This is a genomic window from Mesorhizobium sp. M4B.F.Ca.ET.058.02.1.1, from assembly GCF_003952505.1.
In the GTDB taxonomy this organism is placed as follows: Bacteria; Pseudomonadota; Alphaproteobacteria; order Rhizobiales; family Rhizobiaceae; genus Mesorhizobium.
On the sequence record NZ_CP034450.1, the window covers coordinates 5694897 to 5807949 of the forward strand.

110 protein-coding genes and 2 tRNA genes (2 of these 112 only partly in view) are annotated in these 113053 nt (G+C 65.0%); 41 read left to right on the top strand and 71 right to left on the bottom strand.

The features are described from left to right. A protein-coding gene (locus tag EJ073_RS27720; RefSeq protein ID WP_126058407.1) for a LacI family DNA-binding transcriptional regulator crosses the window boundary here: on the bottom strand, positions 1–407 show its start. It extends 634 nt beyond the left edge of the window; the window shows 407 of its 1041 coding nt (coding positions 1–407); the start codon lies at positions 405–407; the stop codon falls past the left edge of the window. Between the two features lie 238 nt (positions 408–645). Between EJ073_RS27720 and EJ073_RS27725 the strand changes: the two genes are divergently transcribed. The 3 genes from EJ073_RS27725 to EJ073_RS27735 all read left to right on the top strand — a co-directional run bounded on the left by EJ073_RS27725 (position 646) and on the right by EJ073_RS27735 (position 3944). Then, positions 646–1800 carry a dihydrodipicolinate synthase family protein gene (locus EJ073_RS27725; protein ID WP_126058408.1) on the top strand — a complete coding sequence of 385 codons (1155 nt, stop codon included), beginning with the start codon at positions 646–648 and terminating at the stop codon, positions 1798–1800. 99 nt (positions 1801–1899) lie between these two features. After that, complete coding sequence (gene gmd / locus EJ073_RS27730; RefSeq protein ID WP_126058409.1) at positions 1900–2985, top strand: GDP-mannose 4,6-dehydratase; 1086 nt, start codon at positions 1900–1902, stop codon at positions 2983–2985. Further along, positions 2982–3944 carry a GDP-L-fucose synthase gene (locus EJ073_RS27735; protein ID WP_126058410.1) on the top strand — a complete coding sequence of 321 codons (963 nt, stop codon included), beginning with the start codon at positions 2982–2984 and terminating at the stop codon, positions 3942–3944. The genes gmd and EJ073_RS27735 overlap by 4 nt, the downstream gene beginning before the upstream one ends. A 96-nt stretch (positions 3945–4040) precedes the next feature. On the opposite strand, the gene EJ073_RS31775 is transcribed toward EJ073_RS27735, so the two are convergent. From EJ073_RS31775 to EJ073_RS27750, 3 genes are all read right to left on the bottom strand, one after another. Further along, a complete protein-coding gene (locus EJ073_RS31775; protein ID WP_190233811.1) occupies positions 4041–4409 on the bottom strand; it encodes a hypothetical protein in 369 nt (122 codons plus the stop codon). Positions 4410–4548: 139 nt separating this feature from the next. After that, a tRNA-Val gene (locus EJ073_RS27745) sits at positions 4549–4623 on the bottom strand. Between the two features lie 112 nt (positions 4624–4735). After that, positions 4736–5098, bottom strand: coding sequence for a response regulator (locus tag EJ073_RS27750; RefSeq protein ID WP_006199474.1), 363 nt, complete (start codon positions 5096–5098; stop codon positions 4736–4738). A 163-nt stretch (positions 5099–5261) separates the two neighbouring features. Between EJ073_RS27750 and EJ073_RS27755 the strand changes: the two genes are divergently transcribed. Together EJ073_RS27755 and hisN are read left to right on the top strand one after the other, a co-directional pair. Continuing rightward, positions 5262–6203, top strand: a complete 942-nt coding sequence (locus EJ073_RS27755; protein ID WP_126058411.1) for an N-formylglutamate amidohydrolase — start codon at positions 5262–5264, stop codon at positions 6201–6203. A gap of 317 nt (positions 6204–6520) precedes the next feature. Next, positions 6521–7294 (top strand): histidinol-phosphatase, encoded by a 774-nt coding sequence (gene hisN, locus EJ073_RS27760; RefSeq protein ID WP_126058412.1) that lies wholly within the window; start codon positions 6521–6523, stop codon positions 7292–7294. 79 nt (positions 7295–7373) lie between these two features. On the opposite strand, the gene EJ073_RS27765 is transcribed toward hisN, so the two are convergent. Next, a complete protein-coding gene (locus EJ073_RS27765; RefSeq protein WP_126058413.1) occupies positions 7374–8330 on the bottom strand; it encodes an alpha/beta hydrolase in 957 nt (318 codons plus the stop codon). 455 nt (positions 8331–8785) lie between these two features. Here EJ073_RS27765 and EJ073_RS27770 point away from each other — a divergent pair, with 455 nt between their 5' ends. After that, the gene (locus EJ073_RS27770) at positions 8786–9253 is read left to right on the top strand and encodes an Hsp20 family protein (protein ID WP_126058414.1); all 468 of its coding nucleotides are present in this window, start codon (positions 8786–8788) and stop codon (positions 9251–9253) included. Between the two features lie 148 nt (positions 9254–9401). Continuing rightward, positions 9402–10154, top strand: coding sequence for a sulfite exporter TauE/SafE family protein (locus EJ073_RS27775; RefSeq protein ID WP_126058415.1), 753 nt, complete (start codon positions 9402–9404; stop codon positions 10152–10154). Between the two features lie 3 nt (positions 10155–10157). On the opposite strand, the gene EJ073_RS27780 is transcribed toward EJ073_RS27775, so the two are convergent. Both EJ073_RS27780 and EJ073_RS27785 read right to left on the bottom strand, forming a co-directional pair. Continuing rightward, positions 10158–11048 (bottom strand): MBL fold metallo-hydrolase, encoded by an 891-nt coding sequence (locus tag EJ073_RS27780; RefSeq protein WP_126058416.1) that lies wholly within the window; start codon positions 11046–11048, stop codon positions 10158–10160. Between the two features lie 24 nt (positions 11049–11072). Continuing rightward, positions 11073–12122, bottom strand: a complete 1050-nt coding sequence (locus tag EJ073_RS27785; RefSeq protein ID WP_126058417.1) for a low specificity L-threonine aldolase — start codon at positions 12120–12122, stop codon at positions 11073–11075. A gap of 481 nt (positions 12123–12603) precedes the next feature. Between EJ073_RS27785 and gltB the strand changes: the two genes are divergently transcribed. Together gltB and EJ073_RS27795 are read left to right on the top strand one after the other, a co-directional pair. Then, positions 12604–17325 (top strand): glutamate synthase large subunit, encoded by a 4722-nt coding sequence (gene gltB / locus EJ073_RS27790; RefSeq protein ID WP_126058418.1) that lies wholly within the window; start codon positions 12604–12606, stop codon positions 17323–17325. Positions 17326–17467: 142 nt separating this feature from the next. Then, positions 17468–18922, top strand: a complete 1455-nt coding sequence (locus EJ073_RS27795) for a glutamate synthase subunit beta (RefSeq protein WP_126058419.1) — start codon at positions 17468–17470, stop codon at positions 18920–18922. On the opposite strand, the gene EJ073_RS27800 is transcribed toward EJ073_RS27795, so the two are convergent. Beyond that, positions 18919–20145, bottom strand: a complete 1227-nt coding sequence (locus tag EJ073_RS27800) for a DUF459 domain-containing protein (protein WP_126058420.1) — start codon at positions 20143–20145, stop codon at positions 18919–18921. The genes EJ073_RS27795 and EJ073_RS27800 overlap by 4 nt on opposite strands. A gap of 26 nt (positions 20146–20171) precedes the next feature. Continuing rightward, positions 20172–21395 carry a lytic murein transglycosylase gene (locus EJ073_RS27805; RefSeq protein ID WP_126058421.1) on the bottom strand — a complete coding sequence of 408 codons (1224 nt, stop codon included), beginning with the start codon at positions 21393–21395 and terminating at the stop codon, positions 20172–20174. A gap of 201 nt (positions 21396–21596) precedes the next feature. Here EJ073_RS27805 and galU point away from each other — a divergent pair, with 201 nt between their 5' ends. Continuing rightward, on the top strand, positions 21597–22511 hold the full coding sequence (gene galU / locus EJ073_RS27810) for a UTP--glucose-1-phosphate uridylyltransferase GalU (protein WP_189347694.1): 915 nt from the start codon (positions 21597–21599) through the stop codon (positions 22509–22511). A gap of 46 nt (positions 22512–22557) precedes the next feature. Here galU and EJ073_RS27815 read toward each other — a convergent pair whose 3' ends face one another. Beyond that, on the bottom strand, positions 22558–24357 hold the full coding sequence (locus tag EJ073_RS27815) for an outer membrane beta-barrel protein (RefSeq protein WP_126058423.1): 1800 nt from the start codon (positions 24355–24357) through the stop codon (positions 22558–22560). A 318-nt stretch (positions 24358–24675) separates the two neighbouring features. Here EJ073_RS27815 and EJ073_RS27820 point away from each other — a divergent pair, with 318 nt between their 5' ends. Further along, entirely contained in the window at positions 24676–25677 is a 1002-nt protein-coding gene (locus tag EJ073_RS27820) for a KpsF/GutQ family sugar-phosphate isomerase (protein WP_126058424.1), read from the top strand. Between the two features lie 152 nt (positions 25678–25829). On the opposite strand, the gene EJ073_RS27825 is transcribed toward EJ073_RS27820, so the two are convergent. The 12 genes from EJ073_RS27825 to EJ073_RS27880 all read right to left on the bottom strand — a co-directional run bounded on the left by EJ073_RS27825 (position 25830) and on the right by EJ073_RS27880 (position 39218). Continuing rightward, positions 25830–26294 carry an NfeD family protein gene (locus EJ073_RS27825; protein WP_126058425.1) on the bottom strand — a complete coding sequence of 155 codons (465 nt, stop codon included), beginning with the start codon at positions 26292–26294 and terminating at the stop codon, positions 25830–25832. Positions 26295–26335: 41 nt separating this feature from the next. Continuing rightward, positions 26336–27283 (bottom strand): SPFH domain-containing protein, encoded by a 948-nt coding sequence (locus tag EJ073_RS27830; RefSeq protein WP_126058426.1) that lies wholly within the window; start codon positions 27281–27283, stop codon positions 26336–26338. 137 nt (positions 27284–27420) lie between these two features. After that, the gene (hemH, locus tag EJ073_RS27835; RefSeq protein ID WP_126058427.1) at positions 27421–28485 is read right to left on the bottom strand and encodes a ferrochelatase; all 1065 of its coding nucleotides are present in this window, start codon (positions 28483–28485) and stop codon (positions 27421–27423) included. A gap of 160 nt (positions 28486–28645) precedes the next feature. After that, positions 28646–30607, bottom strand: coding sequence for a bifunctional UDP-sugar hydrolase/5'-nucleotidase (locus tag EJ073_RS27840; RefSeq protein WP_126058428.1), 1962 nt, complete (start codon positions 30605–30607; stop codon positions 28646–28648). A gap of 191 nt (positions 30608–30798) precedes the next feature. Next, on the bottom strand, positions 30799–31173 hold the full coding sequence (locus tag EJ073_RS27845) for a hypothetical protein (RefSeq protein WP_126058429.1): 375 nt from the start codon (positions 31171–31173) through the stop codon (positions 30799–30801). A 281-nt stretch (positions 31174–31454) separates the two neighbouring features. Next, positions 31455–32900, bottom strand: a complete 1446-nt coding sequence (locus EJ073_RS27850) for a homospermidine synthase (protein WP_126058430.1) — start codon at positions 32898–32900, stop codon at positions 31455–31457. Between the two features lie 131 nt (positions 32901–33031). Beyond that, the gene (locus EJ073_RS27855) at positions 33032–33958 is read right to left on the bottom strand and encodes a DUF3445 domain-containing protein (protein ID WP_126058431.1); all 927 of its coding nucleotides are present in this window, start codon (positions 33956–33958) and stop codon (positions 33032–33034) included. Further along, positions 33955–34242: a YciI family protein gene (locus EJ073_RS27860; RefSeq protein WP_126059365.1), complete on the bottom strand. Its 288-nt coding sequence runs from the start codon at positions 34240–34242 to the stop codon at positions 33955–33957. Before EJ073_RS27860 ends, EJ073_RS27855 begins: the two co-directional genes overlap by 4 nt. A 19-nt stretch (positions 34243–34261) precedes the next feature. After that, entirely contained in the window at positions 34262–34924 is a 663-nt protein-coding gene (locus tag EJ073_RS27865; protein WP_126058432.1) for an aminotransferase class IV family protein, read from the bottom strand. Beyond that, the gene (locus EJ073_RS27870; RefSeq protein ID WP_126058433.1) at positions 34873–36018 is read right to left on the bottom strand and encodes an aminodeoxychorismate synthase component I; all 1146 of its coding nucleotides are present in this window, start codon (positions 36016–36018) and stop codon (positions 34873–34875) included. The genes EJ073_RS27865 and EJ073_RS27870 overlap by 52 nt, the downstream gene beginning before the upstream one ends. Positions 36019–36184: 166 nt before the next feature. Continuing rightward, a complete protein-coding gene (locus EJ073_RS27875; RefSeq protein WP_126058434.1) occupies positions 36185–37012 on the bottom strand; it encodes a proton-conducting membrane transporter in 828 nt (275 codons plus the stop codon). 367 nt (positions 37013–37379) lie between these two features. Further along, on the bottom strand, positions 37380–39218 hold the full coding sequence (locus EJ073_RS27880) for a M3 family oligoendopeptidase (RefSeq protein ID WP_189347391.1): 1839 nt from the start codon (positions 39216–39218) through the stop codon (positions 37380–37382). Between the two features lie 143 nt (positions 39219–39361). Here EJ073_RS27880 and EJ073_RS27885 point away from each other — a divergent pair, with 143 nt between their 5' ends. From EJ073_RS27885 to EJ073_RS27895, 3 genes are all read left to right on the top strand, one after another. Then, positions 39362–40888 (top strand): sigma-54 dependent transcriptional regulator, encoded by a 1527-nt coding sequence (locus EJ073_RS27885; protein ID WP_126058435.1) that lies wholly within the window; start codon positions 39362–39364, stop codon positions 40886–40888. 391 nt (positions 40889–41279) lie between these two features. Next, on the top strand, positions 41280–43136 hold the full coding sequence (locus EJ073_RS27890) for a DUF882 domain-containing protein (RefSeq protein WP_126058436.1): 1857 nt from the start codon (positions 41280–41282) through the stop codon (positions 43134–43136). 137 nt (positions 43137–43273) lie between these two features. Then, positions 43274–43347, top strand: a tRNA-Gln gene (locus EJ073_RS27895). Positions 43348–43502: 155 nt separating this feature from the next. Here the strand turns inward: EJ073_RS27895 and EJ073_RS27900 are convergent. Further along, positions 43503–44141: a 2-dehydro-3-deoxy-phosphogluconate aldolase gene (locus tag EJ073_RS27900; protein ID WP_126058437.1), complete on the bottom strand. Its 639-nt coding sequence runs from the start codon at positions 44139–44141 to the stop codon at positions 43503–43505. Positions 44142–44320: 179 nt separating this feature from the next. Between EJ073_RS27900 and EJ073_RS27905 the strand changes: the two genes are divergently transcribed. The 3 genes from EJ073_RS27905 to EJ073_RS27915 all read left to right on the top strand — a co-directional run bounded on the left by EJ073_RS27905 (position 44321) and on the right by EJ073_RS27915 (position 47092). Beyond that, complete coding sequence (locus EJ073_RS27905) at positions 44321–45250, top strand: rhodanese-related sulfurtransferase (protein ID WP_126058438.1); 930 nt, start codon at positions 44321–44323, stop codon at positions 45248–45250. A 120-nt stretch (positions 45251–45370) separates the two neighbouring features. Continuing rightward, the gene (locus EJ073_RS27910; protein ID WP_126058439.1) at positions 45371–46114 is read left to right on the top strand and encodes a tellurite resistance TerB family protein; all 744 of its coding nucleotides are present in this window, start codon (positions 45371–45373) and stop codon (positions 46112–46114) included. A gap of 225 nt (positions 46115–46339) precedes the next feature. Continuing rightward, positions 46340–47092 (top strand): SDR family oxidoreductase, encoded by a 753-nt coding sequence (locus EJ073_RS27915; RefSeq protein ID WP_126059367.1) that lies wholly within the window; start codon positions 46340–46342, stop codon positions 47090–47092. Between the two features lie 29 nt (positions 47093–47121). Here EJ073_RS27915 and EJ073_RS27920 read toward each other — a convergent pair whose 3' ends face one another. Further along, entirely contained in the window at positions 47122–48306 is a 1185-nt protein-coding gene (locus tag EJ073_RS27920; protein WP_126058440.1) for a pyridoxal phosphate-dependent aminotransferase, read from the bottom strand. A gap of 83 nt (positions 48307–48389) precedes the next feature. On the opposite strand from EJ073_RS27920, the gene EJ073_RS27925 reads away from it, so the two are divergent. The 4 genes from EJ073_RS27925 to denD are packed head-to-tail and all read left to right on the top strand — an operon-like array spanning position 48390 to position 51264. Beyond that, positions 48390–49076 carry a GNAT family protein gene (locus EJ073_RS27925; RefSeq protein ID WP_126058441.1) on the top strand — a complete coding sequence of 229 codons (687 nt, stop codon included), beginning with the start codon at positions 48390–48392 and terminating at the stop codon, positions 49074–49076. 13 nt (positions 49077–49089) lie between these two features. After that, the gene (locus tag EJ073_RS27930) at positions 49090–50079 is read left to right on the top strand and encodes a cation diffusion facilitator family transporter (RefSeq protein WP_126058442.1); all 990 of its coding nucleotides are present in this window, start codon (positions 49090–49092) and stop codon (positions 50077–50079) included. Next, positions 50079–50285: a hypothetical protein gene (locus EJ073_RS27935; RefSeq protein WP_126058443.1), complete on the top strand. Its 207-nt coding sequence runs from the start codon at positions 50079–50081 to the stop codon at positions 50283–50285. Before EJ073_RS27930 ends, EJ073_RS27935 begins: the two co-directional genes overlap by 1 nt. A gap of 1 nt (position 50286) precedes the next feature. Next, positions 50287–51264, top strand: coding sequence for a D-erythronate dehydrogenase (denD, locus tag EJ073_RS27940; protein ID WP_126058444.1), 978 nt, complete (start codon positions 50287–50289; stop codon positions 51262–51264). 7 nt (positions 51265–51271) lie between these two features. On the opposite strand, the gene EJ073_RS27945 is transcribed toward denD, so the two are convergent. The 4 genes from EJ073_RS27945 to EJ073_RS27960 all read right to left on the bottom strand — a co-directional run bounded on the left by EJ073_RS27945 (position 51272) and on the right by EJ073_RS27960 (position 55326). Further along, positions 51272–52471, bottom strand: coding sequence for a nickel/cobalt transporter (locus EJ073_RS27945; protein WP_126059368.1), 1200 nt, complete (start codon positions 52469–52471; stop codon positions 51272–51274). Then, positions 52468–53136, bottom strand: coding sequence for a DUF1007 family protein (locus tag EJ073_RS27950; protein WP_126058445.1), 669 nt, complete (start codon positions 53134–53136; stop codon positions 52468–52470). The genes EJ073_RS27945 and EJ073_RS27950 overlap by 4 nt, the downstream gene beginning before the upstream one ends. An 87-nt stretch (positions 53137–53223) precedes the next feature. Then, on the bottom strand, positions 53224–54123 hold the full coding sequence (locus EJ073_RS27955; protein WP_126058446.1) for a LysR family transcriptional regulator: 900 nt from the start codon (positions 54121–54123) through the stop codon (positions 53224–53226). Between the two features lie 3 nt (positions 54124–54126). Beyond that, on the bottom strand, positions 54127–55326 hold the full coding sequence (locus tag EJ073_RS27960) for an amidase (RefSeq protein WP_126058447.1): 1200 nt from the start codon (positions 55324–55326) through the stop codon (positions 54127–54129). Between the two features lie 540 nt (positions 55327–55866). On the opposite strand from EJ073_RS27960, the gene odc2 reads away from it, so the two are divergent. Together odc2 and EJ073_RS27970 are read left to right on the top strand one after the other, a co-directional pair. After that, complete coding sequence (odc2, locus tag EJ073_RS27965; protein ID WP_126058448.1) at positions 55867–57000, top strand: ornithine/lysine decarboxylase; 1134 nt, start codon at positions 55867–55869, stop codon at positions 56998–57000. A 99-nt stretch (positions 57001–57099) separates the two neighbouring features. Continuing rightward, entirely contained in the window at positions 57100–57807 is a 708-nt protein-coding gene (locus EJ073_RS27970) for an N-acetyltransferase (protein ID WP_348627221.1), read from the top strand. Positions 57808–57912: 105 nt separating this feature from the next. On the opposite strand, the gene EJ073_RS27975 is transcribed toward EJ073_RS27970, so the two are convergent. The 4 genes from EJ073_RS27975 to EJ073_RS27990 all read right to left on the bottom strand — a co-directional run bounded on the left by EJ073_RS27975 (position 57913) and on the right by EJ073_RS27990 (position 59937). After that, positions 57913–58197 (bottom strand): SCP2 sterol-binding domain-containing protein, encoded by a 285-nt coding sequence (locus EJ073_RS27975; RefSeq protein ID WP_126058449.1) that lies wholly within the window; start codon positions 58195–58197, stop codon positions 57913–57915. Positions 58198–58368: 171 nt separating this feature from the next. Beyond that, entirely contained in the window at positions 58369–58890 is a 522-nt protein-coding gene (locus EJ073_RS27980; protein WP_126058450.1) for a hypothetical protein, read from the bottom strand. Between the two features lie 28 nt (positions 58891–58918). Next, positions 58919–59335 (bottom strand): hypothetical protein, encoded by a 417-nt coding sequence (locus EJ073_RS27985; protein ID WP_126058451.1) that lies wholly within the window; start codon positions 59333–59335, stop codon positions 58919–58921. Between the two features lie 8 nt (positions 59336–59343). Next, a complete protein-coding gene (locus EJ073_RS27990) occupies positions 59344–59937 on the bottom strand; it encodes a rod-binding protein (protein WP_189347887.1) in 594 nt (197 codons plus the stop codon). A gap of 126 nt (positions 59938–60063) precedes the next feature. Here EJ073_RS27990 and EJ073_RS27995 point away from each other — a divergent pair, with 126 nt between their 5' ends. Beyond that, positions 60064–60333, top strand: a complete 270-nt coding sequence (locus EJ073_RS27995; RefSeq protein ID WP_126058453.1) for a hypothetical protein — start codon at positions 60064–60066, stop codon at positions 60331–60333. Here EJ073_RS27995 and EJ073_RS28000 read toward each other — a convergent pair. Genes EJ073_RS28000 through flhA form a run of 3 tightly spaced genes read right to left on the bottom strand, consistent with a single transcriptional unit; the run spans position 60330 to position 63560 of the window. After that, positions 60330–60719 (bottom strand): hypothetical protein, encoded by a 390-nt coding sequence (locus EJ073_RS28000; RefSeq protein ID WP_126058454.1) that lies wholly within the window; start codon positions 60717–60719, stop codon positions 60330–60332. The genes EJ073_RS27995 and EJ073_RS28000 overlap by 4 nt on opposite strands. A gap of 4 nt (positions 60720–60723) precedes the next feature. Beyond that, positions 60724–61476: a flagellar biosynthetic protein FliR gene (gene fliR / locus EJ073_RS28005; protein WP_126058455.1), complete on the bottom strand. Its 753-nt coding sequence runs from the start codon at positions 61474–61476 to the stop codon at positions 60724–60726. Continuing rightward, positions 61473–63560 carry a flagellar biosynthesis protein FlhA gene (flhA, locus tag EJ073_RS28010; RefSeq protein WP_126058456.1) on the bottom strand — a complete coding sequence of 696 codons (2088 nt, stop codon included), beginning with the start codon at positions 63558–63560 and terminating at the stop codon, positions 61473–61475. The genes fliR and flhA overlap by 4 nt, the downstream gene beginning before the upstream one ends. A gap of 139 nt (positions 63561–63699) precedes the next feature. Between flhA and EJ073_RS28015 the strand changes: the two genes are divergently transcribed. The 9 genes from EJ073_RS28015 to EJ073_RS28055 all read left to right on the top strand — a co-directional run bounded on the left by EJ073_RS28015 (position 63700) and on the right by EJ073_RS28055 (position 72506). Beyond that, on the top strand, positions 63700–63999 hold the full coding sequence (locus tag EJ073_RS28015; protein WP_126058457.1) for a putative quinol monooxygenase: 300 nt from the start codon (positions 63700–63702) through the stop codon (positions 63997–63999). Positions 64000–64145: 146 nt separating this feature from the next. Continuing rightward, positions 64146–65927: a chloride channel protein gene (locus tag EJ073_RS28020; protein WP_126058458.1), complete on the top strand. Its 1782-nt coding sequence runs from the start codon at positions 64146–64148 to the stop codon at positions 65925–65927. A gap of 146 nt (positions 65928–66073) precedes the next feature. Beyond that, a complete protein-coding gene (locus EJ073_RS28025; RefSeq protein ID WP_126058459.1) occupies positions 66074–66733 on the top strand; it encodes an XRE family transcriptional regulator in 660 nt (219 codons plus the stop codon). A gap of 106 nt (positions 66734–66839) precedes the next feature. Beyond that, positions 66840–67850: a PotD/PotF family extracellular solute-binding protein gene (locus tag EJ073_RS28030; RefSeq protein ID WP_245455784.1), complete on the top strand. Its 1011-nt coding sequence runs from the start codon at positions 66840–66842 to the stop codon at positions 67848–67850. 22 nt (positions 67851–67872) lie between these two features. Beyond that, on the top strand, positions 67873–68745 hold the full coding sequence (locus tag EJ073_RS28035) for an ABC transporter permease (protein ID WP_126058460.1): 873 nt from the start codon (positions 67873–67875) through the stop codon (positions 68743–68745). After that, on the top strand, positions 68745–69542 hold the full coding sequence (locus EJ073_RS28040) for an ABC transporter permease (protein ID WP_126058461.1): 798 nt from the start codon (positions 68745–68747) through the stop codon (positions 69540–69542). The genes EJ073_RS28035 and EJ073_RS28040 overlap by 1 nt, the downstream gene beginning before the upstream one ends. Continuing rightward, positions 69539–70654 carry an ABC transporter ATP-binding protein gene (locus EJ073_RS28045; protein WP_126058462.1) on the top strand — a complete coding sequence of 372 codons (1116 nt, stop codon included), beginning with the start codon at positions 69539–69541 and terminating at the stop codon, positions 70652–70654. The genes EJ073_RS28040 and EJ073_RS28045 overlap by 4 nt, the downstream gene beginning before the upstream one ends. A gap of 37 nt (positions 70655–70691) precedes the next feature. Further along, positions 70692–72077 carry an FAD-binding oxidoreductase gene (locus EJ073_RS28050; protein ID WP_126058463.1) on the top strand — a complete coding sequence of 462 codons (1386 nt, stop codon included), beginning with the start codon at positions 70692–70694 and terminating at the stop codon, positions 72075–72077. Between the two features lie 60 nt (positions 72078–72137). Beyond that, positions 72138–72506 (top strand): cupin domain-containing protein, encoded by a 369-nt coding sequence (locus EJ073_RS28055; RefSeq protein ID WP_126058464.1) that lies wholly within the window; start codon positions 72138–72140, stop codon positions 72504–72506. Positions 72507–72542: 36 nt separating this feature from the next. On the opposite strand, the gene EJ073_RS28060 is transcribed toward EJ073_RS28055, so the two are convergent. The 32 genes from EJ073_RS28060 to EJ073_RS28215 all read right to left on the bottom strand — a co-directional run bounded on the left by EJ073_RS28060 (position 72543) and on the right by EJ073_RS28215 (position 102247). After that, entirely contained in the window at positions 72543–74186 is a 1644-nt protein-coding gene (locus EJ073_RS28060; RefSeq protein ID WP_126058465.1) for an MFS transporter, read from the bottom strand. Between the two features lie 187 nt (positions 74187–74373). Next, entirely contained in the window at positions 74374–76248 is a 1875-nt protein-coding gene (gene asnB, locus EJ073_RS28065; protein ID WP_126058466.1) for an asparagine synthase (glutamine-hydrolyzing), read from the bottom strand. 149 nt (positions 76249–76397) lie between these two features. Then, the gene (gene fliQ / locus EJ073_RS28070) at positions 76398–76664 is read right to left on the bottom strand and encodes a flagellar biosynthesis protein FliQ (RefSeq protein ID WP_126058467.1); all 267 of its coding nucleotides are present in this window, start codon (positions 76662–76664) and stop codon (positions 76398–76400) included. 22 nt (positions 76665–76686) lie between these two features. Beyond that, positions 76687–77094: a flagellar hook assembly protein FlgD gene (gene flgD / locus EJ073_RS28075; RefSeq protein WP_126058468.1), complete on the bottom strand. Its 408-nt coding sequence runs from the start codon at positions 77092–77094 to the stop codon at positions 76687–76689. Further along, positions 77094–77537 (bottom strand): flagellar biosynthesis repressor FlbT, encoded by a 444-nt coding sequence (gene flbT, locus EJ073_RS28080; protein ID WP_126058469.1) that lies wholly within the window; start codon positions 77535–77537, stop codon positions 77094–77096. The genes flgD and flbT overlap by 1 nt, the downstream gene beginning before the upstream one ends. After that, positions 77534–77881, bottom strand: coding sequence for a flagellar biosynthesis regulator FlaF (flaF, locus tag EJ073_RS28085; RefSeq protein WP_126058470.1), 348 nt, complete (start codon positions 77879–77881; stop codon positions 77534–77536). The genes flbT and flaF overlap by 4 nt, the downstream gene beginning before the upstream one ends. A gap of 31 nt (positions 77882–77912) precedes the next feature. Further along, a complete protein-coding gene (locus tag EJ073_RS28090; RefSeq protein WP_126058471.1) occupies positions 77913–78962 on the bottom strand; it encodes a flagellar hook-associated family protein in 1050 nt (349 codons plus the stop codon). Between the two features lie 3 nt (positions 78963–78965). Next, positions 78966–80399 carry a flagellar hook-associated protein FlgK gene (gene flgK / locus EJ073_RS28095; protein WP_126058472.1) on the bottom strand — a complete coding sequence of 478 codons (1434 nt, stop codon included), beginning with the start codon at positions 80397–80399 and terminating at the stop codon, positions 78966–78968. Positions 80400–80429: 30 nt separating this feature from the next. Then, positions 80430–81683, bottom strand: a complete 1254-nt coding sequence (locus tag EJ073_RS28100; RefSeq protein ID WP_126058473.1) for a flagellar hook protein FlgE — start codon at positions 81681–81683, stop codon at positions 80430–80432. A 97-nt stretch (positions 81684–81780) separates the two neighbouring features. Next, a complete protein-coding gene (locus tag EJ073_RS28105) occupies positions 81781–82449 on the bottom strand; it encodes a response regulator transcription factor (RefSeq protein ID WP_126058474.1) in 669 nt (222 codons plus the stop codon). Positions 82450–82682: 233 nt separating this feature from the next. Beyond that, the gene (locus tag EJ073_RS28110; protein WP_245455392.1) at positions 82683–83273 is read right to left on the bottom strand and encodes a transglycosylase SLT domain-containing protein; all 591 of its coding nucleotides are present in this window, start codon (positions 83271–83273) and stop codon (positions 82683–82685) included. Further along, positions 83203–84597, bottom strand: coding sequence for a flagellar hook-length control protein FliK (locus tag EJ073_RS28115; RefSeq protein ID WP_126058475.1), 1395 nt, complete (start codon positions 84595–84597; stop codon positions 83203–83205). The genes EJ073_RS28110 and EJ073_RS28115 overlap by 71 nt, the downstream gene beginning before the upstream one ends. After that, positions 84594–86063, bottom strand: a complete 1470-nt coding sequence (locus EJ073_RS28120) for a chemotaxis protein MotC (RefSeq protein ID WP_126058476.1) — start codon at positions 86061–86063, stop codon at positions 84594–84596. Before EJ073_RS28120 ends, EJ073_RS28115 begins: the two co-directional genes overlap by 4 nt. Continuing rightward, positions 86060–87475: a MotB family protein gene (locus tag EJ073_RS28125; RefSeq protein WP_126058477.1), complete on the bottom strand. Its 1416-nt coding sequence runs from the start codon at positions 87473–87475 to the stop codon at positions 86060–86062. The genes EJ073_RS28120 and EJ073_RS28125 overlap by 4 nt, the downstream gene beginning before the upstream one ends. After that, entirely contained in the window at positions 87472–88098 is a 627-nt protein-coding gene (locus tag EJ073_RS28130; protein ID WP_126058478.1) for a hypothetical protein, read from the bottom strand. The genes EJ073_RS28125 and EJ073_RS28130 overlap by 4 nt, the downstream gene beginning before the upstream one ends. A gap of 3 nt (positions 88099–88101) precedes the next feature. Further along, entirely contained in the window at positions 88102–89763 is a 1662-nt protein-coding gene (fliF, locus tag EJ073_RS28135; RefSeq protein WP_126058479.1) for a flagellar basal-body MS-ring/collar protein FliF, read from the bottom strand. Positions 89764–89895: 132 nt separating this feature from the next. Then, the gene (locus tag EJ073_RS28140) at positions 89896–90780 is read right to left on the bottom strand and encodes a flagellin (protein ID WP_126058480.1); all 885 of its coding nucleotides are present in this window, start codon (positions 90778–90780) and stop codon (positions 89896–89898) included. 246 nt (positions 90781–91026) lie between these two features. Then, entirely contained in the window at positions 91027–91911 is an 885-nt protein-coding gene (locus EJ073_RS28145; RefSeq protein ID WP_126058481.1) for a flagellin, read from the bottom strand. Between the two features lie 234 nt (positions 91912–92145). Beyond that, complete coding sequence (fliP, locus tag EJ073_RS28150) at positions 92146–92877, bottom strand: flagellar type III secretion system pore protein FliP (protein ID WP_126058482.1); 732 nt, start codon at positions 92875–92877, stop codon at positions 92146–92148. Next, on the bottom strand, positions 92874–93368 hold the full coding sequence (locus EJ073_RS28155) for a flagellar basal body-associated FliL family protein (protein ID WP_126058483.1): 495 nt from the start codon (positions 93366–93368) through the stop codon (positions 92874–92876). The genes fliP and EJ073_RS28155 overlap by 4 nt, the downstream gene beginning before the upstream one ends. Before the next feature lie 26 nt (positions 93369–93394). Beyond that, positions 93395–94099 carry a flagellar basal body L-ring protein FlgH gene (gene flgH / locus EJ073_RS28160; protein ID WP_126058484.1) on the bottom strand — a complete coding sequence of 235 codons (705 nt, stop codon included), beginning with the start codon at positions 94097–94099 and terminating at the stop codon, positions 93395–93397. Beyond that, positions 94096–94674, bottom strand: a complete 579-nt coding sequence (locus tag EJ073_RS28165; RefSeq protein ID WP_126058485.1) for a MotE family protein — start codon at positions 94672–94674, stop codon at positions 94096–94098. The genes flgH and EJ073_RS28165 overlap by 4 nt, the downstream gene beginning before the upstream one ends. 3 nt (positions 94675–94677) lie before the next feature. Next, positions 94678–95919: a flagellar basal body P-ring protein FlgI gene (locus EJ073_RS28170; protein WP_126058486.1), complete on the bottom strand. Its 1242-nt coding sequence runs from the start codon at positions 95917–95919 to the stop codon at positions 94678–94680. After that, positions 95916–96464, bottom strand: coding sequence for a flagellar basal body P-ring formation chaperone FlgA (gene flgA, locus EJ073_RS28175; protein ID WP_126058487.1), 549 nt, complete (start codon positions 96462–96464; stop codon positions 95916–95918). The genes EJ073_RS28170 and flgA overlap by 4 nt, the downstream gene beginning before the upstream one ends. A gap of 6 nt (positions 96465–96470) precedes the next feature. Then, entirely contained in the window at positions 96471–97259 is a 789-nt protein-coding gene (gene flgG / locus EJ073_RS28180; RefSeq protein ID WP_126058488.1) for a flagellar basal-body rod protein FlgG, read from the bottom strand. Between the two features lie 9 nt (positions 97260–97268). Beyond that, on the bottom strand, positions 97269–97601 hold the full coding sequence (locus EJ073_RS28185) for a flagellar hook-basal body complex protein FliE (protein ID WP_126058489.1): 333 nt from the start codon (positions 97599–97601) through the stop codon (positions 97269–97271). After that, entirely contained in the window at positions 97598–98017 is a 420-nt protein-coding gene (gene flgC, locus EJ073_RS28190; protein ID WP_126058490.1) for a flagellar basal body rod protein FlgC, read from the bottom strand. Before flgC ends, EJ073_RS28185 begins: the two co-directional genes overlap by 4 nt. Before the next feature lie 2 nt (positions 98018–98019). Next, entirely contained in the window at positions 98020–98400 is a 381-nt protein-coding gene (flgB, locus tag EJ073_RS28195; RefSeq protein WP_126058491.1) for a flagellar basal body rod protein FlgB, read from the bottom strand. A gap of 103 nt (positions 98401–98503) precedes the next feature. Beyond that, positions 98504–99349, bottom strand: coding sequence for a hypothetical protein (locus EJ073_RS28200; RefSeq protein WP_126058492.1), 846 nt, complete (start codon positions 99347–99349; stop codon positions 98504–98506). Continuing rightward, positions 99330–100736, bottom strand: a complete 1407-nt coding sequence (gene fliI / locus EJ073_RS28205) for a flagellar protein export ATPase FliI (protein WP_126058493.1) — start codon at positions 100734–100736, stop codon at positions 99330–99332. Before fliI ends, EJ073_RS28200 begins: the two co-directional genes overlap by 20 nt. 4 nt (positions 100737–100740) lie before the next feature. After that, positions 100741–101463 (bottom strand): flagellar basal-body rod protein FlgF, encoded by a 723-nt coding sequence (flgF, locus tag EJ073_RS28210; RefSeq protein ID WP_126058494.1) that lies wholly within the window; start codon positions 101461–101463, stop codon positions 100741–100743. Between the two features lie 7 nt (positions 101464–101470). Beyond that, positions 101471–102247 (bottom strand): DUF1217 domain-containing protein, encoded by a 777-nt coding sequence (locus EJ073_RS28215; protein ID WP_189347655.1) that lies wholly within the window; start codon positions 102245–102247, stop codon positions 101471–101473. Between the two features lie 178 nt (positions 102248–102425). On the opposite strand from EJ073_RS28215, the gene motA reads away from it, so the two are divergent. The 6 genes from motA to EJ073_RS28245 are packed head-to-tail and all read left to right on the top strand — an operon-like array spanning position 102426 to position 107292. Further along, positions 102426–103301: a flagellar motor stator protein MotA gene (motA, locus tag EJ073_RS28220; RefSeq protein WP_126058496.1), complete on the top strand. Its 876-nt coding sequence runs from the start codon at positions 102426–102428 to the stop codon at positions 103299–103301. Positions 103302–103335: 34 nt separating this feature from the next. Beyond that, positions 103336–104274 carry a FliM/FliN family flagellar motor switch protein gene (locus EJ073_RS28225; protein ID WP_126058497.1) on the top strand — a complete coding sequence of 313 codons (939 nt, stop codon included), beginning with the start codon at positions 103336–103338 and terminating at the stop codon, positions 104272–104274. A 33-nt stretch (positions 104275–104307) separates the two neighbouring features. Continuing rightward, positions 104308–104697, top strand: coding sequence for a flagellar motor switch protein FliN (gene fliN / locus EJ073_RS28230; RefSeq protein WP_126058498.1), 390 nt, complete (start codon positions 104308–104310; stop codon positions 104695–104697). A gap of 43 nt (positions 104698–104740) precedes the next feature. Beyond that, the gene (locus tag EJ073_RS28235) at positions 104741–105757 is read left to right on the top strand and encodes a flagellar motor switch protein FliG (RefSeq protein ID WP_126058499.1); all 1017 of its coding nucleotides are present in this window, start codon (positions 104741–104743) and stop codon (positions 105755–105757) included. Between the two features lie 21 nt (positions 105758–105778). Further along, positions 105779–106861: a flagellar biosynthesis protein FlhB gene (gene flhB, locus EJ073_RS28240; protein WP_126058500.1), complete on the top strand. Its 1083-nt coding sequence runs from the start codon at positions 105779–105781 to the stop codon at positions 106859–106861. Then, on the top strand, positions 106858–107292 hold the full coding sequence (locus EJ073_RS28245; RefSeq protein ID WP_126058501.1) for a hypothetical protein: 435 nt from the start codon (positions 106858–106860) through the stop codon (positions 107290–107292). Before flhB ends, EJ073_RS28245 begins: the two co-directional genes overlap by 4 nt. Positions 107293–107410: 118 nt before the next feature. Here the strand turns inward: EJ073_RS28245 and EJ073_RS28250 are convergent, their stop codons facing one another. Beyond that, complete coding sequence (locus EJ073_RS28250) at positions 107411–108181, bottom strand: helix-turn-helix transcriptional regulator (RefSeq protein WP_126058502.1); 771 nt, start codon at positions 108179–108181, stop codon at positions 107411–107413. Beyond that, entirely contained in the window at positions 108178–108882 is a 705-nt protein-coding gene (locus tag EJ073_RS28255) for a helix-turn-helix transcriptional regulator (RefSeq protein WP_126058503.1), read from the bottom strand. Before EJ073_RS28255 ends, EJ073_RS28250 begins: the two co-directional genes overlap by 4 nt. Positions 108883–109338: 456 nt before the next feature. Here EJ073_RS28255 and EJ073_RS28260 point away from each other — a divergent pair, with 456 nt between their 5' ends. Beyond that, entirely contained in the window at positions 109339–110532 is a 1194-nt protein-coding gene (locus EJ073_RS28260; RefSeq protein WP_126058504.1) for a TMEM43 family protein, read from the top strand. Positions 110533–110574: 42 nt separating this feature from the next. Here the strand turns inward: EJ073_RS28260 and EJ073_RS28265 are convergent, their stop codons facing one another. Further along, the gene (locus tag EJ073_RS28265) at positions 110575–111606 is read right to left on the bottom strand and encodes a histone deacetylase family protein (protein WP_126058505.1); all 1032 of its coding nucleotides are present in this window, start codon (positions 111604–111606) and stop codon (positions 110575–110577) included. 23 nt (positions 111607–111629) lie between these two features. Beyond that, positions 111630–112283 carry a TetR/AcrR family transcriptional regulator gene (locus tag EJ073_RS28270; protein WP_126058506.1) on the bottom strand — a complete coding sequence of 218 codons (654 nt, stop codon included), beginning with the start codon at positions 112281–112283 and terminating at the stop codon, positions 111630–111632. A 261-nt stretch (positions 112284–112544) separates the two neighbouring features. Between EJ073_RS28270 and EJ073_RS28275 the strand changes: the two genes are divergently transcribed. Further along, positions 112545–113053: the beginning of an amidohydrolase gene (locus tag EJ073_RS28275; RefSeq protein WP_126058507.1), read on the top strand. 1171 nt of this gene lie beyond the right edge of the window; only the first 509 of its 1680 coding nucleotides appear in the window; the start codon lies at positions 112545–112547; its stop codon lies beyond the right edge, outside the window.

A 113053-nucleotide genomic window follows, 5' to 3' on the forward strand; every position in this document is an offset into this window, starting at 1 on the left:
GCGCCCGGCGTGGTGCCGCGCGCCGGCGACACGATCAGCCCGGCGACGCCCTGCTCCATCAGCGATTTCAGCACTTCTTCCTGGCGCACCGGGTTCTCGGCCGTATTGGCGATGAAGGGCACGATGCCGGCCGACTGGAAGACGCGCTCCATGCCGACCGCCAGTTCGGTGAAGAAGGGATTGGTGAGATCGTTGATGACCATGCCGATGACGTTGGAGTGAGCCTTGCGCAGATTGGCGGCGCCGCGGTTGTAAACATAGCCGACATCCTCGATCGCCTTGCGCACCTTGACCGCTGTCTCGGGCCGGATCAGCCCGCTGCCCTGCAGTACGAGCGATACCGTCGACTTGGACACGCCCGCTTCACGGGCGATGTCGAGTATCGTCGCCTTGGCCCGGCTGGCCATCCAGATCGCTCCTCCCCAACTGGTCAAATCTATTGGAACGTTCTAATCATGAGGCGCGAGGAGAGTCAATCCGGATTTCTGAAAAACGAAAAAATCGACAATTCGACCGTGTCAACACCTTATGCGACAAGGGAAATCGTGTTGCGATGCAGCATTTCGGCGTGCCAGAGCAAAAATCATAAAGCTTCTTGATTTATTGGAACGTTCCATCTATAGGCGCTGCCAAAGGGAGAGTTTCATGGACATCACCTTGCCCGAGGAGGGTGGCCGCCGCGCCAGCTACCGGCTTGTCGGTCGGCCCGCGCAGCCGGTTGCCGGGGCGCGGTTTTCGCGCGTCGCCTATGCCGCCGCCCATGTCGTCGCCGACCCCCTCGCCATGACCGACCCGTGGTCGCTGCCCGTCGTCGACTGGGACAGGACGATGGCGTTCCGCCATCACCTGTGGCGGCTCGGCTTCCGCATCGCCGAGGCGATGGACACCTCGCAGCGCGGCATGGGTTTCGACTGGGCAAACGCAAAGGAATTGATCCGCCGCTCGATTGCAGAGGCGCGGACCGTCGAAGGGGCCGATCTCGCTTCGGGGGCCGGCACCGATCATCTGGCGCCTTCCGCGGCGAGCACGCTCGACGATGTGATTGCCGCCTATGAGGAGCAGTTCGGCTTCATCGAGGGGCAGGGCGGCAAGGCGATCATGATGGCGAGCCGCGCGCTGGCGGCGGTCGCCAGGGGCCCGGACGACTATTCCAGCATCTACGACCGGATCCTCTCGCAGGCGTCAGGCAAAGTGATCCTGCACTGGCTGGGCGACATGTTCGATCCGGCCCTGAAGGGATACTGGGGCAGTGGCGATTTCGAGACGGCGCTCGATACGGTCGTGGCCATCATCGAGCGGCATGCCGGCAAGGTCGAAGGCATAAAAATATCGCTGCTCGATGCCAGCAAGGAGGTGGCGCTGCGGGATCGGTTGCCGGAAGGCGTCGTCATGTTCACCGGCGACGACTTCAACTACCCCGAGTTGATCGCCGGCGACGGCAGGAGGCACTCGCATGCGCTGCTCGGCATTTTCGACGCCATCGCGCCGGTCGCCAACGCGGCGCTGGCCAGGCTCACCGATGGCGACCGCGCCGGCTATGACGCACTGATGGCGCCGACGGTGCCGCTGTCGCGCAAGATCTTCGAGGCGCCGACCGAATATTACAAGGCCGGCATCGTCTTCATGGCATGGCTGAATGGCCATCAGGAGCATTTCGCGATGGTCGGCGGCATGCAGTCGGCGCGCGGCATCCTGCATTATGCCGATGTGTTCCGGCTGGCCGACCAGGCGGGATTGCTGGCCGATCCCGAGCTTGCGGTGGCCCGAATGAAGAGCCTCTGCGCCGTCGCAGGCGTTTGACCTCGACCACCGATCGGTTCCGTTCGAAGACCATAAATTTGCCTTGGCCGGGCAAATCTGTTTTCCCTGTTTCTCCCGAGGGGCGGGCGAAGACGGACAATGACGGGCAAAGTGGCGCTCATCACCGGCGTGACCGGGCAGGACGGAGCCTATCTGGCGCAATTGCTGCTTGAGAAGGGTTATGTCGTCCACGGCGTCAAACGCCGCTCGTCCTCATCAAACACCGGGCGTATCGAAGACCTCTATGTCGATCCGCATGAGCGCGACGCACGCCTCTTCCTGCACTATGGCGATCTGACCGACGCGGCCAACCTGATCCGCCTCGTGCAGGAGACGCGACCCGCCGAAATCTACAATCTCGGCGCCCAGAGCCATGTCCAGGTGAGTTTCGAGAACCCGGAATATACGGGCAATGCCAATGCGCTGGGGACGCTGCGGCTGCTGGAGGCGATCCGTATCCTCGGCCTCGAAAGGTCGGTGCGCTTCTATCAGGCGTCGACCTCGGAACTCTACGGCAAGGCGTCGGTGGCGCCGCAGAACGAGACGACGCCCTTCCGTCCGCGCTCGCCCTATGCGGCGGCCAAGCTCTACGCCTACTGGACGACGGTCAACTACCGCGAGGCCTATGGCATGTTCGCGGCCAACGGCATCCTGTTTAACCACGAGAGTCCATGCCGTGGCGAGACCTTCGTCACCCGCAAGATCACGCGCGCGGTGGCCGCGATCCATCACGGGCGGCAAGATGTGCTCTATCTCGGCAATATCGACGCCAGACGCGACTGGGGCCATGCGCGCGACTATGTCGAGGGCATGTGGCGCATCCTCCAGCACGACGAGGCCGACGATTTCGTGCTGGCGACGGGCGAGACGCATTCGGTGCGCGAATTCGTCGAACTGGCCTTCGCCGAGACGGGGCGCACCGTGCTCTGGCAAGGCCATGACGCAGACGAAGTGGGTATCGACGCCGTTTCGGGCGCGGTCCTGGTGCGCATCGACCCACGCTATTTCCGGCCAACCGAGGTCGACCTCCTGGTCGGCGACGCGTCCAAGGCGAGAGCCGTGCTGGGCTGGTCGCACAGGACCGGCTTCAGGGATCTGGTGGCGGAAATGGTGCAGGCCGACCTCGCGGATTTTGACGATGCAGCCATGGCAGGGCGGACGTTCCGCCCGGGGGTGGGCCGATGACTTTCGATTTGAAGGGCAAACGGGTCTTCGTTGCCGGGCACCGCGGCATGGTCGGCTCGGCTGTCGCGCGCCGACTGGCAGGCGAGGATTGCGAAATCCTGACGGTCGCGCGCAGCGAGCTCGACCTTCTCGACCAGGCCGGCGTGCGGCGCTGGATGGCCGAGCACAGGCCGGACGCAGTGGTAATGGCGGCCGCAAAGGTCGGCGGCATCCTGGCCAACGACACGCTTCCGGTCGACTTTCTCCACGAGAACCTGGTGGTGCAGACCAATGTCATGGAGAGCGCCTTCCGCTGCGAGGTGCGGAAGCTCCTGTTCCTCGGCTCGTCCTGCATTTATCCGAAGCTCGCGCCGCAGCCGATCCCCGAAGACGCGCTGTTGACCGGTCCGCTCGAGCCCACCAATGAATGGTACGCGGTCGCCAAGATCGCCGGGCTGAAACTCTGCCAGGCCTACCGGCGTCAGTATGGCGTGGACTACATCTCCGCCATGCCGACCAACCTCTATGGTCCGGGCGACAATTTCGACCTCACCAGCAGCCATGTCGTGCCGGCCCTCATGCGCAAGGCGCATGAGGTCAAGCGTGCCGGCGGGAAGCAGCTGGAGGTCTGGGGATCGGGCAGGCCAATGCGCGAGTTCCTGCATGTCGACGACGCCGCCGATGCGCTTGTCTGGCTGCTGAAGAACTATTCCGGCGACGGCCACGTCAATGTCGGCTCGGGAGAAGACATCAGCATTGGCAAGCTTGCCCGCACGATCCTGTCCGTGGTCGGCGTCGAAGCCACGGTAACCTTCGACGCGACAAAGCCGGACGGCACGCCGCGCAAGCTGCTGGACGTGTCGCGCCTGTTTGCAACGGGCTGGCGGCCGCGCTGCTCGCTGCGCGATGGATTGGAACAGACTTATGGGTGGTTTCTGCGGCATGTCGAGACAGGCGACGTTCGCCTCGGCGCGGGCTGAGCCGCAATCGACGCTGATTGCCGCAGCATGAGGGGATGGGCTGGGCAGCCACCTTCTGGCAATGGCCAACGCAAAGTCGGTCGTGGACGCGTTCGGCTACAGGCGCAATCGTGTCGTCGATGGAAGAGCGGTTCCACGCCACACGCGCCACTCGCTCACCAGCGGCAACGGCGCCTTGTTCGCCGGCGCATGGCGAAAGGCTTCGCAGAAATTTTCCGATTCGTTTGAACCAATCCTTGGAGGGACGCGACCCAGCGCTGCGTAACAAACGCGGTCCACAAGGAGAACGTCCATGCCTATTCTTTCGAGAAACGCCTTGCTTGCCATCGCCGCCGCTTCAGTGGTGGCGGGCTGTAAGACGACCACCCCCGGGATTGCGATAACCTCAAGCCGAACGTCACCTATCACGGCAAATGCTGCGGCATTGGCGATGCGCCGTGCCGCGAAGGCAAGAACGGCAACCACGACAGGCCCAACAGACCCGACCCTCGGCCGCAATGAGTGTAGGAGAGTAAGCCAGTGAGAGAGCAGGGCTGATTAGGCAGCGGCAAGATCCTGCTGCCGTATTGCCCTACTCTCTTGTTCCCGTGGGGATTTGTTAGGATGGTGGGCGTGACAAGGATTGAACTTGTGACCCCTGCAATGTCAATGCAGTGCTCTCCCGCTGAGCTACACGCCCATCCGATGCCGCGCATACACCATTTTTGATCCGGCGCGTCAATAGGTGGAAAAACGAAAGAAGGGCTCGTTTTGTCGCGCCCGAAGGCGCGCCGGGATCAAGCTGGAACGCCTCACGCCGCCTGCAGCATCTTCTCGACCTCGTTGACGAGGTCACGCAGGTGGAACGGCTTCGACAGTACCTTGGCGTCCTTCGGCGCCTTGGAATCAGGGTTGAGCGCTACTGCGGCGAAACCGGTGATGAACATGACCTTGAGGTCGGGATCGATCTCGGTGGCGCGGCGTGCAAGCTCGATGCCGTCCATCTCCGGCATGACGATATCGGTCAAAAGCAGCGAGAACGGTTCCTCGCGCAGCCGCTCATAGGCGCTGGCGCCATTGTCGAAATCGCTCACCTGATAGCCGGCGCGCTCCAATGCCTTGACGAGGAACCGGCGCATATCATCATCGTCTTCCGCCAGCAGAATGCGTGCCATCATGTCCCGTCCGAATCACCCGCCCGATGTTGATGCCGGGCAAGCCCGTTAACCATCCTGTATATGAGGAGGTGTCGGTAAACATCAAGTGAACGTTGGGCGCATAAGCCCGACTTTGACAACGGGGACAGAGCGCTGAAATGCTGGACATGCGGCCGGGGAGATGGCAGTTTTAGACCATGATGCAGTGCTGTTTCCTGGTTCGTTCACATTGAAGACGGCAGCCGAGGATTTTTCGGTCGTTCCACCCTTCGAAATCCGATCGGGCGCCGAGCAGCGCGTTCCCTTCCTCTTCAATTCGCCGCATAGCGGCCGCTACTATCCCGAGCGTTTTTTGGCCATGGCCAAGCTCGACAGCAACGCCATCCGCCGGTCGGAGGATTGCTATGTCGACGAATTGTTCGGCGGCGCCGTGGTGCTCGGCGCGCCCATGCTGGCGGCGAATTTCCCGCGCGCCTATCTCGACGTCAATCGGGAGCCCTGGGAGCTCGACCCGCGCATGTTCGCCGAGCCGGTGCCGGCCTTCTGCAACATCCGCTCCGCGCGGGTGGCGGGCGGGCTCGGCACCGTGCCGAAGCTGGTGGGGGAGGGGCTCGACATCTACTCCGGCCGCTTGCCACTGGCCGAGGCGGTGGCGCGCATCGAGACCGTCTACAAGCCCTATCACGAGACGCTGAAACGGCTGTTGACAAGAACCCATGCCAGGTTCGGCTATGCGGTGCTGATCGACTGCCATTCGATGCCGGCCAGCATAAGGGTCGGCGACAATGGCGTGCGGCCGGATTTCATCATTGGCGACCGTTTCGGGATTTCCGCAACGGCGGCGCTGACCGAGACGGCGATCGCCCTGCTCACCGGCATGGGCTACACGGTGGCCCACAACAAGCCCTATGCCGGGGGCTTCATCACCGAGCATTACGGCCGTCCGGCGCGCCATCTGCATGCGCTGCAGATCGAGGTCAATCGCGGGCTCTACATGAACGAGCGGACGTTCCAGAAATCGCCCGGCTTCGACGCGCTTGCCGACGACCTCACGCGCTTCTCGGCCGATCTGATGGCGATGCCGGACCATCATTTCGTCGATCTGCCGCTGGCCGCCGAGTAACGCCGGCACACCCGATCAGCGCCGCGAGCCGCGTGAAAAAAAGACCGCATCGTTTTCACGACACGGTCGAAGTCTAGGGAGGAAACGCCCAAGGAGGGCATGGACAGGAAAACCTGTCCGAGAACAAATCTATTGTGCGATGCACAAATGTCAATCGACTTCAGGCTTTTTTAATTCACTCTGATTGGGAAATTGCGTTTCGGTGGCGTTTGCGTGACATTCAGGCAACAGTTGCCGCGGTGCTAAATGATCCATGCCCCTTGTTCAGGCAGGAAATCATCGGCAAAGCACGGCATGCTGCAACGCGGGAGAATCAGTTGGACATCAGCATCGACTTCATGCGGCGCATCGCGCATGCCGCCGCCGCCGAGACCTTGCCGCGCTTCCGCAGCCAGGGCGCGGTCGTCAACAAGGAGGCGGGTAGCTTCGATCCGGTCACCGAGGCCGACCGCGAGGCCGAGCGGGTGATCCGGGCGCTGATATCGACGGAGTATCCCGAGCACGGCATTCTCGGCGAGGAGCACGGCAGCTCGAACATCTCCAGCCGGCATGTCTGGGTGATCGATCCGATCGACGGCACGCGCGCCTTCATCTCCGGCCTGCCGGTCTGGGGAACGCTGGTCGGATTGACGGTCGACGGCGAGGCCGTCGCCGGGCTGATGTCGCAGCCTTTCACCGGTGAGCTGTTCTATGCCAACGCATCCGGGTCCCACTATGAAGGTCCTGGCGGGCCGCGCAAGCTTGCGACGCGCAAGACCACCGACCTCGCCAGGGCGACGCTGTTCACCACCACGCCGGCGCTGTTTAAGGGCGAGGCGCGCTCGCGCTACGATCAGTTCGAAAAGCAGGTCCAGCTCGCCCGCTACGGCACCGATTGCTATGCCTTCGCCATGGTCGCGGCGGGAAGCGTCGACATCGTCGCCGATCCCGGGCTGAAACCCTACGATATCGTGGCGCTGATCCCGATCATCGAGAAGGCGGGCGGCGTCGTCACCACGTTCGAGGGCGGTCCGGCGGAGAAGGGCGGGGATATCCTGGCGGCGGCGACGCCTGAGCTGCACGCGGCGGCGATGGCTGCTCTGCGCGGCTGAGCCCCGCGATCGGTCCCTGGGGCGCGGCCAAGGATGCCGATCCTGGCAGCAGGCTGTCAGCCCGGTGGCCGTGCACCGGTCAGGGCGCGTCGCCGGTTCCGGGAATGAAGGCGTCGAAGGCGGCGAGGAGTTGCTCGCGATAGAGGTCTTTCTCCTGCAGGATCTCATGGTGGGCGCCGTCGATCATCAGCAGTGAGCCAAGGCGCAGGCGCCTGGCGTAGGCTTCCACCGCCTTGGTCGAGACGACCTGGTCGGCACCGGCGGCGATCACCAGCATCGGAACCTGGATCGCGCTCATGAAGTCCGGATCGCTGATCGTCTCGGACGCCTCGGCCGCAGCCTTCAGCCAGCGGATCGTCGGTCCGCCAAGCGCCAGCTGCGGCCAGGCTTCGTAGATGCCGGTGTTGCGCCGGTAACGCACGGGATCCGACGTCACCTTGTTGAGCTCAAACGGCGTCGTCTCCTTCGGCCGCGGTCCGATGGCGGCATAGAGCCGGCCAAGGCCGATCGCGCAGAACGCCGCGCAGACGCGGCGGACCGTGCTTATCGAGACAGGCAAATCGGGCAAGGTCAGGAAAGGCGCAATCAGCACCATGCGCCGCACCCGGTTGACCATCGACGGCGAAGCGAGCAGCGCGACCACCGCTCCGGCCGAATGGGCGAGGATGTAGTATGGTCCGCGACAGTCGGGCAGCACCACCTCCTCGAAGAACTGCTCGAGATCGCTGGCGTAGTCGCGGAAGCTGCGGACATAACCACGCTGCGGGTCGCCGGTCAGCCGGTCGGAAGCACCCTGGCCGCGCCAGTCGAGCGTTGCGACGCTGAAGCCGCGGCCGCAAAGATCGCGGATGGTCTCGAAATATTTCTCGGCGCACTCGTTGCGGCCGGTGAGCAGGACCACGGTGCCCTTGAGAGGGCGGGTGGTGGCGGCAAAGACGCCGTAGCGGATCTTCTTGCGGTCACGCGTGGTGAAGAAGCCGCCGGCGGCATTTTCCGGCGGCGGATTGTCCGGCGTCTGATAAAAAAGGTCCGTCATTCGGCGTTTCGTTCTTTGCTCTGCCGCCGCGGCTGGCGAGGTGTCGCACGGTGATAGACGGCCATGCGCCAAAAGCAAAGGCGTCGCGGAGATGGTGGAAGGCCAACCAACGAGGCCGGAAGCAGCCTTTGGCTGCTTCCGGCCCTTGTCGATCCGGGAGGAAGGGACGTTAACACCCGGCTCGGCCTCGTCGCGGCGTCTGTTGGGCGCGCCGCCTGGTCCTTGATCCTGGCAGCATCCTAACGCCGCCTGGCTGAACGCCGGCCGAAGCCGCGGTTCATCTGACGTTCATCGAGGCTCGAATGTTCCGTCGGCGAAAATCTTGAAATGCCCTTTTGCGCTTCCCAAATGTCTGGAGCGGTCGCCAATGTCGGGACCGCTGGTCCATCCGAAACGCCGTTCCGGGTTTCGCAGCGGCCAAACGCAAACTCTGTTGCTCAATAGGAGAACACCCTATGCGTCACGTTGATTTTTCCCCGCTCTATCGTTCGACCGTCGGTTTCGACCGTCTCTTCACCATGCTCGACTCGCTCGGCCAGCCCGACGGCGCGCAGACCTATCCGCCCTACAATATCGAGCGCACAGGCGAGAACGCCTATCGCATCTCGATGGCGGTTGCCGGCTTCTCGGAAGACGAGATCTCAATCGAGGCCCACCGCAACGTGCTGACCGTCAAGGGTGAGCGCAAGGAAGAGGGCAACGGCGAAGGCTCCGAGCTGCTCTATCGCGGCATTGCCTCGAGGGCTTTCGAGCGCCGCTTCCAGCTCGCCGACCATGTCGAGGTCGAGGGCGCCACGCTGAAGAACGGCCTGCTCTTCGTCGACCTCAAGCGCAACATTCCCGAGGAGCTGAAGCCGCGCAAGATCGCGATCACCCAGTCCTCGGACAAGGCCAGGCAGATCGAGGCCAAAGCGGCCGCGTAATCCGCGAGCACCATCCGTAAGACCAGTCTCCTCCCGAGACGAAAGCGGCGCCGAGAGGCGCCGCTTTTTGTTTGCGCGGATTTCTGTGCCATCCGCAACAAAGGCTTCTGGCCCTTTTGAAGCAGGCGCCGGCCCAGCATGAAGGGCGATGTCCGATTTTTCCCTGGCGCTGACGGCAACCATCGCCATCACCTTCCTGCCGGCCGGCGTCGTCAAGGGCGTGACCGGCATGGGCTTGCCGACGCTGGCGATGGGACTTCTGGGCACCGCTATGCCGCCTGTCACCGCGGCCTCGCTGCTGATCGTGCCGTCCTTCGTCACCAATGTCTGGCAGCTGTTCGCCGGCCCGAGCTTCGCGTCGATCCTGCGTCGGCTGTGGCTGATGATGGCCGGCATCATGGTCGGCACGATTGCCGGCGCGCGGTTGCTCGCCAGCGACAACGTCAAATGGACGACCGCCGGCCTCGGCGCCGCCCTTGTCCTCTACGCCACCTACACACTCCTGGCGCGGCGGCCCGGCATTCCGGCCAGGGCCGAGCGCTGGCTGTCGCCCATCATCGGCGTCCTCACCGGCCTCGTCACCGGCGGCACCGGCGTCTTCGTGGTGCCGGCCGTGCCCTACATCCAGGCGCTGGGGCCCGGCAGGGACGACCTGATCCAGGCGCTCGGCCTTTCCTTCACCGTGTCCACCATCGCGCTGGCGCTTGGCCTCGCCTCGCACGGAGCGTTCGAGGTCGAGCATCTCGCGATGTCGTCACTGGCGGTGCTGCCGGCCCTGCTCGGCATGTGGCTCGGCCAGCTGCTCAGGCAGCGCATCAGCCCGGCGACCTTCCGGCGCTGGTTTCTGATCTTCCTGATCGTGCTTGGCCTGGAACTGCTGGCGCGGCCGTTCCTGGGCTAGCCCTTAGCCCTTTGCCGCCAGCGCAGCCTCGACATTTTGTCGGTGAACGGCTTCGTATGGCGCGAAATACTCGACGGCCGTCGAGGCAAACATATCCGCGCCGAAGGTTCTCAGATCCTGCTTGGCCAGGTCAGGCTCTTGCCGGCAGGCAAGCAGTTTTCGAACATAGGCCTGGGTCGCGGCGATAAGGCTTCTGTCATAGCCACCTGCTGCAATTGTTTCGCAGGAACCGTGGTTGGGCAGGATGCGATCGAACCGCCAGCCGGCCATGCGCTCCAGGTCGATCAGATGTTCGGCAAGACGCTCCGGTTCGGAGACATAGGTGATCGAGTCCTCCAGCGTGTCGCCCGCCAGCAACAGGCCGGCATCGGGCATCAGCAGGACCGTGCCGTCATGGCTGTGGATTTCGACCTGGCGGAGTTCGACGGGGATCGCTCCGACGGTCAGATGGAGGTTGTTGTCGAATATCCTGTTGGGGAGCACGAGCGGCCTGATCGGCGGATTGCCGCCTTCGATCTCGGCCCGGCCACGTTCAAGGGCCGAGGCTGTGAGGCGGTTGGCGATGATCTCGCAATCATGGAACATCTCGTTCCCGGCAATATGATCGTCATGCCAGTGGCTGAGCACGACGCGGATCGAGGTCACGCCCATCTCTTCGAGCGTCCGCCGGACAAGGCGGGCGTGGGGCAGGGATATATGCGTGTCATAGACAAGCGCTTGCGATCCATCGACGATCGCATAAGTGCAAATGCCCAGCGAATAGGCGCCGTCGTCGAGCCAGTTCGGCTCCTCCGACCAGATGCGAACGCCATCGAGGCGGCCATCGTAGAAGCCGACAACGTTTGGCGCCGGACGAACCAGCCGCATGGTCGAGCCGAGAGAGGGCCTGGTCATCTGGTTCCTCCCGATGTCGCGAGCTCAAGCGAGCAACTGGCCGAGACGCTCGATCTCCTGCTTCGTCGTCGCGAAGCTGGCGACGAAGCGGTAGATCGCCTCGTTGTCGCCGAGATGGCCGTCAAAGCCCAGCGGCACGCCCCATTCATAGAATTTGGCGCCGGCGGCTTGCATCTTCTCGGCAGCGGCACGGTCGAGGATCGCGAACACCTCGTTTGCCTGTGGTAGCCAGGCCAGCCTGCCGGTCGGCGCATCCTCGATCGTCTCGGCCAGACGCGCGGCCATCGCATTGGCGTGGCCTGCCATTCTCAGCCAAAGGTCATCGGTGAAATAGGCTTCGAACTGAGCCGAGATGAAGCGCGCCTTGGAGAATGTCTGCCCGGCGCGTTGGCGAAGCAGGCGCAGGTCCTTGCCGACCTCCTGATTGAAGATCACGACAGCGTCGGCCATCCAGCAGCCGTTCTTGGTGGCGCCGAAGGAGATGATGTCGACGCCGCTCTTCCAGGTCATCTCGGCCGGCGTGACGCCGGTCGCGGCGATGGCGTTGGCGAAACGGGCACCGTCCATGTGGAGCGGCAGGCCGTGGCGACGGCTGACCTCGGCGATCGCCTTGACGTCGTCGACGGTGTAGACCGTGCCGACTTCGGTCGCCTGGGTGATGGTCACGGCCATCGGCTGGCCGCCGGGCGCGAGGTCCCGCGAATAGCGCTGGATGGCCTTGTCCAGCGGCTGCGGGTTGATGCGACCCAGAGGCCCGGGCACCGGCATCACGCGCGCGCCGCCAGTGTAGAAACCCATCGCGCCGAACTCATCGACATTGATATGCGCTTCGGAATGGCAAAGCGCGATGCCGCCGATACGGTTCAACGCTGCCATCGACAATGCGTTCGCCGCTGTGCCGGTCGCGACGAAGAACACCTGGACGTCGCTTTCGAAGATCTCGCTGAAACGGCGATAGACGGCGCGGTCGAGGTCGCCGTCGCCATAGGCGGTGGCGATGCCCGCCGCGTGCCGGGATAGGTTGGCCGAGATGTCGGGATGGACGCCCGCCCAGTTGTCGGATGCAAAGAACATCGAGAGGTCCGTAGCTGATTTGCAGAAGCCGGCGCGACTTGACCGTTTTGGTCTTGCAAGTGCAAGGGGCCAATTGCCGGGAAAGCGGTGATGCCAGCCGACGCCGAAATCGGCAGCGACCGAAGCTTACGCTTTGTCGCCCTCTGGCGAAATTTTGTGTCGCGGCGCGGCCAAGATTTTTGTGAATCGGTCTTGTGCGCGCGCCTGATTTCTGCCATAAAAAATTTAGGACAGTAGTGCTGTCTTATTTTGTCGCACAAAACAGGCTGGACTGGCGTATCATGTGGGCCATTCCGGCCGTTGCCGCGAGCGACGGGTAGACGGCTCGGCTCTGGCCTGTACGATACCGGATACGAACCGGGCGGCGCACCGCATGGTTCGGCAACGATTTCGCAAGACGTGCAGCAAGGATGAGGGGGAAGCATCGCGCTTCCCAAGGCAAACCAGCGCCTCAAAGGGGCGCGGAACGGAGGACGGGACGATGACGGAATTGACGCCATCTGCGATTAACGGCCAGGCCGCGCAGACGAAAGCGGCAGCCGTCAAAACCGCGACCCGCACCGCCACCGGCATGGCCGCTCAGGGCCTTTACGATCCGCGCAACGAGCACGACGCTTGCGGCGTCGGGTTCATCGTCAACATGAAGGGCGTGAAATCGCACCAGATCGTCAAGGACGGCCTTGCCGTGCTGGAGAACCTGACGCATCGCGGCGCCGTCGGCGCCGACCCGCTCGTGGGCGATGGCGCCGGCGTGCTGGTGCAGCTTCCCGACCGCTTCTTCCGCGAGGAGATGGCGGCCCAGGGCATCGAACTGCCGCCGGCGGGCCAGTACGGTGTCGGACACTGGTTCATGCCGCAAGACGCGGCGCTGCGCGCCCATATCGAGGATATCATCATCGAATCGGCGCAGTCCGAGGGGCTGCCGCTGCTAGGCTTCCGTGACGTGCCCGTTGACAATTCGTCGCTGTCGAAGGCGCCGGATATCGTGGCGTCCGAGCCGTTTCATCGGCAGGTCTTCATCGGCCGCACGCCCGACATCACCGATGACGAGGAGTACGAGGCCAGACTCTATCTGCTGCGCAAGGTGATATCGGGCCGCATCTACGCCGAAAACGACAACAAGGACATCGGCGCCTATTGCGTGTCGCTGTCGGCGCGCACCCTCGTCTACAAGGGCATGTTCCTGGCCTATCAGGTCGGGGCCTACTACAGGGACCTCAGCGATCCGCGCTTCGAGACCGCGCTGATCCTCGTCCACCAGCGTTTCTCGACCAACACCTTCCCGTCGTGGAAGCTGGCGCATCCCTACCGCATGGTCGCGCACAATGGCGAGATCAACACGGTGCGCGGCAACAACAACTGGATGGCGGCCCGCCAGGCCTCGGTCGATTCCGAACTGTTCGGCAACAACATTTCGAAGCTCTGGCCGATCTCCTATGAAGGCCAGTCGGACACGGCGTGCTTCGACAATGCGCTCGAATTCCTGTTCCAGGGCGGGTACAGCCTCAGCCACGCCATGATGATGCTGATCCCGGAAGCCTGGGCCGGCAACAAGCTCATGGACGCCGACCGCAAGGCCTTCTACGAGTACCACGCGGCACTTATGGAGCCGTGGGACGGGCCGGCGGCGGTCGTGTTCACCGATGGCCGCCAGATTGGCGCCACGCTCGACCGCAACGGCCTGCGCCCGGCGCGCTACATCGTCACCGACGACGACCGCGTCATCATGGCGTCCGAGGCCGGCGTGCTGCCGGTGCCTGAGGAAAGGATCGTCCAGAAGTGGCGGCTGCAGCCCGGCCGCATGCTGCTGATCGACCTCGCCAAGGGCCGCATCGTTTCCGACGAGGAGATCAAATCGGAGATCGCGACCAGGCATCCCTACAAGAACTGGCTCGCCAACACGCAGCTCATCCTGGAAGACCTGAAGCCGGTCGAGCCGCGCGCGCTGCGCAAGGATGTCAGCCTGCTCGATCGCCAGCAGGCATTCGGTTACAGCCAGGAAGACACCAAGCTTTTGATGGCGCCGATGGCCACAACCGGCCAGGAAGCGGTCGGCTCGATGGGCACCGACACGCCGATCTCGGCGATGTCGGACAAGTCGAAGCTTCTCTACACCTATTTCAAGCAGAACTTCGCCCAGGTCACCAACCCGCCGATCGACCCGATCCGCGAGGAACTGGTGATGAGCCTGGTGTCGTTCATCGGACCGCGGCCGAACATCTTCGACCTTGTCGGCAATTCGCGCCGCAAGAGGCTCGAGGTGCGCCAGCCGATCCTGACCAATGGCGATCTCGAGAAGATCCGCTCGATCGGCCACACCGAGGACCGTTTCGACACCAAGACGATCGACATCACCTACGGTGCGAACGAGAATGCCGCTGGCATGCAGGGCGCCATCGACCGGCTCTGCGAGCGCGCCGAAGCGGCGGTCGCCGGCGGCTACAACATCATCATCCTGTCCGATCGCCAGCTCGGGCCGGACCGCATCGCCATTCCGGCGCTGCTCGCAACGGCAGCGGTGCATCACCACCTGATCCGCAAGGGATTGCGCACCTCGGTCGGCCTGGTCGTCGAATCCGGCGAACCGCGCGAGGTGCATCATTTCTGCTGCCTCGCCGGCTACGGCGCCGAAGCGATCAATCCGTACCTCGCCTTCGACACGCTGCTCGACATGCACAAGCGCGGCGAACTGCCGGAGGAGGTCGACGCTTACGAAGTGGTTTCGCGCTACATCAAGTCGATCGGCAAGGGCATCCTCAAGGTGATGTCCAAGATGGGCATCTCCACCTACCAGTCCTATTGCGGCGCGCAGATCTTCGACGCCATCGGGCTGAAGTCGGATTTCGTCGAGAAGTACTTCACCGGCACCGCGACGCTGATCGAGGGCGTCGGGCTGGACGAGATCGCGGCCGAGACGATCAGCCGCCACACCGACGGCTTCGGCAACGATCCGGTGCTGCGCAGCAGCCTGGAGGTCGGCGGCGAGTACATGTTCCGCATGCGCGGCGAGGCGCATATGTGGTCGCCGGACGCGGTCGCCACCCTACAGCATGCGGTGCGCCAGGGGTCATGGGATACGTTCAAGGATTATTCCGCGCAGATCGACAGCGAGACGGCCCGCGCCCAGACCATCCGAGGCCTGTTCAAGATCAGGCTCGCCGAGGAGACCGGACGCAAGAAGGTCGCGATCGACGAGGTCATGCCGGCGGCGGAGATCGTCAAACGCTTCTCGACCGGTGCGATGTCGTTCGGCTCGATCTCCAGGGAAGCGCACACGACGCTGGCGCGCGCCATGAACGCCATCGGCGGCAAGTCGAACACCGGCGAGGGCGGCGAAGAGGCCGACCGCTACCTGCCGCTGCCCGGCGGCGGCAGGAACCCGGAGCGTTCGGCGATCAAGCAGGTTGCATCAGGACGATTCGGCGTGACGGCGGAATATCTCGTCAACTCGGACGTCATGCAGATCAAGGTCGCGCAGGGCGCCAAGCCCGGCGAGGGCGGACAGCTGCCCGGACACAAGGTCGACGCGACCATCGCCAAGGTCAGGCATTCGACGCCCGGCGTCGGCCTGATCTCGCCGCCGCCGCACCACGACATCTATTCGATCGAGGATCTGGCGCAGCTCATCTACGACCTGAAGAACGTCAACCCGGCGGCCGACGTCTCGGTCAAGCTGGTGTCGGAGGTCGGCGTCGGCACGGTCGCGGCCGGCGTTGCCAAGGCGCGCGCCGACCACATCACCATCTCGGGCTATGACGGCGGCACCGGCGCTTCGCCGCTGACCTCGCTCAAGCATGCCGGCAGCCCGTGGGAAATGGGCCTCGCCGAGACGCATCAGACGCTGGTGCTCAACGGCCTCAGGTCGCGCGTGGCGCTGCAGGTCGACGGCGGCCTGCGCACCGGGCGCGACGTCATCATCGGCGCGCTGCTCGGCGCCGACGAGTTCGGCTTCTCGACCGCGCCGCTGATCGCGGCCGGCTGCATCATGATGCGCAAGTGCCACCTCAATACCTGCCCGGTCGGCGTGGCGACGCAGGACCCGGTGCTGCGCAAGCGCTTCAAGGGCACGCCCGAGCACGTCATCAACTTCTTCTTCTATGTGGCGGAAGAGGTGCGCGCGCTGCTCGCCGAAATGGGCTTCACCCATCTCGACCAGATCATCGGCGACACCGATCTTCTGGAGAAGCGCGACGTAATCCAGCACTGGAAGGCGCGCGGGCTCGATTTCGGCAAGATGTTCTTCAAGCCGGACGCGCCGCACGAGGCGGTGCACTGGACCGAGCGCCAGAAGCATCCGATCGACGACGTGCTCGACCGCAAGCTGATCGAGCTGGCCAAGCCGGCGCTGGAAGCCAAGCAGGCCGTCTCCATCGAGCTGCCGATCCGCAACGTCGACCGTTCGGCGGGCGCGATGCTGTCGGGCGAAGTGGCCAAGCGCTTCAAGCACAAGGGGCTGCGCGAGGACACGATCCAGGTGAAGCTTACCGGCACCGCCGGCCAATCCTTCGGCGCCTTCCTGGCGCGGGGCGTCTCGTTCGAGCTGGTCGGCGCCGGCAATGACTATGTCGGCAAGGGCCTGTCGGGCGGCCGTATCGTCATCCGCCCGCCAGAAGAGGCCAAGATCGTCGCGGCCGAATCCATCATCGTCGGCAATACGGTGCTTTACGGCGCCACCGAGGGCGAAGCCTATTTCGCCGGCGTCGCCGGCGAGCGCTTCGCGGTGCGCAATTCGGGCGTCGCGGCAGTCGTCGAAGGCGTCGGCGACCATGGCTGCGAATACATGACCGGCGGCATCGTCGTCGTGCTCGGCAAAACGGGGCGCAACTTCGCCGCCGGCATGTCGGGCGGCGTCGCCTATGTGCTCGACGAGAAGGGCGATTTCGCCGAACGCTGCAACATGGCGATGGTCGAGCTGGAGCCGGTCCCCGAGGAAGACGACCTCATGGAGAAGCTGCTGCATCACGGCGGCGATCTGGACCACAAGGGTCGCGTCGACGTCTCCGGCGACATGACCAGCCATGACGAGGAGCGGCTCTACCAGCTGATCTCGAACCACGTGCATTTCACGGGCTCGGCGCGCGGCCGTGAAATCCTCGACAACTGGGCGGCGTTCCGGCCGAAATTCCGCAAGATCATGCCGGTCGAGTATCGCCGCGCGCTGATCGAGATGGAACGCATGCGCATGAGCGTGGCGGCCGAATAAGCATTGGACGGGCCGGAGAGATGGATCTCCGGCCGCCATCCTCACCAACAATCCTGACCCCGGACTGCGGTTGCCATGGCGGCCTTATGGGGTTAACGGGTGCGCCGACAAGTGCGTGCCTTCGGACAGCAGGGACTGGACTATGGGCAAGGTAACAGGGTTTCTTGAGATCGACCGGCAGGTGCACAAGTACCAGCCGGCCTCCGACCGCATCCGGCATTTCCGCGAATTCACGCTGCCGATGTCGGACAAGGAGGTCGAGAAGCAGGCCGCGCGCTGCATGGATTGCGGCATTCCGTTCTGCCACGGGCCGACCGGCTGCCCGATTCACAACCAGATCCCCGACTGGAACGACCTCGTCTACAATGGCGACTGGGACAATGCGATCCGCAACCTGCATTCGACCAACAACTTCCCGGAATTCACCGGCCGCATCTGCCCGGCGCCTTGCGAGGAAGCCTGCACGCTGAACCTCGAGGACATTCCGGTCGCCATCAAGACGGTCGAGCAGGCGATCGCCGACAAGGCCTACGAAACCGGCCATATCCGGCCCTATCCGCCGGAGAAGAAGACCGGCAAGCGCGTCGCCGTCATCGGCTCCGGCCCGGCCGGCATGGCGGCGGCCCAGCAGCTCGGCCGCGCCGGCCATGACGTGCACGTCTACGAGCGCGAGAGTCGTCCGGGCGGGCTGATGCGTTACGGCATCCCGGACTTCAAGATCGAGAAGCACTATATCGACCGGCGCATCGAGCAGATGCAGGGCGAGGGCGTCACCTTCCACTGCGGCGTCAATGTCGGCGTCGACAAGCCCGTGGCCGAACTGCTCGCCGAATATGACGCGGTGCTCTATTGCGGCGGCTCGGAAATGCCGCGCGCCGCCAACATACCGGGCGACGACCTCGGCGGCGTGCATGACGCCATGCCCTATCTGGTGCAGCAGAACCGCCGTGTCGGCGGCGAGCCGATCCAGTCGGTGGCGTGGCCCTCGCATCCGATCATCGCCAGCGGCCAGCATGTCGTCGTCGTCGGTGGCGGCGACACCGCGTCCGACTGCGTCGGCACCGCCTTCCGCCAAGGCGCGGTGCGCGTCACCCAGCTCGACATCCGCCCGCAGCCGCCGGAGAAGGAAGACAAGCTCGCCGTCTGGCCCTACTGGGCGACCAAGATGCGCACCTCGTCCTCGCAGGCCGAGGGCGCCGAGCGCGAATTCCAGGTGGCGACGCTTGAATTCATCGGCGAGGACGGCCAGCTGACCGGCGTCCGCTGCTGTGAGGTCGACGAGAAGCGCAAGCCGATCGCCGGCACCGAATTCGTCATCCGCGCCGATCTCGCCTTCATCGCCATCGGCTTTGCCGGGCCGGCCGCCACCGGCGTGGCGAGCGAGCTGGATGGACAGATGAGGATCGTCACCGACAGCCGCCGCTCGAAGAATGTCGAGGCCAATGACCGCGACTACAAGACCAGCGTCGAAAGGCTTTACGCGGCGGGCGACGTGCGCCGTGGCCAGTCGCTGGTGGTGTGGGCGATCCGCGAGGGCCGCCAGGCGGCGCGCTCGATCGACGAGGCGCTGATGGGATCGAGCGTTTTACCTCGTTAAGGGTTGATAGCCGTCGTCGTATCCGGTGTCGCGGCTGACGTTGCGGGCTGGGTTTTCGGCGGCCAGGAGAAATCGTCGGCGCGGCCGGGCGAGGCAGCGGGCGCCTTGCCCTCGATGACGAGTTTCTCGCCAGGTAAATTCGGATTCGCCTTGGCGGGCGCCGCCGCGCCGAGAAGCTCGGAGCCGCCGTCCAGCGCCGGATCGCCGAGCAGCATCGGCACGGTGCGGTCGATCACGATCGGAGCGGCATTGGCCGCCGGCGCTTCGACCGGGGCGCCGGCCGGCGCGGAGACCGTTGTCACGCTTCCGGGCGCGGCCAGCCCGAGGATCTTGGCCAGCGGCTTTTCGGTGTAGAAGGCAAGCTTGCGCTTGCCGGCCTTCGAGACATTGATGCCGTCGTCCGAGCGCAGCCGCACAGCCTGGCCGTTGATGTCGGGGCCGGTGGTGACGAAAGCGCCGTTCTCGTCGACGAAACCGTCCCAGACATCGACGAACTCGCCGCCATGCTTTTCGGCGGCCGAGCGGTAGATGTCGTTGAAGGCCAGCATGTCCGAAGTCATCTTCGGCAACCGGAAGGCCGGCATGCCGACCCACAGGAACGGCACCTTGGCCTCCGCAATGGCCTTGCCCAGCGCATCGGTGCGGCGCTCATATTCCTTGGTCCAGTTCTCGGATCGCGGCTGTTCGCGCACGTCGCCGACCTTCATCTGCTGGCGGTCGTTGGAGCCGAGCATGACGACGACGACCGATGGTTTCTCGGTCTCGATCAGCGTTTTGATCTGTTCTGGCCAGTTGTAGAAATCATCGCGCACGAAGCCGGAAGAGCCGTTGCTGCGCACCGCGATCCTGACGCCGGCGTTTTCGGCGAAGGCGGTGTCCAGGCCCTCGCCGAGACCGCTCGCCATGAAATCGCCGACCACAAGCACGACGCGGGCATCCGGCGTCTTCTCGACGATCGGCGTCTGTGGCACTGCCGGGAGGCGCGGCTTGGATTTCCTGGTCTTTGCCTTCGGCCTTGCCTTCTGGATGTCGAGCGGCGGCTCGATGCGCTCGCTGCGGCGCGGGAACAGCAAGTCACGCAGCGACCAGCCGCGGCTCTGCTCCTCCTGCGCCATGGCGGGCGTGTGGAAGGCGCTGGCCGCGGCCACCATCAGGACGCCAAGGGCCAGGATCAGGATCGGCGTGCGACGAACGATCGCCCGTATGCGCCCAGCCGAAACCAATCACTTCCTCCGTCCCTGAAGCGGTCCTATTTCTTGCGGAGCCATTTGAGCACTTCCATGCTCGGATAGCCATCCTGGGTCAAGCCGGCCTTCGCCTGGAAGGCCATGATGGCGGCTTTCGATCCCTCGCCGATCTTGCCGTCGAACTTGCCGTCATAGTAGCCGTGCTCGGAAAGCCGTTGCTGCAGTTCCTGCCGCTCCTCGAAGCTCAGCTTGGTGAAGGGCCGTTTCCAGTCCTGCACCAGGCCGCTGCCACCAGCGATCTCGTCGGCAAGAAGGCCCACGGCGAGCGCGTATTTGTCGGCGTTGTTGTAGGCCTTGATGACCGAGAAATTCTTGATCATCAGGAAGGCTGGCCCACCGCGGCCGTCGGGCACTTTCAGCGTCGCCTTGTCGGAGCCGTTCTTGAACGGCTTGCCGTTGGCCCTGACGACGCCAAGCGCCTGCCATTGCGCCAGCGTCTTCGAGCCGGCGGGAAGCTTGCCGGCCGGCAGGACGACCTCGTAGCCCCAGGTCTTGCCGGCCTGCCAGCCGTTCTTCCTCAGCAGATTGGCGGCCGTCGCCAGCGCATCGGGGATCGAGTTCCAGATGTCGCGCTTGCCGTTGCCGTCCATGTCGACGGCATAATGCTGGTAGCTGGTCGGGATGAACTGGGTGTGGCCCATGGCGCCGGCCCACGAGCCGCTGAGATGGCTTTCGTCGATGTCGCCGCTCTGCAGGATCTTCAACGCCGCGATCAGCTGGGTGCGGGCGAATTTCGAACGCCGCGGGTCGGCATAGCCAAGTGTCGCCAGCGAGCGGATGACATTGCGCATGATGTCGTTGCGCTTGAGGATCTCGCCATAGTTCGATTCCATCGACCAGATGGCGAGCAGGATGTTGCGGTCGACGCCGAACCGCGCCTCGATCCTGTCCAGCCACGGCTTCCATTTCCTGGCCATCTGCTGGCCGACGGCGACCGACTGGTCGTGCACGCGGTTGTCGAAATAGTCCCAGGCGGGTGCCGTGAACTCGGGCTGGGTGCGGGCCTTTTCCAGCACCACCGGATCGACATCGGTGATGTTCCTGAAGGCCTGGTCGTAGATCGCACCGGAGACGCCGCTCTGCACCGCCGTGGCGCGGAAGCTGGCAACCCATTGCCGGAATCCGGCATCGGCGAAAGCAGGTCCCGCGGGCATCAGCAGGGTAAGCGACAGGCTGGCCGCCGTCACGACGCTTGCGAGGCGCTTTGCGGTGCTGCGAACGGACATCTGTTCCTCCTTCTTCATGTCAGGAAGATCATTCATCGCCGAACCCGGTTAGTATTTAGTTTACCATAGGTGGGGTCGGGAACGAAAAGACGCGACGATGCTTTACGCACTGCAAGTTTTGTAACCCGGTGTTCTTTACGTCTCGATTCCGGCGCGAAAATGTCTCAGAACGGGATTGCGGAGCAGGCAATCAAACGGATAATTGGCAGCATGAAGAGAGTTCGCAAGGCAGTCTTCCCGGTCGCTGGTCTCGGCACGCGGTTCCTTCCCGCCACCAAGGCAATTCCCAAGGAAATGCTGACGGTCGTCGACCGGCCGGTCATCCAGTATGTGGTCGATGAAGCCCGGGATGCCGGCATTGAGCATTTCATTTTCGTCACCGGCCGCAACAAGGCGGTCATCGAAGACCATTTCGACGTCCAGTTCGAGCTCTACGACACGCTTGCCCAACGCGGCAAGGACGACCAGCTTGCCCGACTGCAGCGGCTGCAGCCGGCGCCGGGCCAGACCAGCTTCACTCGCCAGCAGGTACCGATGGGGCTTGGCCATGCCGTCTGGTGCGCGCGCGAACTGGTCGGCGACGAACCGTTTGCGCTCCTCCTGCCCGACATGATCATGCAGTCGGAAAAGAGCTGCATGAAGGACATGGTCGAGCTCTATGCCGAGACCGGCAACAACATCATCGCGGTGCAGGAGTGCGATCCGGCCGAAGCGCATAAATACGGCATCGTCGGCCGCGGCGAGGACACGCATCACGGCTTCCGCATCACCGGCATGGTCGAGAAGCCGAAGGCGGGCACCGCGCCCTCGAACCTGTTCATCAACGGCCGCTATATCCTGCAGCCGGAGATTTTCGGCATCCTCGAAGGCCAGGAACGCGGCGCCGGCAACGAGATCCAGCTCACCGACGCGATGCTGAGGTTGGAGAAGCGGCAGCCCTTCTACGGCTACCACTACCGGGGCCGAACCTTCGATTGCGGCTCGCCGGAAGGCTTCGTCGAGGCCAATGTCGCCTTCGCGCTGTGGCGCAACGACATGAATGCCAGCATGGCCGGCGTCATCCGCACGCTGCTGGATGAGGTGCAGCCGTCGGCGCGGCGCGGCGCCGCATTCTAGGGCGTATCGATATTCAGGCCGGCCTGGCCTGAATTCCGGCACGTCCTCAGCGCTGCACCTTCAGCCCCAGGAAGACGCTGTTGGCGACATAGTCGCGGCCGGGCAGGTTGCTGGTCAACTTCTCCGTCCTGACCCTTGTGGTGAGGCCGGCATAGCGGTTGAGCCACCATGTCAGCCCGGCCTCGGCGCTCAAGATCAGGTCATGGCCGTCGGATCCGGTATAGTCGCGCCAGTCGAGGCCAAGCGCTGAATTCGCCGTCAGATTGGCGCGGATCCGCCGCTCACCGGTAAGCCGGCCCGAGTAGAGGACATCGCCACTTTCCCCAGCCGTCGTCGTGCTCTCGATGGTGGTCCTGCCCGTGAGCCCGACGATGGTGCCGCGCTCGGGCGACCATTTGAGATCGGCGTTGACGTACGGTCCCGCGTTGGCCGGCAGACGGTCGTCATCGATCGCTTCGCGCAGCCAGCCGACGGAGAATTCGCCCGACAGCTTGTCGTCCATGTCGAGTTCGAGGCCGGCGCGCGCGCCGAGCCTGGTCGAGGAGCGTTCGTACAAGTTGCTGTCGAGGCGCAGATCATATATCCGTCGCCCGGCCTCCACCTCGACAAAAGGCGTGATGGCCGGTGAAACCTCGTAGCCGGTACGCAAGGTAGCGCTGTAGAGCGTCGAATCGCGGTCCCTCTGCGACAGCGTGGTGCCGTCCGAAAGGTTGGCGTCGCCGAAGAAGTCATGCGTGATCGCGCCAGTCAGCGCGTAGCGCATCTTGCCGGCATCCTTCTCGATGGCGAGGCTGCCGTCGACGGTCTGTCGCAGCGGCTGCGAGGTGACGCCGGCGATGGCATCCGGCGAGGAGGCTGATTCAGGCACCGCCTCGTAGCCGAGCTTGGCGATGGCGCGCAGCTCGTTGTCGAGGTCGACGTTGAGCTGGCCTTCGATGCGGCCTTGCGCATCGTTGATCTTCTGGCCCGAGACCGTGTTGCGGAAAATGCCGTAGCCGTCGATTGTGGCCGAGTTCTCGCGCCAGTCGGACGCAGCGGTGAAGCGCAGCGCCGTCTCCGACAGCAGCGCCGATTTGCCGCCGCTACTGGCATCGGCGTTGGACGTCGCGGTGAGGCCCTGCTCGAGCGTCGGCTTGAACACGAAGGTGCCGACCTTGATGCCTGTGGCGGCGAAGGGGTCGTCCTCGGGCTTGATTTTCTGGCCTTCGATCGATGCGGTGCGCTCCGCGCCCGGATCGAGCTTCTGCCTGTCGACGCTGTCGACGGTGACCGCGCGGCGGTTGGCGCCGTCCTGGTCCTCTGCGGTGAGGCCGGTGTCGTCGGCAGTGGCCCTGGTCGTCGTTGCGTCGGTCTGCTGCTTGGTCTTCTTCTTGTCGGCGGCGTTTGTCTTGTTCTTTTTAGCCGTATCCTTGTCGTCCGCCTTCTTGCCCGTGGCGTCGGCGCGCTGCCTGGCGGTCGGGGTCCGGCGCGGCTTGGGCGGAGCTGGGTTGTCGGCGAACGGATCGTCGGTGGCGGCAGGCTGCTCGAAGATGCTTTCGTCGGCGGCTGCCGCATCAGTATCGTCCGGCACCGCGCCGGAACTTGCCGGCGAATAGGCGTCGGCCGGGGCGTCGGCGGTCGCAGTCTGCGGCGTGTCCTGATCCTGGGCGCGAGCCCTGCTCATCTGCCTGACCTTGCGCTGCTGGTCCGACAGGATCGCTGATTCCGAAACCTCGCCGCGCAGTTCGGTTTCCTGGGCCTGGAGCGGCATCGGCCGCAGCAAGGCAAGAACGCTCGCCGCCAGCAGCAGCGTGCTGACGGCCTTGCCCGTTCGACCTCTTTTCGTTTCAGGCTGGGCCCCAGTCATCGTCACCACTGCTAGCGCGGCGCAGGCGCGCCATACTTACCGAACCGTAAATGGGGATGGTTAACGGAGGGTTGAGGCGGGCGGTTCTCTCACGCATGCGGTGTCCTGGATTTCGGGGCTGGCGCCATTGGATATTGGGCCACGGGCAAAGACCGGGATCGAACCTAAAGCGCGGCGAGTGGAAACGGATTCAGGCGACGCGCTTCAGGTTTTTTGCTTTATGCATGTTTCCCAAAACCGCCGCCCACTTTTGGGCGACCTGCATCAGGTGCCATTTCTGTTGGACAGGCGGGCGGCAAAGCGCTAAGCGCATCAGCCATGCATGCGGGGTCCCCAGAAAAGAAGCGCCCGGACAGGCAGGCTTCGATCGATTCGGCGCTGAGAACCGTGGCGACCGAGCAGGCTGGCATGGCTGCTTTTGCCGCCGCGCTCGAGAACGGGCTGGCCGCGCCATTCGCGCGCGCCGTCGAGCTGATTTCGGGCATCGAGGGCCGCGTCATCGTCACCGGCGTCGGCAAAAGCGGCCATATCGGCTCCAAGATCGCCGCCACGCTCGCCTCGACCGGCACGCCCGCCTTCTTCGTCCATCCGGCGGAAGCCAATCATGGCGATCTCGGCATGATCGCCAAGGATGATGCCATCATCGCCATGTCGTGGTCGGGCGAGAGCAAGGAATTGATGGGCATCGTCGCCTATGCAAAGCGATTTGCGATCCCGCTTATCGCCATCACGTCCGGCGAGACCTCGGCGCTGGCGCGCGCAGCCGACGTGGTGCTGCTTTTGCCGCCCGCGCCGGAGGCCTGTCCGCACGGGCTTGCGCCGACGACATCGGCGCTGCTGCAACTGGTAACGGGCGATGCGCTGGCCATTGCGCTGCTCGAGGCGCGGGGCTTCACACCAGACCATTTCCGCACCTTCCACCCGGGCGGACAGCTCGGCGCCAATCTTACGCAGCTGCGCGAGATCATGCATGTCGGCGAGCGTCTGCCGCTGGTGCCGTCGGGCACCGGCATGAGCGAGGCGATCGTCGAACTCTCGCGCAAGGGCTTCGGCTGCGTGGCGATCACCGGCACCGATGGTGCGCTGATCGGCATCATCACCGACGGCGATATCCGCCGTCATATCGCCAACGACCTTCTGGCAATGAGCGTCGATCAGGTGATGACCAAGAAACCGAAGACGGCGACGCCGGACACGCTGGTGGCGACTGCCCTGCAGACAATCAACGCCTCCGCTATCACAAGCCTGATGGTGGTGGAGGGCGGACGCCCCGTCGGGCTCGTCCACCTGCATGATCTGCTGCGTATCGGCGCGGCTTAGGGGTATGTCGATATACAGGCGATGAGCACCGGAAGCGCAGGACGTCCGCGTCGCAGGCCGGCTTTCGAGTACGCTCCGCTCCGGTTCTCCGAAGTTGGCGTTCCCGACTCGGCCTGACCTGAATCTCAACACGCCCTGACCAGGGTCTCGCCTCAGATCGCCTCGACGGTCAGTTCCAGATCGGTATCGGCCGCGCCGGTGACGCGCACTTGCGTGCCGACCGGTAGATCCGGGCCGGAGACGCGCCACAGGGTGTCGCCCAGCCGGATGCGGCCGCGGCCGTTCTTGATCGGCTCGGCCAGCGTCGCGGTGCGGCCGACCATCTGCGCGCCGCGGCGGTTGAGCAGCGGCTGATCGGCGTCGTCATGACGACCGCCGACCAGTTTCTTGCCGACGAAGGCCGAGATCAGCGACAGGACCAGGAAGACCAGAACCTGGAGCTGCCAGGTCCAGAAGGCGGCGTCCCAGATGAGCAGCGACACCGCGCCGACGATCAGGGCGGCGATGCCGATCCACAGCATGAAGACGCCGGGCGCGACGACTTCCATCACCAGCAGCACGAAGCCCAGGACCATCCAGTTCCAAGGGCCGAGTTCGGAAATGATGCGATCAATCATGTGCGCTCTCCCAGAGCGGAGACATCAAATCGTGGAGACCATCAATTGTCGCCGGGGCGCACGACCGGCGGCCGCGAGCCTCGCTGCGTACCGGACGGGCCGTCTGCCTTGAAGACTTCCCTGGCGATCTCGCCGATGCCGCCCAGCGTGCCGATCAGCGACGACGCCTCCAGCGGCATCAGCACGATCTTGCTGTTCGAGGCCGAACCGATCCTGGTCAAGGCCTCAGTGTATTTCTGGGCGACAAAGTAGTTGAGCGCCTGCACGTCGCCCTTGGAGATGGCTTCGGACACGACCTGGGTCGCCTTGGCTTCGGCCTCGGCCGAACGCTCGCGCGCCTCGGCATCGCGGAAGGCTGCTTCCTTGCGGCCCTCCGCCTCGAGGATCTGCGACTGCTTGAGGCCCTCGGCGGCCAGGATCTGGGCGCGCTTGTCGCGCTCGGCCATCATCTGGCGGCCCATCGATTCAACCAGGTTGGCTGGCGGGTTGATGTCCTTGATCTCGACACGGGTGATCTTGATGCCCCAGGGATGCGCCGCCTCGTCGACGACGCGCAGCAGGCGCTCGTTGATGGCGTCGCGGTTGGACAGCAATTCGTCGAGGTCCATCGAGCCCATGACGGTGCGGATGTTGGTCATCGTCAGGTTGAGGATGGCGTTCTGCAGCCCGGCGACCTGATAGGCCGCCTGCGGGGCGTTGAGGACCTGGTAGAAGGCGACGCCGTCGACGCCGACGATGGCGTTGTCGCGGGTGATGATCTCCTGCGTGGGGACATCAAGCACCTGCTCCATCATGTTCATCTTGGCACCGATGCGCTCGAAGATGGGGTTGATGATGTTGAGACCCGGCGTCAGTGTCTTGGTGTAACGGCCGAAACGCTCCACCGTGTAGTTGTAACCCTGCGGCACCGTCCTGATGCCTTTGAAAAGAAGGATGATGACCAGGAAGACAAGAACAATGATGGCAATATCGAAACCGCTGAAGCCCATTTCGTTTTCTCCCTCAATAGGCGCCGACTTCACGAAATCACTTAAGTGTGTTTCCGCAGCGTTACAATCAGGTGATCACGAATATTGAATGGCGGAGGCTTTTGCGCACCGGTTTCAAGCTGTGGCGGCGAGGCGGGTCACACCCAGCCGGACAGCTCGCGCCGCACCATCGCCTCGATCACGGCCATGCCCTCGTCGCTGTCGTTGAGGCAGGGGATGTGGGCGAAGTTCCTGCCGCCGGCATGGTGGAAGGTTTCGGCTGCCTCGCGGCCGATCTCGTCCAGCGTCTCGATACAGTCGACAGAAAAGCCGGGATTGACGATGGCGATCGACTTGACGCCCTCCCTGGCGAGCTTCTCGACCGTCACATCGGTGTAGGGCTGCAGCCATTCCTGCGCGCCGAAGCGCGACTGGAAGGTGGTGATCAGCTTCTTCTCGTCCCAGCTAAGCTTCTCGCGCAGCAGCCTCGTCGTCTCCAGGCAATGGGCCCGATAGGGATCGCCCTTGTCGGAATAGGGTTTCGGGATGCCGTGATAAGAGGCGATGACCACTTCCGGCTCGAAGTCGAGGCTCGCCAGATGCCGTTCGATCGAGCGGGCAAGGGCCTCGATGTAGACGGGCTCGTCATAGTAGGGCGGCACGCTGCGGATCGCCGGCGCGCGCCTGATCTTCATCAGCGCGCGGAACAGTTGATCGTTGGCGGTCGCGGTGGTTGTCGCCGAATATTGCGGGTAGAGCGGAAAGGAAAGGATGCGGTCGCAGCCCTGCTCGACCAGTCCTCGGGCGACGCTCGCGGTCGAGGGGTTGCCGTAGCGCATCGCCCAGTCGACCATGACATCCGGCAGGTCGCCAAGCGCCTTGGCGAGCTTCTCCGCCTGGGCGCGCGTAAAGGTGCGCAGCGGCGACTCGTTCTTCTCCCGGTTCCAGATCCTGGCGTAGTTGGCGCCCGATTTCTTCGGCCGTGTCGTCAGCACCAGCCCGTAGAGGATCGGATACCAGATCGCCTTATTGAGCTCGATGACGCGCGGGTCGGAGAGGAATTCCCTGAGGTAGCGCCACATCGGGTTGAACTCGGTGCCGTCGGGCGTGCCGAGATTGATCAGCATGACGCCGACCTTGCCGGCCTTGACCCGCACGGAACCCGCCGGCAGCGGGCCGGCGGTCTTCGCGGCTTTGGGGTCGAGTGGGCTGGACAGCGTCATCAGGATCTCCGGGAACCGCGAAACCGGCGGGTGGCGCGGCGAAACTAACGATGCGGCGGCGGTTTTCAATGCTGCGTCTGGCCGCACCTCGCGGCGCCCTGGCCCGAAAGCAGAAGCCCGTCCGTTGCCCGGGCGGGTCTCCGACCTGCCGCGGCAGGAGCTATTTCGCCGCGGGCGGGATGGTGAGCGTCCCGCCGATCGGCAGCCGATGCGGCTCGTAATCCTTGTTGGCGCCCGAGATCAGCTTCCACTTGGTGGCGTCGCCATAGGCCTTCTTCGCCAAATCCCAGAAGGTGTCGCCGGCGACGATGACATGGCTGGCTTCTGCAGGCGTCGCCTCGGCCGGCTTTGCCGGCTCGGCAGCCGGGGCAGGGGCCGCTTCCGCGGGCTTGGCGGGTTCCGCCGCAGGCGCGGCAGGGGCCGTTTCCGCCGGAACCGTCGGCGGTGTCGTGGCGATGTCGCCCGAATTGGCAGGCAAGGCGGGCATCTCGGCGGGCGCCGCCGCGACGGTCGCGGCGATCTCGGTGATGCGGCCGTCGAGCTTCGGTGTATAGGGCCGATGCGCGCCGAGATAGTCGGCGACGACCTGCTCCAGGCCCGGGCCGTAGTCATAGGCGTTCTTGGCCTTCTCGGCGAAGACCTTGTAGCCGTCGCCGCCCTGGCGGACATAGTTGTTGGTGGCGACCAGATAGTCCTTGTCGGGATTGATCGGCGCCCAGGCGCCGTTCTCCATCACCTCGACCGACTTGACGCGTCCGGCGTTGGGCGCGACCGATTTGTCGAAGGAATATTTCAGGCCGGCGACCTGCGGGAAGCGCCCGGCGCCGTCCTCGATCTGGCTGAGGCCGCTTTCGAGCCCGGCGACGAGGTCCTTACCCGAGATCTGGAAGGTCGCCAGCGTGTTCTGGAACGGCAGCACGGTCAGCACCTCGCCCATGGTCACGGTGCCTTGGTCGATCGAGGCGCGCAGGCCGCCGCCATTCGAGATGACGATCTCGACGCCCTGGCCCTTGACGCGGTCGAGGATGGCATCGGAGACGAGGTTGCCCATCTCGCATTCGCGGGCGCGGCAGTTGTCGCGGCTGCCGTCGATGGCCTTAGTGGTCTCAGCCACTTCCTTGTTCTTCAATTCCTCGATCGGGGCGCCGAGCTCCTTGATGCGGGCGAGCACGGCCGGATCGGGCGTGATCGACTTGTCGAGGAAGATCGGGTCGCCGCTCGCTTGCTTGACGACGCCGTTGTCGTCGAACACGACCTTGAACTCGCCGAGATATTTCGAATAGGACGCCGCCTGCACCACCGGCACCTTGTAGCCATCGGGGTTGTCGACCATCGTCGGATAGGGGCCGGCCGCCTTCGGGTCGGTGTTCGACAGAAGCGTGTGGCTGTGGCCGCCGACCACCACGTCGATGCCGGGGATTTTCGCGATGACATCGCGCTCGCGGTTGTAGCCGATATGGGTCACCGCGATGATCTTGTTGACGCCTTGCGCCTTCAGCTTCTCGACCTCGGCCGTGATCGACTTGACGTCGTCTTCGATGGCGATGTTGGGGCCGGGCGAGGCAAGCTCCGGCGTATCATTGGTGACCGCGCCGACAATGCCGATCTTCTGGCCGCCGACCTCAAGCACGACCGACGGTTTGATCTTGCCCGCGGCGCCCGACTTGTCGTTGGGCACGACATTGGCGCTGATGATCGGGAACTTCGCCTTGTCCAGGTAAGGCACCAGCGCGCTCTCGCCGTCGTCGAATTCGTGGTTGCCGAGCGTCACCGCGTCGGGCTTGATCTGGTTGAGGAATTCCTCCTCCGCGGCACCCTTGTAGGTGATGTAGAAGAGCGAGCCCTGGAAGCTGTCGCCCGCATTGAGCAGTAGCACGTTCTGACCGTCGAGCTTCTTGCGTTCCTGCGCGATCGCGGTAACCAGCCGGCCGGCGCCGCCAATGCATTCGCCTTTGGTTTCTTCCTCGGCGGAGCATGTCGACTCGTATTTGTTGTTGCCTTCAATGCGGCTGTGCCAATCATTAAAATGCAGGATGTTCAATGTGTAGTCGGCAAAGGATGATCCGGCGGACAGGCCAAGCGCGGATGCTGAAAGAGCGGCAATGGCGGCGATCTTCTTCATTCTCGTCTCCCGGATGACCTTGAACCAGAGGCGCTTAACGCCCTTGCACTGAACGGGACATAGCAGCCAGATCCCGACCATGTTCCCATCGCGTTTTCATCGATGCAAGCGGAATCGGGCCAGCATTGCCGGGAGCAAAAAACGGCGGGTCGCCGGCCGCCGTCTTCCGAAAAGCGAAGGATGTACCGGCTTCAGGCGCGCCGCGTCAGCACGAAGTTCTGGCCCGACGCGCTGGTGCAATTGAGCTGGCTGGTGGAGATCATCAGGCAGTTGAAGCTGATCGGTGTCTGGCGGATCAGCGAGGTGCCGTGGATCTCGACCGAAGTCGCCCCGGTCATGGTGTAGCTGCCTTCGGCGAGCTTCTGGCCGGTGTCCGTGGCGACGGTGGTGAAGGTGCCGGCGGTGAAGCTCGACAGGCCGGTGCCCTTGGCGTCGATCCAGGAACCCTCGACGCCTTTCGGTCCGGCTGCGATCGGTGGCTCGGAAGGGCCGACGGTGGTGCAGGCAGAAGCGGCGAGCAGACTTGCCGCCGCAACTGCCGAAAGCAATTTGCGCGCAATGGTCATTTGAAATCCTCTCCTCTCGCATCGGCCGGAAAACCGCTTTCGATTTTCGGAAGGCACGAGGCGTACATCAAAGTGCTGGAGCGTACTTTCCAATGGATGCACGTCGCTCCAGGCCGCACCCCTTCAATCGCCCGATTTCCGGGCGATTGCAAGGCATCGCGGCATGCCGGCGCCGCATCGGCCCGAAAATCGAAGATCGATCTTCGGAAGGCGTGATGCACGCAATTTCAATGGCTTAAAGCCCTCTTGCAGGTCCGAAGGAGCGCGCGCGCTGCAACCCGCTATCGCACCAGGATGTTGCGGAATTGCCACGGGTCGTTCTTGTCGAGATCCTCGAGGAAAAGCCCCGGCCGGTGATCGAGCGGAGTCCAGTCGGTATAATAGCCCTTGACCGGCCCGAGATAGGGGAACTGCACTTCCAGGCAGCGCTTGTAGTCCATCTCGTCGGCCTCGACGATGCCGGCTTGCGGGTTTTCCAGCGCCCAGACCATGCCGGCAAGCACCGCCGAGGTGACCTGCAGGCCGGTGGCGTTCTGGTAGGGAGCGAGCTTACGCGCCTCGGCCAGCGACAGCTGCGAACCGTACCAGTAGGCGTTCTTGTCGTGGCCGTAGAGCAGCACCCCGAGCTCGTCGATACCGTCGACCAACTCGTTCTCGTCAAGCACGTGATGGACAGGTTGCGCCTTGCCAGCCGCGCCGAACATCTCGTGCAGCGACAGCACCGCGTCATTGCACGGATGGTAGGCATAGTGGCAGGTCGGGCGGTAGTGGACCTTACCCTTCTTGCCGCGCAAGGTGAAGAAGTCGGAGATCGAGATCGCTTCGTTGTGGGTCACCAGGAAGCCATATTGCGCGCCGGGCGTCGGGCACCACGAGCGCACGCGGGTGTTGGCGCCGGCCTGCTCCAGATAGATCGCCGCCTGCGAGCCGTTCTTGTGCTTCCTGGCGTTCTTCGGCATCCAGGTCTCATGCGTGCCCCAGCCGAGTTCGGCAGGCTGCATGCCCTCGGAGACGAAGCCTTCGACCGACCAGGTGTTCCAGAACACGTCCATCGGCTTCGGCTTCTTGGTGCGCTGCGTGTCGCGCTCGGCAATGTGAATGCCCTTGACGCCGGCCTTCTTCATCAGTTTCGCCCAGCCCTCGCGGTCACTCGCGGCCGGCTCGGCAAACTCCAGCCCAAGATCGGTGGCGAGGTGGACCAGCGCCTGCTTGACGAACCACGAGACCATGCCCGGATTGGCGCCGCAGCAGGAGATCGCGGTGCTGCCGCCGGGGTTCCTGGCGATTTCCTCGCGCACGCTTTCGCGCAGCGCGTAGTTGGTGCGCGCGGCGTTATCCGCCTTGTCGTCGAAGTAGAAGCCGAGCCAGGGCTCGACCACCGTGTCGACATAGAGCACGCCGAGCTTGCGGCAGAGTTTCATCAGTTCGAGCGAGGAGGTGTCGACCGACAGGTTGACGCAGAAGCCCTGGCCGCCGCCATTGGTCAGAAGCGGCGTCAGCAGCTTCTTGTAGTTCTTCTTTGTCACGGCTTCCTGCATGAAGGTGATGCCGCGCTCGTCGAGCAGCTTGCGGTCGCTATCGCGCGGGTCGATGACCGTCATGCGCGATTTGTCGAACTTGAAATGGCGTTCGATCAGCGGCAGCGTTCCCCGTCCGATCGAGCCGAAGCCGATCATCACGACGGGACCGGTGATTTCACCGTAAACGGGCCAGTTTTCATTCGCCATTTTTTCAGACACTCCGTTAAACAGGGCAAAAGCCGGGCGTTTCTGCCGGACGGCCAAGCGCTACACCACAGATCATTGTCATAAACCAGTGAAAAGCGCCAACCACTGGTCCGGCTCGCCTGATGGCGTGGTTAAGCTGCCGTGGCCATGTCGGCGAGGAAGGCGACCAGCCGGTCGCGGTCGGCGGTCAGTCCCTTGTAGTCGAGCTGGGCCTCGTCGAGCGCCTCCAGATGTGCGGCGAAGGATGCCGCGAGCGTCGCCCTGTCGGGATGGCGTGCCAGCACCTTGAGCGGGTCGAGATGGATGCGGATGGTGAACAGGATGTCGCGCGAGACGGGCAGTTTGCGCAACGTCTGGCGCTCGACGCGGATGAAGGCATGGGCGTCGATATCGCCGTCGGCGAAGCGTGTGGGGCGGTTGGTGGCGCGGTCGATGCGCTGGAGGTTGGAGAGCGGATGGTAGAGGGCGTCGCCGGCCTGGATCGACCAGTTGTAGCGCTCCACCGCCTGACCCTGAAGACCGTCGAACATGCGGTTGATCAATTCTGCCGGACGCGTGCCGGGCCCGAACCCCGGCACCGGCGCATGGATCTGCTGCAGCGGCTTGCCGAATTTTTCCAGGAGCGACCAGGACGAAGGAAAGCAGAGCGAGCCGGCGGCCAGGCGCCAGCCGCTTTCATCCCGGCGCATCAGGATCAGATCCTCCTGGACGAGCAGGGATGCCTGAACGAGCGGCGCCGCGCGCAGGGCCGCAGTCGGTCCGCCACCGTTCTCGTCGCCGATCACGGCGGCGCCGGAGCCGCCATCGCGATGGGTCCCGGGGTGTTTCGCCGCGAGATAGGCTGCGAGGAGATCGAGCACCTCTCGCTGGGCCTCGCGTGTGCCATCCTCCTCGACGAAGACCTTTTCGGGAATCTCCGCGTAGAGCCGGCGCTTCTCGGCGAGATGAGGCAAGAGACATTCGTCGACATCGATCCACTCGTCGAGGCCGAGCGGCTTCAGCCCGATGGTGAAGGGTTTCGACGAACCGTCATAGGGCGTATGGGCGGGCCCGTTCATGCTTCCTTGAACGCGTCGAGTTGAGCGGCGGTCATTCTCGCCGTGAATTCAGTGATGTCATAGTCGGCGGCGCCGGCTTGGGCGAAGGGATCGGCGGCCAGCTTGGCGTCCAACACGTCGCGCGGGCCGCGCGCTATGATGATGCCGCCGGTTCTTGGCCGCTTTGGACCGGAGATGACGAAGATACCCTCCGCATAGCATGCTTTCAGCCACTCGACATGTGCAGCTTGCAGCCGATCGATCTCGGTAAGCGGCACCTTGTAGTTCAGCGACACGACGAACATCATTCTCTCCAGACCTGCGTCAGGCCAACCGTGCGGGGATAAGGCCGCGCAGCGAATTGCCGACGAAGATCGCCTTCGCCGACTTCAGATCGTCTAGGGTGTAGATCGCTTCGCGGGCGCGGCCTTCATCCAGAAGCTCGCCGCGCAATACGCCAGGCAAGAGACCGCAGTCGAGCCGGGGCGTTGCCAGCACGCCGTCGCCGAAATCGGCGAAGAGATTGGTGATCGTACCCTCGCAGAGTTCGCCGCGTTCGTTGGCGAGCAGCACCTCGTCCGCGCGGCTGGCGAGATATTCGGCGCGCGCCCGCTGGTAGGTGTCGCGGCGGCTGGTCTTGTGGCGAAGCAAAGTGTCGCCGGAATCGAGCCGGACCCGCGCCAGTTGCAGGCGCCAGACCTTGTCGGCGGCGAGCGGCTCATAGCGCTGCGCGGCAGCCGTCACCTCGCCATTGCGCGCCAGGACCAGACGGGTGCGCAAGGCGATCGTTTGCCGGCCAACCGTGTCCGTCAGCACTTCGCCGACCCGTTGCGGTTCACAGGCAAAGCCCAGCTCGGCCGCCGAAGCATAGAGCCGCGCAAGGTGACGATCGAAGCGCAGGAAGCCGGGGCCCGGCTCCCAACGCATGGTCTCGATCAGCTCGAAATCGGCACGGTCCCTGTCGCGAAGCGGGCTTTCAAGAGACACTCCTGATACTCCTCCTCGGCGGTGGAATCGAAGACGACGCCGCCGCCGACATTGTAGACGGCCTCGCCGCTGGAAAAGAGCGAAATGGTGCGGATCGCCACGGAAAAGCGCATTGTGCCGCCGGGTGCGATCCAGCCGATGGCGCCGCAATAGACGTCGCGCGGTGTGCCCTCGAGATCGTGCAGTATCTCCATGGCGCGGATTTTCGGCGCGCCGGTGATCGAGCCGCAGGGGAACAGCGCCGCGAGGATGCGGCGGATGCCGACGTCCGGCAACAGCCGGGCCCGCACGCGGCTCACCATCTGGTGCACGGTCGGATAGGTCTCTATGCGGAACAGTTCCGGCACCTCCAGTGTGCCAACCTCGCTGATCAGCGAGATGTCGTTGCGCAGCAGGTCGACGATCATGCGGTTCTCGGCCTGGTTCTTCTCGTCCTTGCGCAGGAACGATTTCAGCCGCGCGTCCTCGGCCCTGGTCGCGCCGCGCGGCGCCGTGCCCTTCATCGGATGCGTCTCGATCATCCCTTCGGCGTCGATCTCGAAGAAGAGCTCGGGCGATCGCGAGAGCACCACCGGATCGCCGAGCGAAATCAGCGCGCCGTATTTCACCGGCTGGCGTTCGGTGAGCGAGTCGAAGGCGGCGAGCGGATCGCCGGACCACTGCGCGCGCACGGGGAAGGTCAGATTGCCCTGGTAGCAGTCACCCCTGCGGATGTGGTCGTGCAACCGCGCAAAGCGCTTCGCATAGTCCTGCGCCGACCAGGCCGCCCGGGCGTCGAAGATCGGGCCGTTGGTCGCCGGACCGGCGCGGCGTGGCACCGCCTGCTCGACGGGAGCATCGAAGACGCCGAAGCACACCAGCGGCGCGCGCCGACCCTCAGGAAGCAATGGCACCAGTTTTGGCTCGAGCAGGTAGCCAGCCTCGTAGGAGAGGTATCCTGCCAGCCATTTGCCGGCGTCGGCTGCCGCCTGCGCGGCTTCGAGCGCCGGCAGGAAATCGTCCGCGTCGCGCGCCACGATGATCTCGGCCGGTTGGTCGAAGACCAACTGGCGGCCGCTCTCGTCGTTGCGGAAAATAGCGGAGGGCAGGGACATTGCTCGGGTGTTCGGTCGGTGGCGCCAGCGATCGCTCTATATGGGGTCTTGGTGGCGCGCAATCGAGGGAGCGGCGTCCTGGGACGCAAAGGCGGCTGGAGCAAAGGAAGGCGGCGGTGCCCAGGACTGGCACCGGCGCTGTCACATGCCCGAAGGCGAAGCGGGATCAGGTGTTGCTGGCGGTTCCCGCGGTCGGGAAGCGGCGGGCGAATTCCTTCTCATCGCCGGCGGCGAGCAACTTCGCCTGCTCGATCCATTGCTCGCGCGCGATACGACCATCGAAGTTCAGCACGTCCTCGATCCGCTTGACGTCGGCTGCTGTCCAGGCGGCAATCTGGGCATAGCTTGTAACCCCAAGGCCCTTGAGCAGCTTTTCGTTGACCGGGCCGATGCCGATGAGGCGGCGCAGATTATCGGCCTTGCCCGTCGCCGCCTTGGTCGAAGCCGGTGCGGCCTTCTTCGCTGCAGCCTTGGGCGCCGCTGCTTTGGGCGCGGCCGGCTTCGGCGCGGCGGCCGACCTGGTTGCCGCTGGCTTGGCCGATGCCGGCTTTGCCGCGGCAGGCTTGGCGGCGGCAGGCTTGGCGGCGGGCGACTTGGCGGCGGCAGGCTTGGCGGCGGGCGACTTGGCGGCGGCAGGCTTGGCAGCGGCAGGCTTGGCAGCGGCAGGCTTGGCAGCGGCAGGCTTGGCAGAAGCCGATTTGGCCGGTGCGGGTGTCGAGACGAGCGCCGCCGGCGCGGGAGCGGAGGCCTTTGCCGCGCCGGATGCGGCCGGCGCCTCGCGCAGCCGGCGTTCGAGGTCGGCACGTGTGTGGCCGCATGCTTCGAGCTCGGCGGTCAGCCTGTCGGTATCAGCGCGGAGCCTGTCGCGCTCGCCGCGCGTGCGGTCCAGATCACCGCGCAGGCTGTCGAGCTCGCCGCGCAGCCGACCCCAGATGAACCAGCCAACCGACACACCCACAATGAACGCCAGGAGAACGTAGAAAAAAGTGCTCATTCCCTCTCTCCAGTCCGATCCATCCGCCGCGGCCTGGAATGACGACCTCGGCGAAAGGACCATTCAATGGTTCCGCGCTTGCGGAACAGCTGGCTTCAACAGAGCTGTCGGCGCTCGGCTCTTCGCCCATGGCCAACGGCCGCATCGCATTCGCCAAATGTCGCCACCGGCCGAAGCTCGTCCCCTGGCCTGGGCTTTGCGTCCGGCTGAGCTTGAGGCGGGACGCTACCATATGACTTGCGGAAAGCTAACGGAAAAAATTCCCGGAGAGTTCTTCAAGAACAGATATTTATGCCAAGAGTAGAGCCCATCCCAACATGTGTTCCGGCTAAACTATTCTGGCGCGGACCGAGGTCGAAGTCGCGCGTCACTTATCCAGCGCTTCCAGCTCGTCGATCAGGCCGCCGATCACGCCAAGCCCGATCTGCCAGAAGGCGGGGTTGGTGGCATCAAGACCGAACGGAGCCAGCAGCTCGGAATGATGCTTGGTGCCGCCGGCGCGCAGCATCTCGAAATACTTCTCCTGAAAGCCGCGCTCGGCATTCTGATAGACCGCGTAGAGCGAGTTCACCAGGCAATCGCCGAAGGCATAGGCATAAACGTAGAAGGGCGAATGGATGAAGTGTGGGATATAGGTCCAGAACACTTCATAGCCGTCGCGCAGCCGGATCGCCGGCCCCAGGCTTTCGGCCTGCACCTCGAGCCAGAACTGGCCGAGCCTGTCGGAGGTCAACTCGCCGTTCTTGCGCTCGGCATGCACCTTGCGCTCGAACTCGTAGAAGGCGATCTGGCGCACCACCGTGTTGATCATGTCCTCGACCTTCTGGGCGAGCATGGCCTTGCGCTCGCGCCGGTCGGTGGTCTGGTCGAGCAGCGAGCGGAAGGTCAGCATCTCGCCGAAGACGGAGGCCGTCTCGGCGAGCGTCAGCGGCGTCGAGGCCATCAGCGCGCCCTGGCCTCCGGCCAGCACCTGGTGGACGCCATGGCCGAGCTCATGCGCCAGCGTCATCACATCGCGCGGCTTGCCCATATAATTGAGCAGCACATAGGGATGCGCCGACGGCACCGTCGGATGGGCGAAGGCGCCGGGCGACTTGCCGGGCCTGACCGGCGCGTCGATCCAGTTGCGGTCGAAGAAGGTGCGGGCGATTTCGGCCATGTCGGGCGAAAAGCGCTGATAGGCCGACAGCACCGTGTCCCTGGCGTCGTTCCAGCGGATGATCGCCTGCGGGGTCTCCGGCAAGGGCGCGTTGCGGTCCCAGTGGTTCATCACCGCCATGCCGAGCCAGCGCGCCTTCATCGCATAGTAGCGGTGCGACAGGCGCGGATAGGCCTCGCGCACGGCGGCCGCCAGCGCGTCGACCACGCCGCGCTCGACGCGGTTGGCGAGGTGCCGTGAATCGGCGATGTCCTCGAAGCCACGCCAGCGGTCGGAAATCTCCTTGTCCTTGGCCAGCGTGTTGGTGATCAGCGTGAAGGTGCGCAGATTCTTGCGGAAGGTCGCGGCCAGCGCCTCTGACGCCTGGCGGCGCACTTCGCCATCGGCGTCCTGCAGGCGGTTCAGCGCCGGCTCCAACGCCAGCTCCTCGCCGCCGAGGTCGAAGCGCAGATCGGTCATCGTCTCGTCGAACAGCCGGTTCCAGGCGCCGCGCCCGGTGATCGACTTTTCGTGGAAAAGCTGCTCGACCCTATCCTCGAGCTGGTAGGGCTTGTCCTTCCTGAGGTCGAGCACCCAGGGCCGGTAGTGGCCAAAGGTTGGGTCGGCGGCGAGCGCGCTTTCGATCACGGCGTCGTCGATCAGGTTGAGCTCCAGCGCGAAAAACAGGAGATGCGCGCTGGCGTCCGTCATCTTTTCCTGGATGTCGCCATAGAGCTTGGCGCGCTGCGGATCGGCGGTGTTGCCGGCGTAGATCAGCCCGGCATAGGAGACGATGCGGCCGATCAGCTCCTCCAGCGCCTCATAGGCCTGCAAGGCTTCGCCCAGACGGCCGGCGACGCCGCGCTCGGCCTCGGCGGCAAGCGTGCCCTTCCAGCGGGTCTCGAAGCCAACAGCATCCTGCGCGGCCCTGGCAATGTCGCGCTTCAGCTCGGGCGCTTCCATGCCGGAATAGAGATCGGCGAGGTTCCATTCCGGCAGGTCGCCAAGCTCCGCGGCGCCGTGACCGGACGCAGTCGCCGAAAGCCGCCGATCAGGAATCATGCGCATCAAAAATACCTTCCAGAACAAGGGAGAAAGCAGAGGCCGGTCAAATCCTAAGGAATTCGTTCACCGGGTTTTTTGAAACCTTATTTAGAACCCTGTGCCAAGATGATCCACGGGGATTTCTCGGGCCGGGCAATTACACAGTCATGACAGGTTCCATACTCATAGTCGATGACGATCCCGTGCAGCGCAGGCTGCTCGAGGCGGCGGTGACGAAATTCGGCCACGGGGCGATCGTGGCCGATGGCGGCGAGGCGGGACTTGGCGTTCTCGACGGACCCAATGCGCGCGACGTGTCGGTGATGATCCTCGACCTCGTCATGCCTGGGCTCGACGGCATCGGCGTCTTGAAGGCGATGCGCGAGCGCGGTATCCACGTTCCGGTCATCGTGCAGACCGCGCAGGGCGGCATCGAGACCGTCGTATCGGCGATGCGCCACGGCGCCTTCGATTTCGTCGTCAAGCCGGCCTCGCCCGACAGGCTGCAGACGGCGATCTCCAACGCGCTGAAGGTCGAGGCGGTCGAAGACGAGATGAAGCGCACGTCCAGGCGGCGCGGCGGCCACCTGACCTTCAAGGACCTGATCACGCACAGCCCGGCGATGGACCGGGTGATCCGGCTCGGCCAGAAGGCGGCGGCGTCCAACATCCCGATCCTGATCGAGGGCGAATCGGGCGTCGGCAAGGAGCTGGTGGCGCGCGCCATCCAGGGCAGCGGCGACCGCCGCTCGAAACCGTTCGTCACCGTCAATTGCGGCGCCATCCCCGACAACCTCGTCGAATCGATCCTGTTCGGCCACGAGAAGGGCTCGTTCACCGGCGCCACCGACAAGCACACCGGCAAATTCGTCGAGGCGCATTCGGGCACGCTGTTCCTCGACGAGATCGGCGACCTGCCGCTCGACGTCCAGGTCAAGCTGTTGCGCGCGGTGCAAGAGGGCGAGGTCGATCCGGTCGGAGGCCGTTCGACGGTCAAGGTCGACATCAGGCTGATCTCGGCGACGCACCGCAATCTCCTGCAGCAGGTCAAGGACGGCCGTTTCCGCGAGGATCTGTTCTACCGTCTTAACGTCTATCCGATCTTCGTGCCGCCGCTGCGCGACCGCCGCGACGACATTCCCTATCTGGTCAGGCATTTCATGGAGAAGGTGGCGCCTGCCGATCCCCGTCACCGTCCGCAAGGCATCTCGGCCAGGGCGCTCGCCATGCTGCAGGCCTATGACTGGCCGGGCAACATCAGGCAGTTGGAGAACGCCGTCTTCAGGGCTTCCGTGCTGGCCGAAAGCGAGCTGCTGACGGAAGAGGAGTTTCCGCAGATCCGCGCGCAGCTGGAAGGCACCGTCAAGCTCGATGTCGAAATTGGCGCGCCAGCGCCTGAGCTGAGCGGTGACGACGACGTGGCCGGCGAGCCGGGGGTGGTCGTGGCCGAGCCCGATCCGCCGGCAAGGCTGCAGCCGCGCTTCGGGACGTTGCGGGCACTGGACGAGCGCGGCAATGTGCGCGCGCTGGCCGAAGTCGAACTGGAAATGATCAAGCTCGCCATCGACCATTACAATGGCCAGATGAGCGAGGTCGCGCGCCGTCTCGGCATCGGCCGTTCGACCCTCTACAGGAAGCTCAAGGAATACGGCATCGACCCGGAAAGCGGCCGCATCGAGCGCCTTGCTTCCTGACCCGCCGAGCCCTTTTCGCAAGCTCCGGACCAGTTCCGTCCCCTGGTGCGGGCCCGCTCGGCATTGATCGCGGCGCCGGCGGCGCCGCAACGACTCGATTATGGCTGCGATCACGCAATTAAGGCCGGCGGTAACAGATCGTGTTTCGGCCAAAGGCGGAAAAATGATCTAAACCAGCAATTTACCAAGAAACGCAGTGCAATATTTTTGACGGGATATCGCCACGGTGTTACCGCATTTCGGCTTCAATAAGCGATGATTAACCATTAGGATCGATATTCGGATGTGAGAACAACACATCCGTTTGGGCAAATCCGGGGACAAACGGCAGCCTGCAAGGCCATTTGATTTGAACCAAGTCGAACGACATACAGACGGGCGGCATTATCACATGAGCGTCTGGCCGAGATGGCTGGCAGCGGTGGTTTTTGCGCTTGGTTTCCTTGCCGCGACCGGCGCCAGCGCCGAAGTTCGTTCGCTGAAGCTCTATCATCTCCACACGCACGAAAAGGCCGAGATCGTCTACAAGCGCAATGGGCGCTACGATCCCGAGGGCCTGCGCAAGATCAACATCATCCTGCGCGACTGGCGCCGCAACGAACCGACCAAGATGGATCCGCGGCTGCTCGACCTCGTCTGGGAGGCCTACCGGCAGAGCGGCGCCACCGACTACATCCAGGTCGTCTGCGGCTACCGCTCGCCGGCGACAAACTCGATGCTGCGCAGCCGCAGCCGGGGTGTCGCCGAGAAGAGCCAGCATATGCTCGGCAAGGCGATGGACTTCTATATCCCCGGCGTGCCGCTGAAGAAGCTGCGCAACATCGGTCTCAAGATGCAGGGCGGCGGCGTCGGCTACTATCCCTCGTCGGGCTCACCGTTCGTGCATATGGATGTCGGCAATGTGCGCCACTGGCCTGGCATCAGCCGCCAGGAACTGGTCGGGGTGTTCCCGAACGGCAAGACCCTGCACGTTCCGAGCGACGGCAGGCCGCTGCCGGGCTATGAACAGGCTTTGGCCGCCTACAAAGCCCGCAAGGGCGCCGGTACCCCCAACATTGAACTGGCCAGCGCCGGCGGTTCGACCAAGCGGTCCGGCGGGCTGCTTGCTGCCTGGTTTGGCGGCGGCGATGACGAGGCCGACGACAGCGCCGATGTCGCGACTGCCGCGCCTGCGCCCAAGCCGAAGAGCGTGAAGCCGGCGGCGGCCGCCAAGCGCAGCAACCCGCCTGGCATCGCGATCGTGTCACCCCAGGACGCGCAGCGCGCCAACATTCCACAGATCGCCGACGACAATTCGGCCGATTCGGAACCTGAGCAGGACACGCCGGAGACGATCATCGCGGCGCTGCCGCCAAAGGAGGTCCCGCTGCCGGACTTCGCGCCGCGACCGAAGACCGATGTCGGCCAGCAGACGCCTGAGAACGTGCCATTCGGCGTGGCCGACGCCTCGGCGACCACCGAGCAGTCGGTGGCGACGGCGCATGCGCCGGTCAACGTGCCCTTCGGCATGGCCAATCCGGCCGGCGCCGATGCCGATCCAGCGCAGGCGGCGGTCAACAACAACGTTCCGCTGCCGACCTGGCGACCCGACCGTTCGCTTCCGGCCGATCTCGCGGCGCAGGACAAGAGCGTGCTGCTGGCGCTGGCCGACACCGCCCAGCACAACAAGACCGCGACCGATGCGTTCTCGGTCCTGCCCAGCGCGCGTCCGGATGAGGCCAAGGCGGACGAAGTCAAGCCGGATGAAGTCAAGCCGGATGAAGTCAAGGCCGTTCTCGACGAGGCCAACGCCACGACCGAGGCCAGTGTCGCCAGTGGCGACTATCAGGTCGCCTCGCTCGAGCCGCGCTCGGCATTCAACGATCCGTCCGGCGTCGATGCGGCCTCCCCGCGCGACGCCATCGCCAGCCGCCCGGCCGGTTCCGATCCGGCGCTGGCAATCGGTGCCGGCGTGAAGACGACGCGCAAGGAAGCCAGGGCCAGCGCCCGCGACCTCAAGCCCGGGCCGAAGGCAATGGTGGTTGCCGCCGCGCCGCAGGCCGCGCGCTGGGCACTGAACAGCGGCGAATACGTCGCCACGGTCTCCAGCGCGACGACGGCGCCGCGCTATGCCTACAACATCGTGCATACGCCGCCGAGCGAGGTCTATACGGCAGGCTTCCAGGCCGACAACCAGTTGGCGGATGCCAACCGGTTCACCGGCAACGCCGTGAAGTTCCTCTCGGTCGCCCGTTTCCAGACCAAGTAGGCGACAGGCCAGACAATCGCAAAAGCCGCGCCGGGCGACCCGCGCGGCTTTTTGCTTTTTGGCGGGCAACGCCCGCGGAACCGTCCGCTCGGCTCTGGCTTCGACCGTGCCGGGATGCTAACGACAAGCGCCTGCTCTCCCGCTTCGTCTAATGGTAGGACAGCGCCCTTTGAAGGCGTGAATCGTGGTTCGAATCCATGAGCGGGAACCAGCGCTTGCCGACCTGTCAGCAATGGGCTCGGGCCTGCGGATCACGTCAAGCATTGGGTTCACCACAAGAAGGTCGTCGAGAAGCTCTGCAGCTGATTGCATTCCAGCAACTGGTCCGGTCGGCTCGAGCCGGCCGGGCTTTTCGTGTCCAGGACGCTACTTCGTGAGCTGGCTCGCCGCGCGCGCCAGGGCTTCGATCTCGTCCCACTTGCCGGCCTTGACCATGTCGTCGGGCGCCACCCAGGATCCGCCGACGCAGATGACGTTGGGCAGAGCAAGATAGTCGGCGGCGTTCCTGGCACTGATGCCGCCGGTCGGGCAGAACTTCACGTCAGCGAGCGGTGAGGCGAAGGCCTTCAGCGAGGCAATGCCGCCGGACTGCTCGGCAGGGAAGAATTTCAGGAAGCGCAAGCCGGCCTCGCGGGCGGCCATGATCTCGCCGGGCGTGATGGCGCCGGGCAGCAGCGGCACATCGCTGTCACTGGCCGCGGCCAGGAGCTGGCTGGTGATGCCGGGGCTGACGATGAATCTCGAGCCGGCGCGGGCTGCTTCATCGAACTGCCCGGCGTCGAGGATGGTGCCGGCGCCGACGATGGCGTCCTCGACCTCGCCGGCGACGCGCCGGATCGCTTCCAGCGCATCGGCGGTCCTGAGCGTGATCTCGATCGCCGGCAGGCCGCCGCGGGCGAGCGCGCGGGCAAGCGGTACCGCGTCGGCGACATTGGCGATCTTGAGCACCGGGATGACCGGCTGGCCATTGAGGAGCGACAGGAGCTTCTCGGTCTTGCTGGGCATTCGCTTGCTCTCTCCGGTATCGATCGATTTCAACCGATTAGCAGAAGGGGTATCCCGAGTCCACGAAACGAGGCGTGTCGCGATGTCACGCACCGGCGACGAGTGTCAGCCGCTTTCCCGGAAGGCGGCTGGTCCGCTCCGCCTTGAATCGGCTTTCACCACGGTTTAGTGGCATGGCGATGACAATTTCCACCCGAACCAATTCTGTGCGCGTCGCCGCGCTGTACAAATTTGCCCGGCTCGACGGCTTCGAGGCGCTGCGCGCGCCGCTCGCAGCCTTCTGCTGCGGGCGCGGCATCAAGGGCACGCTGCTGCTTGCACATGAGGGCATCAACGGCACCGTTGCCGGCAGCGAGGCCGACATCGCCGCGCTGATCGACCATCTGAACTTCATCGAAGGCCTGGCCGGCCTCGAGGTCAGATACAGCGCCGCCGCCGAGATGCCGTTCCACCGCATGAAGGTGCGGCTGAAGCGCGAGATCGTCACCATGGGCGTCGAGGACCTCGATCCGGCAAGCAGCGCCGGCACCTATGTCGCGCCGGCCGACTGGAACACGCTGATCTCGGACGAGAACACCATCGTCATCGACACGCGCAATGCCTATGAGGTGTCAATCGGCACCTTCAAGGGCGCGGTCGATCCGGCGACCGCGAGCTTTCGCGAATTCCCGGCCTGGGTCGAGCGGCATCGCGACCAACTCGAAGGGCGCAAGGTGGCGATGTTCTGCACCGGCGGCATACGCTGCGAGAAGGCGACGGCCTATGTGAAATCGCTCGGCTTCGAGGCTGTGTTCCACCTGAAGGGCGGCATCCTCAAATATCTGGAGCAGGTGCCGGCCGAAGCGAGCCTGTGGCAAGGCGAATGCTTCGTCTTCGACGAACGCGTGTCGGTGTCGCATGGCCTTGCCGAGGGCGAGGCGGAGCTCTGCCGCGCCTGCCGGCATCCGCTGACGGTCGAGGACCGGCTGTCGCCGCGCTATGCCCCCGGCATCTCCTGCCCGCATTGCCACGAGGTCCGCTCCGACGAGGATCGCGCCCGCTACGCCGAACGCCAGCGGCAGGTCGAACTGGCCGCCGCGCGAGGCAAGGGTCCGCATATCGGGAGCTAGCGCCCCATTAGCCGCATCAAAGCGCTGGCCCGTCATTGTAATGTCGACATGCGGGACCTACGTCTGCGACGTCCAAACCTGCTCGTCCATGTTCGGCGCGGGCCAATTCTGGAGGCATTGATGTTCGACCCCAAGAAGCTTCTCGACGATCTGCTCGGCTCGCAGGTTCCCGGCACCGGCGGCACCGTCCGCGACAAGGCAGGTCAGGCCGTGCAGATGGCCAAGGACAATCCGCTCGCCGCCGGCGCGCTGGCCGCGGTTCTGCTTGGAACAGGCACCGGCCGGCAGGTGACGGGCACCGCCATCAAGCTCGGTGGGCTGGCCGCGATCGGCGGTCTCGCCTACAAGGCGTACCAGAATTACAAGGCCGGCAACGCGCCGGCCGAGACGCCGGCCGCCGGCGAGCCGGAACTCTTGCCGCCGCCCAAGGACACCGCCTTCCACCCCTCGCAGGCGCCGCAAGGCGAGGACGAGTTCACCCTGACACTGGTGCGGGCGATGATCTCGGCGGCGAAGGCCGATGGCCATGTCGATGACGAGGAGCGTCAGAAGATTGCCGGCAAGCTGCAACTCGCCGGCATCGGCACCGAGGCGGAACAATTCCTGATGGCGGAACTGGAGAGCCCGCTCGACCTGGATACGCTGGTCGCCGGCGTCCAGACCGACGCGCAGAAGCTCGAACTCTATACGGCCTCGCGCCTTACCATCGATCCCGACACGCGCGCAGAGCGCGGCTATCTCGACCTGCTCGCCGGTCGCCTCGGCCTGCCGGACGCGTTGGTCGACCATGTCGAGGCGACGGTGTCGGCGGCCAAGGTGCCGGTTTCCGAAAAGCCCGGAACCTCGCCCAATCCGCGCTGGTGAGTGCGACAGCCGGCGCCGCGCACGGTAACGTCTCGTTAACCGAGGAAGCGCATCATTCTAAGCAGTCGGACCGGCCTTTCCTCCTCCCAAGCCCGGTTCAGATCAGGGCGGTCGCCAATGACCGCCCTTTTTGTCGGGCCTGATGGCTGACAAGTTGGCTTGCCATCGCCTGCGTCATTTGCGATGCCAAGCTGCAGCGATGACCGGAGGACGCCGATGACTGCCATGACAGAGAAAACCGCCATCGTGACCGGCGCCGGCACGGGCATCGGCAAAAGCGTTGCCACGGCGCTGCTCAAGAACGGCTGGAACACCGTGTTCTGCGGCCGCCGCAAGGCGGTGCTGGAGGAGGCGATTGCCGAGGCCGGCAAGACCGATGCCAAGGCGTTGGCGGTTGCCTGCGATATCAGCAAGGCCGACCAGGTCGACGATCTGTTCGAAACGGTGGTGGAAGCCTTCGGGCGCGTCGACCTGCTCTTCAACAATGCCGGCATGGGCTACAAGTCGACGCCGATCGACGAGATCCCGGTCGAGGTCTGGAACGATATTGTCGGCGTCAACCTCACCGGCTCGTTCCTGTGCGCCCGCGCCGCCTTCGGCGCCATGCGCCGGCAAAAGCCGATGGGTGGCCGCATCATCAATAACGGCTCGGTGTCGGCCTATGCGCCGCGTCCGGGCTCGGTGCCCTACACGGCGACCAAGCACGCCATCACCGGGCTGACCAAGACGCTGGCGCTGGATGGCCGGCCCTACGACATCGCCTGCGGCCAGATAGACATCGGCAATGCGCTGACCGAGATGGCGCAGCCGATGACGGTCGGCGTGCCGCAGGCCAACGGGTCGATCGCCGCCGAGGCGGTGATGGATGTCGAGCGCGTCGCCGACGCGGTCGTCCACATGGCCAGCCTGCCGCTCGACGCCAATGTGCTGTTCATGACGGTGATGGCGACGAAGATGCCGTTCGTCGGGCGCGGGTAGCGCCCGGCCTTCCCGCGAGGGAAGCGAGGTCACTTCTTCAAGAACGCCTCGATCCGCTCCATCGCGCGCAAGATGTTCTCCTCGGAATTGGCGTAGGAGAGCCTGATATAGCCTTCGCCGAGAATGCCGAAATCGGGACCGCCGATCAGCGCCACGCCGGCGTCCTCGAGCAGCGCCGAGGCGAGCTTCTTGGCCTTCCAGCCGGTCTTCGAGACATTGGGGAAGGCATAGAAGGCGCCCTTCGGCGTGATGCAGGAGATGCCCGGCAGCGCGTTCAGCCCCTCGACCACGATCTTCCGGCGGTTGTCGAAGGCGCGCATCATCTTCTCGACGTCGTCCTGCGGGCCGTCGATCGCGGCGATGCCGGCATACTGGCTCGGCGCGTTGACGCAGGACCAGCAGTTGACCGCCAGCTTGCGCACCTTGTCGTAGAGATGGGTGCCGTTGTCGCCGTTCGGCCAGATCGACCAGCCCATGCGCCAGCCGGTCATTGCCCAGGTCTTCGACCAGCCGTTGAGGACGATCAGCCGGTCGCGGATCTGCGGGAAGTTGAGCAGCGAAAAATGCGTCTCGCCGTCATAGGTCATGACGTCGTAGATCTCGTCGGAGAGGATGGCGACATGCGGATGCGCCTCCAGCCCCTTGACCAGCTTCTCGATCTCGGCGCGCGGGGTGACGCCGCCGGTCGGGTTGGCGGGCGAGTTGAGGATCAGCAGCCTGGTCCGCGGGGTGATCAGCGCCAGCGTCTCGTCGGCAGAGAAAGCGAAGCCGTTTTCCTCGCGGATCGGCACCGGCACCGGGGCGGCGCCGGTGAACTCGATCATCGAGCGATAGATCGGAAAGCCGGGATCCGGATACAGGATCTCGGCGCCCGGCTCGCCGAACATCAGGATCGCCGCGAACATGGTCGGCTTGCCGCCGGGCAGGATCATCACGCTCTCCGGCGAGACCTCGACACCGGTGGTGGTCAGCGTGCGGCGCACCACGGCTTCGCGCGTCGCCAGCAGGCCGTTGGCCGGCGTATAGCCATGATGGCCGTCGCGCAGCGCCTTGATCGCCGCCTCGACGATGTGCTGCGGCGTCTTGAAGTCCGGCTGGCCGATGCCGAGATTGACAATGTCGCGGCCCTGATGGGCAAGTGCGGTGGCACGCGCCAGCACCGCGAAGGCATTTTCCTCGCCGAGACGGTCGAAGGCCGCAATCGTGTGGAGCATTTTTCCCGTCCCTGTGGTTCTTACTGTAGGCGAGCGTTTTTGTGAGCGTCCTTCGGCAAAAGTCAAACGGATTGGAGTTTTCGGTGTCGGAAAATCTCAAAGACTGGCAGCCGCGCCCGCGCCCCGAGCGCAAGGTGCTGGAGGGGCGCTATGCCAGGCTCGAACCGCTGAGCGCCGCAAAGCACGGCGACAGCCTCTACGAGGCCTCTTCGGTGTCCGATGTCGGCGGCCGCTTCGCCTGGCTGCCGGACTATCCGCCGGAAACCCGAGCCGCCTTCCAGCCCTGGCTGGACAAGGTCGAGGCCAGTGAGGATCCGCTGTTCTTCGCCGTCATCGACAAGGCGAGCGGCAAGGTCGCCGGGCGGCAGACGCTGATGCGCATCGACCCCGCCTATGGCGTGATCGAGATCGGCAACATCTATTGGGGGCCGCTGATCTCGCGCAAGCCGGCGGCGACCGAAGCCCAGTTCCTGTTCATGAAATACATCTTCGACGATCTCGGCTATCGCCGCTATGAATGGAAATGCAACAATCGCAACGAACCGTCGAAGCGCGCCGCCGAGCGTTTCGGCTTCAAGTTCGAGGGCATTTTCCGCCAGCACCTTGTCGTCAAGGGCGAAAACCGCGATACCGCGTGGTACTCGATCATCGACAAGGAATGGCCGGCGCTGCGCAGAGCCTATGAGGCTTGGCTCGATCCGGCCAATTTCGACAATGAGGGCCGGCAGAAGCGGCGGCTTGAAGACTTCCGCGCCGAGTTCGGCGCGTAGCAGGAGCAGGCAGATGGCGTATAGCCATGACCACGGTTCACATGCACAGGACTCGCACGGCCACAGCCATGGCGCGGGCCATGTGCATGGCTCGACCGACAAGAAGCGGGTGCTGATCGCCGCCTGCCTGACCGCCGGCTTCATGGTCGCGGAGGCGCTCGGCGGCCTGCTGACCGGGTCGCTGGCGCTGCTTGCCGATGCCGGCCACATGCTTGCCGATGCGATCGCGCTCGGGCTCGCGTGGTATGCCTTCCATCTCGCCGGCCGCCCGGCCACGGTTCGCCTGACCTACGGGTTCGGCCGGGTCAAGACGCTGGTCGCCTACACCAACGGCATCGCCATCTTCGCCATTGCGCTGTGGATCGTCTACGAGGCCTGGGGGCGCCTGGTGGCGCCGGCGCCGGTGCTCGGCGGGCCGATGCTGGTGGTCGCGATCGCCGGCCTAATGGTGAATATCCTCTCCTTCTTCGTGCTGCATGGCGGCGATCGCGAGAACCTCAACATGCGCGGCGCCATACTGCATGTGCTGGGCGATCTGCTCGGCTCGGCCGCTGCCATCGCCGCGGCGTTGATCATTCTTGCGACAGGCTGGACGCCGATCGATCCGATCCTGTCGGTACTGGTCTCGCTGCTGATCCTGTCGACGGCTTGGTCGCTGATGCGGGAGGCCGCCCATGTGCTGCTCGAAGGCGTGCCGGCAAGCCTCGACCGCGACGTGATTGCCAAGGACCTGGAGGGCGCGGTCAAGGGCGTGCGCGAGGTGCATCACATGCATGTCTGGTCGCTCGACGGTTCCAGCAACATGGCGACGCTGCACGCCTGCCTGAATGATGGGGTTGATGCCCATATGGCGGTCAGCGCCATCAAGAAGCGGCTCGCCGCCGAGCATGGCATCAGCCATGCTACCGTCGAACCGGAATTCGGGCACTGCGCCGACGATGATGACGATCACGGCCATGATCACGCGCATCATGCGGCGCCGCATCGCGGTCACTATCACTGATGGATCGCGATACGCGCAATGCGGCGCTTGGCGCGTTCTGGGTGCTGCTCCTGTTCGGCATCGCCGCCTATTTCCTGCCGCGGGTGATGCTGGCGGCCGGCAGCGTCTCGACCATCCTGGCCGCAGTCATCGCGGCCGTCTTCATGGTGGCGATTTTTGTCGTGTTCTGGCTGCGTGGCCGCAGCCAGCGTAAGAAGGATCCTTGAGATGCGCGTGTTGATTACGGGCGCGGCCGGCATGGTCGGCCGCAAGCTGATTGCCCGGCTGGCCAGGGACGGGCAACTGCGCGGCCGCAAGATCAGCGCGCTCGACCTACACGATATCGTGGCATCTGAAGGGCCCGCCATGCCAGGGGTCGATGTCTCCATCCGCACTGGCGATCTCGCGGCACCTGGAGCAGCCGCTAGCTTGGTCGCTTCGCGCCCCGATGTGATCTTCCATCTGGCTGGCATTGTGTCGGGCGAGGCGGAAGCCAATTTCGACCTCGGCTACCGCGTCAATCTCGACGGCACGCGCGCGCTGTTCGACGCCGTGCGGCTGGCGGGGTTTTCGCCGCGCCTCGTCTTCACCTCGTCGATCGCGGTATTCGGCGCGCCGTTCCCGGATGTCATCCCGGACGAGTTCCATCCGACGCCGCTGACATCCTACGGCACGCAGAAGCAGATGAGCGAGGCGTTGCTCGCCGACTATACGCGGCGCGGCTTCTTCGACGGCATCGGCATCAGGCTGCCGACCATCTGTGTCAGGCCAGGCAAGCCGAACAAGGCGGCCTCGGGGTTCTTCTCCGGCATCATCCGCGAGCCGCTGAGCGGCCAAGAAGCGATCCTGCCCGTGCCGCGCTCGGTGCTGCATACCCACGCCAGCCCGCGCTCGGCGGTGAATTTCCTGATCCACGCGGCGGAGATCGACGGCGCCGCCGTCGGGCCGCGCCGCAACCTCACCATGCCCGGCGTCGCCGTCACGGTCGGCGAGCAGATCGAGGCGCTGGAGCGGGTCGCCGGTTCGAAGGTGGTGAAGCTGATCCGCGAGCAGCCGGACGAGACGATCTGGGCGATCGTCAAAGGCTGGCCGACACGCTTCGAGGCGCGCCGCTCGAAGGACCTCGGCTTCGCTGCCGAGACGAGTTTCGATGAGATCATCCGCGCGCATATCGAGGATGAACTGGATAACAAAGTAGTGGGCTGATCCGGCGTCAAGCGCCGCCGGTCAGGCTGGCGGACAGCAGCAGCAGTCCAACCAGGAAGATGAAGGCTGCGCCGCCGATCTCAACGATGGAATGGATGCGGTTGCCCATGCGGCCGTCGCCGGCGAAATAGACCGCCCAGTTCTTGGCCGTCACCGCGAGCGTTGCCAGCGCCGAGACGGTGATGGCGGTGCCGATCGACATGGCGAATACCGACAGCAGGCCGCCGAGCCAGAGCCCGTTGAGCAGGGCGAAGCTCAGCACGATCAGCGCGCCGGAGCAGGGGCGGATGCCGACGGCCGCCACCGCCGACCATGCCGTGCGCCAGTCGAAATTGTCGCCCAACAGCAGCGCCGGATCGGGGGCGTGCGAATGGCCGCAGGTCTCGCAGACTTCGCCGGCGGCGTGGTCATGATGGTGATGATCGTGGCCGGCCTGATCATGCGCGCCATGATCGTGATGATGGTGATCGTGCGCGCCGTGGCCATGCGAATGGTGGGCTGCATTATCGTGATCATGGTCGTGAGCATGAAGCGCGTGCGCATGGGCATGTGCAGCGTGCGAGTGCCCCGCATGGGAATGGCCGGCATGCGAGCGACTGGCATGGGCGGCTGACAGGCTGTAGGCGGGACCGGCACCGAACAGACGGCGGATGGCGGGGCCCGCCTTGCGCCAGAGCAGCCAGGCGCCGAACAGGGTGACCAGCACATAGCTCGAGATTTCCAGGAACCACGCCGCATCGGTCATCGACACCGTGGTGCCGCGCAGCACAAAATAGGCAAGCATCATGACCACGACCGCCGTCAGGCCCTGCAGCAGCGCCGAGACGAAGGACAGCATGATGCCGCGCTTCAACGCCACTTCATTGGCCACCATATAGGACGAGATCACCGCCTTGCCGTGGCCGGGGCCGGCGGCATGGAAGATGCCATAGGCGAAGGAGAGGCCGATCAGCAGCCACAGCTTGCTGCCGTCCTCGCGCATCGCTTTCATGGCGACGGCGAGCGAATGGTAGAATTCCTGCTGCCTTAGATTGATCCACATCAGGATGTGGGCGAAGGGCCCGGAGGTGGAGGGCGCCGTGCCGTCATTGGTGCCGATGCCGAGCGAGCTCTGGGCGTGGGCGACATCCGGCAGATGGGTGATCACCAGGGTGGCGGCCGCTAGGCCGAGCGCCAAACGCAGCGACGGTTTCATCACCGGATCTATCCTTCTGGCGAGCAGTTCAGTTCGAGCTTGGTGGCGAAGATCTTGCTCATGTCGGTGCCTGTCGGATCGTTGAAGAACGCTTCCGTCAGGGTCTTCTGGTTCTCGGCGATCGCCTCGTCCGGATCGGGGCGGATGACCCCCTTGGTGCAAGTCGAGGGCAGGCCCTCGACGGTGAGGTTCGCATCGTCGGTGAAGTCGATCGCGGTATAGAAGGTCGGGTCATAGACGCCGATGTCGATCTTGCCGGCGAGCTTGATCGGAACCTTGGGCTCGGATTCGAACAGGATGATCAGCTGGTCGTTGTCGAAATTGGCCATCAGATGTGGAGGAGGGGTCATCGCCACGTCCTTGCCGTCCTGGGTGACGAGCTGGAAATAGTTGAACTCCGCCAACGAGGAATGAACGGTTTCGGCCACTTCCTTCAGCTCCTTGTCGTCAAGCTTCAGGTCGGAGTTCTTGTCGAACTCCATCATCACCGTACTCGAAAACAGGTCGTCAAAACGCCAGAGATGGCGCAACGCCTTCACACTTTGGTGATCCTCGCTGAGGATGACGTCGAGGCGGGCCTCGGCGAAGACGTGGGGGTGCACCTCGGCCGGGTGGACCGCCGCGAACGTCGCTGCCATGGCGGAAGACAGCATGATTGCTTGCCGTTTCAGGTGCATTGCGGATGGCGATTCCATGGGATTGGGACGACTGTCGAGAGTTACCAGAAAGGGGGCGAAATTGGGACCGTGGCCATCGTCGGCGTGTCAGGCGCTTTCGCGTGTCTTGAACCACTGCACCAGGAAATCGACGAAGACGCGCACTTTTGCCGGCAGATAGCGCCGGTGCGGATAGACGGCGAAGATGCCGCTGCCGGAGAGCAGGCGGTCGTCCAATGCCGTCACCAGCCGGCCGCTCTCGATCTCGGGGATGGCGATGAAATCGGGCAGCATGGTGAAGCCAAGGCCGGCAACGGCCGCGGCCCTCGCGGTCATCGGGCTGTTGACCTCGATCGGGCCGGATACCGACACGCTCATCGTGTCGCCGGCGTCGCCCTTGAACGGCCAGTTGGTCAGCCAGCGGCCATTGGTGTCGATGATGCAGGGGATGCGGGCGAGGTCCTGAGGACGCATCGGCATGCCGTGCTTGGCGATCAGGTCCGGCGATGCGCACAGCCTGACAGAAAAGGGCGCAAGGCGCCTTGCGATCAGCGAGGAGTTCTCCAGCCTGGAGATGCGCACGGCGAGGTCGAAGCCCTCCTCGACCAGGTCGACGAAACGGTCATCGAGATGGATGTCGAGCACGATGTCGGGATGCTCCTTGGCGAAGTCGATCAGCGACTGGCCGATCGGCGCGTCGGCGAAGGTGCGCGCCGCCGAAAGCTTGATGCGGCCGCGCACATCGCCGGAGGATTCGCGCACCGCATCGGCCAGGCTGTCGACCTCGCGCACGATCTCGGAGGCGCGCCTGTAGTAGGTATGGCCGGCCTCGGTCATCGAGAACTGCCTGGTGGTGCGGTTCAGGAGCAAGGCGCCTAGCTCGTCCTCCAGCTCGCGCACATATTTCGACAGCAACGCCTTGGAGCGACCGATCTTGCGCGCGGCGGCCGAAAAGCCTTCGGCCTCGACGACGTCGATGAAGGCGCGCATGCGGGTCAGCGTGTCCATGGCTCAGGCCTTTCGTGCGGCGTCGAGGAGTTTGCGGCCGAGCCGTATCAGGGCGACGTCGCTTCCGGAAGGGCCGAGCAGTGACAGCCCGAACGGGGCGCCGTCGACCGATCCGAGCGGCAGCGTGATCTGCGGGAAACCGGAGAGGCCGGAGAGGCACAATAGATGCAGTGCCCTTTCGCGGTAAGTCTGCAGCTGTTCCGGCGCGCTCTTGACGAGCGGCGCCGCGCCCGGAACCGTCGGCAGGACGAGAAAGCCATGGCTGCCGAGCAGGGCGGCGAGCTCGGCGCGGAAGGCCAGCCGGCGCGCCTCTTCGGTTGCGACCGTCCTGGCATCGACGGCTCGGCCAAAAGCGAAACGCTCGTCGACGCCCGGCCCGAGACCGCGCTCGCCGCTGCTGATCCAGTCGCCATGCTCCTGCCATGCCTCGAAGGCCTGCAGGCGGCGAAAGCACCAATAGAGCTCGTCGGGGAAGGAGGCGAAACTGTACTCCACCTGCGCCGGCTCGCCGATGACGGAAGCGGCGAGCGCCTTCATTCTGGTATATTCGGTGGCCTCGGCCGTGCCCGACACTAAGGCGTCCAGCCAGCCGATCGACAGCGGCCGGTTGAGCCCATGCTGGTGCGGGTCGCGGCCGAGGAGCAGCTTGCCGACCGCCTCATAGGTTTCGATGTCGTCGGCGAACCAGCCGAAGCTGTCGAAGCTCGGCGCGAGCTTCATGGCGCCGTCGAGCGATATGCGGCCATGCGTAGTGCGCAGCCCGATCAGGCCGCAAAAACTCGCCGGGGCGCGGATCGAGCCGCCGGTGTCTGAGCCGGTGGCGATGTCGGCGAGCTTGCCCGCCACCGCCGCCGCTGATCCCGACGACGAGCCGCCGGTGACGCGCTCGGGCGCGGCCGGGTTCACCGGGAAGGGAAAATGCGCGTTCTGGCCCATCAGCGAGAAGGCAAGCTCGTCGGTCTGGGTCTTGCCGACGAATCGCGCGCCGGCGTCGAGAATGATCTGTACCGCCGGAGCGGTTTGCGAGGCGGCGTGGGCGTCGGCGAATTTGCCCGGATTGCCGCAGCCGGTGCGGTAGCCGGCGACGTCGTAGATGTCCTTGACGGCCAGCCGCAGCCCTGCCAGCGGGCCCAATTGCGCATGCGCGACAGGCATTTGGCGAAGGTTCAGGAAGGCGTTGAACGGTCCGTGCGTGCCTGTCATCGTTCGATATCCGGATACGGTATTCCGTAGATTGTTCGATGCCGGAAATTTTACAACCGCAGCTTACGATTTTTATTGATTGTGAAATCCATCGCTCCTATATCGCGCTTGCCCAAAGTCGCACGTGCCTGTGGGTGTCCGCCGATCCTCGAATGGTGAGGGCAATCGGTAAGGTAACTGGAGCCAACCACTCCAGTCGGTCAGTGGCCAACCACAAGATCGAGGACACCTTGAAGCAACGACGGTGCGGGCCTTTCTGGTTCTCTTCCGGTTGTCCAAAGACCGGGGTTACTAAAGAGGCACACCTTCATTGCCGGCAGTGCGGACGGGTCTCCCATCCAAGCCAAGGCAGACAAAGCGAACCGAGGCCGGGCAAGGCCAAGGTTCACCGCCGCGAGACGGCATTTCATGGTTCCGGGGTCTCCACCGGCTGGTTCCATGGATTTTCCGTCCCGCCTTTGTCCACCGCGTGTTCGCGAGGCCGACAGCCCGCGTCCCGCAGCCTTATTGCGCGCCGAAAGGCGTTATGGAGAGACCCCGATGGCCACCCAGCGCATCCTTGACTTCCTCGCCACCCGACGTCCGAACGGCCCGTGCCTCGTCGTCGACCTCGATGTCGTGCGCGACAATTTCCGCGCCTTCGAGAAGGCGTTGCCCGATTCCAAGATCTACTATGCGGTGAAAGCAAACCCGGCGCCGGAGATCCTGCGCCTGCTTGCTGCGATGGGCTCGTCCTTCGACACCGCATCGGTTGCCGAGGTCGAGATGGCCATGGACGCCGGCGCGCCGGCCGACCGCATCTCCTTCGGCAACACCATCAAGAAGGAGCGTGATATCGCACGCGCCTACCAGCTCGGCATCCGCCTGTTCGCGGTGGACTGCGTCGAGGAGGTCGAGAAGATCGCCCGCGTCGCACCCGGCGCGCGCGTCTTCTGCCGCGTGCTGACCGACGGCGAGGGCGCCGAATGGCCGCTGTCGCGCAAGTTCGGCTGCGTGCCGGCAATGGCGGTCGACGTGCTGCGCCATGCCAAGGCGCTCGGCCTCGACGCCTATGGCGTGTCGTTCCATGTCGGCTCGCAGCAGACCGATCTCACGGCCTGGGACCGCGCGCTGGGCGATGCCAAGAAGGTGTTCGCGACGCTCGCCGACGAGGGCATCGTTCTGAAAATGGTCAACATGGGCGGCGGCTTCCCGACCCGTTACCTGAAGGACGTGCCGGTGGCGCAGGCCTATGGCCAGGCGATCTTCTCGGCGCTGCGCAAGCATTTCGGCAACGCGCTGCCCGAGACCATCATCGAGCCAGGTCGTGGCATGGTCGGCAATGCCGGCGTCATCAAGTCGGAAGTCGTGTTGATCTCGAAAAAGGCCGACAACGACAATGTGCGCTGGGTGTTCCTCGACATCGGCAAGTTCGGCGGCCTCGCCGAAACCATGGACGAGGCGATCCGCTACCCGATCGTCACCGCCCATGACGGCACCGAGACCGCGCCTTGCGTGCTCGCCGGTCCGACCTGCGATTCGGCCGACGTGATGTACGAGAAGACGCCCTATCCGCTGCCTCTGTCGCTGACCATCGGCGACGAGGTGCTGATCGAAGGCACCGGCGCCTACACGACGACCTATTCCTCGGTCGCCTTCAACGGATTCGAGCCGCTCCGATCCTACGTGATCTGACCGGTTCGCAAGAACCGTTCTGATCATCCCAGGTGGGCGCATGTTCGCCCACCCGGGCTCGCCTGTGGAACAGACCTCCGCTCGTGAAGGATCGCGGACATGGAATACCTGATCAAATCGGCCATCGCGGCCACCGACATTGCCCCCTCATCCGGCCCTTCGGATCAGCTCTTCTTCGCGGGGGAGAAGAGCCCGATGGCAGCGCTTGCGCCCTCCCTGGCCCAACGGGCACAGGCTGGCTCGCGCGGCGAGCCGGGTGAGGGGGCCTCACAGGCTCCGGCATTCACCGTCGTGGCGGAAAGCGCCGGCGATATCGAGGCGCGCGAGGACCTGCTCGACCGCGCCATGGGACCTGGCCGTCGTAGGAAGTCGTCGGAGAAGCTGCGGCGCGGCCGCCGGCCCTCGGAAGGCCTGGCCTTTGTCGCACGCGATGCCTCGGGCGCGGTCCTCGGCACCGTGAGGCTTTGGGATGTGACGTTGGGCGAAGGCGGTCCGGCGGCCCTTCTACTCGGACCGCTTGCCGTCGAACCGGCGCTCAAGGGCTCCGGTGTCGGTTCGGCGCTGATGCGGCATGCGGTGACTGAAGCGGCGCGCCTCGGCCATGGCGCCATCCTGCTCGTCGGCGACGCGCCCTACTACGGGCGCTTCGGATTTTCGGCGGCGAAGACCGGCGCCCTCGCGATGCCCGGCCCCTATGAGCGGCACCGCCTGCTGGCGCTGGAACTGATGGAAGGCGTGCTCGACGACGCACACGGCACGCTTAAGGCTGCGGGACGCAAGCAAAAGGCGCAGTCGCTGGCCGCCTAGACATCATCCCAAAGAGTGGGAACCGGTTTTGTGCAAGGTCACGGTCAAACCGAAAGAAAACGCCGCCCATCGAGGCGGCGTTTTGCTTTGATCTTGGCGCTGTCGTCAACCAAGCAACTGGCTTAGCGCCATGGCGACGGTCATGTCGCCCTCGACCTTTATCTTGCCGGACATGAAGGCCATGGTCGGGTTGAGGTCGCCGGCGATCAGCGAATCCAGATCGTCGAGCGACAGCTTGACGGTGCAGTCGGTCGGCGCATCGGTGGTGGAGACCGTGGCGCCGTCGATGACGATGACACCGTCGCTGCCGGTGTCGAACTTGACCGAATGCTCGAAGCCCGCGCTTGCCACGCGCGACTTGATCCTGTCGGCAATCTCCTGAACGCTCACGGCGGTTCTCCTCATCTTGTTGCGTTTGATACGCGGCGGCGCATTGCCGGCGCATGTCGCGATCACGGTCGCTGACGCATATACCTTCGCATTGACGTTTACGTCAACGTGGTGACCATGCGTCATCTCGCATCAGCTTGGCTAGCGGCGGCGAATGCGTCCGCGCCGCGATCAGTGCTGCTTGAAGGGCTTGGTCATTTCCGAGGCGGTCTCGCCAGCGCCCTTGCGGCGGCGAATGGCGTTGTCGCGGATCTCGTCCTTGGACAGGAAGTTGACCTGGTCGATCAGCACCTCATGCACCAGCTCGACGCCGACGCGGGCGTTGATGCTGTCCTGGATGGACTTGCGGAAGGCATCGAGATCGATTGTGTCCTTCTTGGTGAAATCGACCTGCGGATTGGCGTAGAGATAGGAGTAGACCTGGTCGGTGATCAGCGCGTCGGCCGGTATCGACAGCTTCTTTATCTGCTCTGGCTCGACCGTGTAGACGAGCTTGGTGAGAAAATAGCCGTCGATCCTGGCGTCGCGGATCAAAGGCACCGAGATAATATCGGTCTTGACGTAGTCGAGGCCGCCCAGCATCGGCTTCGGCGGCTCGCCCACGCCGGCCTTGCCTGCAGCCTGGAACGAATAGAACACGGCGCCGAGCGTCGCTGCGCAGATCCAGATCGCGGCGGCGATGAACTTGATCACCGGTCTTTCCCTACCCTGGCGACCGGGATCATGCTCTTGCCCAGCCGAACTCGCCGGCCGAATAAGTGCCGTCGGCCTCGGCGCGCTGAATGGCGCTCTTCAGCAGATTGGCGACCTCGTTGACGGCGTTGAGATGGGCGAGGATCGCCGCCTCGTTCCTGGCCAGCTTCTGGCGCAGCCGCGCCAGGCCTTCGCGATGCTGCTCCAGGAATTCGATCTCGTTGGCGCCCTTCATGGCGCGGGTCAGCTCATAGAGATAGCGGCTCTTGCGGGCGTTGGACGCCTTGAGGTCGAAGCCGGTGCTGGCACGGATACCAGCCGTCTCCTCGTCGACCGCTTCCTCGATGCGGCCGATGATGGCGGCGAGGTTTCCGGGGCGAGCGAGCGGGATGGGCGCTTCCGAGGTCCGCGCCGGAAGGGTGGAGAATTCGGATTGGTCGGCCATGAGGCTCCCTAGATTTTTGTATCGGTTTCTATGGTCGTATCGTCGCCGGTCATCGACCGCGCGGCCTGGCGCTGCAACTCCTGCACCATGGACGTCGACAGCCGGATCTGTTGGTCGATCTCGGCCTTCTCCGGCCCACCCGAAACCGGGCCGACCGGCACGATGCGCTTGCCGTCCATATAGTGGTCGGCGAGCAGTGATCTGGCGATGCCGATGCCGCCGCGCGCGGCCATGACATTGGCCAGTTGCTCGGCCATCTGCGATTTCCACATGTCGCCGGCGAGACCCTTGCCGTAAACGCCCTCGGTGTCCTTGGGCATCATGTTCTGGATGAAGGTCTGCAGCACCATCGCCTCGAAGCGCTGGAACTTCTTCTCCGGGTTCGCCACCTCGGCTTTGTCCGCCGTGGCCCGGGAAAGCATGGTGCCGGCGGTGTCGACTGAAAAGGCGGCCGAGGCGCCACCAGTCCGTTTGGCCAGCGCCGCGCGCGCGGCTTCGACGTCCGTCGGCTCGGCAGCGCGAGCGACGTCCAAGACGATGTCGCTGGGTGGAGAGATTGCCAAAAAAGTCCGCCTCTTGCCGGTTTTTGCTATCCGCACAATGACTGAACAAGCTTGTGGCAGGCTTGCGAGCCCAAGCATCGAGTGGCTCGTCTTTCGCCATCGCGATTTTGCTGTGCTACGAAATGGGAGATCGTTCTTGCCAGCGGTTAGGGGCCAAAGTGTTGGATGAAGATTATCGAGAGATTTCAGATTTCCGGGCGAGGCGTCGTAGTCGTCGGTGACCTACAGACCGACTTCCGGATGGGCCAAAAACTCAACGCGATTGTCATGAGGCCGGACGGCTCTAAAACCTCGACGGCCGCGGAGAAAGAGTATGCGCTCCGGCGGATCGACGATGTCGCTCACGAATTCGAAGTGTTCGTGCTGCGTCATGTTGATCTAGCTGATGTGCCCGAGGGCAGCACTCTCGATCTGACTTTGATACCGAGTCGCTAGTTAGTATCGTCGCGTCGCTTCTGCGCGATCAGATCGAGCCGCTCGCGGTCGATGCGTTCGCGCTCGTCGCGGCGGCGCACGTCCTTGTAGGCGCGCTCGACCATGTTGGTGCGCGCCGTCGCGGTGGCGATGAGAGTTGCTTCCTGCCTGGCGCTTTCCAGGCTTGCCTGCTGGCGGACCAGGGCATTGGCGATGCGGCGATGGTAAAGGTCGGGGAACTGGCCGGCCAGCGATTGGTCAGCGTCGAAGTGCTCGACCAGTTCCCTTGCCTCGGTCTCGGCCGCTCCCGCCTGCGCCAGGAATGTCGCATGGCGCGTCTCGTGCAGGGCCTTGAGCTGCTCCTGCACCTTGACCAGTTTCCGCAGCCGTTCCTTGCGCGTGGTCATTGCGTCACCGTGCCAGTGTCAGGTCGACAAAGCCGTCGACGAACAGCGACAGCATGGTGCCGATGGCGAGGTAGAAGAGGATCAGGCCGCCGGCGATGACGAAAGGCAGCGAGATGAAGTAGACGGGGATCTGCGGCGTCAGCTTGTTGACGAAGCCGATGGTCAGATTGACCAGGATGGCATAGGCGACGAACGGGCTGCCGAGGCGGATGACCAGGAAGAAGGCGTCCGACACGGTGTCGGTGAGATCGACGAGCGCCGCCTGCGGATTGAAGAAGACGTTGACCGGCGCGACCGTGTAGGAGGCGACCAGAGCGCGCACGATCTCGTGGTCGAAGTCGAAGACGAAGAGCAGCAGCAATGCCGAGAAGGAGATGATGGCGGCCAGCGCCGCCTGCGGCTCCGGCTCCTCGATCGCCGGGCCGCCGGCGCCGCCATAGCCGATCAGCGTGGCGATGGCCGAGCCCATGAAGCGCAGCGCCTCCATATAGAGCCGGGTCATGGCGCCGATCAGCCCGCCGACCAAGAGTTCCGAGACGATCATCGGCGCCAGGACCTGCGGGCGGGGATCGACATACGGGTAGATGCGGTCCCAGAGGAAGGCGAGCAGGCCGCCGGTGGCGGCGACCGCCACGAAGAGCCGGACCTGGATCGGCACGCGCGCACTCGACAGGCCTGGCATCAGCATGAAACAGGCGCCGATGCGGCAGAAAGCCAGGAAGGCGGCGATGACGACGCCTTGCGAGAGCGCGCTCACGAGATCGTCCCGAGCACCTTGATCTCGACGCCCTTGGCGATCTCGACATGGGAGAGCACCGGCAACGTGGTGAACAGGCGCTCGATGATCATGCGCACATAGGGGCGCGCGTCCGGCGCGGTGACCAGCACGAAGCGCTCGCCGGCTTCCAGATGCTTGCGGATCGCCTTGGTCGCATCCTGGCCGAATTCCTCGAGCTGACGCGGGTCGATGTCGAACTCGCGCACCTCGCCCTTGGCGTCGCGCTTGAGGCTCTGGTGGAAGGCGAGGTCCCAGCGGTTGCCGAGACGCAGAACCTTGAGCACGCCGCCCTCGGAAAGATCGCCGCAGATCTGCTGCGCCATGCGGATGCGCACGTGCTCGACAATCTGTTCGGTGCGGCGCACATGCGGCGCGATCTCGGCGATGGCTTCGATGATCAGATGCAGGTTGCGGATCGAGACGCGCTCGGCGAGCAGAAGCTTCAGCACCGCCTGCAGGCCGGGATAGGAGATGTGCGAGGTGCAGATCTCGTCGGCGAGCTTGCGGTATTCCGGATCCTGCCTCTCGAGCAGCGCCTTCATGTCCTTGTAGGAGAGAAGCTGCGGCAGGTTGTTGCGGATGACCTCGGAGAGATGGGTGAGCAGCACCGACATGTTGTCGGCATAGGTGTAGTTCTCACGCTTCAGGTCCTCGGCGAAGGTCTCCAGCACCGAGAAGGCGCGCATGCCGAAAGCCGGCTCGCGGATCTCCTCGCCGGGCAGGTCCGGCACGTCGCGGGTGCCGAGCAGCACCATGATCTCGCCGACGCGCATCTGGTACTCGGCGACGACCGTGCCGTGGACCTTGATCTGGTAGCTCTTCGGCGGGATGGCGAAGTCGTCGGCGACGCGCACTTCCGGCACGACGAAGCCGTATTGCTGGGCGAACTTCTTGCGCATCTTGGCCATGCGGAAGACCAGCTCCTGATGTGACACAAGCAAGCGCGTCGACAGCTGCTTGCCGATCAGCAGCTCGATCTCGGCGGTGGCGAGCGAGGCCTTGACTGAGTTCTTCTCTTCCTCGGCCTTCTTGGCCTTCTCCTCGTCCCTCAGTGCTTCGGCGGCGGCCATGGCGCGGTTCTGGCGCATCGGAATGACGTAGCCGAGACCGGCCATGCCGCCAGCAAGCGCGAAGAACGGGAACAGCGGCAGGCCGGGCATGAGGCCGAGGATGACCAGCAGGAACGCCGCGACGTAGAGCGCGCGCGGATGGGCGCCGAGCTGGCCGAACACGGCCTGGTTGGCCGAGCCGCGGGTGCCGCCCTTGGAGACCAGCATGCCGGCGGCGAGCGAGACGATCAGCGCCGGGATCTGGGTGACGAGGCCGTCACCGACCGACAGTTTGATGAACACGTCGGCGGCTTCGCCCATACCCATGCCGTGGCGGATGTAGCCGATGGCGATGCCGCCGACGATGTTGATGGCGGTGATGATGAGGCCGGCGATGGCGTCGCCGCGCACGAATTTCGAGGCGCCGTCCATAGAGCCGAAGAAGGAGGATTCCTCTTCCAGCTCGCGGCGGCGCAGCTGCGCCGTCTTCTCGTCGATCATGCCGGCGGAGAGGTCGGCGTCGATCGACATCTGCTTGCCGGGGATGGCGTCGAGGGTGAAGCGGGCGCCAACCTCGGCGATACGGGTGGCGCCCTTGGTGATGACGATGAAATTCACCACGATCAGGATCAGGAAGACGATCAGGCCGATGACGAAGTCGCTCGACATCACCAGCTTCGAGAAGCCGGAGATGACATAGCCGGCCGCGTGCGTGCCCTCACTGCCGTGCGAGAGGATCATGCGCGTGGTGGCGATGTTGAGCGACAGCCTGAGCATGGTGGCGATCAGCAGCACGGTCGGGAAGGAGGAGAAGTCGAGCGGCCGCTGGATCCACAGCGCCACCATCAGGATCAGCACCGACAGCGCGATCGAGAAGGCAAGGCCGATGTCGATGAGGAAGGCCGGGATCGGCAAGAACAGCACCGCCAGGATGACGACGATGCCCAGCGCGAAGAAGACGTCGCGGCCGTTCTTGGCCACCAGGCCGGCCGGGATTGTTTCGCTGATCGCCATATCGTCCTCAAGTCTCCAGCGCGCCGAACGCGCGGCAGCCTTTCGAGCCTAACCAGCCAAGCTTGCGCGAGGGTGGGAGACTGGCTACTGCCGATGGGCGGCATCCTCAGCCGCGCGCAACCTTCAGAAGGGGACCGGCATGCTCGTGATTATCGGCACCATCCGCCTGCCGGCGCATAGGCTGGACGAGGCAAGGCCGGCCATGGAGAAGATGGTTTCGGCGAGCCACGCCGAGCCGGGCTGCCTCGAATATTCATATGCGCAGGACATCCTCGACGCAGGGCTGATCCGCGTCACGGAAGTGTGGAACGACAGGGCCGCGCTCGAGGCGCATTTCCGCACGCCGCACATCGCCGACTGGCGCGCGAGCTGGGCGGCCCTCGGCATCGGCGACCGCAACCTCGTGCTCTACGAAGCCGGCGACGCCAGGCCGATCTGAAGCGGGCCCCCCTCATCGATATCATTCCGATCGAGCGGCGCCAAAATGGCGCCACAAGCAGGCGGCATTGCAATAGCCACGCATGCCGCCCGGCGTATCAGGCACGGCAGCTTTCCATTCCCTTCGGAAATCGGCCAACCGCTCCGATGACTGCCACAAACCACAGCCAAGTCTACGCCCGCCGGCTTCGCGCGGTGCTGACCCGATCGATCCCGCTGCTCGAGGCGCGCGGCATCGTCATCGTCGTGCTTGCGGGTGTCGTCGGGGTGATGTCGGGCGCGCTGGTCACCGGCATGAGCGAACTGGTGCAAGGCATGCACTGGATGCTGTACGGTGTGCAGCCGGGCGGCCGGCTGTCGGCGATGTTCTCGCTGGCAAGCCCGATGCAGGCGCTGATCCCGGCGATCGGCGGCATCCTGCTTGGGCTGACCGTGATCTGGCTCAGGAGGCGCAAGTTCCGCACTCCGGTCGATCCGATCGAGGCCAACGCGCTCTATGGCGGGCGTATGTCGCTCACCGACACGTTCATCATCGTCGGCCAGACGGTGCTGTCCAGCGGCTTCGGCGCCTCGGTCGGGCTGGAGGCCGGCTACACGCAGGTTGGCTCTGGTCTGGCGTCGCGGCTGGCGCGCGCCTTCAGGCTGCGCCGCAACGACGTGCGCATCCTCGTCGGCTGCGGCGCCGCCGGCGCCATCGCCGCCGCCTTCGACGCGCCGCTGACCGGCGCTTTCTACGGCTTCGAGCTGATCATCGGCATCTATTCGGTCGCCAATGTCGCGCCGGTGATGACGGCGGCCATCTGCGCCTCGCTGACCGCCGAGGTGTTCGGCGTCGTGCCTTTTCCGCTGGAACTGTCCGGCCTGCCGGCGCTGACCGCCAGCCAGTACATCCCGTTCCTGCTGCTCGGCCTGCTCGGGGGCGCCGCCTCGATCGCCATCATGCATCTGGTCAGCCTGATCGAGCACGGCTTTGCCCGGCTGTCGGTCGATGCGTCGCTGCGGCCCTTCATCGGCGGCATCCTTGTCGGGCTGCTCGGCCTAGTCACGCCGCAGGTGCTGTCCAGCGGCCATGGCGCGCTGCATCGCGAATTCGCGATGAACTATGGGCTTGGCGTCGTCGCCAGCGTCTTCGTGCTGAAGCTGGCGGCCTCGGCGATCTCGCTCGGCTCGGGGTTTCGCGGCGGCCTGTTCTTCGCCTCGCTGTTTCTCGGCGCGCTGCTCGGCAAGGTCTTCGCCGGCGTGATGGCCACCGTCTCGCCGGCGACCGGCATCGACCCGGCCGTCGCCGCCGTCGTCGGCATGACCTCGCTCGCCGTCGGCGTCGTCGGCGCGCCGCTGACGATGACCTTCCTGGCGCTGGAATCGACACGCGACCTGACGCTGACCGGCGTCGTGCTGGCGGCTTCGATCATGGCGGCGATGCTGGTGCGCGAGACCTTCGGCTACTCCTTCTCGACCTGGCGTTTCCACCTGCGCGGCGAGACCATCCGCAGCGCCCACGACGTCGGCTGGATGCGCAGCCTCACCGTCGGCTCGATGATGCGCAAGGATGTCCGCACCATCGATGCCGCGACGACGCTCGGCGCCTTTCGCAAGGCGGTGCCGCTGGGCTCGGCGCAGCGCGTCATCGCCGTGGATGAAGGCCAGCACTATGTCGGCGTGCTGATCGTGGCGGAACTGCACAGCGAGCTTGCGGACGGCGAGACGCCGGTGTGGTCGCTTGCCCGGTTCAAGGACGCCGTGCTGGTGCCTTCCATGAACGTCCAGACGGCGGCCGAAACCTTCCAGCGCGCCGGTGCCGAGGAACTGGCCGTGGTCGAGGATTTCGCCGACCGCGTCGTGCTCGGCCTTTTGACCGAAAGCCATCTGATGCGGCGCTATGCCGAGGAACTGGACAAGGCGCGACGGGACCTCTCCGGCGAAGGCTAGCGCGTCTCCCGCACCTCCCTTATCGATCTGCCGACCTCAACCCGCCGACTTGCCTGGCCTAGCCATAGGCGCGGCTCTGGCGCCACGCGCGACTTGTCAGATGTACAGTGGCACTGTACAGTCTGTTAAGTGGAGGAGGAGACGGCATGAGCAAGGCTTCCGGCCAAGCTTCGGCAAAGACGGGCGACGCACCGGCCGCTACGCATGCCCATCAGGTGCTGGGAATGCGCCTGAAAACCCTTCGGCTCGCCCGCAGGCTGTCACTGCGGGAGCTTGCCGAGGCAACCGGAACCAGCGCCAGCTTCATCAGCCAGCTCGAGCGCGGCCTGACCGGCGCCAGCACTGCCTCGCTCAACCAGATGGCTTCGGCGCTCGGCGTCAGCGTGGCGATGCTGTTCGAGGAAAGTGCCGAGCAGAACCATGGGGTCTTGCGGCGCAGCGAGCGGCCGAGCCTGCCGCCCAGCGACGGCTGCCGCAAGATGCTTTTGTCGCGCCCGCCGCTCAGCGACATGGAAGTCTATATCGGCGAATTCGACATTGGCGGCTCGACCGGGCCCGATCTCTACACCCATGGCGACGCGCACGAGATGCTTGTCGTCCTGCGTGGGGTCCTGGAGGTTTCGCTCGGCGACGCGCGCCACGTGCTCGAGGAAGGCGACAGCATCGAATACGCGACCTCGACGCCGCATCGCAGCGAGAACATCGGCAGCGGCCGCGCCGAGGTGATGTGGATCATCGCGCCACCGACCTCGGCGCGCGCCGAGCTCGACCAATATACGGCCTGGAAACCGCTCGCGGCCAGGTAGTTCCGATCAAACGCGGGTAGCAATGGGAGAATGACAATCATGCTGAAGTCGACACGTTTTGGCATTTGGCGCGGCGATGGTGCTCGGCTTTCTGGGCACGGCTGCGATGGCGCAGGAGAACCCTGTCGCCGGCGCGGTCAAGGAAGGTTCGCTGAAGGGCAAGACCCTGACGTTCGTCTCCTTCGGCGGCATCTACCAGGACGGCCAGGTGGCCGCGCTTAAGGAGTTCGTCGAAAAGTCCGGCGTCACCTTGCTCAATGACGGCCCGACCGAGATCGCCAAGCTGCAGGCGCAGGTGGAGTCCGGCAACGTGACCTGGGACGTGGTCGATACCGCCGACTTCCCGCCTTACGTCTATTGCGGCAAGCTGTTCCAGAAGCTCGACCTCTCCAAGCTCGACGTCTCGCACATTCCAGAGGGCCAGGTCAGCGAGTGCTCGGTGCCGGCGATGAACTATGGCGTCGTGCTGATGTACAACACCGAGAAGTACAAGGATAACCCGCCCAAGAGCTGGGCCGACTTCTTCGACACGGCAAAGTTCCCGGGCGTGCGCGGCATCGACGGCTCCGGCGACTTCACCGGGGGCCTCTTGGAGCAGGCCCTCAAGGTCGGCGGCGGCGATCCGAAGGCGATGACGGCAGCCGATATCGACAAGGCCATCGACGTGGTGCGTAAGCTCGGCCCCGACACCATCTACTGGAAGACGGGCGCCGAATCGCAGCAGCTCGCCGAATCCGGCGAGGCCGACATGCTGATGATGTGGACCGGCCGCGCCATGACCGCGGTCAAGAACGGCGCCAAATACGCGCCGGCTTGGCAGGACTGGCTGGTGGTGATGGACCAGATGACCATTCCCGTCGGCGTCAAGGACACGGATGCCGCCTATGCGCTGCTCAATGCCTATCTCGGCAAGCAGTCGCAGGAGGTGCTGACGCAGACGACCTCCTATACGCCGATCAACAATGAGGCGCAGCCGAAGGTCGACGCCTCCGTCGCCGCCTTCCTGACCAACACGCCCGATCGCCAGAGCCAGGGCTACAAGCAGAACATCAAGTTCTGGGTCGAGAACTTCCAGGCGGCGCAGGAGAAGTGGTCGGCGATGATGGCCGGCAACTAAGGGGCGAACGGAGACAAAGGTCGTGAGCGCGTCCGATTCCACGATCCAGCCCGCCGCCCTAGGGTGGCCGGGACGGGCGTGGAGGCCGTACGCGCTCGCGCTGCCGGCGCTCATCCTGCTCATCGCGGTGATCGGCTATCCGCTGCTCACCATCGTGCTGCGCAGCCTATCGGAGCCGGAATGGGGCGTGCAGAACTATGCCTGGTTCTTCGGCGCGCCCGTCAATCTCACGGTTCTGCGGCGGACTTTCACCATCTCGGCCTGGGTGACGCTGGTGTGCGTGGTCTCGGCCTATCCTTACGCCTATCTCATGACTGCGGTCGGACCGCGCGTCCGGTTGATGCTGGTGCTTTGCGTGCTGATCCCGTTCTGGGTGAGCGGGGTGGTGCGCACGTTGTCATGGGTGATCCTGCTGCAGGATTCGGGCGTCATCAATTCGCTGCTGCGCGCGGCTGGCTTCAGCGGCGTCAAGCTGATCCGCACCCAGACCGGCGTGGTGATCGGCATGGCGCAGGTGCTTTTGCCATTCATGATCCTGCCGCTCTATTCGGTCATGAAAGGCATCGACCTCAGGCTAATGCGAGCGGCGCGGAGCCTCGGCGCGTCACCGTTCCGCGCGTTCTTCACCGTCTACCTGCCGCTGTCGCTGCCGGGCGTCCATGCCGGTGCCATCATCGTCTTCATCCTGGCGCTGGGCTTCTACATCACGCCGGCGCTGCTCGGCGGCCCGCGCTCGACCATGCTGTCGACGCTGGTGCAGACGCAGGTGCTCAGCCTGCTGCAATGGGGCCGTGGCGGCGCGATGGGCGTGGTGCTGCTCGTCGCCACCTTCCTGCTGCTGGCGCTGGCGGCGCCGGTGATGCGCTCCAGGCACCGGGAAGCGGGGCGACGCTGATGGAGATGAAGCCCCTCACGCGCGTCGTCCTCGGGCTCGTCTGCCTGCTGGTGGCGATATGGCTGGTGGCGCCGACGCTCGTCGTCGTGCCGATGTCGTTCAACGCCAACAAGTCGCTGGCGTTTCCGCCGCAAGGCTTCTCCTGGCAATGGTACCAGAACTTCGCCACCAGCCCGGAATGGTCCACCAGCTTCCTGAACTCGCTCAAGGTTGCCTCGTTGGTGGCGGTGCTGGCGACGGTGCTCGGCACGCTGGCGGCCTTTGGCCTCGACCGCATGAAGGCGCGGCCGGCCAACCTTTTGCGGATGCTGATGCTGACGCCGATGGTGGTGCCCGGCGTGGTGCTGGCCATCGGCATTTATGCCGTCTATCTCGACACCCACCTGGTCGGAACGATGCTGGGCTTCGTGCTTGCCCACACCATCCTTGCGCTTCCTTTCGTGCTGATCGCCGTCTCAGCCAGTCTCGAAGTGTTCGACAGGCGGCTGGAGACGGCGGCGGCGAGCCTCGGCGCCGGTGCGCTGACGACGTTCCGCACGGTAACGCTGCCGCTGATCCTGCCCGGCATCCTATCCGGCCTGCTGTTCGCCTTCGCCACCTCCTTCGACGAGATCGTCGTGTCGCTGTTCATCACCAATCCCTACCTGAAGACATTGCCCGTGCAGATCTTCTCTTCCATCACGCGCGACGCCGACCCGACGGTCGCCGCGGTCGGCACGATCCTTTTGTGCGCCACCACGATCCTGATCGGTGGCGGCATGCTTCTCCTTGGCCGCGAGCGGAAGGGACGCCAATGAACCCAAGGCAGGCGAGCAAGGGCGCGGCGATCGACCTGGAGTCGATCAGCAAGGCCTATGGCGGCTTCAAGGCGCTGGACGGCGTCTCGCTTCGCATCGAGCCCGGCGAATTCATGACGCTGCTCGGGCCAAGCGGCTCCGGCAAGACGACGACGCTCAACGTCATCGCCGGCTTCACCGATGTGACCAGCGGCAAGCTCCTGGTCGGGGACAAAAGCGTGGTCGGCGTGCCGGCGCACAAGCGCAACATCGGCGTCGTCTTCCAGCACTACGCGCTGTTCCCGCACATGACGGTCGGCCGCAACGTGGCCTATCCACTGACGTTGCGCGGCGTCGGGCAGGATGAGCGCAAGGCGCGGGTGACGCGGGCGCTCGACATGGTCAAAATGGGCGACTTCGCGCATCGCTACCCTAGCGAATTGTCGGGCGGCCAGCAGCAGCGCGTGGCGCTGGCCCGCGCCATCGTCTTCGACCCCCCGCTGCTGTTGATGGACGAGCCGCTCGGCGCGCTCGACAAAAAGCTGCGCGAATGGCTGCAGCTTGAGATCAAGCGCATCCATCGCGAGCTCGGCACCACCTTCGTCTATGTCACGCACGACCAGGAAGAGGCGCTGGTGCTCTCGGACCGCATTGCGGTGTTCAATCGCGGCCAGATCGAGCAGGTCGGCACCGGCCGGCAGCTCTACGACGAACCGGCGACGCTGTTCGTCGGCCGCTTCATCGGCGACTCCACGGTGTTGCGCGGCGAGGCGCGGAGCGACGGCACGAGCACCGCGCTCAGCATCGCCGGCGAGACGGTGACGGCGCCAAGGCGCATCAACGGGGAGGCCAGCCCGGTGATGCTGCTGCGTCCAGAAAAGCTGGCCATCCGCCGGCCCGGCCACAACGGGGCAAATGGCGCCAACCGGCTGCCGGGGACAATTGCGGAAGCCATCTATCTCGGCTCAGGATCGAAATACGAAGTCAGGCTCGCCGACGGCTCCACGGCGATCGTGCGCTCGCCGCTAACCGGCGACAGCTTTGGGCTGGGAGAGCAGGTGGAGCTTTGCTTCGACGGCGCCGACGCCAAGCTTTTGGCCGACGACAGCGCCGCCGACACGACGCTGACCTGATCCCGATCAATCCGCCAACCAATCCGGAAGTCATCCCATGCAAGCCAAGCGCAACGGCGACATATCGTTCTGGTATGCGGATATCGGCGGGGTTCCCGCGCCGCGGCCGCCCTTGCCCGGCGATATCGAGGCCGATGTCGCCATCGTCGGCGCAGGCTACACCGGCCTTTGGACCGCCTACTATCTGAAGAAGGCGAGACCGTCGCTGCGCATCGCGCTGATCGAGCGCGAATTCGCCGGCTTCGGCGCGTCGGGCCGCAATGGCGGCTGGCTGTCGGGCGGCTTCACCTGGTCGCGCGAGAAATATCTCAAGACCTCGACCCGGCGAGGTGTCAGCGCCATGCAGGCGGCCATGGCCGGCTGCGTCGACGAGGTGATCCGGGTGGCGGCCGCTGAGAGCATCGATGCCGACATTCGCCGCGTCGACAATCTGACGGTGGCCACCAACCCGGCGCAGCTCGAACGCGCCCGCGAGGAGTGCGAGACGATCCGCGCCTGGGACGTCGATCCGAACCGCGTCGAGATGCTCGATCAAGCGGCGACCCGGGCGCGCATCAATGTCCGCAACGTCCTTGGCGGCTTCGTCGTCCATGGCCAGGCGCGGGTGCAGCCGGCCAAGCTGGTGCGCGGCCTTGCCGCCGCCGTCGAGCGGCTGGGTGTGCCGATCTACGAGAAGACGACGGTGACCGCCACCGCCAAGGGCTGCGTGACGACCAACCGCGGCACGGTGCGGGCAGAAACCATCATCCGCGCCACCGAGGGTTTTACGGCTGGCATTCCCGGCGAGGAACGGACCTGGCTGGCCCTCAACAGCGCGCAGATCGTGACCGAGCCGCTGTCGCCTGAACTGTGGCGCGCGATCGGCTGGGAAGGGCATGAGCTGCTCGGCAGCGCCGCCCATGCCTATTGCTATGCCCAGCGCACGCGCGAGGGGCGCATCACCATGGGCGGGCGCGGCGTGCCCTATCGCTACGGCTCGCGCACCGACGTCAACGGCCAGACGCAGCAGGCGACGATCGACCAGCTGCATCAGATCCTGACGACGCTGCTGCCGCAGACGGCGGGCTGCCGCATCGAGCATGCCTGGTGCGGCGTGCTCGGCGTGCCGCGCGACTGGTGCACGACGGTTGGCCTCGACCCGACGACCCGCATCGGCTGGGCCGGCGGCTATGTCGGGCTCGGCGTCTCTAGCTCCAACCTGTCGGGGCGCACGCTCGCCGACCTGATCCTTGGCCAGGACACGGAGCTTACGCGCCTGCCTTGGGTCAACCGCAAGGTGCGGCGCTGGGAGCCGGAGCCCTTCCGCTGGCTCGGCGTGCACTCGATGTACCAGCTCTACCATCTCGCCGATCGCCGTGAGGCCGCCGGGCTTTCGCACACCTCGAAGCTTGCCGCCCTCGCCGACGCCATCACCGGCCACTAGAGCGTTTCGCAATTGCGGACAGGAAACAGCTGCTTGCTTTTCCTGGAATCGCTTTGACCCATGGAGCCCAACTTGATCGACCTTTCGACCTTCCACGACCTCGCCACGGCCCTTATCGGGGCGTTCTCACCCAAGCCGACCTCCATTGAGGGAGGTCAGGTCGAGGCGGTGCGCTCGCTCTTCCGGTCGCCTGACGGGACCATCGATATCGGCATCTGGGAGTGCACGCCCGGCCGCTTCACCGCCGATCGTTCCGGCTCGTCGGAGATCTGCCATATCATTTCCGGCCGCGCTGAAGTGAGCCGTGCCGACGGCAAAATGCGCGAACTCGGACCGGGAGACCTGCTCGTCCTGCCGCAAGGGTGGAAGGGCGAATGGCTGATCCACGAGACGACACGCAAGCTCTACATGATCCAGAGCGCCGGCTGAATGGCGAGGTCGATCTTCCGAGCCGAAAGACGCAGGTTAGTGATCGATCGGCCCCTTGGGTGAGACAAGGGTCGTGCCGGCAGTAGTCGGGCGCTCGATCATGCGGCGTACGCGCGGCGGCTCCTCGCCGCTGTGAAGCGCGCGGATGCGCTCGCCGACCACGGCGTCGGCATGGGTGGCACGCCTGTTGTGACGGATGTACTCGACCCAGGTCGGCGTGTGGTAGTGCTCGATCCAGATGCCTGGATTTTCAAGATCGCGGGCAAGCGTCCAGTTGCGGGCGCCGTCGCGGCGGCGGATGCGCCCGCGTTCGGCCATGGTGGCGAGGAATTCCGGCTCGTCCTCCGCGCGGATGACGTATTCGATCATAATGGCGATCGGGCCGCTGCGCGGCTTCAAGTCGAGCGCCAGCATCGGCTCCTTGAACCTGTTGAGTGGATCGAGGTTGAGGACGGTCTGCTTCGGCAAAGGCAGGAAGAAGCCAATCGCGCCACCCGCCAGCATGGCGATGGCGGCCGCCATCAACGCAGCCTCGGCGCCATGGGCGTCGGCGACGACGCCCCAGATCCAGCTGCCCAGGGCAATGCCGCCGAAGGTCGCCGTCTGGTAAATCGACAGCACACGGCCCACCACCCAGCGCGGCGTCGACATCTGCACCGTGACGTTGAAATGCGAGAGCGCGATCACCCAGCAGGCACCGCCGACAAGCAGGCCGGCCGACGTCTGCCAGGCATTGTGGCTGACGGCAGCGTTGAAGGCGCAGAGCGCAAAGCCGGCAAAGGCGGCGCGCACCATCGTTTCGCTGGAGAGCAACTGCCTCAGCCGCACGCTGATCAGCGCGCCGCCGACCGCGCCGATGCCGAAAGCGCCGAGCATGATGCCATAGGTCAAGGCATCGCCCTTGACGACGTCGCGCGCCACCAGCGGCAGGAGCGCCAGCACGGCGCCGGCGCTGAAGCCGAAGGCCGAGCCTCTCGCCAGCACCTTGCCGATATTGGGCGACATCGCGACGTAGCGCAGCCCCGCGCCCATCGCCGCGCCGAGTGCCTCGCGCGGCAACGTCGGCGCGGGTACTTCCGGCTTCCAGCGGAACAGCACGACGATCAGTCCGATATAGCTGACGGCATTGGCGGCAAAGGCGGCGGCTGCACCCGCGGCGGCAACGATGACGCCGCCGATCGCCGGGCCAACGCTGCGTGTGATGTTGAAGCCCATCGAGTTGAGCGCGATCGCCGCCGGCACCTTGGCGCGGGGCACCATGTCGCCCACCGAGGCCTGCCATGACGGGCTGTTGAGCGCCGTACCGCTGTCGATCAGGAAGGTAAAGGCAAGCAGCGTCCAAGGTGTCATCCAGCCGAACCAGGTGAACACGGTGAGCAGCGCCGAGACGACCAGCATGAACGACTGCGCCACCAGCATCACCTTGCGCCGGTTGAAGCTGTCGGCGATGGCACCGGCAATGAGCGCGAACAGCATGATCGGCAAGGTGGTCGAGGCCTGGACCAGCGCCACCTGGTAGGAGGAGGTGGCGATCGTGGTCATCATCCATGCGGCGCCGACGCCCTGGATGAGGCCGCCGAAGTTCGAAACAAGGCTGGCCGACCAGACGGCGCGGAAGATGCCGTGCCGGAACGGCGCCAGCGCCGAGACGCGTTCGCTGTCCGGCTCGTCGTCGATCATCCGTGCTGTCCCGCTTCACATGTCGTTGGCCCAGCCGACGCGGATGTCCATCTCCGGAGATGGAGCATGGCGACGCGGGGCGGACCCTTGCCTGAAAAAGATTATGCTCCAACAACAGGATAGCGAGGCAAAAATACGTCCTGGCGCGGCTAAGCCAATGGTCTGGCCGCCTTGGACCAACCGCTGCTCAATGCGCGCGCGCATCCGCGGCGGCCGCATGCAGCGCCTGGGTCAGGCTGTCCGCCGTCTCGCCGCCGGCATTGAGGCGCAGGAACAGTTCCATGCCGACGAGGCGCAGCCTCGAGGCCTCGTCGCGCTTTGCCAGGTCGACAAGGTCTTCGACGGCGGCGGCCGGCCATTTCAAGGCATCGCGCAGATAGCCGCCGCGCAGCAGGCCCTGGCTACCCTGGGTGAAGCCCGACGAGATCTCGAAACCTTTCTTCGGCGCGTAGACATTCTCGCGCGGCAGGTGCTTTTCGGCGACCTTCTTCAAAAGCCACTTGCCGGTCCTGCCGCGCAATTTCTGACGCCTCGGCAAATGGATCGCGAAATCGATCAGCCGGTTTTCGAGGAAGGGAACCCTGAGTTCCACCGAGGCAGCCATGCTCAGCCTGTCGTGTCGGTTGAGCAAGTCCTGCAGATGCGAATAGAGATCGTAGAGGCAAGCTCCGAGGAAGGCGCGATCGCCGAGCGGCGTCACTGGCTCAAGCCGGTCGAATATCCTGGTCTGGAGGAAGTTGAGTTCCGGCGACAGCGCCCTGAGCACGAGATTGCGCTCCGAGGCGGAGCTATTGCCGGTCGATGTCTTGAAGGGCGCATGGCGCATGCGCCCGAATTTGCGATCGAGCCAGCGCCGCGAGCGGAACAGCCGTCCCGGCCATGACCATGCGCGCCAGGGCCGCATGCTTTCGGCCTGCCATTTGTAGCCGCCGAAAAGCTCGTCGGCGCCTTCGCCGGTAAGCAGCACCTTGACGCCGTCGGTCCGGCATTGCTCGGCAAGCGCCAGAAGCCCGACATGGCTTGCGTGCCAGCCGTCGCTCTCAAGATGCCAGACCGCTTTCGGCCAGAGCTCGAGGAACCGGTTCCTGTCGACCGGCACCCGGCGCAGGGGGACGCCGGCGCGACGGCCGGTCCGTTCGGCGTTTTCCGCCTCGCTGCGGCCAAGCCGGGGATCGACGACATAGCCGTGAATCTCCGGCCTGAAGCGCTTCGACAGCGCCGTAATCAGACCGGAATCGACGCCGCTGCTACAGGCCGTGGCGATGCTGGCGTCGGCGATGCAGTGGATATCGACGCTGTCCTCGATCAGCGCTTCGAGCCGCGCCATATGCTCGTCGTCGGAGGTCCGGTCGCCGATGATGCGCGCCGCCTCCAGCACGTCGAGGACGTGCCAGAAGCAGCGCTTCTCGATGCCCGCTTCGGTGATCTTCCAGAGGCCGGCCGGTGGCAGCCGTTCGATGCCGTCGAACAGGCTGTGGCTCGAATCGCGGTGCTGCCAGGCGAGCCGCAAGGTGATCTCGCGCGCATCGATGCGGCGGGCAAAACCGTCGCTGGCGAGGATCGCCTTGTCCTCGGAAGCGAACAGGATCCGCTCGGCCGTCTCGGCCACCGCCATCGGCTTGATGCCGAGGCGGTCGCGGGCGAGCCACAGGGCGTTGTCGCGCGCGTCGAAGTAGGCAAAGGAAAACATGCCGTCGAACAACGGCACGGCCTTTTCAGGACCCCAATGATGCAGGGCCTGCAGAACCACTTCGGTGTCGGAGACGCTGCGGAAAACGCAGCCTTCCGTCTCGATCGTCTGGCGCAGCGAGCGGTAGTTGTAGACCTCGCCATTGTAGGCGAGCACGCCCTCGCCGCATGCGGTCAGCATCGGCTCGCGGGCGGCGGGCGAGGGATCGATGATGGCAAGCCGGCGGTGCCCCAGGGCGAGCCGGCTGCTGCTCCAGCTGTCGTGGTCGTCCGGTCCGCGATGCGCCAGCGCCTGCATCATGCGGGCGATGTCCGACAGGTCGCCGGCGCCGATCGGGTCGCGCTTTCGCCAGACGCCGGCTATTCCGCACATGGCCTGCCGGCCGGTTTAGTCTGCCCCATGATTTTCGAAGACCGCCTGAGACCAGTGGCGCCCACGCCGCGCAATTCACAATCTAGCCGCAACAGGGCTGCCCGCAAGCCGTCCGGTGAGCGCAAGGAGTAGGCACTCCGCCTCCCGCCTCAGAAGCCGTGCTCGATACGCTCGAAGATGACGTTGGTGAAGGCCGATATCTGGCCGCCGATGAACGGGCCGGTCAGTGCCACCACCAGCATGATGGCGACGATCTTCGGCACGAAGGTCAGGGTGATTTCCTGGATCTGGGTCAGCGCCTGGATCAGCGCGATGCCGATGCCGACCGCCATTGCCACCAGCACCACCGGCGCGGAAGCGGTCAGCACCGTCCACACCGCGTACTGGACGATATCGAGCGCGTCGGCCTCGTTCATGCGTTGTGACCCAAGCCGGTCGCTAGCTGGCCGGCTTGATCGTGACGCCGGGGCCGACAGCGACTTCCGTGCCGTTCTGCAGCACCGCGATAAGACCACTGCTGGCCAGGCGCACGGAGGCCACCGTGCCCGACGTCTTGCCGTCAGCGGATGTGATCGAACGGCCGATCAGCGCATCGGCCTGCGACAGGGCCGAGGACTGCATGATCTGGTCGAGCTTGGTGTTGGTCTGCACCGATTGCTCGACCTGCGAGAAGGTGGCGAGCTGGGCGACATACTGCGTCGAGTCCATCGGCTTTGTCGGATCCTGGTTCTTCATCTCGGCGATGAGGAGCTTCAGGAACGACTGGTAATCGACGGCGGTCTTGGAGGTCGACGTGGTGGTCGAATTGGCACCGGTCGGTATGGCGGTCGTCATGTCCACGTTCATCAGTATCGAGCTCCCACGGCCATTGGGCGCGGCGCGCCCGGAACATCGTCGTTGCCGCCAAGCGCGCGGCGTTCGAGCGGATAGAGCGCGCGGATCGCCTTCAACGCCTCATAGATATGGTCCTCGCCGACCATGCGGTCGATCTGCTTCAGCGCACTGCAGATTTCGGCGTCCTCGAAGCTCGCCAGCAGCATGGGCAGCGAGCGTCGGAACATGTCACGCGCCTCCGACGCGCCCGACGGGTTCATCAGCATGACCTGCAGGATGAAGTAGAGCTGCCTGAGCGGAGTCGACGCCTGGTCGGCCTGGATGACGTGGCTTTCGAGCAGGAACTGCACGTCGTTCATCAGCTCGATCGTGACCTTGCGGTCGACGCGGATGACGGCGCCGTTGATGTAGATCTTCTCGTTCGGCTTCAGCGATATCTTCAGCGTGTTGGTCATTGAATGCCATCCCGGATGATCTGGGACACCTCGATCAGGCCCTCGAAATTGTTGGTGCGGCCCTGGCGGATGTCCTCGGCCTCGCGCAGCAGCCACAGGCCGATGGAGATCAGGTTGGCGCGCAGTTCCTTGGGCAGGGCGTTGTCGCTGGAGCCGAGATCCTCGACGAAGGTGGTCCAGATGCGGTTGGTGAAGTGCAGCGCCTCGATCGCTTCCATGGAATCCTGGCCGACCGCGGCCGCGGCCGACAGCATGTCGATCGAGCGGGTGAGCAATTCCCGCTCGCGGTCCTTGGCGTCGGTGACGGAGTCGGTCTGGATGTCGGCGTAGGAGAATTGATACATCGTCGGGGCTCTGCCGTTCCGGTGGAAGTTTTCAGGTCAGGTAATTCAGCAGGCTGAGCTGCTGCAGGCGCGCGGTCAACGCGAAAGAGGTCTCGATATGCTGCGTCAGGTCGGCGACGCGGGTCGCGGCCTCGGCGGGATCGACGCCCTCGAGATCGATGATATGCTTCTCGAACAGGTCGACCTGGGTCTTCATGCGGTCGCTGGCGTCGGAGACACGTTTCTGGGTTAGGCCGACCTCCGAGCGCACCTGGACGATGCCGCCGATGGCCTCGCCGACCAATGTCTGGGCGCGGCTGACGACGGTGTTCTTGGCGGCATCGCTGATGTTGCCGGAGAACAGGTTGGCGACCATCGCCGCCGCCATGGCGAGCTTGCGGATGCCGTCCTCATTGGCGCTGACCGAGGTCTGCGTGGTTTCGTTCAGCGCGATGCGGCTGGTGATCTGCTCGTCGGTGGCGTTCGACCAGGTGCCTTGCCAGCCCGAGCCGAGGAATTGCGGCTCGATGCTGGTGGTGATGAAGTCGTCCATCTGGGCGGCAGTGATGTTGGCCGCGGCCGGGTCGCTCTGGGTGAAGCCGAAATAGGCGACGAAGGAGGCGTCGAAAGCGGCCTTGGCGGGCGAGCCGGCGGCGGTGAAATCGTCGACCGGCTTGACGTCGGTGTTGGTGCCGGCGAACAGATACTCGCCATTCACGCTGGTGTTTAGGATGCCGGTCATCTGCTGCAGCGCCGACGCGCCGGCCTGCTGGGTGATGCTGGTCGAGGAATCGCCGGACACGGCGCTGGTCAAGGCCGAAAGAAAGTTCTGCGCGACGTCGGAGAGCTGGCCAAGCGCATCCTGCGTCGATGTCAGCCGGGCGGCGACCAGCGCGTTGGAATCGATGATGCCGTTCAGCCGGTCGAGATCGCGCTGGAAGGTCACGGCCTGGGTCGTGCGCCCGCCGAGCGCCAGGCCGACATCGGCGACCTTGCCGGTCGTTGACTCCTTCGTCGCCTTGACCAGATCGGACTGCATGCGCATCTGCTGGTAGCGCATGGCGTTGGATATTGCGGCTGAGGAGACGGCTGTCGCTTTCATCGATTATCCCACGGCATTCATCAGGGCGTCCAGCATGTCGTCGACGGTCTTCATCATGCGGGCGGAGGCCTGGTAGGTGTGTTCGAGGTCGAGCAGCAGCGACATTTCCTGATCGACATTGACGCCAGTGTCGTTGGACAGCGCCTCGGCCGTGCGCGTCGCCAGCGCCTCCTTGGCGTCGGCGGTGGTCGAGGCCTGCTGGCGCACGCCTTCGAACCAGCCGATCGAGTTGGCGGCGTAGTCGGCGACGCTGGATGTCGCCGTGATACCGGCGGCGGCATCGAAAGCCATCGGCTGGTCGAGCCGGTCGCCATAGGCGATCAGGAGGTTGGCGTAGGACGAGCCGGAAGTGTTGAGGACATAGGCAGCGCCATTGGCGCCGCCGTCGCGCAGCAGCGCCGGGGTCATGGCGGCGTTGACGCTGATCGAGCCGGCAAGGCCGTCGACCAGCGTGCCGGCGGCGGGAATGCCGGGCGCGCCGGACCAAGTAAACAGGCCGGCGGCATCGGGCTGCGACGAGGAGGTCTCGGCAAAGGCGGTGATGAGCCCGCGGGCGGTCTCGTCGAGCTGGCTCTGCATGGTGGCGGCGACGCCGTCGCGCAAGGTGATCAGGCCGGCGAGCTTGCCGACGGCGCTGGTATTGCCGCCGCTGCCGGCCGAGAGCGGCACGTTGTCGATGGAGATGGTGTTGCCGGGAGTGCCGGCGGTGTAGCCGGACGAGGGCGTGAAGGTCACCGAGCGCGGCACCGTCTCGAACAGCGTCGTGCCGTCCGTGGTGGTGATGACCATGTCGTTGTCGCCGCGCGTGAAGGTCGAGACGGGAACATATTCGGCGATCTTCTTCAGGATCGCGTCGCGCTGGTCGAGTGCGTCGGACACGTCGGTGCCCGAACGGGTTCCGGAAATGACGGCCTTGTTGGCGTCCTGGAACTGGCTGAGCAGCTTGTTGAGGTCATCGACCGCGGTGGCGATCTGACCGTCGGTCTGGGTGCGGAAATCCTGGATCGCCTGGGTGCCGTCATTCAGCGAGCGCACGACGTCCCTGGCCGCGTCGATGACGCTGGCGCCCAGATTCTGGTTGGACGGCGTCGTCGCGTAGAGTTGCAGCGCCTGCTGCAGATTGGCGATCGCGGTCGAGGGCGAGGACGCGTTGTCGACGCCGTTGACGGCCAGCTCCAGCTGGTCCATACCGCTGTAAAGCGCGCTCTGGCCGCTCCATGCGGAGAGCGCGCTCAAATTCTGCCGGAACAGGAGGTCGTTGGCCGCCCGCTGGATCTCCACCGAGCGGGCGCCCGGCGCCGTGCTGGTGACGACAGCCGTGCGGCGGGCATAGTCGCTATTGGAAGCATCGGCGACATTGCGCGAGACGATGCTGGTCTGCTTCGAGGTGGTCAGGAGCGCCGACTGTGCGATGCTCAAGGCGGAGGTCAGCGACATGCGGGTCTTTCACGGGCCGGGGCCCGACAGTTATCTCTTCAGGTTGACAAGGACATCCATCAGGTCGGAACCGGTCTGGAAGACTTTCGAATTGGCGGTGTAGCTGCGCTGCGCCGCGATCATGTTGGTCAGTTCCTCGGCGATATCGACGTTGGAATTTTCCAGCGCGCCGGAGACGATCGAGCCGAGCTTGCCTTCATTGGCGAAGCCGATGCGCACCGCGCCGGAATCGGTGCTCTGCGCGTAGACGTTGCCAGGCAGGGCGGTGAGCCGGTCCGGGCTCGTCACGTCGGCCAGCGGGATCTTGTAGAGCGGCTTGGTGGAGCCGTCCTCATACTGTGCGTAGATGATGCCGTCCTGGCCGATCTGGATTTTCTCGATCGTGCTCGGCGCGTTGCCGTTGACCTCGGCCTCGGAAACCGTGAAGCCGGTGCCGAGCTGGGTCAGCTTCGACATGTCGAGGTCGAGGGTGGAGCCGTTCGGCACGGTGAAGGAGATGCCGGTGGTGGCGCCGGTGAGCTTGCCGGTGGTGGTGTCGAAAGTCAGGTTGGCCGAGGCCAGCGCGCCGCCGGTATAGGGGAAGGACGTGCCGGCCGTGGCCTTGGACTGGTCGAAGACCGAGACCTCCCAGGCGCCTGAGCCGGTGTTGGTGAAATAGACGTCGAGCAGCACCTTGTTGCCGAGATTGTCGTAGGCGACCAGCGACGACTTCGAGGTGTATTCAGCGGTCGCGCTGTTGCTGGACGGCAAGGCGCCCGCAGGCGGGGTGGCACCCGCCGGCAGATTGCCGCTGAAGACGCCTTCGGTGCTCGGCGTCGCGGTCATTTCCTGGTCGGAGATCTGCACGGGCTCCAGGCCCTCGAAACCGTTGGCCGTCGCCGCAGGATCGCCATTGGCGTAGCTGTAGGCCATCAGCTGATAGCCGGCGGCATTGACCAGCCTGCCCTGGGCGTCGGCGACAAAGGCGCCGGCGCGGGTCAGATAGGGCGTGCCGCTCGGATCCTGCACGACAAAGAAGCCATCGCCGTTTACGGCAAGGTCGGATACCGAGGTGGTGTATTGCAGCACGCCTTGCGAGCTGATGGCGGAGCGGATCGTCGTCGTGACGCCGCCCGAATTGTAGGCGCCGCCGGTGCCCGGCATGATCAGCGTCGAGAATTCGGCGGAGGAGCGCTTGTAGCCCGTAGTGTCGGAGTTGGCGATGTTGTCGGCGACCGTGGACAGGCGATTGGCCTGCGCGTTCATGCCGGAGACGCCGGTCCGCATCATTCCGTAGAGGCTCATCGAAACGTCTCCTCAATACCCACGACGGTGGGGCCCATGACAGTGGCCGCGAGCCTATGCCGCGTGTCTTGCGCGAGGCTGGCGCGGGTTTCGGCCATCAGAACACCAGCCGGTAGCCGAGGAAGCGCTTGGAATCGATCGGATCATGGCCGAGCTTTTCGCGCAGCTTCTTGCGCAGCTTGCTGATGTGGCTTTCCACCACGTTCTCCTCGACCTCTTCGTCGAAGATGCCGTAGATGGCGTTGAATACCTGGGTCTTGGTGACCCGTCGGCCGCGGTTGCTGGCGAGATATTCGAGGATGCGTCGCTCGCGGCGCGGCAGAGGCAGCGGCTCGCCGTCGATCTCCGGATCACGGCCGTCCATGAAGATGCGCATCGAGCCGACCTCGGTATAGGTCACGTCCTCATGCGCGCGGCGGCGGATGGCGGTGATGCGGGCCAGAATCTCGCGGATGTGAACCGGCTTGCGGATGACGTCGTCGACGCCGCTCTCGAACAGCCGCAGCGTGTTTTCGAGCGAGTGCTGTTCGCTGAGCGCGATCACCGGTGCGCCGGTGCGGTCGCGGATCTGTCGCGGCGAGATCGCACCCTCGCGGCAGTCGCCGATGAGGAAGGCCCTGACCGAGCGCAGATCGGTGTCGGCGGCCGAGCTCACCCACTCCCCGAACTCGCTCGGCGCGAAGCCCGCGCTGGCGACCCCCTCGCGATCGAAAAGTGAGCTGTAGCCTTCAGTTACGAGCTCACGCTCGTCTACGATCACGATCATCGGCCCGCCCTCCGAATCATCTCATTTGCCCCGTGGAAGGAGGCGTAACCGGTGGCGGGAATCCTGAACAACCGTCATTTCTTGTAGCTATTTTCTTGGGAGTTTTTTGGGGACCCGAAAATAAGCGCGGTCGCATGGGTCTATCGACTGTGTGTCGACGCTTGCCGTTTCGAGCGAAGCGGCAGGCGCCGCGAGGTCAGAAAGATCCTGTGCGCCCGTGAGTGACCATGCATCTATGGATTGCAGAAGGCGCGGGCGTTGGGCGTCCATTTGCCGAAGCCGGTGGCGACCATGTTGGCGATGACGCGACAGACATAGACCTTCTGCGCGGGGTCGTTGTCGGGGCCGGCGTGATAGCGGGCCACCGCCATCGACCAGGTCACGTGGCGGGCATGCAGGCTGGCCAGGAAGCGCGCCGCGTAGTCGACATTCTGGCGTGGGTCGAGCATGTCGTCGACGCTGCGGAAATGCGACGCGTGATAGTGATGGTTGATCTGCATGCAGCCGAGATCGATCAGCGTCTTGCCCTCGCGGCGGGCGTTCTCGAACGTCGCCATGGCTTCGGCACGGCTCCGCGGAAAAACAGCTTTTCCTTCTATATTCATAGCGTTAGGCTGGAGGCTGCCCTTGTTTCCGGTTTCCGTCAGGCCAACCGCATAGAGGATGCCGGCCGGCACGCCGTAGCGGTCGGCGGCGCGCAGGATCTCGGGTTCGCAAGGATTGGCGGCGGCGCTCGCGGCGCTGATGGCGGCGCTAGATAAACATGCCGTCGCCAGTGCGCTCGCGAGCAGGCGAAGCAGCGCGGCCGCTGTCCGGTGTGTCATTGCTGTTGTTCCTTCCCGGCTGCTGACCGCCGGAGCCGGCATTGTTGCCGCTCGAGTTGCCGGGCTGAAAGGCGGATTGCTCGCGGCCTGGCGACATCGGCAGCGAGCTGTTGGCGTCGACGCGCGCGGCGGCTGGCGTTGCTATCGAAGGTTGCATCACCGTGACCGTGTCGACGTCGAAGCCAAGGTCGCGCAAGGACCTGGTGATCGCCTCGCTGTCGGCGGTGAGACGGCGGTGCGCCTCGTGCGTTTCCGGCTTCAGCTCAATCGAAAGTTGGTCCCCGGAAAGCCGCAGGCTGGCGGTGACCATGCCGAGTTCGGCAGGGTGAAGCTCAATCTTCAATATATGTGTCGGAATGGCAACAGAAGCGGCCGGTTGCGAGCCTGTCGAGGTGGTCGAAAACGCCTGCGGCAGACCCTTGTCCGAGGCCAGCGCGTCGATCAGCGCCGATGCCGTCTGACTTAGCGGGTTCTGCGCCGGAGCCGGGAAGCTCTGCTCGGCGACGACGTCGATGCGTGCGGCCGACGATGACTGCTTTGCCTGTTCCGAAGGCGTGGCCGAACGGATCGCGTCAAGGGCTTTCGACGACGGCGCAGATCGCTTTGCCGGCGATGCCGGCACGTCCGCGGGCGTCTGGTCCTCCGGTGGCGATGCGGCTCCATCGTCCCGGCGCGGCAGGTCCTTGAAGACGGCTCTGATGGCTTCCGGCTGCCGGAGCTTCCCGGGGAAGTCTTCGGCGCTCGCGGCGCGCTCGGATCGCGAGAATGCACCGGGATCAGGGATCTGGAGGCCGGGCGTTGCGTCCGATTTCTTCAAGGTGGAGAGCAACTGAGCCGGCGGCTGGCCGTCCGGCGCCGGCTCACTCGCCTGGCCATCGCCGGCGTCTTCCTGTCCGCCCGCCTTGGCCGACGCCTGGAAGCGGCCGATATCGTTGAGCGCCATCAGCAATGGCAGGCTGTCCTGAAGTGGGCTCGCATTTGCGCTCCGCGCGGCCGTGTCGGTCTCCTTCGAGGCCTTGTCCGTATCAGTATCGGCATCGCTGTCGACGGCCTTGCCGGCTGGCGGCTTTGGCGCGGCGGTCGTCGCCGTAGCGTTGCCGTCAGGCTGCGCCTTGCCGGCGTTGGCAAACGCCCGCCGGTTCCATCGCGCATCGTGGGGTCCAGTCTCGGCCGGTTGCTGGTTTTCCTGGGCGGACTGCTTTTCGGCGTCGCGCAGCAGGTCGCCGAAGCTCGTGGCCTCGTTCTTCGCCGCCGGCGCCGCCGACTTGGACGTCACGTTTGTGGAGACAAGTCCCGTGAGGGCATGGCCGAGGCTGGAGGTCATTTGGGAGCTGCTCCAAGCAGTTGGTCGATCTTGTTGAGTTGGCGGCGCGTCTGCAACATCGCGGCGTCGGTGGCGTCCTGCGGATCGAGGCCGGCTGACGATTCCGGCGTCGGCGAGGGCTGAGCCGCCGCCGTCCCGGCAGATGCCGCTGCCACTGCCGGCGCTTCGGCCGCGGCCGGCTCCGGCGCCGACGGCGCGGCCGTTGCCGGGGCCGGCATATCCGGGGCGAACGATGCCGAGGGCTGCGCGTCCGCCGGTTTCGTTGCGGAAGCGGAGGCCTCGACCGCCGGCTGCTCGGACATCGCGCCCTCGACCGGCGGCAAGTCAGCGTCTTCCTGTCTCTCCGCCGCAGCGATCTCGGCGGCGGGTTTCCCAGGCGCAGATTTGGCGGCGTCGGTGTCGGGCTTCTCGACGGCCGGGACCGCCGGCCGCGCGACAACTTCGCCGGCGACGGCTTGCGCGGCATCGAGCAGCGCACGGTCGCTTTCCGAGAGCTTGCCGCGATCGATCTTCTTCAGCTTGGCGCGCACATCGTCGATGGTGCTCGAAGTCACCGTGGACAGGCTGGAATAGAGCTGGGCGCGCGGGTCGTCCTCATTGCCGTTACCGTCGCGGCCTTTCTCAGCCATGGCCGAGGCGAAGGTGGAGAGCGCGGTCAGACCGTCGATCGCCGCCCGGCGGGCGATACGCAGATAGATCACCTTCTCGCGCTCGGGATCCATCATCGAGGTGATGTCGGCCAGCTTGTCCTGGCTGACCGCCATGTGCAGTTGAATGACGCCGGAGACGAAGGAATCGGCGAACTGGCTGGCATAGGGCGAGTGGAGATAGCTGGCGACATATTGGGTGGAGGCGAGTGCGAAGCGCGCCGCATCGCCCTGCTGCGCGGCAATGCCGACCGAGCGGCGAAGCGCTGCTTCCTCGACCAGCGTGCCTGGGCTGAGCAGGCGGGCATTGTCGAGCAAAGCGAGCGCCGCGGCCGGCTGTTCGGTGGCCAGCAGCGAGCCCTTGACCAGCGCCAGGAAGGCGCCGAGGTCGGTGGGCAGCGCCATCGGGTCGATCGGCTTAAGCGTTTCGATCGCCTCGGCCGGCCGGCCGTTGAGATAGCTGATGATGCCCCTGGCGATGGCGAGGCTTTGCGGGTCGGTCTCGGCACGCGAGGCGGCAGCCTCGACGGTGACGGGATTGCCGCCGCTCATGCCGTAGACGAGCAGGGCGCGAAAGTTCTTCGGTTCCTTGAAATCCGCCGCATCCGCCGCGCGCAGACGCGCATCGGTCATTTCGAGCAGCTTGGCCTGCATCGGCAGCGCCGCGTGGTCGCCGGCGGCGATGCGGTCCTGCACGAGCTGCAGCGAACGCACCAGTTGGTACGGCTGCAGGGCCTCCTCGGCAATGCCCGCCGATGGCGCCGCGGCGCTCAGCAGCAGCAGGCCGATGGCGCGGCCGATGACGGTCGCACCTCTCATCCGCCCGTCGCCATCAGGATCTCGATACGCCGGTTGGCGGCCGCCAGCGGATCGGCCGCATCCTTCGGCTGGCGGTCGGCGAAGCCCGCGACCTCGGTGATGCGGCGCTCGTCGACGCCGCCGCGCACCAGCATGTAATAGGCCGAATGCGCGCGCGCGGTGGACAGGCGCCAATTGTCGTAGGTGTCGCTGCGGAACGGCCGTGAATCGGTATGGCCGTTGATGCTGATCGTGCCTTTCTGGCTGTTGACGATGCGGCCTATCTTCTCCATGGCCAGCACCAGCTCGCGGCGCGGCAAGGCCGAGCCGATCTCGAACATGCCGAAATCCAGCTGGTCGGTGATCGAGATGACGACGCCCTTGTCGGTCGCCTCGACCGAGACGCCGTCATGCAGCTTGTCGCCCGGCTTGAAGGCTTCGGCCAGCTGCTGCTTGACCTCGGCTGCCGCCGCGACGGTGGCAGCGCTCGGCGCCTTTTCGCCGACATCGGGTCTTGCCGCCGCTTCGGCCTTCGCGGCTTCCGGCTTTGCGGTCTCGGCCTGCTCCTTGTTCTCGGTGCCTTCGCCTGCCGCCGCTTCGCCCTTAGTAGCTTCGCCTTTTGCAGCCTCGCCCTTGGCGGCTTCGACCTTCGCGGTTTCAGCCTTTGCCGTCTCCGGCTTGGCATCCGCCTTGTCGAGAGCCGTTTTCGCCAGGGGTTCGAGCGGCGCGTCGATCACCGGCGGCGTGGCCTTGACCTTCGGCACCTGAGTCTCAGCGACCTTTTCGCCAGGCTTTGCTGGATCGCCATCGATCTTGGCGCGCTCGGCGCTTGCCTCGGCGCCGGGCGCGGCAACCTGCTGCGACCAGAAGTCCGGCGCGAAGGGATCGCGGTAGGAATCGCCGCCGGAAGCGCCGGTCGCCGGGCCGGCATTCTGCGCGCCGCCTTCGCCCTTGGCGCTGACATTCTGCATCACACCGGTATCGGTGGCGATCTCCGACAGCACGGCGTACGGATCGGCAAACAAATGTTCGTCGGAAAGGTCGGAGTTCTGCGAGGCTTCCTTCGTCTGCCTGCGATCCGAGGATCCGGCCCCGCCCTTGCCGTCCTCGCCGGCCTTGCTGGCGCCGTCCTGCGGGTTGTCGGCCGTCAGCCCAACCTTGCTCGGACCGTCGCCGAGGTCCTCCAGGCCCTTGCGGCTGGAATTGCGGTCGATCAGCTCGACCGGATTGAAGTAGCTGGCGACGGCCGCCTTGGTCTGCTCGTTGGCGGCATTGATCAGCCACATGACCAGGAAAAAGCACATCATGGCGGTCATGAAGTCGGCGAAGGCGATCTTCCAGACGCCGCCATGATGACCGTCGTCGTGACCGTCATGATTGCGCTTGACGATGATGATCTCGTGCCTGGCCTCACCGGCATCGACAGCGCTCATGAGAGAACCTCGGACAGCGAAGCCGACCACTCGGCGATGCGCGTCTCGAACACCGCCTCGTCGATGACGACGGCCAGGTCGAAGCCGGGCGACTCGACGAAATCGAGCTGGGAGGCGCGCGTGTCGAGCGAGGCCGCCAGCGTTTCGAACAGGGACAGCGGACCGCGCACGGCGATGCGCACCGCCTCGGAGTCGGCGACGGCCTCGCGGATCGTGCGCGCAAGCGCGTCCAGAGAGCGCTTCTGCAGGTCATCGCTGACCATGCCGCCGATGATGCGGGCAAGGGTGGCGCCGACGAGTTCGGTGACACGCGCCTCCATGGCATCGATGCGCGTGGCGACGGCCTGGCCGACATCGCCGCCGAAGCCTTCGAGAAAGACCTTTGCCTCGTCGGCGTTGGCCTGGCGCTCGGCGTCGAGCGCGGCGTGGTGGGCAGCGGCGAGGCGCGCCTCGAGCGCCGTTTCCGCATCGGCGACCGCTTCGGCGATCAAAGTGCCGATGTCTGCCTGAGGCGCGGGTTCGTCCGGGTTGCGTTCGGGTTCGGCCGCGGCCTGCGGGTGGCCGGCGCGGGGACTGCGGGTTCCGAAATCGGGCAGAAGATCGAAGAGGGCTGCTGAGGGCATGGTCTATCCGGCGACTTCCTGGGCGGCCCATTTGCGCAGGATCTGCGCGGTGCGCTCCTCGTTAAGGTCGACCATGCGGGCGAGCCGCTCCTGCGGCGCGGGCCTGATCTTCTGGCGAAGGTCGTCAAGCGGGGTGGTGCCCGGGCGGCCGCCCGGCAGCGCGCCGGCCTGCGCGGCGGTTCCGTCGGAACCGATCGCCGCCACCGCGGGCTCGGGCGTCGGCAGCGAGCGCTGGACCTCGTCGAAGCTCGGGCCGGCGATGGCCGGCTTGGCGGACGCCGTCAGGGCCGCGGCCATCGGCCTCAAGCCGAAGAAGGCGACCAGGAACACCACGACGATGAAGGCCCCGGCATTGATCATGGTGCCGGTATATGTCCCGATCGAGGCCATGATGCCCGGCTGCTCGATCGGCTCGCCGTCGAGCCCGTCGATGAACTCGACCGCGGAGACGTCGATGACGTCGCCGCGTTTGTCGTCGAAGCCGGTGGCCGAGGCCACCATCTTCTGGATGTCGGCGACGCGCTTGGCGATCTGCTCGGGCGTGGCGTCCTTGCCGAGAATGGTCGCCAGGCGCTGCTGGTTGACGACAACGGCGATCGACATCTTGGTGACCGTATAGCCGTTGGAGACGGTAGCTATCTTCTTGGAGTTGATCTCGTAGTTGGTGATCTCCTCCTTGCGGTCGTTCTGCGAGGTCGATTGCGGTCCCTCGGTGCTGGCCGCCTGGGTCTCGGGCAGGTTCTGCTCGACGCTGGTCGGGGTCGAGGCCTGCTTCTGATTGCTGTTCTCGTTGGTGCGCACCGACTGGACGGAGCGCTCGACGCGGGACTCCGGATCGAAGATCGTCTCTTCGGTCTGGCGGGTGTCGGTGTTGACGTCGGCCTTGACGCTGGCGCGGAAATTGTCGGGGCCGAGATAGGGGGTCAGCGCGCGGCGGATGTTGTCGCCGATCTGCGCCTCGACCGTCTGCTCGACGCCCAGCGTGCGGGCCGCGCTGGTGTTGGACGGGTCGTCGCCGGCGGCCAGCAGGTTGCCATTGGAATCGAGCACCGTCACCTTGTCGGCCGCCAGGCCGGGAACGGCGGCGGCGACCAGGTGACGGATCGACATGGCGCTCTTTTCGGCGTCGATACCGGCATAGCGGATGACCACCGAGGCCGAGGGCTGCTGCTCGTCGCGGCGGAAATTGGCGCGCTCGGACATGACGATGTGGACGCGCGCCGCCTTGATGCCGGCGATCGACTGGATGGTGCGCGCGATCTCGCCCTCCAGGGCGCGCACCCTTGTGATCTGCTGCATGAAGGATGTCAGGCCGAGCGAGCCGACATTGTCGAACAGCTCGTAGCCGGCATTGGCGCTGGTCGGCAGGCCCTTCTCGGCGAGCATCATGCGAGCCTGCGCGGTGGTGCCGGCCGGCACCAGCACTGAGGTGCCGTCGGCGCCGACATCGAAGCCGATGCCGGCCTCGCCCAGCACCAGGCCGATCTGGTTCACGTCGGAGCGCTCGAGCCCGACATAGAGCGTCTCGTAGGCGGGACGGTTGAGATAGATCGAGGCCACGCCGATGACGGTCATGACGAGCACCGCGATGCCGCCCAGCATGGCGAGGCGCTTGACGCCAAATGCCCTGAGATTCGAGATGATGCTCTGGATCTGTTCCGGCACGTTCCAACGGCTCCCAGCATGACTGTCCGTCGGAACACTAGACCGCGAAGCTTGTGCGAGGATGATAGGCGGAAGGCAAAAGGCCGCGCTTGCGGCGCGGCCTTCGATGCAATGGAAAGATCAGCCGGAATATCAGCTCTTGAACAGGGCCAGGATCGACTGCGAGTTGCCGTTGGCGATCGACAGCGACTGGATCCCGAGCTGCTGCTGCACCTGCAGCGCCTGCAGGCGGGTCGATTCCTTGTTCATGTCGGCGTCGACCAGGGCGCCAACGCCCTTGTCGATCGAGTCCGAGAGGTTCGACAGGAAGCTCTTCTGGGTGTCGATGCGCGACTTGGCGGCACCGAGATAGGCCGCGCCCGTCGAGAGCTTGGCAAGCGCCGTTTCAACGCTGCCGAGCGCCGTATCGATTGCGGTGTCGGTGACCGCAGCGGCGCTCGGGTCGAAGAAGGTCGTGGCGAGAAGGCCGCCTACGATGCCGCCCGTGCCGGCAATATCGAGAACCTGCGTGTCGGCGGCCGCGACGTTGATGGTGTCGATGGCGACGGTGGTGCCGGTGCGGTTGTAGGAAGCGACGATCTGCAGGTCGGAGGCGACGAGGCCGTCGTTCTGCAGCAGGTTCGAGCCGGCATAGCTGGCATTGGTGACCGACGACTTGATCTGCTCCTGGATGGCCTTGATTTCGGTCGCGATCTTCTGCTGGTTGTCCTGGCTGGCGCCGCGGGCGGTGACCAGCTTGGCCTTGATCGCGTCGACCTGGTCCTTGATGTCGGTGATGGCGGTGTAGGCGGTGTCGACCTTGCCGGCGCCGAGGCCGAGTGCGTCCTGCACCGCCGACAGCGCCTTGTTGTCGGAACGCATGCTGGTAGCGATCGACCAGTAGGCGGCGTTGTCGGAAGCGGTGGCGACGCGGTAGCCAGTCGAGATGCGGGCCTGCGTCGTTTCAAGCGCCTTGTTGGTGGCGTTTAGGCTCTGCAGCGCGGTCAGCGCCGCGGCGTTCGTCATGATACTTGCCAAGGTACACCCCTTCTCAAAGCAGGCATGCCTTACGCATGCCGGTCAACCCGTTTGGCGGGGGCGTCATGCCTGTCGACCAACTGGTCTGCCCGTCATAAGTGAATGGTTAACCATAACTAGCGCGACATCGTTAATGGCGCGTTAAAGCCATGCTTTGGCGAGGGAAAATGACAAGGGTTTCACAAATGAAAATCGGGCCGCGCTGATGGCGCGGCCCGATGCAGATGACTGGAGTTCAGGAGGCGATCAGCCGCGGAAGAGCGACAGGATCGACTGCGAATTCCCGTTGGCGATCGACAGCGCCTGGATGCCGAGCTGCTGCTGGACCTGGAGGGCCTGCAGGCGGGTCGATTCCTTGTTCATGTCGGCATCGACCAGCGAGCCGACGCCCTTGTCGATCGAGTCCGAGAGGTTCGACAGGAAGCTCTTCTGGGTGTCGATGCGCGACTTGGCGGCACCGAGCGATGCGGCACCGGTGGACAGCTTGCCAAGCGCCGTTTCAACGCTGCCGAGCGCGGTGTCGATGGCAGTGTCGGCGACAGCGGCAGAGCTCGGATCGAAGAAGGTCGTGGCGAGAAGGCCGCCGACGATGCCGCCCGTGCCGGCGACGTCGAGGACCTGCGTGTCCGCAGCCTTGACGTCGATGGTGTCGATGGTGACGGTCGCGCCGGTGCGGTTGTAGGAAGCGACGATCTTAAGGTCGGACGCGGCGAGGCCGTCGTTCTGCAGCAGGTTCGAGCCGGCGAAGTTGGCGTTGGTGACCGACGACTTGATCTGCGCCTGGATGGCGTTGATTTCGGTCGCGATCTTCTGCTGGTCTTCCTGGCTGGCGCCGCGGGCGGTGACCAGCTTGGACTTGATCAGGTCGACCTGGTCCTTGACGTCGTTAATGGCGGTGTAGGCGGTGTCGACCTTGCCGGCGCCGAGACCGAGCGAGTCCTGTACGGCCGAGAGCGCCTTGTTGTCCGACTTCATCGAGGTGGCGATCGACCAGTAGGCGGCGTTGTCGGAGGCGGTGGCGACGCGGTAACCAGTCGAAATACGCGACTGGGTGGTCTCGAGCTGCTTGTTGGTGTTGTTCAAGCTCTGCAGCGCGGTCAGCGCCGAGGAATTGGTCATGATACTGGACATGGCTACTCGTACCTTGATTTTACACGTGTTTTTTTGACATACCGGCTTTTCCGGTATGACGGTGCGGCATCATGCCAATGATCGTTGATTGAGATCACCCGCCATCTGGGGGACTATGCTGGCAAGTCCCTACCAAAGGCCTAAACGCGACGGTTAACCGAAAATATATTGCAGGAAATCTGGGCGCGGCAGCGCGGCGCCAGTCAGGCAAGGCTGGCGATCAATATCGACAAGTCAGGTGAAGGATCGCACCAGGCTGCCGACAAGCAGGTTCCAGCCGTCGATCAGCACGAAGAACAGGATCTTGAACGGCAGCGACACCACGGTCGGCGGCAGCATCATCATGCCCATCGCCATGGTGATGGTGGCGACAATCAGATCGATGACCAGGAACGGCAGCACGATCAGGAAGCCGATCTCGAAACCGCGCCGGATTTCGGAGATCATGAAGGCGGGCACCAGGATGCGCAGGTCGACGGTGTCGCGCGAGACGGTCTGGCCGCGTTCGCGGGCAAGGTCGGCGAAGAGGTCGAAATCCTTGTCGCGCACATTGTGCAGCATGAAGGTGCGGAACGGGTCCGAGATCTTCTCGAACGCTTCCGCCTGCGTGATCTGGTTGTCCATCAGCGGCTTGACGCCGGTGTTCCAGGCCTGATCGAAAGTCGGCGCCATGACGTAGAAAGTCATGAACAGCGACAGCGAGATCAGGATCAGGTTGGCCGGCGTCGACTGCAGGCCGATGCCGGCGCGCAGGATCGAGAAGGCGATGACGAAGCGGGTGAAGCTCGTCACCATGATCAAAAGCCCCGGCGCCACCGACAGCACGGTGAGCAGGCCGAACATCTGGATCAGGTAGCCGACGGTCGTGCCGTCGGCCTTGCCGATGGCACCGAGATCCAGCTGCTGGGCCGCGGCGACGGAGGTGGCAAGGACCAGGAGCGTGGCGGCGAGAAGGTATTTTCTCATTCGAGCAGCAATGTCCTGATCAGAATCTGTTTGGCATGGCCGCCGCTGCGGATGGCGGCACGCTCCTCGAGATCGGCCTTCAGATGCTGGTAACCGCTGGCGCCTTCGATCTGATGCATCTTCAGCGTGCGCACCAGCGCCAGCAGATCCTGGCGGATCTGCTCGGTCATCTCCGCCGGCTGCGGCGTGTCGTAGAACACCGACGCCTCCAGCCTTATCCAGACCTCTGCCGGCGACGCCAGATTGGTGGTGATCGGCGCAAGCTGGACAAGCGTCGGTCCGGCCGCTTCCTTGCCGGACTCGGCCGGCCTCTCGGTATTGCCTTCGTTTTCCGGAGCCACCGGCACCGACGCCGGAGCATCGGTGCCCTTCAGATAGCCGCCGGACAGCCAGCCCATGCCGATCGCGGCGGCCGTCACCGCCACGAGCATGGCCAATTGGATGACCAGGGAAGGTCCCTTCTTCTGCCCGACTTGCTCGACATTGGCCATGGCGTAATTTCCCGAGCCTGCCCGTTTTAGAAGGGAAGAACCTGATCGAGGACCTGCTGGCCATAGGCCGGCTGCTGGATCTCGCTGACTCGGCCGCGGCCGCCATAGGAGATGCGCGCTTCGGCGATGCGTTCGTAGGAGATGGTGTTCTCCGCGCCGATATCGGACGGACGCACCATGCCGGCAATGGTGAGCACCCTGAGCTCGTAGTTGACGCGTACCTCCTGCGAACCCCTGATCATCAGGTTGCCATTGGGCAAGACCTCAGTGACGACGGCGGCGACGTTGAGCTCCAGGTTCTCCGAGCGCTTGATTTCGCCGTCGGCGTTGGTTTCGGTGCTGGAGCTCAGGCCGGCGTCGCCCTTACCGCTCGTGCTGTTGCCCTCCCATCCCAGAGTGACATCATAGCCGAGCTTGCGCGCGGCGGTGCGGCTCCTGTCGTTCTGGTTCTTGAAGTTGGCCTTGTCGTTTAGCTTGATGTTGACGGTGAGGATATCGCCTTCGCGCAGCGCCCTTGGGTCGGTGAACAAGCGGCTCTGGCGATCGTCCCACAGCGAGAATTTCTTGACTGGCGCCGCCGGTGGCTCGGGATAGCTGTAAGGCGCGGCCGCGCCATTGCCGATGCCGGAGCCGACCGGCGACAGCGCCGGTTCCCTGCCGACCTCCTTGAGATCGGTACCGCAGCCGGACAAGGCCGCGACTCCGACGAGGATGAGCATTTTGCGGATCATGACGGATCTGTCCTTCGCGCCGCGCTGGCCATGATGCCGGTAAGCGCGGCGGCCGCCTTCTGGTCCATTTCGTTGAGGATGACGCCGGCCTTGCGCGAATCCAGCTTCATCAGGATGGCGGCGGCCAGTTCGACATTGACCATCGCCAGGCGTTCGGCCGCGGCGTCCGGCTTCATGCCGGCATAGATCTTGACAACGCTGTCCTCGGCGCGCGCGAGGAACACCTCGCGGCGCTTCAGCCATTGCTCGTATTCGGCCCGTTTGTCCTCCAGCGCTTTCATGCGCTGGTCGATGCCGGCCTGCAGCTCCTTCAGCTCCTGCGCCTGCAGGGCGTAGCGGCGATCGCGGGCGGCGTCGGCGATGTTGGAGCAGAAGCGCTGTATCTCGCTTTCGTCCGGCGCCTTCTCCCGGGTCATCTGCTGGGTTGCAGCCGGCGCCTGCCCGCCGGGCAGCACCTGGCGCACGGCCTCTTCGGCGCGGGCTGCGCCGGCAGAAAGAAGCATGACGGCGAGGGCCGGGGCAATCAACGCCGGCCTGGCGTTGCGGTTCGGTTGGCGGGGAGCGATCATCGGCATGGCCTATTGGAGGACCAGATCGGCTTGCAGGGCGCCGGCCGATTTGATGCCTTGCAGGATGGCAATGATGCCGTCCGGCTTGACGCCAAGACGGTTGAGGCCAGAAACCAGCGTTTCGAGGTTCGGCCCGTCGAGCACTGCGACCCGCGCGTCGGGCCGCGTGGCCTCGATGGCGGTGAAGGGCTCTACAGCGGTCACGCCCTTGGAAAAGGGCTCGGGCTGGACGACTTTCGGCGCCTCGGTGATGCGCACCGTGAGCGTGCCGTGGCTGATCGCCACGCGCGAGATCTTGACGTTGTTGCCGATGACGATGGTGCCGGTGCGCTCGTCGATGACGACGCGGGCCGGCGTGTCCGATTCCACGACCAGATTCTCGATCTCGGCATAAAAGCGTGCCGCCGAGACGTTCTTCGGCCGCCTGATCTGGACGGTGCGGGCATCGCGCTCGGCCGCGACGCGCATGCCGAAACGCTGCGCGGTGTAATCGTTGATAGCGTCGGCGATGCGAATGGCGGTCGAGAAGTCGGGGTTGCGCAATTGCAGCGTCAGCACGCCCTGATCGTCGAACTCGGCTGGCACCGCGCGTTCGACGATGGCGCCGTTGGGGACGCGGCCCGCGGTCGGCACACCTTGCGTCAATTGCTCGGCCTGGCCCTGGGCGGTGAAACCGCCCACGATCACCGAGCCTTGGCCGACGGCATAGATTTCGCCATCGGCCGCCTTCAGTGGCGTCATCACCAGCGTGCCACCGGCAAGCGAGGTGGCGTCGCCCATCGAGGAAACGTCGATGTCGATGCGGGCTCCCGACTGCACGAAGGGCGGCATGTTGGCAGTGACGATGACGGCGGCGACGTTCTTGGCGCGCGCGCTGCCGCCTTCGGTGGCGATGCCGAGATTCTCCAGCATGGCGCGGATCGACTGCTCGGTGAAGGGCGAATTGCGCAGGCTGTCGCCGGTTCCCGCCAGGCCGATAACCAGGCCGTAGCCGACGAGTTGGTTGTCGCGCGCGCTCTGCAGTTGGGCGATGTCCTTGATGCGCGCCGCGACCTGGCCCGGCGGCAGCGTGCTTGGCCCGGTCGAAACGCGGAACATCCGCGTGGTGGTGGCCGGGTCATATTCCGGATCATTGAAGGCGCCGCCATTCTTCGCGGCAAGCTCGCGCTTGGCCTTCGGTGCGAGCCCGTCGGCCAACGCCGGCTGCAGACCAAGGGCAGCCGCCAGAAGAAAGGCAAGTCCGCGCATCATGAAGCGCCGACCATGATGGTGCCGTCGCCCATCACCGTGCCGGATATGATCTTGCCGCTGTCGACATTGCGGACCTTGACCAGGTCGCCGGCGGCGCCCGGCTGCAGGGTAACGCCGGAAGCCGAAATGGTCAGGGCGCCGGCGGTGAAATAGATCTGCACCGCAGCGCCCTGTTCGACGAGCCAAGCGTCGCGGATGGCGGCGGTCGGAATGTAGCGGCCCGGCAGCAGCGTGCGCTTGGCGACCTTGCCCTGGAGTTCCTGCGCGAGGGTGGCGACGGCCTCCGGCTTGTGCTTGCCGGGAACGAGCGTCACCTGCTTCAGGGCGGCAAGGTCGATCGTCTCGCCGGGATAGATGACCCGGTTGGGGATCAGCACGACATCGCCGGCGGCCTGACCGGTATTGCGGGCTGCGAGCTGACTGGCGTTCTGGTTGCCGGCCTGATTGTCGCCGGCTTCCTGGGCAAACGCCGGCACGCCGCCGGCCACCAGCGCGAGAGCCAGCGCGGCGCGGCGGAGCAGGGAGCGGTGGGCCGGCGCAAGCATGATCTGTTACCTGATGTTCTTGGACACGACCGAGGCCATGTCGTCGGCGGCCTGGATGACCTTCGAATTCATCTCATAGGCGCGCTGCGCCGAGATCAGTTCGGTGATCTCCTTGACCGGATCGACGTTGGACGATTCCAGGTAGCCCTGTTCGATCGTGGCGAAGCCGGGGTCGCCGGGCACGCCGACATTGGCCGGGCCGGAAGCCGCCGTCTCCTGGAACAGATTGTCGCCGAGGGGCGCCAGCCCCGCCTCGTTGGAGAAGTTGGCGAGCTGCAGCTGGCCGAGAAGCTGGAGATCGGTCTGGCCGTCGATGCGGGCGAAGACCTGGCCCGTCTTGTTGACGATGACCTCGACCGCGTCGGTCGGCACGGTGATGGCGGGGAAGACATTGGCGCCGTCGACCGTCACCAGCTGTCCGGTGGCGTTGGTGTTGAAGGCGCCGGCGCGGCTGTAGAGCGTGCCGCCGTCGGCACCCTCGATCTGGAACCAGCCCCGGCCGGTCAGCGCGAGGTCGAAGCTGTTGCCGGTGCTTGTCAGCTCGCCCTGGGTATGGACGTTGCGCACCGCCGTCGTCTTGACGCCGAGGCCGATCGAGACACCTTCCGGCACCAGCGAGGTGTTGGAGCGATTGGGCACGCCCTGCGTGCGGTCGACCTGATAGAGCAGGTCGGAGAATTCCGCGCGAGCGCGCTTGTAGCCGGTGGTGTTGATGTTGGCGATGTTGTTGGCGATAACTTCCAGGTTGGTCTGCTGGGCGTTCATGCCGGTGGCGGCGATGGCAAGTGCTTTCATGACGCGGTCCTAGATACTGATGCGGCTGATTTCGAGGTAGGCGGAGACAACCTTGTCGCGGATGGCGATGGTCGTCTGCAGGGCCTGCTGGGCACTCATCACCGCGTCGACCACCTGGCGAGTGTCGGCGTCGCCGCGCAGCGCCTGGATCGACACCTGCTCGGCATTCTGCAAGGTGTTGACGGTTTTCGACGCTGCCTGGCTCAGCGCCTCGGCGAAGGATGTGCCGACCGTCTCGGTCGCTGTCGTCGGCGCGACGATGCCCTGGAGGGCGTCGGTCGCCACACCGGCGCCTTCGGTTGCCGGTTTGAGCGCGCCAATGCTGCCGATGCCGCTGATCATTGCTGGTTCCTCATCAGGTCGATGGTCATGGAAATCAGATCGCGCGCCTGCTTGACGACCTGGAGATTGGCCTCATAGGAGCGATTGGCCTCGGTCATGTCAGCCATTTCGATCAGCACGTTGACGTTGGGCATCTTGACGTAGCCCTTTTCGTCGGCGGCTTCGTTGCCGGGCTGGAACTCGATCGGAAAATCGGATGGATCGCGCTCTACCGAGCTGACCTCGACAAGCTGGCCGCCGGTGGCGCGGTCGAGCTCGGATGCAAAGGAGATCGTCTTGCGGCGATAGGGATCGGCGCCCGGCGTGGTGCCGGTCGACTGCGCGTTGGCGAGGTTTTCCGACACCACGCGCAGGCGCTCCGACTGGGCACCAAGGCCGGATGCTGCGACTTTGAGGGCTGCGGTAAGCGCGTCCATGGTCAGCTCTTCACAGCCATCATCATCATCGAGTGGAAGGCCTTGACGATCGCGGTGTTGAGTTCGAAAGAGCGGCGGACCTCACCGGCCTTCATCAGTTCGTCTTCCAGCGCCACCGTGTTCTTCGACGGCATGATCGAGCCGGTGGCTTCCTCCGGCTTGACGGTGAAGCCGGCATTCGTCGCCTGGGTGCCGAGATGCCCGGCCTGCGTGGCCTGCAGCGATACCGCCGTACGGTCGAGGACCTTCTCGAACGGCTCGACATCGCCCGCCGTGTAGCCCGGCGTATTGGCGTTGGCGATGTTGGAGGCAATTGCGGACTGGCGCACGGCCAGCCACTGCGATTGCTTGGTGGCGAGATCGAAAAGGGTGACGGGCTCCATGGGAATCTCCGGGCGGGGTTCCCAAAGATTAGGCCGCCAGTCTTGCGCGGACCTTGCGCGGGGCCGGGCATGGCGCAGCGCCGTGCTACTGGCCCGCGCGCCGCTATTTGGAGAGTTCGATCACCTGGTCGGTGCTGGTGACCATGACCCATTTGCCACCACGTTGCTCAATCGACGAGACGATGCTGGAGTCCGGCAGCTTCGAGCCGCGCTGGACGATCCACAGGCCGGCGTCGTCCTCAATCATGGCGCGGCCGTTGGCGACATGCACCATGCGGAACTTGGGGTCCGCCGGAAAGGGCTGCTGGTCGACGCCCGGAGCCGTGGCGGGGTCCTCGGGGTCCTGCAGCGTGCCGGTGGCGAACAAGTCGACATCGGGAACATCCTTGGCCGTCAGCGGCTGGCCGGGATTTTCCATTTGCGAGCCGCCGCTGACGCGTCCGGCATTGGTGCCGCTGCCGCCGAACTTGATGGCCTGCACGCCGAACTGTTCCTGATTGAAGAAGATGTACCAGGGAAATAGCGCGCAGATCAGACCGAGCGTGACGCCGAGCGCGGCGACGACAAAATCGCTGCGCCGGTCAGGCTTCTTGCCCAGCCGCGGAAATTCCGCCTTTGGCGGCGTGGGCCATTCCGTGCGCGAGAACAGGTCATCGATCAGTGAATCGCGGCTTGCCTGTATCGTCTCGGCGACCTCAACCTGGGAAGCCTTGGGCAAATCATCCCCGACGGTCCTAGCGGGCCCGGCGGTCCTCGGGAGAGCGGGCTTCGCCGCCTTGGCCAGGACGGCCCCGGTCCTGACCGCGACCTTGGCGGCCATAGCGCGAGCGGCCTTTGCTGTGGCGGACCGTGCTTCCTCAGCCCTGGCGTCTTCCTTGGCCCTGGCGTCGTCGAGCATCTCGCGCAGCAGGCGCTCGGTGTACTGGCGCTCACTCTCCTGCATCGCCATTCTGCTTTCCCTTCAGGTAGCGGGCGAGGTCGGCGAACGGATCGACGGACGCGCGGTCCTTCGGCGACTGCGTCAGCGCCTCGTAGATCAGCGGCACCTGGCGCACGGCGATGTCGAGCTCGGCGTCGGCGCCGCCCTGGTAGGCGCCGAGCAAGCGGATGTCGCGCGTGTCCTCGAAGCGCGAGATCATCGATTTCAGTCTGGTCACCAGCATCCGCTGCTCGGCGCTCCAGGCCTTGTCGGCCAGGCGCGAGATCGACGACAGCGGATTGACCGGCGGATAGCGGCCCTGTTCTGCGATCGCGCGGTCGAGCACCACATGGCCATCGAGGATGCCGCGCACGGAATCGGCAACCGGATCGTTGTGGTCGTCGCCGTCGATCAGCACCGAGATGATGGCGGTGATCGACCCCTTGCCCTCGGCGCCAGGCCCGGCGCGCTCGAGCAGCTTGGGCAGGTCGGTGAACACCGAGGCCGGATAGCCGCGCGCGACCGGCGGCTCGCCGGTTCCGGTCGCCACCTCGCGCAGCGCATGGGCAAAGCGGGTAATGGAATCCAGCACCAGGAGCACGCGGTGGCCCTGGTCGCGGAAATGCTCGGCGACGCGCATGGCGGTGTCCGGGGCGCGCCGGCGCATCATGGCGCTCTCGTCGCTGGTGGCAACCACGGCCACGGTCTTGGCCATGCTTTCGGCGCCGATCGTATCCTCGAGGAATTCGCGCACTTCGCGGCCGCGCTCGCCGATCAGTGCGACGACGACCGTGTCGAAGGCGTCCGCTCCGGCGAGCATGGCGAGCAGCGTCGACTTGCCGACGCCGGAACCGGCAAAGATGCCGAGGCGCTGGCCGAAGCAGAGCGGGGTGAAGATGTCGATGACCCTGACCCCCGTCGTGAAGGCGGTGCCGACGCGCTGTCGCGCCATGGCGCCTGGCGTCGTGGCGTCCTCGCCCGGGGCGTATGCGGACCTTTCCAGCGGCGGGCCGCCGTCGATTGAACGGGTGAGCGCGTCGATGGCGCGTCCGCGCCACGAGATATGCGGCGCCACCGCCAGCGGCCCGCGCCGAAACACGGCATCCCCTATGCCGGCATCGGCGCTGCGCTCGAACGGGGCCACGACCACCTCGTCACGGCCGATCTTGACGATTTCACCGCGCCGCGCGCCGGCATGGCCGCGCTGCTCGACAATGTCGCCCAGCCTGGCGATGTCGGAAAGGCCGCGCACCTTGTAATGGGTCGGCGAGATCTCGGCGACGCGGCCGCCGCGCCGGAGCAGGGACGCGGCGCTATCGAAGCGGCGCAGGACGCGTTCCAACGCGGCAAGCCGGTCGCGGGGTGCTGCATCAGGCTGCCTTTCAAGGGCGCGTAGCGAGGGCAGGCTGGTCGACATGCCGCTACTTGGAACCGAGCGTCTTGATGGCGTCGTCGGTGGTCGCATCGGTCTGCCGTATCAGCGCCGCCGTATTCTCGAAGGCGCGCTGGACCATGATCAGGCGGGTCATTTCCTGCACCGGATTGACGTTGGATTCCTCGAGGAAGCCCTGCGCCACGCCGACGTCGGAGCGATCGGTGACAGGTTCAGGCGTCCGCGCGGGCACGATGCCGGAATTGCCGTAGCGGACGAAATTCTGCCCGGGATCGAAATTGTAGAGGCCGATGGCGCCGACCAGTTGGTCGTTCTGTCGGAGCGAGCCGTCGGCGCCGGCCTTGGGCGGGCCGTTGCGCGGATCGAGCTGGATCGGAGCGCCGCCGCCGTCGAGCACAGGATAGCCTTCGATCGACATCAACTCGCCGTTCTCGTTCATCGAGAAACGGCCGTCACGGGTCATCACCGTGCCGGTCGGCGTTTCGATGGCAAACCATGCATCGCCCTGGATGGCGAAGTCGAAAGGATTGCCGGTCTCGGTCATCGAACCGTGCGCCGTCGAAAGATAGGTTTTGCCGGAGGATGCGAAGGAGACCGACTTCGGACCAGTGCCGGAGACGACATCCTCGAATTTCACGCCAGTGGCGCGAAAGCCGATGGTCGAGGCATTGGCAACATTGTCGGCGATGGTGTCGAGCCGGCGCTCGAGCGCGATCTGCGAGGAGAGGGCGACGTAGAGGCTGTCCTGCATGGTGTTCTCAGAACTTCAGTTTCTGCATGGCCATCATCAGATCGGTCGAGATGCCGACCGTGGTCGGCTGGGCAAAGAGCACGCTGACCGATGTCTGCGCCGTTGAGGTGGGGTTGTTGATCTCCCACAGGCTGGTGAACCGGGTCAGGAACTTGTTCAGCTTGTCGGTGTCCTTGAAATCGGCGATGTCGAGCTTCTGCTCGAACAACTGCGCCTGCTTGTCGATGTCGGCCGAGGCAAAGGAATCGGGCAGGCCGAGCGCGGTGCGCACCACGCTCGAAAGTGCCGTATCGGCCAGCACGTCGTACCAGTTGGTGATGTCGGGCGCCTTGCGCTGGAAGTAGAGTGCCAGCCGCACGCCTTGATTGGTCTCGCCGGCATTCTCCTCCAGGGTCTGGCGCATGTATTTGTCGACCGTGCCCTGCTGGGCGGAGGGAAAGAGCGTGGCGGTCGAGCCATAGGCGGCGAAGTTGAACGCCTTGACGAAGGCGGCGTAGCGCTTGTCGCTCAACTTGTTGGCGAAGCTGTCCGAATCCGAGACGCCTTCCTTGAGCGCCTTGACCATGAAGGCCTTGGCATAGGCCATGTCGCCCAGGCCGTATGCCTTCATGGCATAGGTGAACAGGCGGGTGTCCTTGACGAAGTCATCGATGGTTTTGATGTTGCCGATATTGGCGAGATAGTAGTCGGTATCGCGCTTGACGACGGGCTGCGCCTCAACCTGATCGATCGCCTTGGGTATGTCCTTGGCGATAAGCTGGTAGCTCGTATAAGTGTTCAACACGCTGTGCGCCTCCGGCGAAGCTATTCCAGGAAAATACAGTCACTTCCTTGCGCGAAGCTGAATCGGCCCCGCAACCCGCGATCCGGACCTCGCGGGTTGAAGCCTCGTCGATTCAAGCCTCACACAAGGCACGGGGACTATCGGTTGGGACCTGCGGTGACATGCGGAAGGATCTTGCGTGGGCATTCTGATCGGACTGGTGGTGACGCTCGGCTGCGTCCTCGGCGGCTTCATGGCCATGGGCGGTCATCTGCATGTGCTCATGCAGCCCTGGGAAGCGGTGGTCATCTGCGGCGCGGCGCTCGGCACCTTCCTGGTCGCCAACCCGATGAAGACCGTCAAGGACACCGGCAAGGGCATTCTCGAAGCGTTCAAGCAGGCGGTGCCGAAGGAACGGGATTATCTCGAGACGCTCGGCGTTCTGCACAGCCTGATGCGCGAATTGCGCTCCAAGTCGCGCAGCGAGGTCGAGGCGCATATCGACAATCCCGAGGAATCGGCGATCTTCCAGGCATTCCCGACGGTGCTGAAGAACCACGATCTCACGCATTTCATCTGCGACTACTGCCGCATCATCATCATCGGCAATGCGCGTTCGCATGAGATCGAGGCGCTGATGGACGAGGAGATCCAGACCATCAGGACCGACAAGCTGAAGGCCTACCACGCGATGGTGGCGGTCGGCGACGGCCTGCCGGCGCTCGGCATCGTCGCCGCGGTGCTCGGCGTGGTCAAGGCGATGGGCGCGCTCGACCAGTCGCCGGAAATCCTCGGCGGGCTGATCGGCGCCGCGCTCGTCGGCACCTTTCTCGGCATCTTCCTGTCCTATGGCGTGGTGGGGCCCGTCGCCACCAAGATCAAGACCGTGCGCGAGAAGAAGAATCGCCTCTACATCATCGTCAAGCAGACGCTGCTTGCCTACATGAACGGCGCGCTGCCGCAGGTCGCGATCGAGTTCGGCCGCAAGACCATCTCATCCTACGAGCGGCCGACGATCGACGCCGTCGAGCAGAGCACGATGAATACCGGCACGGCCGAAAAGAAGGCGGCCTGAGCATGCGTCAAGACAGCCAGGGCCGCTCGCCATCATGACCAGTCCGGGCAGTCCGTCGCAGACCCGTTCCCTGATCATCGAACGTCTCGTCGGCGACAGCGGCGAGGCCGGTCATGTCATTGGTGCCGGGCGGGCGATGGCCGAACGCGCCGTGCCGCTGCTGCAGAAGAGCCTTGCCGTCGAGCTTGGCGCGCCGGTTACGGTGGATCTGCGGGCGGTCGAGGTGAGCCGGGTTCCCCATGCACGCGCCGATGCCGGCGAGACCTTCGCCATGGTCATCGTTCCATCGCCGACCTCGGCCGACGCCATGACCCTGGTGATCGACGCTCAGGCCATAGCCGTCGTGGTTTGCGCCCTGTTCGGCGGGGACCCGGACGCGCGGGTCTCGCCAATCGAACGCGAGCTGTCACAGATCGAGACCGATGTGGCGACGACGGTGATCCAGCATGTGGCGCAGGCGCTCAATGGATCGGGCAAGCGCTCGCTCGAATTGCGGCTGCCGGTGCAGCGGGCAATGTCCGGCATGGAGGCTAAGCGGCGGGTGCTGCGCGATGGGGCGGCGGTCCGCATGCTGTTCGGCATCTCGACGCCGACCGACAGCGGCACTGTCACGGTGATGATCCCGCAGCGCATCCTGCTTGCGACCCGTGGCGGCGCGGCCGGCGCCCACGACGACGATCACACGGCCGGCTCGGACTGGCGGGCGCGCTTCTCCGAAGAAGTGATGCGCTCGACAGTAACGCTGGAGGCGACGATGCCGCTCGCCCGGCTGACGCTCGGCGACCTCGCCAGCCTCGAAGTCGGGCAGATCATCGAATTCGAAGAGACGGCGCAATCGCATGCGCGGCTCAGCGCGCGCGACAAGACGCTGTTCGTCTGCGAGTTCGGCAAGCTCGGCCAGAATTACACCGTCCGCGTCCGGCATCCCTACGATGCCGGACAGGATTTCATCGACGGGCTGATGCCGGGCTGACGCCGGGTGGCCTGACCTTTTTGGAGACGACGCATGGCAAAGACGAAGGTGGAAGCCGAACCCGATCAGCCGGACGAGCAGCTCGATCGCGCCATCGAGGAGCTGCGCGGCGTCCTCAAGGAAGAGGAGAAGCGCCCGGACGTTGCCTACAGGGCCGCTTCCGGCGGCGCCAATTCCAGCATCATCATGGCCATTCCGGTCGACGTGCAGATCATCCTCGGCAGCACCGAGATGCCGGTGTCCGAGCTGATGGCGCTGCAGAAGGGTTCGACCGTGGCGCTCAACCGGCGTATCGGCGAGCCTGTCGACGTGGTGGTCAACGGCCGCAAGATCGCCCGCGGCGAGATCACCGTGCTCGAAAGCGACCCGTCGCGCTTCGGCATCAGGTTGACCGAAATCATCGCCGCCACCAAGAGCGCGTAGGCTTGGCCGGCGTGCACCGCCATCGACCGCAGGGACAGACAGCATGACGACGCTGACCACGCTGACGCGCCCGCAAAAGGCAGCCGCCATTCTGGTGGCGATGGGCAAGCCCTCAGCCAGCCGGCTCCTGAAATTCTTCAAGCAGGAAGAACTGAAGGCACTGATCGAAGGGGCGCGCCTGCTGCGCACGATCCCGCAGAGCGACCTCGAGCGCATCGTCGCCGAATTCGAAGCCGAATTCACCGAGGGCGCGGGCCTGCTCGATTCCGCCGACCGGATGGACACCATCCTCAACGAATCGCTGTCGCCGGAGGAAATGAGCGCCATCATGGGCGACAAGAGGTTCGAGGTGGCACCCGAGGGCCCGCCGCCGATCTGGCCCGACCTCGAGAAGCTGGAGCCCGGCCGCCTCGGCGCCTTCCTGTCCGGCGAGCACCCCCAGACATCGGCCATGGTGCTGTCGAAGCTTTCCTCGCAGATCACGGCCGACGTGCTGTTGACGATGGAGAAGCCCGTCCGCAGCGAGATCATCAAACGCATGGTCACTTTGGCCACGGTTCCGGATGCGGCCGCAAAGATCGTCGAAAGCCAATTGCGCAGCAGCCTGCTGTCGCAAACCGCGACGAAGGATATCTCGGCCGGACAGGCGCGTGTCGCCAGCGTGCTCAACGAAATGGACAAGCCTCAGCTCGAAGAGGTCATGCACGATCTGGAGGAGGCCGGCACGCCGGATCTCGACGGCGTCAGGTCGCGGCTGTTCGCCTTCGACGATTTGCCGCTGCTCGCCCAGAAGGCACGGGTGCTGCTGTTCGACGGGCTGTCGACCGAACTGGTCACGCTGGCGCTGCGAGGCGCGCCGCCGGCACTCACCGAATCGGTGTTGTCGGCGATCGGCGCAAGGTCGCGGCGCATGATCGAATCCGAACTCGGGCAGGGGTCCGAAGGCATCGCGCTGGCCGACATCATGGCGGCTCGCAAGACAATCGCGGTGGCGACGATCCGCCTGTCGCGTGAAGGGGCGTTCGAACTCCCTTCCTCGTCGCAGAGCGAAGCGGCCTGATGGCGGCTCGGTTAGCACGCCATGGCTGAATCGGTCGACAAGGACTCCAAAACCGAGGAAGCGACAGAAAAGAAGATCCGCGACACCGTCGAACAGGGCAAGCTGCCCCATTCGCGCGAAGCGGCGATCTTCACCTCCTTCGTCGCCATATTGGTGTTCACCGTCTTCTACGCCAAGGACGCCATCATCGATCTCGGCATGTTCTTGTCGATGTTCCTGGAGAAGCCCGAAGCCTGGCCGATGGATACCGAGACCGACGTCATCGCGCTCTACAAGACAGTCATCTTCGAGATCGGCCGCGCCGTCGTCAGCCTGCTCGTGCTTTTGGTGGTGGCCGGCGTCGGCGCCTCGGTGTTCCAGAATATGCCGCAGTTCGTCGGCGAGCGGGTCAGGCCGCAGCTGTCGCGCATCTCGATCGCCAAGGGCTGGAGCCGCATGTTCGGCGTGCAGGGCCTTGTCGAGTTCCTGAAGTCGCTGGGCAAGCTCGGCTTTGCCGTCGTCGTGCTCGGCTTCACGTTGTCGGAGGACCACCGCAGGCTGCTAGCCGGCATGATCACCAACCCGGTCGCCTTCGGTCTCGTCATCAGGAGCATCGCCGTCGACATATTGGTGGCGATCGTTTTCGTCATGGGGCTGATCGCGGTGGCCGACTTTGTCTGGTCGCGCTTCCACTGGCGGCGCGACCTGCGCATGAGCAAGCAGGAAATCAAGGACGAGATGAAGCAGTCCGAAGGTGATCCGATCGTCAAGTCGCGGCTGAGGTCGCTGGCGCGTGATCGTGCGCGGCGGCGCATGATGACGGCGGTGCCGCGCGCCACGCTGATCATCGCCAATCCGACGCACTATTCCATCGCGCTGAAATACGTCCGCGAGGAGGATTCCGCGCCCATGGTGCTGGCCAAGGGCCAGGATCTTGTGGCGCTCAAGATCCGCGAGATCGCCAGGGAGCACAACATCCCGATCTTTGAGGATGTGGCGCTCGCGCGCTCCATGTACAAGCAAGTTTCGGTTGATAGCGTAATCCCGTCGCAATTTTACCAGGCCGTCGCCGAGCTGGTGCGGATCGTCTATTCGAAAAAGGCTGAGCGCAGACTGACCTCATGAACCGGCAAGCTTACGCAAAATCCCGCGAGATCATCGTCGCCAACGCCATCGAGCAGGTGATCACCGAACTCAGGCTGATCGACGTCGCCGACTATATCGCCTTCATCCGGCTCGAGCATTTCGCCTGCCTGTCGGATCTGGTGGATTCGGCGGCCGAACTGTTCTTCATGCCGGGCACGCTCAGGCTCGGTCACGGCGGCGAAGCCCATGTCGACTGGAGCGGCAGTCCGCGCATCGTGCTCGACCTCGAGCTCAGGCCACCCGGCGTGACCGTCTATTTCCAGCTGACGTTGAGCGGAGACAAGGACCATGTCGTGGTCAACTACGTGTCGTTCGAAAAGCCCGGCGAGAATCCCGAGCACAACACCGCGCTCCTGGAAGCGGTGATCGAACAGGCGCGCATCCGCAGGACCGAGACGATCGCCTACTGAAATCTGCCTTGAGGGAAGCAAAGCGCGGCGGTGATGGACCGCGCGCGGTTTGGCATGCCGTGGCCCTCGCGGTCGCGCAGGTTCGGCCGGTCCGTGCTCGGAGCCTTCGCGGGACGATCTATTCGATGAGGCCGAGCCGCAGCGCCTTGGCCACCGCCTGGTTGCGGTTGACGGCGTTGAGCTTCTGCGTCGACTGGGTCAGGTACTGGTTGGCGGTGTGCACCGACAATTTCAGCAGCTCGGCGATCTCCTCGCTGGTGTTGCCGTTGGCGGTCAGCTTCAGGCATTCGAGCTCGCGCTTGGAGATCGAGCGCATCCGGCTGGTGTCGGTCGGACGGATGCGGGCAACCGCGGCAAACAGCGAGAAGCAGCGGGCGTGGATCTCGTAGAGCGCCTCCTGCGGCAGGGCGATGTCCGGCCCGAGGAAGATGACCAGCCCGCACTGGCCGCGGTCGGCATGGACGGGAAAGGCGATGCCGTTGGTGCCGGGCGCGAGCGGCGCCGTCCTCTCGGACCAGGCAAGATCCTGGAAGACCTGCTGCGAGCTGGCGATGCCGTCGTCCACCCACCAGCGCGGCGCCGTCGAGATGCGGGTGTGGCGCACCATCTCCTCGCCATTGGCGCCGGAGATGAATTTGGTGGCCACGGAGGTGCCGGGGTAGTCCGAATCGAAGCTTGGCACGAGGCGGGCCCGTTCCAGCGAAGGGCTGACGAAGAACAGGCCGAAAGCCCCGGCGTTGATGTCGACGGCGATCCAGCGGCAGCGGCGCACGGCGTCCGGAATGGTGACGGCGTGGTGCGTTTCGGAGCCGAGCGAGAAGGCGCCGAAGGGGCTGCGCTGCTCGTTGAAGAGGGCCTCGGCTGCCTCCTTGACCTGTGCCTGTTTCAAATGATGCCGCTCCTGATCGCCGTCGCGATGGCCATCGCGCGGTTGCTGGCCGCGAATTTCTGGATCGCGTGGGTGATGTAGCTGTTGACGGTGTTCGACGAGACGCCGAGGATCAGCGCGACCTCGTCGGTGGTCTTGCCCTCCGACACCCAGAACAGGCATTCGCGCTCGCGGTCGGACAGCGGGTCCTGCATGGCGGCGGCGGCGATCAGCTGCGGGATGTCGGACAGCGCATAGCAGCACTTCAGCTGGGCTTTCATCAGAGCCGGCTGGTCGATCTTGCCGACCTCGGCGGCCGAAAACAGCGCGAACAGGCGCTGGCGACCGACATTCAGCCGCAGCGAGTAGATCTCGGCGTGGCCGAGCACATCGAGCAGGCGGGCCTCCTCGCCGCTCAGCAGCGCGCCGGCGTCAGGCGCTTGGGCAGCCACCAGCGGCCTCGGGCGGTTGCCGGGCGACGCGGTCAGCTGCCCTTGGGCGAGGCCGGCTATCAGCCGTTTGCCGATGAGCTCGATGGCGTCGAAAATCCAGTTGGAGGACACGATGCGGGCATCGCTGCGATCCTGGTCGTGGATGATGGCGACGAGCATGTAGCTGTCGGCGCCGATCTCGGCGGCAAGCTGCATGAAAAAGCTGGTGAGGTCGCCGCGAGACGCCAGGCGCGATGGTTCGGATTGGAGAAGCGCGGCGGGACTGCTCATTTTATGCTTTGGCCGGAATCGATCCATGTGCCCGGTGCTGGTGTCGCCAGCGGCCGAACCCGAAATACGCGTCACTGTCACGAAGACACACTCAAGGCGCGGTCAGCGCCCAACCAGGTCGGAATCCCTACAGGGAACGCGAAGCCGTCCGCGTCTGGTGCCGGCCGAGTGCCGGAACTTGAGACTTTGGGTGGTCGCCGCGCCCCCCGAGGACCGGCTGATTCGGGTCTAATCTACCCGTAGATGAATCCGACATCAAACGCGATTTGACAAAATCGAATCCGGTGGACTCGGATCGCGACTCAGGGGCCGTTTCGCGCTGCTTTCAACCGGTCTCTTCGATGGAAAAACGGGGGCAGGTGCCGGGCCGCCATATCGGGGCGCGGCCGATTCGGCTAGGATTCGCATGGCGGCAATGGATGGGCGTCCGTTGCCGGTGGTCTTGCGGGGGAAACGATGAGCGATTCATTCCAGGAAGTGACGTCCGTCTCGTGGTTCGGACGGATCAAGCGCGCGGTCGGCGGGGTGGTCTTCGGCCTGATCCTGATCGTGCTGATGGTGATCGGTCTGTTCTGGAACGAAGGCCGCGCGGTGCAGACGGCGCGCTCGCTGGCGGAAGGCGCCGGCACCGTCGTCTCGGCCGGCGTCGACAAGATCGACGCCGGCAATGACGGCAGGCTGGTGCATGTGACTGGACCGGTGACGGCCGATAGCGGTCTTGCCGATCCGGATTTCGGCATTCAGGCCGAGGGGCTGCGCCTGTCGCGCAGCGTCGAGATGTACCAGTGGAAGGAAGACTCCAAGTCGGAGACGACGAAGAAGCTGGGTGGCGGCGAGGAGACGGTGACGACCTACAGCTATTCGAAGGTGTGGGACGACAGCCAGATCAACTCATCCGACTTCAAGAAGCCCGACGGCCACCAGAACCCGCCGATGGCGATCCACAGCAGGAGCTTCCAGATTGCGGAGGGCAAACTCGGCGCCTTCACGCTCGACAGGCCGGTGCTCGACCGCATCGGGGGCGACAAGGAATTTTCGCTCTCGTCCAGCCAGTCGGCCGCGATCGAGGCTGCCTATACCGGTGCAAAGCCGATCAACATCGTCGACGGCAGGATCTATCTCGGCGCCGATACGACGTCGCCGGCGCTGGGCGACTATCGCATCGGTTACGAGCTGGCGCCGCTCGGCACCGTCAGCATCGTCGCGCGCCAGGCCGGCGACCGGTTCGAGTCCTACCAGACGGCGGCCGGCGATGCGTTGCTGATGGTGGATACGGGCGACGTGCCTGCCGACAGGATGTTCGCCGAAGCGGTCAGCGCGAACACGCTGATAACCTGGCTGCTGCGCGCCGGCGGCCTGATCCTGCTGACGATAGGCTTTGCCCTGCTGCTCGGCCCGATCGGGGTGATCTTCGACGTCATACCCTTCCTCGGCAGCCTGGCCCGGCTGGGCACCGGCATCATCGCCTTCGTCCTGGCGATCCTGGTCGGGACGACGACGATCGCCGTCGCCTGGTTCTGGTATCGGCCGGTGCTGGCGGCCGCCATCCTGGCCGCGGGCGTTATTGCCGCGGCGGCGGTGTACATGCTTGGGCGTTCCCGCAAACCGGCCGTGCCGGCCGCCGCGCCGAGCCCCGGCGCTGCCGCATAGCGTAGAGTTTCCAAGGGGCGGCTGCTGCCGCCCCTTGGGCTCCTACCTGTCCTCGAAGCCGGTCAGCACGCCGACGGCGTTGATGCCGATCTCTTCCACCGCGTAGCCGCCTTCCATGACGAACAGCGTCGGCAGGCCGAGCCTGGCGATGCGGCGACCGATCTTGGGATAGTCGGCGCTCTTCAGCTTGAACTGGCTGATCGGGTCCTTCTCGAACGTGTCGACGCCGAGCGACACCACGACGACATCGGGGACGTAGGCGGCAAGCTTGGAGCAGGCATCCTCCAGGGAGGCGTTCCAGCCGTCCCAGTCGGTGCCGAACGGCATCGGGTAGTTGAGGTTGAAGCCTTCGCCTTCGCCGATGCCGTGCTCGTCGGCATGGCCGAGGAAGAACGGATATTCGGTCATCGGATCGCCGTGCAGGTTGATCACCTGGACGTCGCCGCGGCCGTAGAAGATCTCCTGCGTGCCGTTGCCGTGATGGTAGTCGACATCGAGGATCGAGACGCGCCTAGCGCCCTGGTCGAGGAACCACTGCGCGGCAACGGCGGCGTTGTTGATGAAGCAATAGCCGCCCATGAAGGCGGCACCCGCATGATGGCCGGGCGGGCGGCAGAGCGCGAAGGCGGCCGGCTCGCCGGCCTTGACCAGTTCAGCCGCCGTCAGCGCCACTTCATAGGACGACTTGATCGCCGCCCAGGTGCCTTCGACGAAGGTGGCGCCGGCGTCGAAGGAATAATAGCCGAGCAGGCCGTCGATGCGCCGCGGCGGCACGTCGCCGCGCAAACCGCGCGTCGGCCAGGTGAACGCCATGGACGAGCCCTTGTGCCCCTCAGCCGTCCATCGCGGCCAGACGGTCGGCAGGAAGTCGATGTAGTCGGCACTGTGCACGCGCTTGGCGGCGGCGAGATCATGCTCGACCGGCCCGATGATCAGCCCCAGCTTCTCGCTCTCGACGCGCGCCCTGATGAATTCCGCCCGCGACGGCTTTTCGAAACCCGGCACGATCGCCGACGTGACCAGTTCCATCTGGCCTGCATGGCCGGCGTGAAGCGGCGAATAGACAGTCTTCATGAAATTCCTCTCGAAGTGCGAAATCAGTCAAGATTGAGATAGGGGTTCACCAAGGCGAGCCACATCACTTCCACATCGTCCTCGATAAGGTCGTATGTCTTGCGATCCCTTTTCAGCCCCACAAGCCGGCACGCGTGCCCGACCTCCATCATCAGCAAGCCGAGGCGGCTCGCGACCTTGTCTTCAAGAGCCGGGTTCACATGCTGCAGCCATGCGGCGTAGAGGGCGATGATCTGGTCGTCATATTCGTTCTGGATCGGTCTCAGGTCGGCGTTTCCCGATATGGCCTCGATCACCGGCATCAGGCTGGCGTTGTCGAGATAGAGCTTCGAGGTGTCGATGAAGAGCTTGCGCACTTCCTGGCGAAACTCTTCGCGGTTGGTGGGCGGGGCGACCTCGATGCGCCTTGCGATCACCTCCGGAAACGACGACAGCCAGCGCCGGGCGAGGTCGAGAAGTATGGCCTCCTTGTTGGGAAAGTACTGGTAGACCGAACCGACCGACAGGCCGGCATGCTGGGCGATGGCGAGCGTCGTCGGCGCCTTGGTTCCTTGCTCCCGCGTCAAGGTCAGCGCCGCGTCGAGAATCCTGTCGACCACCTTGCTCGAGCGTTCCTGGCGCGGCTGCTTGCGCGGTTCGAGCGCTATCCTGGTTTCGCGGCTGAGGTTGCGCTTCACGGCTCTAGGTCCTCGTTCCCCGCCCCGGTCTCAAGACAGGCGCCGGGTGCTGTCCACAATTCATTCGAAATTCGGAGCGTTGACAAACGCGAATAAATAGTCGCATTCTTTATCCACGCTGTCTGCCGGGATAACAAGGGGAATTTCGAAGACAGCGCGCTGGCATCATTCTTGTCCCATGGCGCGCCGCTCCGGCGGAGTGGAACGCCGTTGGCCAAGGGGTTGCCGGTCACGGCCAGTCGTCAAAAGCGCGGAGTCGCGATGTCTGTCACGGGTGCGGATCACAATGCGGATCTGATCGTCGTCAACGGTCGTGTGCTGACCATGGATGCCGACAATCCCGCAGCCGAAGCCATTGCCGTCCATGACGGCGCCATCATCGCGGTTGGCAGTCGCGCCTCCATCGAAGAGCTCAAGGGACCGGCCACAAAAGTCATCGACGCCAAGGGCTGTTCGGTGGTCCCGGGTTTCATCGAAGCCCACATGCATCTGTTTTCGGGCGCGGCCGAGCTTGGGCATTTGCAACTGTCGGGCGTCCACGGCTTCGAGGCGCTGCAAGCAGCGATCCGCGACTATGCATCGGCATGGCCCGACACGAAGATGCTGGTCGGGCAGGGCGTCGACTATACCGTGCTCGGCGACGAGCGGGTGACGCGCCACCATCTCGACGCGATCCTGCCGGACCGGCCTTTCGTCATGGCCGCTCCCGACCACCACACGATGTGGGCCAACACCAAGGCGCTTGAACTGGCAGGCATCCTGCACGGACG

Excerpts from the sequence above, each read along its gene's own strand:
- EJ073_RS28115 (WP_126058475.1), bottom strand. The coding sequence starts at position 84,597 with ATGACCTCCAGCCTCGGCCATGCCCTCACGGGACTTGTCTCCACAAAC.
- EJ073_RS27995 (WP_126058453.1), top strand. The coding sequence starts at position 60,064 with ATGAAGATTATCGAGAGATTTCAGATTTCCGGGCGAGGCGTCGTAGTC.
- EJ073_RS28200 (WP_126058492.1), bottom strand. The coding sequence starts at position 99,349 with ATGGCGATGCAGGAGAGTGAGCGCCAGTACACCGAGCGCCTGCTGCGC.
- EJ073_RS27860 (WP_126059365.1), bottom strand. The coding sequence starts at position 34,242 with ATGTTCGTCGTGTCGCTGAACTACAAGGTGCCGCTTACCGAGATCGAT.
- EJ073_RS28155 (WP_126058483.1), bottom strand. The coding sequence starts at position 93,368 with ATGGCCAATGTCGAGCAAGTCGGGCAGAAGAAGGGACCTTCCCTGGTC.
- EJ073_RS28100 (WP_126058473.1), bottom strand. The coding sequence starts at position 81,683 with ATGAGCCTCTACGGAATGATGCGGACCGGCGTCTCCGGCATGAACGCG.
- EJ073_RS28045 (WP_126058462.1), top strand. The coding sequence starts at position 69,539 with ATGAACCCAAGGCAGGCGAGCAAGGGCGCGGCGATCGACCTGGAGTCG.
- EJ073_RS27825 (WP_126058425.1), bottom strand. The coding sequence starts at position 26,294 with ATGATTGATCGCATCATTTCCGAACTCGGCCCTTGGAACTGGATGGTC.
- flgD (WP_126058468.1), bottom strand. The coding sequence starts at position 77,094 with ATGAACGTGGACATGACGACCGCCATACCGACCGGTGCCAATTCGACC.
- EJ073_RS28235 (WP_126058499.1), top strand. The coding sequence starts at position 104,741 with ATGACGACGCTGACCACGCTGACGCGCCCGCAAAAGGCAGCCGCCATT.
- flgH (WP_126058484.1), bottom strand. The coding sequence starts at position 94,099 with ATGATCCGCAAAATGCTCATCCTCGTCGGAGTCGCGGCCTTGTCCGGC.
- EJ073_RS27890 (WP_126058436.1), top strand. The coding sequence starts at position 41,280 with ATGAGCGTCTGGCCGAGATGGCTGGCAGCGGTGGTTTTTGCGCTTGGT.
- EJ073_RS28225 (WP_126058497.1), top strand. The coding sequence starts at position 103,336 with ATGACCAGTCCGGGCAGTCCGTCGCAGACCCGTTCCCTGATCATCGAA.
- EJ073_RS28105 (WP_126058474.1), bottom strand. The coding sequence starts at position 82,449 with ATGATCGTGATCGTAGACGAGCGTGAGCTCGTAACTGAAGGCTACAGC.
- gltB (WP_126058418.1), top strand. The coding sequence starts at position 12,604 with ATGACGGAATTGACGCCATCTGCGATTAACGGCCAGGCCGCGCAGACG.
- EJ073_RS27935 (WP_126058443.1), top strand. The coding sequence starts at position 50,079 with ATGGATCGCGATACGCGCAATGCGGCGCTTGGCGCGTTCTGGGTGCTG.
- EJ073_RS27820 (WP_126058424.1), top strand. The coding sequence starts at position 24,676 with ATGCATGCGGGGTCCCCAGAAAAGAAGCGCCCGGACAGGCAGGCTTCG.
- EJ073_RS28050 (WP_126058463.1), top strand. The coding sequence starts at position 70,692 with ATGCAAGCCAAGCGCAACGGCGACATATCGTTCTGGTATGCGGATATC.
- EJ073_RS27780 (WP_126058416.1), bottom strand. The coding sequence starts at position 11,048 with ATGACCAGGCCCTCTCTCGGCTCGACCATGCGGCTGGTTCGTCCGGCG.
- EJ073_RS27885 (WP_126058435.1), top strand. The coding sequence starts at position 39,362 with ATGACAGGTTCCATACTCATAGTCGATGACGATCCCGTGCAGCGCAGG.
- flbT (WP_126058469.1), bottom strand. The coding sequence starts at position 77,537 with ATGACCAACACGCTGAAGATATCGCTGAAGCCGAACGAGAAGATCTAC.
- EJ073_RS27960 (WP_126058447.1), bottom strand. The coding sequence starts at position 55,326 with ATGACAGGCACGCACGGACCGTTCAACGCCTTCCTGAACCTTCGCCAA.
- flhA (WP_126058456.1), bottom strand. The coding sequence starts at position 63,560 with ATGGCGATCAGCGAAACAATCCCGGCCGGCCTGGTGGCCAAGAACGGC.
- EJ073_RS28025 (WP_126058459.1), top strand. The coding sequence starts at position 66,074 with ATGAGCAAGGCTTCCGGCCAAGCTTCGGCAAAGACGGGCGACGCACCG.
- EJ073_RS27785 (WP_126058417.1), bottom strand. The coding sequence starts at position 12,122 with ATGTTCTTTGCATCCGACAACTGGGCGGGCGTCCATCCCGACATCTCG.
- flgK (WP_126058472.1), bottom strand. The coding sequence starts at position 80,399 with ATGTCGCTGACCTCCGCCTTGAGCATCGCACAGTCGGCGCTCCTGACC.
- EJ073_RS27750 (WP_006199474.1), bottom strand. The coding sequence starts at position 5,098 with ATGGCACGCATTCTGCTGGCGGAAGACGATGATGATATGCGCCGGTTC.
- EJ073_RS27950 (WP_126058445.1), bottom strand. The coding sequence starts at position 53,136 with ATGCACCTGAAACGGCAAGCAATCATGCTGTCTTCCGCCATGGCAGCG.
- EJ073_RS27915 (WP_126059367.1), top strand. The coding sequence starts at position 46,340 with ATGACAGAGAAAACCGCCATCGTGACCGGCGCCGGCACGGGCATCGGC.
- asnB (WP_126058466.1), bottom strand. The coding sequence starts at position 76,248 with ATGTGCGGAATAGCCGGCGTCTGGCGAAAGCGCGACCCGATCGGCGCC.
- EJ073_RS27850 (WP_126058430.1), bottom strand. The coding sequence starts at position 32,900 with ATGGCGAATGAAAACTGGCCCGTTTACGGTGAAATCACCGGTCCCGTC.
- EJ073_RS28130 (WP_126058478.1), bottom strand. The coding sequence starts at position 88,098 with ATGCCCTCAGCAGCCCTCTTCGATCTTCTGCCCGATTTCGGAACCCGC.
- flgC (WP_126058490.1), bottom strand. The coding sequence starts at position 98,017 with ATGGACGCGCTTACCGCAGCCCTCAAAGTCGCAGCATCCGGCCTTGGT.
- EJ073_RS27970 (WP_348627221.1), top strand. The coding sequence starts at position 57,100 with ATGGAATACCTGATCAAATCGGCCATCGCGGCCACCGACATTGCCCCC.
- EJ073_RS28060 (WP_126058465.1), bottom strand. The coding sequence starts at position 74,186 with ATGATCGACGACGAGCCGGACAGCGAACGCGTCTCGGCGCTGGCGCCG.
- EJ073_RS27770 (WP_126058414.1), top strand. The coding sequence starts at position 8,786 with ATGCGTCACGTTGATTTTTCCCCGCTCTATCGTTCGACCGTCGGTTTC.
- flgB (WP_126058491.1), bottom strand. The coding sequence starts at position 98,400 with ATGGAGCCCGTCACCCTTTTCGATCTCGCCACCAAGCAATCGCAGTGG.
- EJ073_RS27900 (WP_126058437.1), bottom strand. The coding sequence starts at position 44,141 with ATGCCCAGCAAGACCGAGAAGCTCCTGTCGCTCCTCAATGGCCAGCCG.
- EJ073_RS27855 (WP_126058431.1), bottom strand. The coding sequence starts at position 33,958 with ATGAACGGGCCCGCCCATACGCCCTATGACGGTTCGTCGAAACCCTTC.
- EJ073_RS27830 (WP_126058426.1), bottom strand. The coding sequence starts at position 27,283 with ATGGGCTTCAGCGGTTTCGATATTGCCATCATTGTTCTTGTCTTCCTG.
- EJ073_RS28090 (WP_126058471.1), bottom strand. The coding sequence starts at position 78,962 with ATGAAAGCGACAGCCGTCTCCTCAGCCGCAATATCCAACGCCATGCGC.
- flhB (WP_126058500.1), top strand. The coding sequence starts at position 105,779 with ATGGCTGAATCGGTCGACAAGGACTCCAAAACCGAGGAAGCGACAGAA.
- EJ073_RS27795 (WP_126058419.1), top strand. The coding sequence starts at position 17,468 with ATGGGCAAGGTAACAGGGTTTCTTGAGATCGACCGGCAGGTGCACAAG.
- EJ073_RS28165 (WP_126058485.1), bottom strand. The coding sequence starts at position 94,674 with ATGCCGATGATCGCTCCCCGCCAACCGAACCGCAACGCCAGGCCGGCG.
- fliN (WP_126058498.1), top strand. The coding sequence starts at position 104,308 with ATGGCAAAGACGAAGGTGGAAGCCGAACCCGATCAGCCGGACGAGCAG.
- EJ073_RS27880 (WP_189347391.1), bottom strand. The coding sequence starts at position 39,218 with ATGCGCATGATTCCTGATCGGCGGCTTTCGGCGACTGCGTCCGGTCAC.
- EJ073_RS27920 (WP_126058440.1), bottom strand. The coding sequence starts at position 48,306 with ATGCTCCACACGATTGCGGCCTTCGACCGTCTCGGCGAGGAAAATGCC.
- EJ073_RS28120 (WP_126058476.1), bottom strand. The coding sequence starts at position 86,063 with ATGAGAGGTGCGACCGTCATCGGCCGCGCCATCGGCCTGCTGCTGCTG.
- EJ073_RS28040 (WP_126058461.1), top strand. The coding sequence starts at position 68,745 with ATGGAGATGAAGCCCCTCACGCGCGTCGTCCTCGGGCTCGTCTGCCTG.
- EJ073_RS28260 (WP_126058504.1), top strand. The coding sequence starts at position 109,339 with ATGAGCGATTCATTCCAGGAAGTGACGTCCGTCTCGTGGTTCGGACGG.
- EJ073_RS28265 (WP_126058505.1), bottom strand. The coding sequence starts at position 111,606 with ATGAAGACTGTCTATTCGCCGCTTCACGCCGGCCATGCAGGCCAGATG.
- EJ073_RS28185 (WP_126058489.1), bottom strand. The coding sequence starts at position 97,601 with ATGATCAGCGGCATCGGCAGCATTGGCGCGCTCAAACCGGCAACCGAA.
- fliP (WP_126058482.1), bottom strand. The coding sequence starts at position 92,877 with ATGAGAAAATACCTTCTCGCCGCCACGCTCCTGGTCCTTGCCACCTCC.
- EJ073_RS28000 (WP_126058454.1), bottom strand. The coding sequence starts at position 60,719 with ATGACCACGCGCAAGGAACGGCTGCGGAAACTGGTCAAGGTGCAGGAG.
- EJ073_RS27870 (WP_126058433.1), bottom strand. The coding sequence starts at position 36,018 with ATGTCCCTGCCCTCCGCTATTTTCCGCAACGACGAGAGCGGCCGCCAG.
- gmd (WP_126058409.1), top strand. The coding sequence starts at position 1,900 with ATGACGGGCAAAGTGGCGCTCATCACCGGCGTGACCGGGCAGGACGGA.
- fliI (WP_126058493.1), bottom strand. The coding sequence starts at position 100,736 with ATGTCGACCAGCCTGCCCTCGCTACGCGCCCTTGAAAGGCAGCCTGAT.
- EJ073_RS27905 (WP_126058438.1), top strand. The coding sequence starts at position 44,321 with ATGACAATTTCCACCCGAACCAATTCTGTGCGCGTCGCCGCGCTGTAC.
- EJ073_RS28245 (WP_126058501.1), top strand. The coding sequence starts at position 106,858 with ATGAACCGGCAAGCTTACGCAAAATCCCGCGAGATCATCGTCGCCAAC.
- EJ073_RS27930 (WP_126058442.1), top strand. The coding sequence starts at position 49,090 with ATGGCGTATAGCCATGACCACGGTTCACATGCACAGGACTCGCACGGC.
- EJ073_RS28255 (WP_126058503.1), bottom strand. The coding sequence starts at position 108,882 with ATGAGCAGTCCCGCCGCGCTTCTCCAATCCGAACCATCGCGCCTGGCG.
- flgA (WP_126058487.1), bottom strand. The coding sequence starts at position 96,464 with ATGCTTGCGCCGGCCCACCGCTCCCTGCTCCGCCGCGCCGCGCTGGCT.
- odc2 (WP_126058448.1), top strand. The coding sequence starts at position 55,867 with ATGGCCACCCAGCGCATCCTTGACTTCCTCGCCACCCGACGTCCGAAC.
- EJ073_RS28170 (WP_126058486.1), bottom strand. The coding sequence starts at position 95,919 with ATGATGCGCGGACTTGCCTTTCTTCTGGCGGCTGCCCTTGGTCTGCAG.
- EJ073_RS27755 (WP_126058411.1), top strand. The coding sequence starts at position 5,262 with ATGGCAGTTTTAGACCATGATGCAGTGCTGTTTCCTGGTTCGTTCACA.
- EJ073_RS28055 (WP_126058464.1), top strand. The coding sequence starts at position 72,138 with ATGGAGCCCAACTTGATCGACCTTTCGACCTTCCACGACCTCGCCACG.
- EJ073_RS27725 (WP_126058408.1), top strand. The coding sequence starts at position 646 with ATGGACATCACCTTGCCCGAGGAGGGTGGCCGCCGCGCCAGCTACCGG.
- EJ073_RS28145 (WP_126058481.1), bottom strand. The coding sequence starts at position 91,911 with ATGTCCAGTATCATGACCAATTCCTCGGCGCTGACCGCGCTGCAGAGC.
- EJ073_RS27765 (WP_126058413.1), bottom strand. The coding sequence starts at position 8,330 with ATGACGGACCTTTTTTATCAGACGCCGGACAATCCGCCGCCGGAAAAT.
- EJ073_RS27910 (WP_126058439.1), top strand. The coding sequence starts at position 45,371 with ATGTTCGACCCCAAGAAGCTTCTCGACGATCTGCTCGGCTCGCAGGTT.
- EJ073_RS28015 (WP_126058457.1), top strand. The coding sequence starts at position 63,700 with ATGCTCGTGATTATCGGCACCATCCGCCTGCCGGCGCATAGGCTGGAC.
- flgG (WP_126058488.1), bottom strand. The coding sequence starts at position 97,259 with ATGAAAGCACTTGCCATCGCCGCCACCGGCATGAACGCCCAGCAGACC.
- hemH (WP_126058427.1), bottom strand. The coding sequence starts at position 28,485 with ATGACGCTGTCCAGCCCACTCGACCCCAAAGCCGCGAAGACCGCCGGC.
- EJ073_RS28125 (WP_126058477.1), bottom strand. The coding sequence starts at position 87,475 with ATGAGCGCTGTCGATGCCGGTGAGGCCAGGCACGAGATCATCATCGTC.
- EJ073_RS27775 (WP_126058415.1), top strand. The coding sequence starts at position 9,402 with ATGTCCGATTTTTCCCTGGCGCTGACGGCAACCATCGCCATCACCTTC.
- EJ073_RS27985 (WP_126058451.1), bottom strand. The coding sequence starts at position 59,335 with ATGGCCGACCAATCCGAATTCTCCACCCTTCCGGCGCGGACCTCGGAA.
- EJ073_RS27805 (WP_126058421.1), bottom strand. The coding sequence starts at position 21,395 with ATGTCCGTTCGCAGCACCGCAAAGCGCCTCGCAAGCGTCGTGACGGCG.
- EJ073_RS27955 (WP_126058446.1), bottom strand. The coding sequence starts at position 54,123 with ATGGACACGCTGACCCGCATGCGCGCCTTCATCGACGTCGTCGAGGCC.
- flaF (WP_126058470.1), bottom strand. The coding sequence starts at position 77,881 with ATGTATCAATTCTCCTACGCCGACATCCAGACCGACTCCGTCACCGAC.
- denD (WP_126058444.1), top strand. The coding sequence starts at position 50,287 with ATGCGCGTGTTGATTACGGGCGCGGCCGGCATGGTCGGCCGCAAGCTG.
- EJ073_RS27815 (WP_126058423.1), bottom strand. The coding sequence starts at position 24,357 with ATGACTGGGGCCCAGCCTGAAACGAAAAGAGGTCGAACGGGCAAGGCC.
- fliQ (WP_126058467.1), bottom strand. The coding sequence starts at position 76,664 with ATGAACGAGGCCGACGCGCTCGATATCGTCCAGTACGCGGTGTGGACG.
- EJ073_RS27840 (WP_126058428.1), bottom strand. The coding sequence starts at position 30,607 with ATGAAGAAGATCGCCGCCATTGCCGCTCTTTCAGCATCCGCGCTTGGC.
- EJ073_RS27845 (WP_126058429.1), bottom strand. The coding sequence starts at position 31,173 with ATGACCATTGCGCGCAAATTGCTTTCGGCAGTTGCGGCGGCAAGTCTG.
- EJ073_RS27875 (WP_126058434.1), bottom strand. The coding sequence starts at position 37,012 with ATGAGCACTTTTTTCTACGTTCTCCTGGCGTTCATTGTGGGTGTGTCG.
- EJ073_RS28020 (WP_126058458.1), top strand. The coding sequence starts at position 64,146 with ATGACTGCCACAAACCACAGCCAAGTCTACGCCCGCCGGCTTCGCGCG.
- EJ073_RS28030 (WP_245455784.1), top strand. The coding sequence starts at position 66,840 with ATGGCGCAGGAGAACCCTGTCGCCGGCGCGGTCAAGGAAGGTTCGCTG.
- EJ073_RS27735 (WP_126058410.1), top strand. The coding sequence starts at position 2,982 with ATGACTTTCGATTTGAAGGGCAAACGGGTCTTCGTTGCCGGGCACCGC.
- flgF (WP_126058494.1), bottom strand. The coding sequence starts at position 101,463 with ATGCAGGACAGCCTCTACGTCGCCCTCTCCTCGCAGATCGCGCTCGAG.
- EJ073_RS28110 (WP_245455392.1), bottom strand. The coding sequence starts at position 83,273 with ATGACACACCGGACAGCGGCCGCGCTGCTTCGCCTGCTCGCGAGCGCA.